A 110,513-nucleotide genomic window follows, 5' to 3' on the forward strand; every position below is an offset into this window, starting at 1 on the left:
ATCGCGGGCCTCTACCGTAACTCAACGGATCGCGGCCCGCAAACCGCCCTCAGCCGACCGCCACCTCCGCGAATTGGCCCGGTCCGACCTCGTCCGACACCTGCGCGACCCGGACCCGCAGGTCATCGCGCGACCCCCAGGTGCCCACGTCCAGTGAAACCTCGCTCCGGCTCACCGACGTCTCGACGACGACGACGTCCTCCGGTGCGACGACCTGCACCAGATATCTTTCCGACGCCTCGCCCAGCGGCACATCGGCGATATCCCAGCCGCCCATGTCCAACCGCGATCTGCGAACCCAGTTCAGCAGCAGCCGCGCGCCCTCCCGCCGGCATCGCAGATGCACCGGGGCATAGGGCCGCAACCCCTCCCCCATGGCGACCTGCGTCGCGGGGCTGAACGCCTCGTTGTCGATCGGCAGGTTCGCGGGTCCGCAGAGATAGTGGATATCCAGCCCCACTCTCTCGCGCGGCAGGTCGATCTGGGTCAGCGTCTCGTCAAGAAACACCACGCGGCTTCCCACGGGATGGGCCTTTCGCATCGCATGTTCCGTCCCCCGCTGCCCGCGCAGCCGGTTGGACAGGGCCCAGACACCCGGCGCCACCAGCCGGGCGTCCCGGAACTGAAGAACCTCCCACCCCCGGATCGACCCGTCACCGATGGCCACCGCGTTCGCGCCGGCCAGCAACGCCGTCTCGCTCACCGAAGACAGCGCGCCCATGTCCAACTGCACCAACAACTCATCGCCGCGGTCCCATATCCCCGGCCGCGCCGGCTCCAGCACCGTTCGCGTAGCACCGACCAGCGATGGCGCCTCGATCAATCTGTTGAAGCGGTAGCCGCTTCCGTCGATGGACGCATGCAAGGCCACCGCCCCCGGCCAGGGCCGCGCCGCCACCGCGACCCAGGGCGCGTGCGCCACCTCCTGCCCCGTCAGAAGCGGCAGCTCCAGGTAGGTCGCATCCACCGGCAGCGGGGCCAGCGGCCGTGTCCGCCCCGATCCGTCCTCGACCTCGTCGCTCGGCTCGAAGATCGCCCGCTCGGTCCGCACCGCCTTGATCCGCCGGGCGCCGGCATCGTCCAGCCGGTCCACGCGCCACAGGTCGGCGGTGTCGTCGATCCGAAGCAGGTCTCCGACCCCGACGCTCCGGTTCGACGGCGCGATGTCCAGGTCCACGACATCCCTCACGATCCCCGCCTCCGACAGGAACCGCTCGGCCAGGCCATGCGCCTCCCCCTTGGTCAGGGACAGCGGAAGCTCCGTCTCCGACACCGGCAGGCTGCCCGTCCCCGGCTTCATCGCATCCGCGATCCTGACCTCGAAGTCTCCCGCCGCATCTACGTGATGCACAATGACGCGCCGCGCGATCTCGGCCTCCGGCGCGCGGTGCCGCGCGATGATCGGACCGTCGCGGCGCACCAGGCTCTCGTCCGACACGGCCCGCTCGACAGCGTCCGCCCGCATCGAGAACACGAGCACCCCGTTCCGCTCCCGCGCCTCGATGCCATGTGCGATCATCAGCGGCTGAAGGTCGGCCCGCGCATTCTGCACGTTGGTCATGACATAGCCGCGCACCACCCCGTGAACGCCGGATACGTCAAAGGCCTCCAGTCCGCTCGCCCGACAGATTTCCGCGATGACCGTCGCCAGCGGCTGGTTGCCCGTCCGCCCGGAAATCCAGTGCCCGCGCGCATAGTTGACCCCATCGGACCAGAGATCTGTCAGCTCGGGGAAATACGGCCACGGCCGCGTGTCCCAGGCCCAGGCAAAACTGTGCGCCAGATCGACCATCGGCTCCGCATCGTTCCGCCTGCGCCAATGGTCGATGAATGCCCGCAGGTACTGCACCTGCATCGCATCGTCGCGCCGCCCGTTGGAGTAGAACGGCAGGCCCGACTCCGACGACTTCTCGTCAAAGAACCGGTTGGGCTGGTTGGCGCCCTTGTCGATGGCCGCGCAGCCGAACTCGGTGAACCGCACGGGCTTCGAGCCGGGCAGCCACGCGGTCGGCAGATCGCTCCGCACCCCGTCGATCCGGTCGTGATGCAGATTGCCCCACCAGCCCGCGATATCCTTGTATCGCCAGACCCAGGGCTCCTTATGCTCGCCGTCGGTGATCGGCACGCGCCGCTGGGCATCCCGGGCTTCGGGCGTGGGGTAAGACCAGTCGAACCCTTCGCCCCCTTCGACGTTCTGTCGCAGGTAGTCGATGTTCCCCACCGATCCGGCACCGGCATCCAGATGATCGCGCCCCGCGCGCCAGTCGGCCATAGGCATGTAGTTGTCGATGCCGACGAAGTCGACGTTCCCGTCCGCCCACAGCGGGTCGAGGTGGAAATGCACGTTCCCCGTATCCTGCGGGTGATAGCCGAAATATTCCGACCAATCCGCGGCATAGCCGATCTTCGCATCCGGCAGGATCTTCCGCACTTCCGCCGCCAGGCTCCGCATCGCGGCCACCGCCGGAAAGCTGTCGCCCGCGCCCCGGATCTGCGTCAGCGCGCGCATCTCCGACCCGATGCAAAAGGCTTCGACACCGCCCGCTTCGGCACAGAGCGTCGCATAGTGCAGGATGAACCGCCGATAGGACCAGTCGTCCTCCGGCCCCGCGACGACGGTGCGGCTCGGCCCCAGGATCGGATCGATGACCCGCACCGCGAAATCACCGGCCCGCGCCCGACCGAAGAAGCGGTCCACCTCCGCCTCCGCCGCCGCGCTGCGGTCGGTGCTGCCGTCCATCCCCGCGGCCCGCGTCGTGGTGATCCGTCCGCGCCAGGGCAGCGCCGCCTGCTCCTCCCCGCCCCAGGGGTCGGGCAGGCCGTTCCCGGCCATCTGCTCCATCAGGATGAAGGGATAGAACGTGACGTCCAGCCCCTCCTTGTTCAGATGGCGGATCGCCTCGATCACCGACGCGTCGCTCGGCGTCCCGCCATAGACCGGCCGCCCGTCCAGCGCCGGCACCCTTCCGGCCCGCGACCGGCGCACGCCCGACACGTTCCAGGGCTGTGGCGTCCCGTCCACCTCGGTCTGCTCGACCTTGGGCCGGATCGCGCAATCCCCGCACCGCAGGTCGTCCCCGAACCACGACACCACCAGCGATACCGACTTCAGGTTCGGCATTTCCTCCGTCAGGTCGCGCATGGCGACGCGGAAATCGGACGACGTCTGCGCGGTGTTGATGTTGGCCGACTCCTTCGCGCCGCCCCCGTGGTCGTAATGCACGGCGGTCGTGGCCAGCGCATATTCCCCCGTCCCCGGCACGAGCGCGACGCCTTCGATCAGCTCGGCCGGCGAGGCGACCTGCCCCTCGGCCCGCGCATGGCGCAGCACCTCGAAAGTCAGATGCGGAACCCGGTTCCCGAAAGGCGTCAGGTCCAGGTCCTCGATCACCACATAGGCCGTGCCGCGGAACGCGGGCGCGTTGCCCCTTCCGTCCACCGCCTCGATCAGCGCATCGGGCAACTGGTCCTCGGTCCCACGATAGACCCGCATCTGGATCGACCGTCGCGCGATCTCGCTGCCGTCCGCCCAGATTCGGCCCACCCGCGCGATCTCCCCCTCGCACAGCGCCATGGCGAGCGAGATCGAATAGCTGTAGGTCGTCTGCTTCGGCGGCTTCGGTCCGCCCTTGCCACTGCCGCCGGTGCTTTCACGGTGCTCCTTGAACCGGGTGGCCCAGATCACCTGCCCGCCGACGCGCACGCGCCCGACGACACGGGGGATCGCGCTGCCTTCGGACGCTCCGGTCAGGCGCAGCCGGTCCATGCGGCCATGCTCCACCGCCTCCGATCCGCTGCCCATGATCGACTGGTCGATGACCCGCCCCACCGTCGCACCCACGGCCCGCCCGATGACGGCCCCGCTGACGCCCAGGATCGAGCCGCCAAGGCTCCCGCCGACGGCGGCGCCCACGGCCCCCAGTACAAGTGTCGCCATCAGTCAGTCCTCCTCGGCCGCAACGGCCGGAAATTCGAAACGCGCCGCGATGCGCCGGGCCCAGGGTGGCGAAAGGCTGCTTTCGACGACGCCATGACCCGAATACGCGTGGATGAAGCTGGGCATCGCGCCGACCTCCGCCGCGATGCCCAGATGCTTGGCGATCGACCCGTCCCGCATCCGAAAGAGCAGCAAGTCGCCCGCCCGGACGGCTCCGCCCGAGACCGGCCGCAGATGCCGCAGCGCCGCACCCTGCAGCACCTCGATCCCCTGCGGCTCCGCCCAGTCCTGGGAATAGCTCGGAACCGCCTCGGGCTCCCGGCCGTACAACTCGCGCCAGACGCCGCGAACCAGGCCCAGGCAGTCCGTCCCCGCCCCTTTCACCGACGCCTGATGCACATAGGGCGTGCCCAGCCAGCCGCGCGCGATCCCGACGACGCGGCTCATCCCCGGCCTCCGTCGTTCCTGCCTGCCCGCGTGGGATAGCTCATCAGCCAATCCTCCCCCGGAATGTCGGGAAAGCCGCGAAAGTTCAGCAAGTTGTCGAACTTCAGACGGCAGGTCTCCTTGCGCTTGTCGCATCCCGCCTCGATGCGGATGCGGTCGCCCGCCGCCAGCCTCGACCGCAGCGATTGCCAAAGCTCGATCCGCCGCCGGTCGCCCTCTATCCGGTCGATCTTGATCCGCTCGGACGCGCCTTCGGCCGCACCCGACAGCACATGGATGCGCCCCCGGTCGAACCAGCGCGGCGCATACTCCGTCAGCGACGGCAGCGCGATGACCTGGTTGTCCTCGACCGCCAGCACCTCCACCTCGGCCATGAACAGCGGTCCCAGCACCTTGCCGCAGCGGCCGTCTCCGAGCACGGCGTCGCACCTGCTCTGATAGACACGCCCCCGCGTCCGGTTCAGCGCCTCCGACAGTCCGCGCAACTCGGCCGAGAACGCACCCCCGCCCCAGGAAATCTCGCCCAGCGTGCCCCGGAACAGGATCTCGAACTCCGCCGGGTTCGACCAGTTCACCAGATACGCCGTCACCTCCGCCGCGTCCCAGCGCCCCGCCCGGATATCTTCCTCGCAGATCGCATCGTGGCTCAGCGCGCCGTGGGCCTCCCCGTTGTCCACCGCCAGCCCCGTCACCGTCTCCAGCGCCCCGGCGGTCATGCCCGACGATGCCTTGCACGCCACGCCGTCCACCGTCAGCGCCATGTCGTGATCCGTGAACCCCAGGACGACGCCGTCGCCCCGCCGCACGATCCAGGCGCGGCAGACCGTCGCCGCGCCTGTGGCCATATGGCTCGCCAGCGCGCTCATGTCCGTACCTCCACGATGGGCACATCCGGCACTTCGCCGGCGTTGAACGTGGCCACCGACGTCATGATGGAATCGGTGTCGAACCGCACAGGCACGTCGAACTCGAACCCCGCGGTCACGTCCACGCCAACGTCCGGCGCCCTCCCGAAGGTCACGAGGCCGCGCGTCGGATCGACGGTATAATGCACCGTCTCCCGCAACTCGTCGTCCTGGATGCCGACCCTGACGCTTCCCGCAACGGGCTTGCCGATGGGCCGCGTATAGGTCTGCTCCCCCGACCGATAGGTCTTCGACAGCTGGAACACCGTGGTCACGCCGTCGCCCGTTCCGATCTTCTGGTCGCGGAACGATACCTGCGACGACGACCGGCAGGTCTTGAAATCCGCCCAGTCCTTCCAGCGGAACCCGAACAGCTTGCCGCGCCGCGCCTCGAAGAAGGCGATCAGGTCGCCCACATCGTCCAGCGACCGCATCCCCACGCCCGCGTCATACCGGCGGCGCGAATGGGCCCAGGGCGTGTTGCGCTCCTCGTGGCCGTTGGCCAGCGTCACCACCTCGGTCAGACGCTCCGGCCCGCCGATCGACCCCTTGGACAGGCGCGGCGGGAAACGGATCTCGTGAAAGGACATTGCGACCTCCTCAGCGGTTGCGGCTTCCGCGCGACAGGGCGCGGGACATTTCGGCGGCGATCTGGCTACGCGACCGGCGGAACCCTTCGGCGTCGGGGCTCGTGATGTTCATGGTGACCGACACGTTGCCGCCGCCCCCGTGGGTCTGCACGCCCAGCCGCCCATCGGCCCCGCGCGTCAGCGGCATGATGGCCTCCGGCCCCGCCTCGCCCATCAACCCGGTCGCCCCGCGCATCGGGAACGTCGTCGGCGCGCTCACCACGCCGCCCTTGGCGAAGGCCGTCACCCGCCCCTGTGCGAAGCTGGCGCCGTCGGCAAAGGGCAGCACCGTATTCAGCCCGTTGGCCAATGCCCCGCCCAACGCCTGGCTCACCGGGCGCATCGCGGAATTATACGTCGCGTTCACCATCGACCGCGCCAGCCCCGTCAGCGCATCCGACAGCTTGGCGCCGTCGAACACCACCCCGTCGAAGGCCCGCTTCAGCGATCCGCCGAACGACCGCGACAGCCCGTCCACCTCTCGCTGGGTGTGCAGCATCTGTCCCTCCAGCGTGCCCAGTTCGGCCGTGAACCGCGCGACCACCGCCTCCGACCCGCCCAGACGCAACTCCAGCGCGTCCAGTTCGTCGTCGAGGCCCCCGGCCCCATCCGCATCAACCATCGTCCGTCTCCGATTTGTCCGGGAACCGGGCGGCAAGGGCGTCCAGCCCCGCCCGGTCCATTGGCAGCCGCCCGTCCCCCTGGCCCAGCAGGAACGCCAGTTCCGCCGGCGTCAGCGACCAGAACTCCGCGGGCCGCAGACCCAGGTGCCGCATCCCCGCGGCCATAAGGCCGGGCCAGTCCAGCCGCTCCGTCATGCCTGCGGCAGGGCGAACGCCCGCCCCAGCAGCGACGCGGCCACCCGCGTCGCCTCCACCGGCCCGCCCTCTATGTCGGCCTCCAGCAGGCGGGCCGCATCGCCGCGCCACCCGCCGCCCCGCAGCCCCGCCAGCAACAGGCGGACCACGTCGCGCGCCGAAAAGGCGCCCGTCTCGAACCGGGCGACCATGGCGACGATGCTGTCCGCCTCCATCGCCATCTCCAGCTCCGCCAGCGCCCCCAGCGTCAGCTTCAGAAGATGCCGCTCCCCGTCCAGCACCAGCACCGCCTCGCCGGCGAAGGGGTTGCCCCCCATCAGAGCGCCGTGAAGTTCAGCGCACCCGCCGAGGCCAGCGCGATCTCATAGGTCGCCTCGCCGTCGTGCGTGCCGCCGTATTCCAGCGAGGTGATCTGGAACGCCCCCTCGACCACGCCGAAGTCCGGAATGATGACCTGAAACCGCGGCACCTCCCCGTCGAAGAACAACTGCCGCGCCCGCGCATCCGTGTCCGCGTCGCGAAAGATGCCCGACCCGGACACCTGCGCCGATTTCACGCCGCCGCCGCCCAGCAACTCGCGCCAGCCTCCCGCGCTCTCCGAGGAGGTCACGTCGATGGATCCCGCATTGAACGTCAGCCGCGTGGCCCGCAGCCCCGCCATGGTGACGAAGACGCCCGTTCCGTCCTGATCGACCTTCAGCAAAAGGTCCTTGCCCGATTGAACACTCATGTCATCTCTCCTGAATTGATGTCATCGCTGCCGTCGTCGTCCAGCCTCGCGCGGAACCACAGGTCGATGCGCCGCGCGCCTGCGCCCTTGTCGCGCCGGGCTTCCGCCCGGACGAATCGCATCGACACCAGCCGCCCGCGCGTCAGGGTCAGATCAGCGCCGTCCAGCGCGTCCGACACCCGCGCGGCCAGCGCCTTAGCATCCATGAACCCCTCGCGGCGCGTCACCACGCTGATCCGGAACTGGTGGATCGCGCCCCGTCCGGTCACGTCCGACCGACCCGTCGTCCGCTCCGGCCCCAACGCGACGAACAGGTCCGGCGCCGCCATCGGCGCGGCGTCGAAGACCGCGCCCCGCGCCAGCTCCCCGATGCCCGCGTCGTTCGCCATCCGCTCGAACACCGCCGCCTGCAGGCTCTCGCCCATCGCATAGGTCATCGCGCGCCCTCCCCGTCCGGCACTTCGCTCGCCAGGATCACCAGATGCCGCCGCTCGCCGTCATGCACGGCCTCCACCTCGAACAGCCGCGCGCCGTCCTGCAAGCGGTCGCCCGGCGCGGGCCGCATCGGATGCCCGACCGGCAGCCCATGCGTCGTGATCCGCAGCCGCAGCCGGGGCGCACGTCCGAACTCGTCATGGGCCAGGCCGCCGGACCGCATCCGTACCTCGGCCCAGAGACCGCCGCGCGCGTCCCAGCCGCGCCGGAACCCCCCGCCGCCATCCGCCGTGCGCCCCGCGGCCAGCAGGATCAGCCGCCGCCCGAACACCTTGGCCATCACCGCCGCCCCCCGATACGAACGTCGCGGAACGGCGCGATCAGCGCATCCACCGCCGCGCCCACCGGCTCGCCCGTGTCCAGCGCCTCGGCCAGCATCAGGACGGCCTGCCGCAACTCCCCCGGCACCATCTCCCAGTCGCCGTATCCGGCCCGGACCACGATCCGCAGCGGCACGCCCTGCCGCACCCCCTCCGACAGGACGATGCCGCCCTGCGCGTCCAGCGCGCCGCCGACCGTGACCGGGCCGCCCTCGCCCGCCATCTCGATCACGCGGAGCATCTGCACCGGCGCCACCGGCAGCACGATCCGCCGCCCCTCGCCGCGCTCGCCCGCGACGGTCACGTCCCGCGCGATGGTGACGCGGCCCGACCGCCGCTCGACCGTGGCAATCGCCGCGGCCAGCAACAGCCGCAGCCTGTCGCCCTCGCCGGGGATCGCCTCGTATCCATCGGCCAGCCGCATCCGCGCGGCCAGTTGCGCCACCGGAAGCGCCTCGTTCGGGATCCGGTCGGACCCCTGCACCGTCATTGCCATCGGAACCTCCGCCTGCGCTTTTTGAAATGTCGAAATGGACGGGGCCGTCACGCCCATCGTGCGGACCAGGCCGGAAGGCCCGCCGGCCCCGTCCCCCCGGCGTCACGCGACGCCGGGGTGCGCGACCCGCTCCTGTCGAACGGGTCGCCTTTCAGACCCCGTCAGGGGCCGCTTGGGATTTACGCCACCGTGAACTTCAACAGCTTGATGGCCGCGAAATCCGTCACGTCGCCGCCGACGCGCTTGGTGGCATAGAACAGGACATGCGGCTTGGCGCTGAACGGGTCGCGCAGCACGCGCAGGTCGGGCCGCTCCGCCACGGTATATCCCGCGCGGAAGTCGCCGAACGCCACGGCCGTGGCGCCTGCGCCGATGTCGGGCATGTCCTCGGCGATCAGCACCGGATATCCCATCAGCTGCGCGGGCTGACCCGCCGCCAGGCTGTCGGTCCACAGGAACCGGCCGTCCGCATCCTTCATCTTCCGCACCGCGCCCGCGGTCTTGGAGTTCATCACGAAGGTCGCGTTGGCCCGGTACTTCGCGCCCAGCGCATAGACCAGGTCGACAATGCAGTCCGACGCCTTGTCCTCGTCGAAATCGGTCGCGGCACCCGTGGCGACATATCCCAGCTTGCCCCAGGTCCAGTTGGCCTCCGCCACATGGCCATAGGTCAGGAAGCCCGTGGGCTTGTCGACGCCGTCGCCCTCGATGAAGGCCGCCGCCTCCGAGGTGGCGAACTTGTCCGCGATCCGCGTGGCCAGCCACCCCTCGATGTCGAAGGCCGCGTCGTCGAGCAGGCGCTGCGAGGCCTTCGGCATGGCCGACAGCTCGTGCAGCGGGATCGAGATGCGGTCGAACATCGGCGAGGCCGTCTCGGCGATGGTGCCGTTCTCGGTGGCCCAGCCCGCACCCATCTCGGTGTGGTCGACCAGCACGTCATAGGACGTGGCCTCGACGTTGACGACATTGGCCACCGACCGGATCGACGCCGACGACTTCAGGACCGACTTCACCGTGTCGGCGGTCTGCGGGTCGACCAGGTATCCGCCCTCGGCGCTGACGGCCGTGTTCATCGACTTGCCGTCCAGCGCCAGCGCGCGCAGCCCGTCGTCGTCGCCCGACCGCAGATAGGCGTCCATGGCCTTCTGGTGGGGCACGCCGGGCATGTCGGCGGTGGCAAGCTGGGGGCGGTGGCTCTTGTAGGTCATGTTGAAACGCTCATCCTGTTGCTGCATCTTCTGGGTGATCTGTTGACGGAAGCCCTTGAAATCGCTGACCAGACCGGCCAGCGCCTCGGTGACTTCCCCGACGCCGTCGTGGCTCATCGGATTCTCCTTCGATGGGGTTTCGGCCGCGTCAGTCGCGCGCCAGTTCAAGACGCGCGGCCGTGATCGCCCGCGCCATGTCGCGCATGGGGTCCGCCTTGGCCCCCACCCGCGCACTGGGCAGCATCGGGAACGTCACCAGCGACACTTCCCAAAGCTCCAGTTCCTTCAGAAGCCTGCGCCCCTGCCCGTCCTTGCCGGCCCGCCGGACCGTGTAGCCGATGGACAGGCCGTCCAGCGCGCCCGCCCCGATCAGCTCCGCCGCTTCGCGCGCCTTCTCGACGCCCGGCAGCAGACGGCCCTTCACGAACAGGCCGCGCGCGTCCTCGCGGACCTCGTCCCAAACGCCGATCACCTGCGCCGGGTCGTGCTGCCACAGCATCCGCACCCGCCGCCCCTCGACCGCCATTCGCGCCAGGCTGTCGTGATAGGCGCCCGGCTCGACCACGTCGCGGCCGGTGTCCTCGACCCCGAACCACGAGGCATAGCCCGCGATCCGCGCACCCTCCTCCAGCGTCACGCAGGTCTCGCCCTGCGCGAACTTCCGTTCCAGCTTCATTCAGATACTCCTTCCGCGATGCCCGCGCCGCCCGGCGGGATCGCCTCTGCTCGATGTCACAGCCCGATCGGGCCGCCCTTCAGAAGGATCGACATGAATCCTCCGACGATCGCCGCGACGATCAGCCAGACCAGGCGCGAGATCAGCGCGTCGATCCGGTCCAGCCGCCCATCGATCTGGTTGAACCGCGTCTCCAGCCGCTTCTGCTTTTCCGCCTCGACCGCGCGGTCCGTCTCCAGCCGGGCGATCACCATCTCGATCCGTGCCAGCCGCTCGTCGGTCAGGCGGAACGCGGCTTCCGTGTCGCGGAACGGGGCATAGAGGAACCGCGATCCCCCCTGTCGCTCCGCCGCCGTCATTCGCCACCGGGCGGCAGACCCAGCATCCGCCGCTTCTCCTCGGCCGTCAGGAAATCGGCACCCGCGATCCGCGCCCACTCCGCGTCGCGCTCCGCCTGAAGCGCGGGCACCCGGTCCCGGTCGGGCGTCAGGCTCACCGCCTCGCCGCCGTGCCGGCCCAGCCAATGCGCCAGCGCGTCCCCGACCTTCGCCACCAGCGGCAGCACCGTCAGCCGATAGAACGCGCGGTTCGCCTCCACGTAATTGGCATAGGTCGCGTCCCCCGGGATCCCCAGCATCATCGGCGGCACGCCGAAGGCCGTGGCGATCTCGCGCGCGGCGGCCTCCTTGGTCTTCTGGAACTCCATGTCCGACGGGCTGAACCCCATCGGCTTCCAGTCCAGCCCTCCATCCAGCAGCATCGGCCGACCCGCGTTCCGCGCCCCCTGGTGATAGCTCTCCATTTCCAGCGACAGCCGGTCGAACTGCTCCGTCGTCAGCCCCTCGCCGGTGTTGACGATGGCCCCGGAAGGCCGCGCGGCGTTGTCCAGCAAGCCCTTCGACCAGCGCGAGGCCGCGTTGTGCACGTCCACCGCGCTCGCCGCCGCCTGCATGGGCGACAGGCCGTAATGGTCGTCCTGCGGATGGAACGCGCGGATGTGGCAGATGGGGCTGACCTCGCCCACCATGAACCGGTGCGTCCGCCCGCCCACGGTGTAATCGTATCCCGCGGGCCACCCGTCCGGCCCCGGCACCACCGCCATCCGGTCGGACCGCAGCACGTGCAACTCCGCCGGCAGGCCCCCGCCGCCGACCGCCTCGACATAGGCGTTCCCCGACAGAAGGAACTGACCGTACAGCGCCTCCAGGAACTCGCCCCGCCCCTGCGCGTCGTTGGGCCGCGCCAGAACCGACAGGACCGGATGCGCCTCCAGCCGCCCCTCCGCGTCGCAACAGGTCAGCGGCACCGCCGCCGCCGCCTCCGCGATCAGCTTGACCGCCCGGAACCCGACCGGGTTGCCGCTGAACCCCACGCGGGTCAGCGTGACCGTGTCGCGCGGCGACCAGACCGGCCGCCCCGCCAGGCCCATCGTCGCCACCCGGCCCGCGGCCGAGGCCTTGGCCTCCGGCGCGCCGGCCTGTCTGCGTCCAAATCCGAACATGCCCCGTCCTTCCGTCTCTTCCAAAAAGAAAGGGGCCCGAAAGGCCCCCGATCCCGCTCTACAACTGTCTCATTCGCGGCCCCGACCGCGTGCGGTCCGGGTCCAGAAGCGCGGCCCACAGCGCCCAGACCAGCGCGTCCACCCGGTCGGGCGACCCCGTGCCGCGATAGCCGCCCACCGTCATGCGGCACATCTGGTCCTCCAGCGTGCCGAGCCCCCGCCGGTGCCGGATGCGCCCCTGTTCGTAAAGCGCCGCCACCGGCTCGGCCCGCGCCGCCTTGCCGCGCCGCGCCGTCACCTTGCGATAGCTGACGTCGGGCGCCACCTGCCGCAGCACCGCCTCGATCATGTCGCCGCCCTGGTTGCCTTCGGCCACCACGCGGTCCGCGTCCCACCGGGCATAGGCCGACGCCACCGCCTGCGCCCATTCCGACGGCGACGCCGCCGATACCGACGCATCCTCCAGAACCCAGGCGCGCCAGTCGCGCGGCGCCCCCCGCGTCACGGCGCCCACGACGACGATTCCCGTCTCGTCGGCCGCACCTCCCGAACTCACCGCCGGGTCCACCCCGATCACGATCCGGTCGAACTCCGGCAGGACATCGACCCGCAGCGCGTCCAGAACCGGCGTCGTCCAGAACGCCCCGTCGATATCCTCCAGCAGCAGCCCCTCCAGCTCCTGCCGCCCCATCCGCGTGCCGCCGTAACGTGCCATCACCTCGGTCAGGAACCCGCGCGCCAGATTGGCACGGTTCGCCTCGGTCGCCGCATGGGTCGTGACCGTGCTGGCCCGCCCCAGGACGTCCTTCAGCACGGGGATGTTCTTCGGCGTCGTCGTCACCACCGCCTGCGGCAACTCCCCCAGCCGCAGACAGAACTGCAGCATGTCCCATGCCTCCTCCGCGTTGCGCCACTTGGCCAGTTCGTCCAGCCAGGCCGCGTCGAACTGCGGCCCCCGCATCGCCTCGAAGTCATGCGCCGAAAAGGCCTGCGCCTCCGCGCCGTTGGGCCAGATCAGCTTGCGCTGCGTGGCCTTCCAGACCGGCCGGCGGTCGGGGGGCGAACACCGCAGGATGCCGCTCTCGCCTTCGATCATCACGTCGCGGACCTGGTCGTAGGTCTCGCCGACCAGTGCCACCCGCCGCGCGCTCCCGGCCTGCAACGGCCGGGAACCCTCCACCTTGTCGCGGATCCACTCGGCTCCGGCGCGGGTCTTCCCCGCGCCGCGCCCCCCCAGGATCACCCAGGTCCGCCAGTCGCCCTCCGGCGGCAACTGGTGGTCCAGCGCCCAGAAATCGAACAGGTACGGCAGTGCCGCCAGTTCATTCTCCGTCAGGGCCGCAAGAAACGCCTCCCTCTCCGAGGTGCTCGCGGATGCTATCGAGACGGCGCCGGATCGAAGCGCGTGCCGCGTCGAAGTCGATCCCGTCGCCGCCCCGTTCGATGCGTAGGGCATCAGCCACCTTTCCTTCCTCCGCGACCGCCTGAAGGACGGCGCGGGCCAGGTCGCGCTGCAAGGCCGCCAGGTCCGCGGCCTTCGGCCCGTCCCCCTGCGCCGCCGTCAGCTCGGCCAGCTTCGTTTCCATGGCGCTCCGCATCGCCTCCATGACGCGAAGCGAGGCGTCCGCACGCCCCATAAACCCGTCCGCGTCTTTCGCGCGGATCGAGCCGAACATCTGATCTTCCATTCACTAAGCTCCGTGCAGGTTGGTCATTTTGGTCCGCACGTCGTAGAAACGAAAAAGGCGCCGCCGGGGTGTTCCCCCGTGACGCCTCGCCCATTTCTTCCAGCTTGCCCTAAAGATGTTTTTGAGCGTTCGCCGGGTCAACAGGGTTTTTCGCCCGTCGAGCATTTTTCTGGCAAATATCTGCCGAAAAACGCTTTTTCGCCGCGCGCTCTCACCCCAACGTGACTTCCGCCCGGGAACATCCGCAGTCATCGGCCGTTGTCTGTCCGTCGCACATGGCGACCGCGCCCCGCAGCGACGGGTCGCGCCTGCAAGCAACGAAAAGGCAATTCCATGACATTCCGTATCCTGACCGCGGCAAGCGCCCTCGCGCTCGCCGCCGCTCCCGCTCTTGCGGCCAGTCCCGCCGTCACCACCTCCGACCTCAACCTCCGCGTCGGTCCCGGCACGGCCTACGACGTCGCCGGCGTGATGCCCGCACGGTCCAGCATCGACCTCGCCGGCTGCATCGCCGACAGCTCCTGGTGCGAAGTGACCTACGATGGCGTCACCGGCTACGCCTGGGCGCCCCATATCGCCATGACCGTGGCGGGGGCCGAGGTTCCCCTGACCGAAGTCAAGGACTACGACATCGTCACCTTCCAGTCGACGGGTGACGTCAACGCCTACATCGGCGACGTCGAACCCACGGCGGTCGGTCCCGCGCTCTCGGTCATTCCCCTCGACGGCGCCCTGACCGCGCCCGACGGCGAGACCATCGCCTACATCGGCGAATACCCGGTCGAGCCGATCTTCGTCGACGGCGAAGTCACCGTGGGCTCCGTCCTGCCCGACGATGCCCCCCTGCGCAAAGTCCCCGGCGGCACGTTCCTCTATACCAACGTGAACGGCCAGCCCGTCCTGGTGAATCCGGCGAACCGCCAGATCGTCCACATCGCCCGCTGACGCGGCCCGGCACGGGGGCGGCCAGTCCGCCGCTCCCGGGCCACCTCACCCCTCAATTCCCCTCCGTCGCCCCCCGCGCCGCTTCGATGGCGCGCCATTCGGCGACGTTCGCGTTGTGCTCGGCCAGCGTCTCGGCGAAGGCATGGCCGCCCGTGCCATCGGCCACGAAGAACAGGTAATCGGTCTCCTCGGGGTTTAGCGCCGCGCGGATCGCCTCGGCGCCGGGGTTGGCGATGGGCGTCGGCGGCAGCCCGTCCACGACATAGGTGTTGTAAGGCGTCTGCCCCCGCAGGTCGCGCACCGTGATCGCGCGGCCCAGCGGCCCCTCGCCCCGCGTGATGCCATAGATCACCGTCGGGTCGGTCTGCAGCCGCATTCCCGTATCCAGCCGGTTTGCGAAGACCGCCGCGACCCGCCGACGCTCGTCCGGCACCGCGGTCTCCTTCTCGACGATCGACGCGAGGATCAGCGCCTCCTCCGGCGTCTCGATCGGGATGCCGGGCGCGCGGTTGGCCCAGGCGTCCGCCAGGATGCGCTCCTGCGCTTCCCGCATCCGGCCGACCAGATCCCCCACCTCGGACCCGCGCGCCACCTCATAGGTGTCGGGCGCCAGCGTCCCCTCCGGCGGCACGGGAACCTCGTCGCCCCCGAGGATGTCCACCGATTTCAGCCCCTCGATCACCTCCCAGGAAGTCAGGCCCGGTGCCACCGACACGCGCCAGGTGATAGGCACCCCCCGTTCCAGCAGCGCCTCGAACTCCTCCGGCCGCTCCTCGCCCGCGTCATAGGTGGCGATCTCGATGACCTCCGGCTGCCCCGGCACACGCTCGCGCACGCGGACCTCCGGGCCCTGCTGCCGGATGACGTAGGTCACGCTGTAGGGGAACACCGATTGCCCGCCCGCCGTCACGATCTCCAGAACCTCGGGCATGCTCGCCCCCGCCGGTATCTCGTAGGTGCCGAACTTCAGCCCGTCGCCCCGCTCGGCGTAATTCGTTCCGATGCGGAAGATGCTGCCCGACGACACGATGCCCTCGGCCTCCAGCCGCTCCGAGACCTGCCGCATCGTCGCGCCCCGCGGCACCTCGAAGAACGTCGCCTCCGCCAGCGGTCCGGGCGACGCCCAGCGGGTTTTCCCGATCTGGACGATCCCGGCGATGCAGGCGATCACGACGACGCCAAGGGTCAGCGCGTTGGCGGCAATATGTTTCCACATCAGACGGTTATGTCCCGAAGTTAAACCTTGCCCAAGACAAGCGAGGCGTTTGTGCCACCGAACCCGAAGGAGTTCGACAGCGCCACGTCGATCTTGCGCTTCTCGGCCACTTTCGGCGCAAGCGACAGGCGCGGCTCGACCGCCGGGGTGTCGAGGTTCAGCGTCGGCGGCGCGATCTGATCGCGCATCGCCAGGATGCAGAAGATCGCCTCCACCGCGCCCGCGGCCCCCAGAAGGTGCCCGATGGCCGACTTGGTCGACGACATCGTGGCGCTGGCCGCCGCGTCCCCCAGCATCCGCTCCACCGCGCCCAGCTCGATGGTGTCGGCCATGGTGCTGGTGCCGTGGGCGTTGATGTAATCCACGTCGCGCGGCGCGAGCCCCGCCCACTTCAGCGCGGCGCGCATCGACCGCTCGGCCCCGTCGCCGTCCTCGCTCGGCGCGGTGATGTGATAGGCGTCGCCCGACATGCCGTAGCCCAGCACCTCCGCATAGATCTTCGCACCCCGCGCCTTGGCGTGCTCGTATTCCTCCAGCACGACGACGCCCGCGCCCTCGCCCATGACGAAGCCGTCGCGATCCTCCGAATAGGGGCGGCTGGCCTTGGTCGGCTCATCGCCCCACTTCGTTGACAAAGCCTTGCAAGCGTTGAAACCGGCTATACCGATCTCGCAGATCGGGCTTTCCGCCCCGCCCGCGACCATGACGTCCGCATCGCCCAGCGCGATCAGGCGCGATGCGTCGCCGATGGCATGGGCGCCGGTGGAACAGGCGGTGACGACGGAATGGTTAGGACCTTTGAAACCATATCGAATGCTTACCTGTCCGCTCACAAGGTTGATAAGGGCTGAAGGAATGAAGAAGGGCGACACCCGCCGCGGTCCCCGCTCCTTGAGCAGGACGGCCGTATCCGCGATGGTCTCCAGCCCGCCGATGCCCGATCCGATCATCACCCCGGTCCGCAGCTTGCCCTCCTCGCCCGGGGTCCAGCCGGAATCCTCCACCGCCTGCTGCGCGGCGGCCATGCCGTAAAGGATGAAATCGTCGACCTTGCGCTGCTCCTTCGGCTCCATCCAGTCGTCGGGGTTGAAGGTGCCATCGCTGCCATCGCCGCGCGGAATCTCGCAGGCATAGGTAGTGGCCAGGTGGCTCGCGTCGAAGCGGGTGATCGTGCCCGCGCCCGATTGCCCGTCGATCAGGCGGCGCCACGTCTCCTCCACGCCGCAGGCCAGCGGCGTCACCATTCCCAAACCCGTCACGACGACACGGCGCAATTCCATAAACCCGACCTCCAAGCCTTTGGCGCCTGATACACGCGCCTCGCCCGCCCCTCAAGGCAGACCCCCGTTCAGCGGCCCCGGAAGTCCGCGGGCCGCTTCTCCAGAAAGGCCATGACCCCCTCCTTGAAGTCGCGCGAATGCCCCGCCTCGCCCTGCAGCTTCGCCTCCAGCGTCAGTTGCTCGGCCAGACCGTTCTGGTAACTCTGCCGGATCGCCTTCTTCACATGGCCATAGGCCAGCGACGGCCCCCGCGCCAGATGCCGCGCCCGGCCGCGCCAATGGTCGGCGAAGTCCTCGTCGGGCACCGCTTCCCAGATCATGCCCCAGTCGGCGGCCTGCCGCGCGCTTACCGGCTCGGCGAACAGCGCGGCCCCCATCGCGCGCGCCATCCCCACCTGACGCGGCAGCCAATAGGTGCCGCCCGCGTCGGGGATCAGCCCGATCCGCGTGAAGGCCTGAAGGAACACGGCCGACTCGGTCGCGATCACCACGTCGCAGGCCAGTGCCAGGTTCGCCCCCGCACCCGCCGCGGCGCCGTTGACGGCGGCGACGGTGGGGATGGTGCAGTCGAAGATGGACATCAGCATCGGCTCGTATTCGTCGCGCAGCACCCGCTCCAGGTCCATCGAATCGAGGTTCGCGCCGTCCCCCAGATCCTGCCCCGAACAGAACGCCCGCCCCGCCCCGGTCAGCACCAGCGCGCGGGCCGACCCTTCGGCGGCGCGCACCGCATGCAGGATCTCGGCGCGCATCTGCGTCGACAGCGCGTTCATCACGTCGGGCCGTGACAGGGTCAGGACGGCGGTGCCGTCCTCCTCCTCCAGGGTGATCGTCTGGTAGTTCATGTGGTCCTCCGCATCGGTCGGGCGGACCCTAGCACGGGGCGACGCGCGCGAAAGGCGGACATCGCGGCACGCACGCCGTCAATCGTCGAGCAGTTCCCGCAGCCGCGCTTCCTCCGCCGGGTCGAGCGCCGCCTCGGGCGGCCTGCGCTGGCGCGTGACCGCCGCGGCGGCGACCCCCCCGCCGATCAGGATCAGCAGAATCGGCGCCCCCCAAAGGATCAGGTTCGACCCGTCCGCGCGCGGCGTCAGCAGGACGTATTCCCCATAGCGCGACACCAGATAGTCGATGATCTGCGCGTCGCTGTCGCCCGCGACCAGCCGTTCGCGCACCACGATCCGCAACTCCCGCGCCAGGTCGGCATTGCTCTCGTCGATGGATTCGTTCCGGCAGACCAGACAGCGCAGCCCCTTCGACAGGTCGCGCGCCCGCGCTTCCAGCGCCGGATCGGCCAGCACCTCGTCGGGCTGCACGGCCAGCGCGGGGCTCCCCATGGCCAGCACGGCCGCCAAGGCCAGCAGGGCACGCCGGAGCGCGGTCACTCCGCCGGCACCTTGCGCGCGCCCGCCGCGACGCGGTAGCGGCGGTCGCCCAGCGACAGAAGGCCGCCCAGCGCCATGATGATCGCCCCGCCCCAGATCCAGTTGGCGAAAGGCTTGATATAGAGCCGCACCGCCCAGCCCCCGCCGGCCTGCGGGTCGCCGATGACGACATAGATGTCGCGGGTGAACCCGCTGTCGATCCCGGCTTCGGTCGTGGGCATCCGCGCGACGGGATAGACGCGCTTTTCGGGGTGCAGCGTCCCAAGCTCCCGCCCGTCGTCGAAGATGGCGAAGTCGCCCCGCGTGGCGACGTAGTTCGGGCCCTGAACGCGGTTCACCCCCGTCAGCACCACCTCATAGCGGCCTTCGGACAGGCGGTCGCCGACTTGCAGGACCTCGATCGCCTCGCGCTGCCAGGCGGTCAGCGCGGCGACGCCGAAGATGGTGATGCCCAAGCCCCCATGCGCCAGCGCCTTGCCCCAGTCGGCCCCCGGCAGGCGCGTCACGCGGCCCAGCCGGTCCGACCAGCGGCCCCGCCCCGTGCGCGTCATCAGGTCGACCGCCGCGCCCGCGACCAGCCAGACGCCCAGCGCGGCCCCAAGCGGCCCACCCAGCGACTGGCCGGTGTCCATCGCCCAGACCAGCCCCGCGACGGCCAGCGCCAGCACCGCGACCGGCAGCATGGGCCGCAGCGCCTTTGCCCGCCCCCGCTTCCACGGCAGGATCGACCCCAGCGGCAGGATAATGCCCAGCGCGATGACGAAGGGCGTGAAGGCCGCGTTGAAGAACGGCGGCCCGACCGACAGGGTGCGCCCGAAGGCCATCTCGGCCACCAGCGGCCAGATCGTGCCCACGAAGACGACGAAGGCCGAGACCGCCAGCAGCAGGTTGTTCACCACCAGCGCCGATTCGCGACTGACCACGCCGAAGACGCCCCGCGCCTGCAACACCGGCGCCCGCAGCGCATAGAGCACCAGCGCGCCGCCGGTGAAGATGCCGAGGATCAGCAGGATGAAGACCCCCCGCTCCGGATCGTTGGCGAAGGCGTGGACCGAGGTGAGCACCCCCGAGCGCACGATGAACGTCCCGATGAGGGAAAATCCGAAGGCGAGGATGGCCAGCAGGATGGTCCAGGCCTTCAACGCCTCGCGCTTCTCGACCACGATGGCGGAATGGAGGAGCGCCGTGGCGATCAGCCAGGGCATGAAGCTCGCGTTCTCGACCGGGTCCCAGAACCAGAACCCGCCCCAGCCGAGTTCGTAATAGGCCCACCAGGAGCCCAACGCGATGCCGATGGTCAGGAACAGCCAGGCGGCCAGCGTCCAGGGCCGGACCCAGCGGCCCCAGGCGGCATCCACACGCCCCTCGATCAGGGCGGCGACGGCGAAGCTGAACGCCATGCTGAGACCGACATAGCCGAGGTAGAGGAACGGCGGGTGGAACGCCAATCCGGGATCCTGCAACAGGGGGTTCAGATCCTCGCCGTTGAAGGGCGGAAGGGCCATCCGCTCGAACGGGTTGGAGGTGAACAGGATGAAGGCGTAAAATGCCACGCCGACGCTTGCCTGTACGGCGAGGACGCGCGCCTTGAGGCTGGGACGAAGCTGCCCCCCGAACCAGGCCGCCGCCGCGCCGAACAGCGCGAGGATCAGCACCCAGAGCAGGAGCGAGCCCTCGTGGTTCCCCCAGACGCCCGCGATCTTGTAGAGCATCGGCTTGTCGGTATGCGAATTGGCCACCACCAACCGCACCGAGAAGTCAGAGGTGACGAAGGCAACCGTCAGCGCGGCGAAGCTGAACGCCACCAGAAGGGCCTGAAGCGTGGCGGCGGGAGCGGCGACGGCGGTCCAGCCGGACCATCCCTTCCACGCCCCGATCATCGGCACGATCATCTGGACGATTGCGACCGCGAAGGCGGTGATGAGGGTGAAGTGGCCAAGCTCTGCGATCATGGCCCCTGTCTATGCGTTCCGCGCGCCGCCGCCAATGGGGGGCGACGCGCGGTCGCGGGTGCGTGAACGCCGCTCAGCCCTGCGCGCCCTTCCAGTCGCGCAGCGCGGGGTTGTCGAGGTCGGCACCGCCGTCGGCGGGCGCAATCCAGGCGGAATGGACGGGGGCGGGCCGCGCGATCACCTTGGGCGGACGGCGGACGTAGTGCAGCTCCCGCGCGCCGAAATAGAACCCCACGATGGCGCCCAGCAGCCACCAGAGGGGGTCGGGGACATAGCCCAGCCCCTCCATCCGCGCCGCGAACCCCACAGGCTCCGCCATGGCATAGACGAACAGGCCCATGGTCCCCAGCGCCAGCATCGGACGCGGCAGGCGGTTGAGCCCGTCGACGCAACGGTCGAACAGGCCCCGCCGGTCCAGCGCGAACTCGTCGCCCAGCTGCTCCAGCGCGGCCTGCCGCCCCTCATGGTCCAGCCGCTGCCCCTCCGTCGCGTCGGGGCGCAGCGCCTGCGTCAGCCCCAGCGCGGCGCGGCCCAGCGTCTCGACCGCGCCCGATCCGGCGACCAGCCCCCCGATCATGCCCATGATGCGACCCTTTCGCGGTGCTGCGCGTCGGTCAGGCGATAGCGGGTCGAGACGAACTCCTCCGCCCGCAGGATCCAGCCGCCCTTGCCCCCGTCGCGCCGCCGCACGTATTTGCGCGACGACGGCCGCCGGTCGGCCAGCGCATAGTACCAGTTGCGCCGCGCGATGCCGTAGGCGTCGGCCAGATGGTTGGGCGCCGCCGCATGGGCCGCGCGGGCGGCTGCGATGGTCTGCGACCCGATCCGCCCGTCCACGGCCACCACCTGCCCCATCTGCCCCAGCAGGCGTTGCAGGATGCGGATGGCGTTGGCCCCCGCGTTGACCTGCATGTCGAAGACCTGCGGCTGCAGGGCCTCCGGCAGGGCGCCGATCTTCGGCCGGTCGAAGTAGTGCTCGACGAAGATGTCCACGGCCTTGGCGCGGGGCAGCGCCCGCACGTCGGCCGCATCGACGTCGCCGTCGCGGTCCAGGTCCAGACCCAGGGCGCGCATCGTGTGCACGGTGACCCCATGGTTCGTGGCCCCGCCCGGATCGTCCGGGTCGTTCACGTAACCGCCCTCGCGGGCGACGATTTCTTCTGCGATGGCGCGAACCGACAGCATGGCCCGACCCTCCCATGCTCAAGTTTCCCGAAGCACGGAACCTCAGGTCGAGCGGTTAACGATCCGTTACCGCATCGCTCCGAACGGCGGTCAGCGCGACGTCGACGGTGACGCCGAAGCCCACGCTCGATTCGTCGGGATAGGTCTCGCCCATGCCGAAGTCGCGCCGGTCGAGCATCACCTGGCCCGCCATCACTGCCCGGTCCCCCTCCAGGTCGAGCGTGAAGGGCATCACCAGCGGGATCGTCACCCCCCGCAGGTCGAGCGTGCCGTCCGCGACATAGCCCTCCCCCTCCGCCCGGATCGCCGCGTCGAAGGTGGCGGTCGGAAAGGCCTCCGACGACAGGAAATCGGCCGAGGTGGCTTGCGTCGATACCGACCCGAGCGTCAGCGACCCCGTGGCCACCGACACCTCCACGGTGCCGTTGGTGCCGTCGGTCAGCGGCGTCTCATCGAAGTCGATGGCCGCCTGCCAGTCGGCGAAGGAGCCCGTCACCGCGCTGCCCATCTGCGTGACCGAGATGGACAGGGTGCCCTCCTCCACCGTCCAGTTCGACGCGCCCCCGACCGCCGTCGATCCGGCCGGCGCCGCGGTGCCCTCGGGTGGCGTCAGCGCCAGCCCGACGCCCAGCGCGATGGCCCAGACCGTGCCCGCCACCGCCACGGGCAGGACGTGCGGCCGCGCGGCGGACAGGGTCTCGGGTTCCGCCCCGCTCCACATCCGGGCGAAGGTCTTGTCGCGGTCGATGACGATGTGCTTCAGCGTTCCCGCGATGTGCAAGAGCAGCGACACGACCAGCACGCGCACGAAGATGACGTGCAGGATGCCCAGCCGTTCCGACAGCACGGGGTCCTTCGGCAGGTCCGGCAGCACGCCGTACGGCCACCAGATAGGCGCGAACCCCTGCGACGTCGCGTGATGCGCCCAGCCCAGCAGCGGCACCAGCACCAGCGAGCCATAGAGCAGCCAGTGCACCGCCGCCGCCGCGAACCCCTCGATCCCGCCGTGCAGAGGCTTCGGCCGGGGTTGCGACACGGCCCAGACGATCCGCGCCAGCGCGACGAGGAAGATCGTGACGCCCACCGTCTTGTGGAAGCTGAACAGGAATGCCTTGCGCGACAGCTCCGCGTCGCTGGCATAGGGCGCGTCGCTGGCCAGCTTGCCCAGCACCAGCGCCGTCAGGATCAGCACCGCGATGGACCAGTGGAACGCGCGCTCCACCCAGCCATAGGTCGCTTCGGTGTTGGTGGCTTCGGTGCGGCGGATCATCGGGGCCTCCGGTCGGCAGGGTGTTCGCGCGCCACCCTACACCCCGTCGCGCCCTGCCGGAAACCTTCGGCTTCGCACAGCATCCGTGCGCCATTCGCAGCCCCCGCCCTTGAGCGGCCCCCTCCGGCCAGCTAGACCCCTTGGGACGCAATCGGGAGAGCACCATGACGCGAGCCTTCGTCTTTCCGGGCCAGGGTGCCCAGACCATCGGCATGGGACGCGACCTCGCCCAGGCCTATCCCGCCGCGCAGGCCGTCTTCGACGAGGTCGATGCGGCCCTGGGCGAGAAGCTGTCGACGCTGATCTGGGAGGGCGACATCGACACGCTGACCTTGACGGCGAACGCGCAGCCCGCGCTGATGGCCACCTCCGTCGCCGCGCTGCGCGCGCTGGGGGCGGAGGGAATCACCGTGGCGGACCATGCCGCCTATGTCGCGGGTCATTCGCTCGGCGAATACAGCGCACTCGTGGCCGCAGGATCGCTGGCGCTGGCCGATGCGGCGCGGCTTTTGCGGATCAGGGGGCAGGCGATGCAATACGCCGTGCCGACCGGCGTGGGCGCAATGGCGGCGCTGCTGGGTCTCGACCTCGACGCCGCGCGCAAGGTCGCGCGGGAGGCCGCGCAGGGCCAGGTCTGCGAGGCGGCCAACGACAACGACCCCGCGCAGGTCGTCGTCTCGGGCCACCGGGAGGCGGTGGAACGCGCCATCGAGATCGCGAAGGACCACGGCGCCAAGCGCGCCATCCTGCTGCCGGTCTCGGCACCCTTCCACTGCAAGCTGATGGCCCCCGCCGCGCGCGTCATGGCCCAGGCGCTCGACGACGTGGACATCGCGGCGCCCGTCGTCCCGCTGATCGCGAACGTCACCGCAAGCGCGACGAGCGACCCGACCTACATCCGCTCGCTCCTGGTCGAGCAGGTCACCCGATCCGTCCGCTGGCGCGAGAGCGTGGCGCGCATGGCGGCGCTGGGCGTGACCGAAGTCTGGGAGATCGGGGCCGGCAAGGCGCTGTCTGGCATGGTCAGACGCATCGACAAGGATCTGGCGACGCTCCAGATCGGTACTTCCCAGGATGTTTCGCATGCGAAACATTCAATTGAATCCACTTGAAGAAAGGCCCGTAGATGTTTGATCTGACAGGAAAAGCCGCGCTCGTTACCGGGGCATCGGGTGGCATCGGCGCCCATATCGCCCGCGCGCTCCACGCGCAGGGGGCGACCGTCGGCCTGTCAGGCACGCGCCGTGACCCGCTCGACGCGCTGGCGGCCGAGCTGGGCGAGCGGGCGCATGTCCTGCCCTGCGACCTGTCGGACGCGGAGGCCGTGGCCGCGCTGCCGGACCAAGCGGTCGAGGCGATGGGGTCGGTCGACATCCTCGTCAACAACGCCGGCATCAACCGGGACGGCCTGTTCATGCGGATGTCCGACGAGGACTGGGCCGAGGTGATCAACGTCAACCTGACCAGCACCTTCCGCCTGACGCGCGGCGTGCTGCGCGGCATGATCAAGGCCCGCTGGGGCCGCATCATCAACGTGGGTTCCGTCGTGGGGACGAAGGGCAACCCCGGTCAGGCGAATTACGCCGCGACCAAGGCGGGGGTCGTGGGCATGGGCAAGTCGCTTGCCTATGAGGTCGCGACGCGCAACATCACGGTCAACGCGGTGGCTCCGGGCTTCATCGTCACGCCGATGACGGACCGGATGACCGACGATCAGAAGGACCGCATCAACGCGCTGATTCCCGCCGGTCGCATGGGCGCACCCGACGAAGTCGCGGCGGCCGTCGTCTTTCTTGCCTCGCCCGAAGCGGCCTATTGCACCGGTGCGACGATCCATGTGAACGGCGGGATGGTGATGTCCTGAAGGGCCGCCACAAACGATTTGCCATCGCGTCCCCCCATGATAAAGGGAGCGCACAATTTCCGGGGGCGATCCCCGGGCCCGATATTGACGGGCGGCCCGGCATGGGGTCAAGGTCATGCTGACAAGCCCGGAACCGGGCATCGAGATGAGGTAGAACCATGAGCGACATCGAGGACCGTGTCCGCAAGAAAGTCGTCGAACACCTGGGCGTCGAGGAAGAAAAAGTGACCGAGAACGCGTCGTTCATCGACGATCTCGGCGCCGACTCGCTCGATACGGTCGAGCTGGTCATGGCCTTCGAGGAGGAGTTCGGGATCGAGATCCCCGACGACGCGGCCGAGTCGATCCAGACCTTCGGCGATGCGGTGACGTTCATCAAAGCCAACTCCTGATCCCCTCCGGATCGCGGGAACGGGCGCCCCGAGGGGCGCCCTTTTTCGTGCCTGCATATCTGCGAAGGCGCGTGGGCAGCGGCGGCGTCTGGCCTTTGCCAGCGAACGGGTCTAGTCAGACGCCGCGCCTTCGCGCGCGCAGCACGGGACGGGCCGTATTCATGAGCGTCGGTATCTTCGACTCCGGGTTGGGCGGCCTGACCGTCTGGGACGCGGTGACGCGCCGGATGCCGGACCTCGCCGTCACCTACTACGGCGACAACGCCCATGCGCCCTACGGCGTCCGCACCCCTGACGACATCCACGACCTGACGCGCGCGGCTGTCCATGCCATGTGGGACGGCGGCTGCGACCTCGTCGTGCTGGCCTGCAACACGGCCTCCGCCGCGGCCCTCCGCCGGATGCAGGAGGCTGGAGTGCCCCGCGGCAAGCGCGTGCTGGGCGTCTTCGTTCCCCTGATCGAGGCGCTGACCGAACGCGACTGGGGCGACAATTCACCGCCCCGCCAGGTCGCCGTGAGCCAGGTCGCCCTGTTCGCCACCCCCGCCACCGTCGCCAGCCGCGCCTTCCAGCGGGAACTGGCGTTCCGCGCCATCGGCGTCGACGTCGAAGCGCAGGCCTGCGGCGGCGTGGTGGACGCGATCGAGGATGGCGACATGATCCTTGCCGAGGCGCTGGTGCAGAGCCACGTCGATGCCCTGCACCGCAAGATGCCCGACCCGCAGGCGGCGATCCTGGGCTGCACGCATTATCCGCTGGTGCAGGATGCGTTCCAACGGGCGCTCGGCCCCGGTGTGACCGTGCTGAGCCAGGCTGATATTGTCGCCGACAGCCTCGCCGACTATCTGTCCCGCAGGCCCGAGATGGCCGATGGCGGGACGTCGCGGATGCTCACGACCGGCGACCCCGACCGCGTGTCGTCCCGCGCGACGCAGTTCCTGCGCCGGCCCTTGACGTTCACCGCTGCCTGAGAGGGGGCCGCACCATGAGATCGCTGAAAAAGACCCGCCGCATCCAGATCATCGCCATCGCCGCGGTGGCGTTGGCCGGATCGACCGCGCTTGTGGTCTATGGCTTCCAGGACGGCATCAACTTCTTCCGTTCGCCCAGCCAGGTGGCCGAGGCGCCCCCGCCCCCGAACGAGGTGTTCCGCATCGGCGGCCTGGTCGAGGAGGGCACCCTGATCCGCGGCGACGGCACCACGATCACCTTCCGCGTGACCGACGGCGGGGCCTCCGTTCCCGTGTCCTACACCGGCGTCCTGCCCGACCTGTTCGGCGAGGGCGAGGGGATGGTGGGCACCGGAAGTTACGTGAACGACACCTTCCAGGCCACTGAAATCCTTGCCCGTCACGACGAAACCTACATGCCGAAGGAAGTCATCGACGCGCTGAAGGATCAGGGCGTCTATCAGGCGCCGGAAAGCTGACCTCCGCGTCCATCCCCCGGGCGGAGCCGCAGACGCTCAGGGCAGTCGCCTGGATGCTGGGCAGCATCCTGGCCTTCGTGTCCATGGCCGTCGCCGGGCGCGAGGTGAGCCATTCCCTCGATACCTTCGAGATCATGCTCTACCGCTCCTGCACCGGGCTTCTGGTGGTGCTGGCGATCGGCCGTGCGACCGGCCGCCTGCGGGAGGTGAAGACGAAGAACCTGCGGCTGCATGTCGTCCGCAACGTCGCGCATTTCACCGGGCAGAACCTCTGGTTCCTCGCCATCTCGCTCGCCCCGCTGGCGCAGGTCTTCGCGGTGGAGTTCACGGCCCCGCTCTGGGTCCTGCTGCTGGCGCCGCTGATCCTGGGGGAATCGGTGCGTCGGGTGCAGCTCGCCGTCGCGGCGGTGGGCTTCGCGGGCGTTCTCATCATCGCGCAGCCGTTCTCGGCCGCCCCCTCGCCCGGCCTGATCTGGGTCGCCATGGCGGCGGTGGCCTTCGCGCTGACGAACCTGCTGACGCGCAAGCTAACGGGGGACGAGACGGTGATGGGCATCCTGTTCTGGCTGACGGGCCTGCAACTGATGTTCGGCCTGATCTGCGCCGGCATCGACGGCGACATCGCCCTGCCGGATGCGGTGACGCTGCCCTGGGTGGTGCTGATCGGGGTGGCGGGGCTCGCCGCGCACTGGTGCCTGACCAATGCGCTGCGGCTGGCACCGGCCTCGACCGTCATGCCCATCGACTTCGGGCGGCTGCCGCTGGCCGCCGCGGTGGGCGCGCTGTTCTATGCGGAGCCGTTGGACCCCCTCGTCCTGATCGGCGGCATCGTCACCTTCGGCGCGGCCTGGGCGAACATCCGGCTGGCCCGTTGATCCGGCGCGGTTTTGTTGCCGAAGCGCCATAGTAAGGCGCAAAGAACGCCGCGTTCGATTCGTGACGTTGGGTCCGGTTTGACCTGTAGTATCCTCGAAGCATCGGATTGGCACGACGCCGCGACCACGGGGAGGAAACCACCGGGCGCGGCGCTCAGGGTCCGGCCGACCGGACCCCAACAGGGATGAGGATCACATGAACCGCTATACACTCGCCGTGCTGGCCACCTTCGCCGGAACCGCCACCGCTGTCGCCGGGGGGCTCGACCGGTCGGGCCAGGACATCGACATCCTGTTCGAGGAGGGCAACTACGTCGAACTCAGCTTCGGGCGCGTCTCGCCCAAGGTCGACGGCGAGGATGACGCAGCCTTCGGGGGCAGCGAGACCGGCAACGTGGCCAAAAGCTATATCCAGGGGTCGTTCGGCTACAAGCAGCAGATCAACGACCGCGTCTCCATGGCGATCATCTTGGACCAGCCCTATGGCGCCGACACCCTCTATCCCACGGGCCGCAGCGTCGCTTTCGGCGAAACCACCGCGACGCTCAATTCGACGTCGCTGACCGGGCTCCTGCGCTATGACTTCGGCAACCGCTTCAGCGTCCACGGCGGCATCCGCGCGCAGACGATCGACGCGAGCGTCGATCTGCGGGGCTTCGGATATGGCCCGCTGGACGGCTATTCCGCCGATTTCGACGGCGACACCGCCTGGGGTTATCAGGTGGGCGGCGCCTATGAGATCCCCGAGATCGCGCTGCGGCTGGCGGCGACCTATTTCTCCGAGATCGACCATGATCTTGAGACCACCGAAAACATAGGGCCCGGCGCACCCGATACGCCGCTCACCACGCCCAAGGCGGTCAACATCTCGTTCCAGACGGGCATCGCCAAGGATACGCTGGTCTTCGCCGACTTTCGCTATTCCGACTACAAGGTGGCCACGGTGCGGCCGCGGGGGTTGGGCGGCAACAGCCTGACCGACATCGACACCGGGCGCGACTTCAGCATCGGCATCGGCCGCCGCTTCACGCCCGAGTTCGCCGCCTCCATCGCGTTCAACTATTCCGACGGCGGCCCCGACGACCTGGTCTCGCCGCTGGCCCCGGCCGACGGACGCAAGGGCATCACGCTTGCCGCGACCTATCAGGCGACCGACGCGGTGCGCTTCTCGGGGGGCGTCAGCTATTCCCGCGTGGGCGACGCCCGGCCCGCCACGGCCGGCGAACCCCGCGCGACCTTCGAGGACAACTCGGCCGTCGGGGTCGGGTTCAAGGTCGGCTATTCCTTCTGATCCACCCCCCGCACCGCACGACACCGAAACGCCCCGCGCCCGACCGGCACGGGGCGTTTCGCCTTTGGCGCAGGTTCCGGGTGGCGCGGGCCCGCGCGCGGCGCTAGCCACCTGACATGAGCACCCGCGACATGCCCCCCCGCGCCTGGGCCGAACTGGGCCTTCTGTCCCTGATCTGGGGGGCGAGCTTCCTGTCCGTGCGGATCGCGCTGGACGAGGTTCCCGTGCTCACCTCGGTCGCCTGGCGCGTGGGCGTGGCGGCCGTGGTCCTGTGGCTCGCCGTCCTGATCCGCGGATTGCCCGTACCGCGCGATCCGCGCGTCTGGGGGGCGATGCTCGTGATGGGGTTCCTCAACAACGTGATCCCCTTCTCGCTGATGGCCTGGGGGCAGTTGCACATCTCCTCCGGGCTCACGTCGATCCTGAACTCGGGCACGGCGGTCTTCGGCGTTCTGGTGGCGGCGCTGATGCTGTCGGACGAACGGCTGACGGCGCGGCGGGCGGCGGGAGTGTCCATCGGGTTCCTCGGGGTCGCGACGGCCATCGGCCTCGACAACCTGACGAGCTTCGACCTGCGGTCCGCCGCGCAACTGGCCGTGGTGGGTGGCACGATCAGCTATGCCTTCGCGGGCGTCTGGGCGCGCACCCGCCTGCCGGGCCTCACGCCGCAGATGTCGGCGGCGGGCATGCTGACCGGGTCGGCGCTTGTTATGATCCCCGCCGCGCTCCTCATCGACGGGCCGGTGGTGCCGCATCAGGCGGACACGATCCTGGCCATCGGATATTACGCGGTGATCGCCACGGCCTTCGCCTATCTGCTCTATTTCCGCGTCCTCGCCATGGCGGGCAGCGGGAACACCATGCTGGTCACGCTGCTGGTGGCGCCCACCGCGATCCTGCTGGGCGCCTGGGCACGGGACGAGGTTCTGTCGCACAACGTCTATGCCGGTTTCGGCCTGCTGGCGCTCGGCCTGATCGTGCTGGACGGTCGCCTGTTGCGCCGACTGCGCGGGGTCGCTACGCCACGGACATGATCTACGAGACGCCGCAGGACTGGACCGATGCCCCCGCCAAGCGGGTGACGTTCTTCGGCATGTCGGGGCTGGGCAAGACGCGGCTGGCGCAGATGCTGCGCGATGCGGGCGGATGGTTCCACTACTCCGTCGACTACCGCATCGGCACGGCCTACATGGGCGAACACATCGCCGACAACCTCAAGAAGCAGGCGATGCAGGTGCCGTTCCTGGCCGATCTGCTGCGGACGGATTCGATCTACATCGGGTCGAACATCACCTTCGACAATCTGGCGCCGCTTTCCACGTTCCTGGGCAAACCGGGCGATCCGGCGCGCGGCGGGCTGCCCTTTGCCGAATACGCGCGCCGGCAGGCGCTGCACCGCCGGGCCGAGGTGAACGCCCTGCTCGACACGCCCGCCTTCATCGACCGCGCGCGCGACATATACGGCTATGCCAACTTCGCCTGCGATACCGGCGGCTCCATCTGCGAGGTGGTGGACCCGAACGACCCGGGGGACGAGGTGCTGACCACGCTGTCGCGCTGCACCCTGCCCGTCTGGATCGAGGGCGATGAGAACCATACCGAGACGATCAAGGCGCGCTTCGCCAAGGCGCCGAAGCCCATGTACTACCGCCCCGAGTTCCTCGCCACGCTCTGGCGGGACTACGCGGGCGACGAGCCGGAGGAGACGGTGGACCCCGACGCCTTCGCGCGCCACAGCTATGCCGCCGTGATCGACGCGCGCCAGCCGCGCTATGCCGCCATGGCCGCGAACTGGGGCGTCAACCTGCGCGCGGAGGATGCCGCCACCGCCCGCGATGCCAGCGATGTGACCGCCATGGTGGCCGAGGCCATTGGCAAGCTCCGGCGGCGCACCTAACTCTGGCCCCTTCACAGACCCCGGAAGACTGCCATGCCCATCACGCTGCCCCGCGACCTGCCGGCCTTCGACGTGCTCGACCGCGAGGGCGTGATGGTCATGTCCGACGACGCCGCCACGCGTCAGGACATCCGCCCCCTTCGCATCGGCCTGCTGAACCTGATGCCCATGAAGATCACGACCGAGACGCAGTTCGCCCGGCTGATCGGCGCGACGCCCCTGCAGATCGACCTGACGCTGGTGCGGATGACGGAACACCAGTCGAGCCACACCGCGCCCGAGCACATGGAGACGTTCTATCACGCCTTCCAGGATGTGAAGGACCGCAGGTTCGACGGCTTCCTCATCACCGGTTCGCCCATCGAGCATCTGGCGTTCGAGGACGTGACCTATTGGGACGAGCTGCGCGAGGTCATGGACTGGACGCAGACCAACGTCCATTCGACCTTCGGCGTCTGCTGGGGCGGCATGGCGATGGCCTGGCATTTCCACGGGGTCCGCAAGCATGTGCTGGACCGCAAGGCCTTCGGCTGTTTCCGGGTGACGAACGAGGATCCGTCCTCGCCCTATCTGCGCGGGTTCTCGGACGATTGCGTCATCCCCGTCAGCCGCTGGACTGAACTGCGCCGCGACGAGGTGGAGGCGGCGGGCATGAAGGTCCTGCTGGGCAGCGAGGAGACCGGCCCATGCCTGATCGAGGATGCGGCCCACCGCGCGATCCACATCTTCAACCATTTCGAGTACGACAGCGATACGTTGCAGAAGGAATACGAGCGCGACATCGAGAACGGCACGCCGATCAACGTGCCCGGCAACTACTATCCCGGCGACGATCCGACGCGGAAGCCGCTCAATCGCTGGCGCAGCCATGCGCATCTTCTCTATGGCAACTGGATCAACCAGATCTATCAGACCACGCCCTATGATCTCGCGCAGATCGGCCGCTAGGCTTTTCGCGGCGGTCGCGGCCGGCGCCTTCGTGACGGAGGCCCGCGCCCGCGCGCGTGAACAGGCGGCGGAGGCGGCCTTCCCGCCCGAGGGTTGCATCCTCGACGTGCCGTTCCGGGGCCGCCCCGTGCCCGTCCATGCGGTCGTGCGCGGGCGGGGGCCGGACCTCGTGCTGATCCACGGCGCCTCGGGCAATTTGCGCGACTTCACCTTCGACCTGATCGACCGCCTGTCGGATCGCTATCGCTGCATCGCCTTCGACCGGCCGGGGCTGGGATATACCGGCAACACCGATCCGGCCTATGCCCGTGCCTTCACCTCCCGCGCCGAGTCCCCGGCCGAACAGGCCGCATTGCTCGCGGCAGCCTACGCAGAATTGAGCGACGGGCCGCCGCTGGTGCTGGGACACAGCTTCGGGGGCACCGTCGCGCTGGCCTGGGGGCTTGGCCATCCGGCGCGGGCGCTGGTCCTGCTGGCACCCGTGGCGCTGGAGTGGCAGGGCGGGCTGGGCGCCATTCCCACGCTGACCGGATCGGCGGCGGGCGGCGGACTTGCCGTGCCGCTGTTGACGGCTGCCGTGCCTGACGGATTGCTGCGCCGGATCACCCAAGGCATCTTCGTCCCCGACCCGATGCCCGCCGGATACTTCGCCCACATCGGCGCGCAGTTGACCCTGCGCCGCGACAGCCTGCGAAGCAACGGGCGGCAGGTGAACGGGCTGAAACCCCATGTCACCGCGATGCAGGCCCGCTATCGCGAATTGGCCCTGCCCATCGAATGGGTCCACGGCACCGCCGACACCATCGTTCCGCATCATGTCCACGCCCTGCCTTTCAAGGTGCGGCATCCGGCGACGAACCTGACGCTGCTCGACGGCGTGGGCCACATGCCGCACCACGCCGACCCGGCTGCGGCCGTCGCCGCCATCGACCGCGCGAACGCGGCGGCCTGACCGCGTTCTTGCTTTCCAGATACCCATGGAAGCGCGGGGGGCTGGCCCCTTGCCCGCCCGCCATCCTATATCCCATGGGGCCAGAGGAGTCCGACCATGCCCAAGCCCTTCGACGCCGCCATCACGAGGTTTTTCGAGCATGAGGCCCCGAAGGACATCCGCCGCGCCATCGAGGAGGGAGGCAAGAAGGACATCCTGACCGACGCCTATCCCTACGATGCGCTGATGCCGAAGGGCGATTACGAGGAGGCGATGCAGGCCCTCCAGATCGAGCTGGCCAAGTGCCAGGCCTGGGTGCAGGCCTCCGGCGCCCGCGTCTGCGCGGTGTTCGAGGGGCGGGACGCCGCCGGCAAGGGCGGCACGATCAAGCGGCTGCGCGAGAACCTGAACCCCCGCGTGGCGCGGACCGTGGCGCTGGGCAAGCCGACCGAGACCGAGGCCGGGCAGTGGTACTTCCAGCGCTACGTCGAACACCTGCCCACGCGCGGCGAAATGGTGATCTTCGACCGGTCCTGGTACAACCGCGCGGTGGTGGAGCATGTCTTCGGCTTCTGCACCCCGGAGCAGCGCGAACGCTTCTTCGCGCAACTGCCGGAGTTCGAGAGGATGCTGGTCGACGACGGCATCGTCCTCGTCAAGCTCTGGCTCAACGTCGGGCGGGCGGAGCAGCTGCGCCGCTTCCTCAAGCGCGAGGACGACCCCCTGAAGCAATGGAAGCTGAGCCGGATCGACGTCCAGGGGCTTGCCAGGTGGGACGACTACACCGCAGCCATCGCCGAGACCTTCGCGCGCAGCCACACCGACGCGGCGCCCTGGACGGTGGTGCGGTCCGACGACAAGCGGCGCGCGCGGCTGGCCGCGATCCGCGCCGTGCTGCGGCAGGTGCCTTACGCCGGGCGGGACATGAACGCGCTCGACATTGACGCAGCCATCGCCGGCGGCCCCGAGATCTGGCTGCCCGGTGTCTAAGCGCGGATACCACCACGGCAACCTGCGGCAGGCACTGGTCGATGCGGCGCTCGCGCTCATCACCGAGAAGGGGCCCGTCGGATTCACCCTGTCGGAGGCGGCAAAGCAGGCGGGCGTCACCCCCGCCGCCGTCTATCGGCACTTCGAGGGGCGCGAGGACCTGATCGTGGAATGTGCCCTGCAGGGCCATGCGATCTTCGGCGACCTGATGGAATACGCCTACGAGACCGGCCAGCCCTCCGCCCTTGCCGCGTTCGAGGCGACGGGACGGGCCTATCTGGCCTTCGCGCGCAAGTATCCCGGTCACTACATGGCGATGTTCGAGTCCGGCCTGTCGCGCCATGCCACGCCCGACCTGTCGCGCGCCGTGGCCCGATCCCGCGGCATCCTGGAGCGCGCGGCGGAGGAGTTGTCGCAGCACATCCCCGCCGACCGCCGCCCGCCCGCTACGATGTTCTCCGCCCACATCTGGGCCATGTCGCATGGGGTGGTCGAGTTGTTCGCGCGCGGCAACCCGGGCGGCAACGTGCCCTTCCCGCCCGAGGATCTGCTGGAGGCCGGCATCGGGATCTACCTGCGCGGTCTCGGGCTGGTCGCGCCGGACGGCTGAAGGCCGGGCGACCGCGAACAGCTACTGTGCGTCAGAGAACCTATATCTTCCCATTTGCACGTATCCGTGCGTTGAAGTGAGAGACGTCCGGGTCCAGATCGTTGGCACAGGCGAAGACGGAGCGCAGGCAACCCACGCTCCGCCGGCTCGCCCCGAACACGATGAAGGAACATCCCATGAAGACCACCATTTCCGCAGCCCTGATCGCCCTTCTTGCCGCCCCCGCCGTCGCAGCCGGCGTCCCGGCCGGACCCGCCGGCGCCATCGCGCATTTCAATCAGGACGTCAGCAACCCGAACCATCAGGTCTCCCTCGCGGCGGCCGACCTCAGCCGCACCGTCGTCTCGACCCGTCGTGCGGGCACGCAGGAAGAGGCCTACGCCCACTTCAACAGCGACGCGCAGACGCTGAACGACCTGCGCGGCCTTCAAGGTGCCACCGCCTACGGCTATGCCCCCTCGGTCGGCGCGGATACCTTCGCGGTCATCCGGGCCGAGTGACCCGTGACCTCCCCTGCCTCCGGCCCCGGCCTCGTGCCCGGGCCGGGGGCTATTCCTCCACCCGCCCGATCAGTTCCGCGACGCGCGGCCCCAGCGTCTCGACGATCAGGGCCACGCCCTCCCGGTTCGGGTGGATGCCGTCGTCCTGAAGATACCGCGCCCGCGCCGTCGCCAGGTCGGACCCGGCGACCAGCGGGCCCATGAAGTTCGACATGAGCAGGGTGTCGTAGTCCTGCGAAAGCTCCGCATACATGGCGTCGAAGTCGGCCTTGTAGGCGGGACCGTAGTTCGACGGCGCGTCCAGCCCGATCAGCAGGACCGGCAGGCCCCGCTCCCCCGCCACCCGCGACAGGATCGCGTCGAGGTTTCCGCGAGAGACTTCGGGCGGCAGACCGCGCAGCAGGTCATTGCCCCCCAGCGTCACGATCATCGCATCCGTGTCCTCCGTCAGCGCCCAGTCCAGCCGCGCCAGTCCGCCCGCCGTCGTGTCGCCTGACACCCCCGCGTTCACGATCTCGGCATCGACGCCGTTGGCGTCCAGCCAGCCCTGCAACCGCGGCACCAGCCCTTCGCCCTCCGGCAGGCCGTAGCCCGCCGTCAGGCTGTCGCCCAGGGCAACCACCTGCACCGTGTCGGCCGATGCCGCACCCGCGAAGACGATCAGGGCCGTCGCCTTGCCCGCCCCCCGCATGACCCCATATGCAAGGGCACCCAACCGCCGGAGGTACACCATGGTCCTGTCGCTGCGCGATGTTTCGCTTTCGCTGGAAGGCAATGCGGGTACCGTCGACATCCTGCACGACATCACGCTGGACGTTGCGCGGGGCGATACGCTGGGGCTGGTGGGTCCGTCGGGCAGTGGCAAATCGTCTCTCCTCATGCTCATGGGCGGTCTTGAACGCGCCACCTCCGGCAGGGTCGAGGCATTGGGCCACGATCTGACCGCGATGGACGAGGACGCGCTGGCCCGCTTCCGCCGCTCTCATATGGGGGTGGTCTTCCAGTCCTTCCACCTGATCCCGACGATGACCGCGCTGGAGAACGTGGCGACGCCGCTGGAGCTGGCCGGCGCGCGCGATGCCTTCGACCGCGCGGAGGCCGAACTCGACGCCGTGGGGCTGGGCCATCGCACCGGCCACTATCCGTCGCAGATGTCCGGCGGTGAACAGCAGCGCGTGGCTTTGGCCCGTGCCGCAGCGCCGCGCCCCGACATCCTCCTGGCCGATGAGCCGACGGGGAACCTGGATCAGGCGACGGGCGAGGCGATCATGGACCTGCTGTTCGGACTGCGCGACCGGCACGGCGCCACGCTGGTGCTCGTGACCCATGCGACGGAGCTTGCGGCGCGCTGCGACCGGACGGTGCGGCTCGTCGACGGGCGGCTGGAGAGCGAGAGCCGCCGGGCCGCGGCGAGCGCGGCGGAATGATCTGGCTGCGGCAGGCCGCCACCATCGCACGGCGGGAATTGCGCGGCGGGCTGTCGGGGTTCCGCATCTTCCTCGCCTGTCTGGCATTGGGCGTCGCGGCCATCGCCGCCGTGGGGTCCGTCCGCGTGTCGATAACCGACGGCCTCGCGCGCGAGGGGCGGACGATCCTGGGCGGCGACGTCGAGGTGGAGTTCAGCTATCGCCGCGCGACCGATGCGGAGCGGGACTGGCTGGACGACCTCGGCACCGTCTCCGAAGCGGTCGATTTCCGCTCCATGGCCGCGACCGGCCAGGGGCGGGACGCCGATCGCGCGCTGACGCAGATCAAGGCGGTGGACGACCTCTATCCGCTGGTGGGCGAGGTGGAACTGGACCCCGCAATCCCGCTGGACCGGGCGTTGGCGGACGGTGGCGCGGTCGTGCATCCGGTGCTGGCCGACCGGCTGGGCCTTGCGGTGGGCGATGCGCTCTGGATGGGGACCAAACGCTTCACCCTGCGCGCGCTCCTGCTGCGGGAGCCTGACGCGGGCAGCGCGGGCTTCGGCCTCGGCCCCCGCACCATCGTGTCGCTCGACGCGCTGGAAGGATCCGGCCTGATCGCGGAGGGGAGCCTGTTCGACGGCGACTACCGCATCCTGCTGCCCGAGACGCCCGACGACGCGCTCGATACCCTGCGCGCACGGGCCGAGGAGCGGTTCGCCGACGACGGGATGCGTTGGCGCGACCGGCGCAATGCCTCGCCCAACATCGCGCGTTTCGTCGACCGGATCGGCAGCTTCCTCGTGCTCGTCGGGCTCGCCGGGCTGGCGGTGGGCGGGGTCGGCGTGTCGGCGGCGGTGCGCGCCTATCTCGACCGCAAGACGCCGGTGATCGCGGTCCTCAAGACGCTGGGGGCCGAAGGGCGGGTGATCTTCGCCGCCTACATGATGCAGGTCGCCGCCATCGCCGCCGTGGGCATCGCCATCGGCCTGGTGATCGGCACGATCATTCCCATCGCCATCGGCCCGCTGATCGAGGCGCGCCTGCCGGTTCCCGTGGCCCTTGGCGTGCATCCCGGTCCCCTGGCCGAAGCGGCGCTCTATGGCGCGCTGACGGCCCTCATCTTCACGCTCTGGCCGCTGGCGCGGACGGAGCAGGTGCGCGCCGCCGCGCTGTTCCGCGATGCGGCGGGCCCGTCCCGCGTCTGGCCGCGCCGGCGCCACATCGTCACGCTGGCGCTGGCGGTCGTGGTGCTGGTCGGCGCGTCGGCCTGGCTGTCGGGCATTCCGACGCTGGCGCTCTGGTCGGCCGGGGGCATCGTCGTGGCGCTGGCCGCGCTGGTGGTGGCGGCCTGGGGCGTGCGGCGGCTGGCCCGCTGGGGCGCGCGGCACGTCCGGGGGCGTCCCGCTTTGCGGCTGGCCTTGGGCGCGGTGGGCGGACCGGGGGGCGAGGCGACGGCCGTGGTCCTGTCGCTGGGGCTGGGGCTGACGGTGCTGGCCGCCGTGGGGCAGATCGATGCCAACATGCGCGCCGCCATCGACCGCGACCTGCCGGCCGTCGCGCCCAGCTATTTCTTCATCGACATCCAGCCCGACCAGTTGCCCGCGTTCCTCGACCGGGTGGAGACCGACCCGGCCGTCAGCCGCGTGGACACGGCGCCGATGCTGGGCGGGGTCATCAAGTCCATCGGCGGGCGTCCGGCCTCCGAGATCGACCATTGGGTCACGCGCGGCGACAGGCGCATCAGCTTCGCCGGCGCCCTGCCGCAGGGCACGCGCATCACGGCGGGCGAATGGTGGCCCGAGGGCTACGACGGGCCGCCGCAGATCAGCTTCGCGCAGGAGGAGGCGGAGGAGATCGGCATCGACCTGGGCGACGAGGTGGTCGTCAACGTCCTGGGCCGCGACATCGCCGCGACGGTCACGTCCTTCCGCGAGGTCGATTTCTCCTCGGGCGGCATCGGCTTCGTGATGGTCTACGACGCCGCCGCCCTGTCGGGGGCGCCGCATACCTGGCTCTCGACCGTCTATGCCGAGGAGGAGGCCGAGGCCGCGATCCTGCGCGACGTGGCGGGGGATGCGCCCAACATCACCGCCATCCGCGTCCGCGACGCCATCGCGCTGGTGACCGAGGCGCTGTCGGCGCTGGCCGCCGCGACCTCCTGGGGCGCGGGAGCGACGCTTCTGACCGGGTTCGTGGTGCTGATCGGCGCGGCCGCGGCGGGCGAGCGCAGCCGCGTGTTCGAGGCGGCGGTGCTCAAGACCCTCGGCGCCACGCGGCGCACGGTGCTGACCAGCTTCGCCATCCGCTCGGCCCTGCTCGGGGCGGCGGCGGGCGTGGTCGCCATCGCAGGCGGCGCGCTGGCGGGCTGGGGCATCATGCGGTTCGTGATGGAAGCGCCCTATGCCTTCGAATGGGTCTCGGCCACGGCCATCGTGCTGGGCGGCGCGGTGGCCACCCTGCTGGCCGGGCTGGCCTTCGCCTGGCGTCCGCTCGCCGTTCGGCCAGCGCGGGTCCTGCGCGCGCAGGACTGATCCGGCCTTTCCAGCGCCGGCCCCTTTGGCTAGCGTCGCGCCCGATGACACGCGCGATCCTGAAACGCCTGATTTCCATGCTGCTGTCGCTTCTGGCAGCGAGCCTTGCGATATTCGTGATGCTCCAGGCGGTGCCGGGGCATCCGGCGGACTTCATGCTGGGTCTGAACGCCCAGCCCGACACCATCGCCGCCCTCAACGCCGAACTCGGGTTGGAGGGCACCCTGCGGGAGCGGTATCTCGACTGGGTCGGCGGAATGCTGCGCGGGGATTTCGGAACCTCCTACACCTACCGGGTGCCGGTGGCCGGGCTGATCGCCGACCGCATCTGGGTCTCGGCGCCGCTGGCGGTCTATGCACTGGTGCTGACGCTGCTGGTGGCGATTCCGGCGGGCCTGCTTGCGGCATCGCGCCGGGGACGGGCCAGCGACTGGGGCGTGATGGGGGTGACGCAACTGGGCATCGCCGTGCCGAACTTCTGGTTCGCGATGCTTCTGGTGCTCCTGTTCGCGGTCAAGCTGCGGTGGGTGTCGGCGGGCGGCTTTCCGGGCTGGTCCGATCCCGCGCAGGCCATCAAGGCACTGACCCTGCCCGCCATCGCGCTGGCGCTGCCGCAGGCGTCGATCCTGGCGCGGGTGCTGCGCGGGGCGCTGATCGACACGCTGGAGCAGGACTACATGCGCACCGCCCGCGCCAAGGGCCTGAGCCGCCGCGCCACGGTCGTGCGCCACGGGCTGCGGAACGCGGCGATCCCGATGCTGACGATCCTCGGGCTGCAATTCAGCTTCCTTCTGGCGGGGGCCATCATCATCGAGAAGGTCTTCTTCCTGCCGGGCCTCGGGCAGCTCATCTTTCAGGGGATCACGCAGCGCGACCTGATCGTGGTGCAATCGGTGACGATGCTTCTGGTCTTCGCCGTCATCGCCGTCACCTTCGCGGTGGAGCTTGCCTATACGCTGGCCGACCCCCGGCTGCGCCGCGCATGAGCGTCGGGATGCGCCTCGGTGCCGTGCTGACCGCGGTCTTCGCGCTGGCCGCGCTGATCAGCGTCGTCTGGGTCCCGCACGATACCGCCGTCCTGACCATTGCCGACCGCACGCTGGGACCGTCCGTCGCGCACCCTTTCGGAACCGACCACTTCGGGCGCGACATGCTGTCGATGCTGATGGCGGGGGCGCGCACCTCCATCGCCGTCGCGCTGCTGGCCGTGGGCATCGGCATCGTGCTGGGCGTGCCGCTGGGTCTTGCTGCGGCGGCCAACCGGGGCGGCTGGCTTGACGAGGTCATCATGCGCGGCAACGACCTGATCTTCGCCTTCCCGTCGCTGGTCATCGCCATCCTGATCACCGCCGTCTTCGGCCCCTCGGCGGTCAACGCGATCCTCGCCATCGGCATCTTCAACATCCCCGTCTTCGCCCGCGTGGCGCGGGGAGGTGCGCTGCCGCTCTGGACGCTGGATTACATCATGGCGGCGCGGGTGGCGGGCAAGGGGCCGGCCCGCATCAGTGCCGAGCACATCCTGCCCAACATCGCCAACCTGCTCATCGTGCAGGCCACGATCCAGTTCAGCCTCGGCATCCTGGCCGAGGCGGCGCTGTCCTACGTGGGTCTCGGCGCGCAGCCGCCGACGCCGAGCTGGGGGCGGATGCTGGCGGATGCGCAGACGATGATCCACGTGGCGCCGCAACTGGCGATCCTGCCGGGGGTGGCCATCGTGCTGACGGTGCTGGGGCTGAACCTGCTGGGCGACGGGCTGCGCGATGCGCTCGACCCCCGGCTGCGGCGGGTGCGCGGATGATCGCGGTGCGGGACCTCTCGCTGTCGATCCACGGGCAGCCCCTCCTGCGCGACGTGTCCTTCGACCTCGCGCCCGGGCGGATCACGGGGCTGGTGGGCGAAAGCGGGTCAGGCAAGTCGATGACGGCCCTCGCCATGATCGGCCTGCTCCCCGTGCCCCTGCGGGCCGAAGGCAGCATCCGCCTCGACGACCGCGACCTGCTGGCGATGACCGAGCGGGAGTGGCTGGGTGTGCGCGGCCGCGACATCGCGATGATCTTCCAGGAGCCGATGACCGCCCTCAACCCCGTCCAGACCATCGGTGCGCAGGTGTCCGAGACGCTGCGCCTGAACGGCACGCCGCGGACGGAGGCATTGCGGATCGCGCGGGGCGGGCTGGACCGCGTGGGGCTGGAGCATATCGCGCTCGACCGCTATCCGCACCAGCTCAGCGGCGGGCAGCGGCAGCGGGTGTGCATCGCGCTCGCCATCGCCCGCCGCCCCCGCCTGTTGATCGCGGACGAGCCGACGACCGCGCTCGACGTCACCACACAGGCGCAGATCCTCGACCTGCTGCGCGACCTCGTGCGCGAGGACGGGATGTCGCTCCTCCTCATCACGCACGACCTGGGCGTGGTCGCGGGCATGGCCGATGACGTCGCCGTGATGCGGCAGGGCCGGATCGTGGAGCAAGGCGCGACCGAGCCGCTGTTTCGCGCCCGAGCCCACCCCTACACCCGCGACCTGCTGTCCGCGTCGCAACCCCCGCCCCGCGTGCCCCGTGCGGTGGCCGACGATCTCGTGCTGACCGCCCGAGACGTCACCCGCCGCTATGGCGCGCTGACGGCGGTGGACGGCGTGTCGCTGACGCTGAACCGGGGCGAGAGCTTGGGGCTGGTGGGCGAATCCGGTTGCGGCAAGTCCACCCTGACGCGCGCGCTGCTGGGGCTGGAGCCTGTGCAGGGCGGCACCATCGATCTGCTGGGCCGGCCCGGCGGCCTCGCCATGACCCGCGACGATCGCGCCCGCATCAGCGTCGTGTTCCAGGACCCCTACGGCAGCTTCGACCCCCGCTGGACCGTCGCCCGCCTCGTGCAGGAGCCGTTCCACCTGACCGGGCGGCCGCCCGACGCCCGCGACCGCGCCGTGCGCGCGCTGGAACAGGTGGGGCTCTCGGCGGACGACCTGTCGAAATACCCGCATGAGTTCTCGGGCGGGCAGCGGCAGCGCATCGCCATCGCCCGCGCCCTCATCACCGAGCCGGACGTGCTGGTGCTGGACGAGGCTGTCAGCGCGCTCGACGTGCGCGTGCGGGCGCAGGTGCTGGATCTGCTGGACGATCTTCAGGCGAGGCTGGGGCTGAGCTACCTGTTCATCAGCCACGACCTGACGGTGGTGCGTGCCATCTGCGACAACGTGCTGGTGATGCAGGCCGGGCGCATCGTGGAACGGGGGCCGGCCGCGCGCGTCTTCGACGCGCCGGAGCACGACTATACCCGCGTCCTGATCGACGCGGCCCCCGCGATCCCGCCCCGCTGGCTGGAGGCGGGATGACCCTGCTGCACCTCTCCCTCGCCGCCCGCTCGCCCGAGGCGATGGCCCGTTCGCTCGCGCGGCTGATGGGCGGCCGCGCCCTGCCCTTCCCGCCTTGCCCAAACGCCTGGATCGCCTTCGCCGCTGCGGACGACGGCACGGCGGTGGAAGTCTATCCGGCCGGTACGCGCGTCTTGCGCGGCGCCGAGACCGTGGCCTTCGCCGCCGGACCGCCCCGGCGCGATACCAGCGCCACCCACCTCGCCATCGCCTCGCCGCTCAGCGTCGAGCAGATCGAAGCGCTGGCCCGCGATTGCGGCTGGACCGCCCGCATTTGCGACCGGGGGCCGTTTTCCTGCGTCGAGGTGTGGACCGGCGAGGACCTGCTGATCGAGGTTCTGGACGCCGGGATGCTGCGCGACTACCGCCGCGAAATGACGGCCGGAAACTGGCGCGCGATGTTCGGATTGGAGGACGGAAGATGACGATTTGGTTCGACCCCTCGGAAATGCTGATCGGCGGGCGATGGCTGCGCGCCGCCGACAGCATGCCCGTCGAAAACCCCTCGACCGGAGAGACCTTCGCGCAGATCCCGCGCGGACAATCCCGCGACATCGACGCCGCCGTGGCGGCGGCCCATCAGGCGCTGGCGGGCGACTGGGGTCGGATGCCGGCGGTGGAGCGGGGGCGGCTGCTGTCGCGGATGGGGCGGCTCGTGCTGGAGCGGGTGGACGACCTGGCCCGGCTGGAGGCCGCGGACGTGGGCAAGCCCCTGAAGCAGGCGCGCGCCGATGCCGTGGCGCTGGCGCGGTATCTGGAGTTCTACGGCGGCGCGGCCGACAAGGTGCATGGGACGACCATCCCCTATCTCGACGGCTACACCGTCTATACCCTGCGCCAGCCGCATGGCGTGACCGGCCATATCGTGCCCTGGAACTATCCCATGCAGATCATCGGCCGGTCGGTGGGCGCGGCGCTCGCCATGGGCAACGCCTGCGTCCTGAAACCGGCGGAGGAGGCCTGCCTGACCGCGCTGGCCTTCGCCCGGCTGGCGGTCGAGGCCGGGCTGCCCGACGGCGCGCTGAACGTGGTGCCGGGTCTGGGGGCCGAGGCGGGGGCCGCGCTGACGGCGCATCCCGGCATCCACCACATCAGCTTCACCGGGTCGGTCGCCACCGGCGCGCTGGTCCAGCAGGCGGCGGCGGCGAACGTGGTGCCGGTGACGCTGGAGCTTGGGGGCAAGTCGCCGCAGATCGTCTTCGACGACGCCGACCTCGACGCTGCATTGCCGTTCCTCGTCAGCGCGGGGATCCAGAACGCGGGGCAGACCTGCTCGGCCGCCTCGCGCATCCTGGTCCACCGGTCGGTGCACGATGAGGTCGTCGCCCGCATGGCGGACCGTTACGGCGCGCTGCGGGTCGGGCCGGCGATGGACGATCTGGACGTGGGGCCGGTCATCTCCGGCCGGCAGAAGGCGATCATCGACGGCTTCCTGGACCGCGGGTCCGATCTGGACATGGCCGCGCAGGGCAATGTGATCGACGGCGCGCCGGGTGGCGGATACTATGTCCGCCCCACCCTCCTGACCGGGGCCACAGGCGATCACCCGCTGGCGCAGGCCGAGATCTTCGGCCCGGTGCAGGTCGTCATCCCCTTCGCGTCGGAGGAGGAGGCGCTGGCCATCGCCAACGGCACCGACTACGGCCTCGTCGCCGGAGTCTGGACGCGCGACGGCGCACGCCAGATGCGGATGGCGCGGAATTTGCGGGCGGGTCAGGTGTTCCTGAACAACTACGGCGCGGGCGGCGGAGTCGAACTGCCCTTCGGCGGCGTGGGCAAATCGGGCCACGGCCGCGAAAAGGGGTTCGAGGCGCTCTACGGGTTCAGCCAGCTCAAGACCGTCGCGGCGCACCACGGCTAGGGTCGGGCCTTCGGCCTCACGACGCTCCGCGTGCCGTGCCGCCGCGATCCTCGGGGTGCTGCACGATCGGGTCAGCTTCGCCGTTTGGCCCGACTACTCCTTCGCGCTGAAATTTCCGCAGCCCGTCATCCCGCCCGACTGGCCGCCCCGGCTGGGCGCGGCATGGGTCGGCGTGTTGGCAAGCTGGCGGATGGGGCTGGTGACCGGGGTTCCGGCACTGGGTCTCGGGGCGGTGCCGATCCGGGACGGGGCGGCATACCCGCGCGCGGAGGCCATGCACGACGCCGCCCATCTGGGCGGCATGCTGGGGATGGTTCCGGCTTTCATGCCGTTCCTCAGGGAATGGCATCGGTCGCGGGGTCAGGCGGTGGGATAGAAGAACTCCTCCCGCGCGATCCGGCCGTCCCGCACGTGATAGACGCCGATATCGCGCATGTCCTCGATCTCGCCGGTCTCGCGCTTCTTCATCTTCATGTCGAAGATCACCGCGAAGCGGTCGTCCCCGTGCGGCATCGGGTCGGACACCTCCGCCGAGACGGTCTCGTAAAGACTGTCGAACCAGTCGTGCTTGCCGTGGATGGCCTCGCGGCCCGTCACTTCCCGGCCCTGCCCCATGTCGGCGGCTTCGACGCTGACGGCATCCTCGGCATAGAGCCTGTCGATATTCGCCTTCTCGCGGCCTTCGCGGCATCCGGCGACCAGTTCGCGGGCGATTTCGTCGCGTGTCATGGCAATGTCCTCCGGGGTTGTGAGGCCGAAAGCATACCACGGAAATGCCGTCCGCCGCCCCGCAATTGCAAGGTGCCGCGCGGTCGGGCATCAAGGGCGCGAACAGGGGGACGAGCGCATGAGACTGGACGGAAAGACGGCCATCGTCACGGGGGGCGCCAGCGGTTTCGGCCGGGGCATCGCCGAGAAATTCACCGCCGAGGGCGCGCGCGTCCTGATCGCCGACCGCAACGGCGACGCGGCCGAGGAAGTGTCGCGCGCCATCCTGGGCCTGTTCGAACAGGCCGACGTGGCGAAGGACGGCGACTGGGCGCGACTGACCGCGCGGGCCATGGACGAATGGGGCCGCATCGACATCCTGGTCAACAACGCGGGCATCACCCACCTGCCGCAACCCATGGAGGATGTGACCGAGGAGGAGTTCGACCGCATCCTGGCCGTCAACGCCAAGTCCGTGTTCCTGTCCGCGCGCCACGTCGTGCCCGCGATGAAGGCCGCCGGATCGGGCGCGATCCTGAACGTGGCCTCCACCGCGGGCGTCAGCCCCCGCCCCCGGCTGAGCTGGTACAACGCCAGCAAGGGCTGGATGATAACCGCGACCAAGGCGATGGCGGTGGAGCTTGCGCCCGCCGGCGTGCGCGTCAACTGCCTGAACCCGGTCGCGGGCGACACGCCCCTGCTGGCGAGCTTCCTGGGCGAGGACACGCCCGAGATGCGTGCGAAGTTCCTGTCCACCATTCCCATCGGCCGCTTCTCGACCCCGGCGGACATGGGGAACGCGGCCTGTTTTTTGTGTTCGGACGAGGCGTCGATGATAACGGGCGTCGGGTTGGAGGTGGACGGTGGCCGCTGTATCTGAGGCCGTGCAGCGGCCATGAGGTTCCGCGTCGCCATCGGCGTGCTGGCGGGCGACTTCGGGTCGCAGCAACTGGCCTTCGCGCATCTGGTGGACGCGGCACCCGAGGCCGATCTGGATCAGGTGGAGGTCCTGACGCGGCCCTTTGCACGCCGTCTGGGGCATTTCCTCGACAGGGCCGACGACCTGCCCGACATGGCGGAGGATACGCTGATCCTACTGTTGCCTGGCTCCGGCGTGCCGCTGGCGGCGACCGACCGGCTGCGCGTGGTGGGGCGGTTCCCGGGCCGCGTCACCCGCGCCCTGATCCCGGAGGAGTGACATGCGGCCGGGCGCCCTGAACCTCATCACCGACATCGCGGGCCTGCGGGTTGGGAATGCCGATGATGCGAAGGTCCGGTCGGGCGCGACCGTCCTGCTGGGCGACGCGCCTTTCGTCGCGGGCGTGCATGTCATGGGCGGCGCGCCCGGCACGCGCGAGACCGACCTGCTGGCCCCCGACAAGACGGTGCAGGAGGTGGACGCGCTGGTCCTGTCGGGCGGGTCGGCCTTCGGGCTCGACGCCGCGTCGGGCGTGGCGGACGGGCTGCGCGCGATGGGGCGGGGGTTCGCCGTGGGCGACCAGCGGGTGCCGATCGTGCCGGGGGCCATCCTGTTCGACCTGCTCAACGGCGGCGACAAGGGATGGGACCGCAACCCCTACGGTGCCCTGGGCCGCGCGGCGCTGGACGATGCGGGGCGGCAGTTCCCGCTTGGCAGCGTGGGCGCGGGCTTCGGGGCCACGACGATGGATCTGGCGGGGGGGCTGGGGTCGGCGTCCGTGGTGCTCGACTGCGGCATCACGGTAGGCGCGCTGGTGGCGGTCAACGCGCTCGGCTGCGTCTGCGACGACGGGGGGCGATTCCACTCCGCGCCCTATGAGATGGACGCGGAGTTCGGGGGCCGCGGCCCGGCCCGCCTCGACCCCGCATGGGAGCCTTACGGCGACCGGCGGCAGGGGCAATCCACCACCATCGCCATCGTCGCCACCGACGCCGTTCTGACGCAGGCGCAGGCAACGCGGCTTGCGGTGGCAGCGCACGACGGCATGGCCCGTGCCATCGTGCCGAGCCACACGCCCATGGACGGCGATCTGGTCTTTGCAGCCGCGACCGGGACGCGCGCCCTGCCGGACCCCGTGTGGGACGCCCTGCGCCTGGGTCACGCGGCATCCGCCTGCCTGAGCCGGGCCATCGCGCGCGGGGTCTACGCCGCGGACGGCGGCATTCTGCCGGCCTGGCGGGACCGCCATGGATGACGGACCCGGACGGAGCACCGCGCGTTGACCATGCGTCAACCATAAGGAGACCCCGATGACATACCCCCTCCGCCTGATCGCGGCCCTGTCGCTGACGCTGGGCGCGACCGCCTGCATGGACACCGCCGGCACCTCGCCCGGCACGCTGGCGCCGATCGAACGCGCGGCCCCCGGAACCACCGCCCCCGTCGGACCGGACTCGGGGCCGTGCCGTCAGGGTCTGGACGCGACGGGAACCGGAACCTGCGTGGTGGACGAGTCCGAAGACTGAGTTCGGCCCAGGGCGGTCCCGGCCATCACGGGCGGGGCCGGTCGTTCGCATCGCACTAAAATGCGAGGTATTTTCCGCCTGCGCGGCATCATTCTGTCAACCTATTGCGGGATACATCGGTCACGGGTCGCACGGCCGGCGACGGTCCGCTCCACGCAACATGGGATACCCGACATGAATCTGACGCGTCTTGTCTACTACAGCCAGCACAACCCGTCGATGAGCCTCGGCGTCCCCGATCTGATCGCGACGTGCCATCGCAACAATGCCGCCCTGGACGTGACGGGCTTCCTGCAGTTCAACGGCCACTCCTTCCTTCAGGTCCTGGAAGGTGGGCGGGCCGAGGTGAGCAGTCTCTACAACCGGATCGTCACCGACCCGCGCCACCTCAACGTTATCCTGATCCAGTGCTGCGACGTGCGCGAACGAATGTTCCCGGGCTGGTCCATGGGCCTGCACGAAGGAATGGACGAGCAGACGAAGAAGGTCTTCCTGCGCTATTTCTCGGGCAACACCGTCAACCCGGAGACGATCGGCGCGGACAGCCTCCTTGCCGCGCTGCGCGACCTGTCGCGGGAGATGGCCTGACCCGGACCCGTCGCCCGGCGGAAGGCACATGGCCTGACCGAAGACGTCACGAGCGGCAACCGTGACCGGCGATGTATTCTCGTTCCGAGGTCAGACGATGAACAGGCGGATGACCCATGCGACCGTCCCGAGGACCAGGACGGACATGACCCAGATCGCGACGAACCACCCCAGCCGCCGGACCAGCGGCGGACGCGGCGCATCGGGATCACGGGGCGCGGGCGCCATCAGTGATACCCCGTGTCGGCATCCACCTTGCCGCGGAACACCCAGTAGGCATAGGCGGTGTAGGCCAGGATGATCGGCAACAGGACGGCGGCGCCCACCAGCATGAAGATCTGGCTGGCACGCGGGGCCGCGGCCTCCCAGATCGTGACTTCGGTGGGCACGATGTAAGGAAACATCGACATGCCGAGACCGCCGAAGCACAGCACGAACAGCGCGAGCGCCAGGACGAAGGGGCGGTATTCGTGGCGGTGCACAGTCAGCGACCGGAACATGGCCGCCGCAATGCCCAGAACCGCCAGTGCGACCAGGGCCGCCAGCACGATCCGCCAGTCACTGAACCAGCGGTTGTAGTAGCCTTCCTGAAGGAAGGGCGTCCAGAGGCTGACCACCCCGATGAAGCCGATGGTTGCCACGCCCAGCGGCCAGGCACGCGCGCGCATCCGTTCCTGCAGGGGCCCCGACGTCTTCATCACCAGCCAGGTCGCGCCCAGCAGCATGTAACCCACGACGACCGCGACCCCGACCGTGACCGAGAAGGGCGTCAGCCAGTCCCACCAGCCGCCGGAATAGATGCGGGCCGCCTTGTCGATCTCGATCCCCTGCAACAGGCCACCCAAGGCGACCCCCTGCGAGAATGCCGCCACCAGCGATCCGCCGATGAAGGCGATGTCCCAGACCCACCGCCAGCGATCGGTGCGCCAGCGGAACTCGAAGGCGACGCCCCGGAAGATCAGGGCGAGCAGCATGGCGATGATCGGCGCATAGAGCGCCGGCAGGATCAGCGAGTAGGCCAGCGGGAAGGCCGCGAACAGGCCACCGCCGCCCAGCACCAGCCAGGTCTCGTTCCCGTCCCAGACGGGCGCCACGCTGTTCATCATCACGTCGCGGTCCCCCCGGTGCCGTTCGGCCGCGAACAGGATGCCGAGCCCCAGGTCGAACCCGTCGAGCACGACGTAGATCAGCACCGCGAGCGCGATCAGGAACGCCCAGATCACCGTGAGGTCGAAGGAAAAGCCGTCGACGAGGGGCATGGTTCACTCTCCCGGTTTCATGGCGGCGGGATGGCGGCGGGCCTCCTGCGGGGCGGGGGTGATGCCCGCCGTGCGGATCGGTCCCTTGGCACTGTCGCCCAGGCGGGGTTCGTCGAAGACCGGCGGCCGCGACATCAGCCGCAGGATGTAGAAGGTGCCTGCGCCGAAGACCGCGAAATAGATCACGATGAAGGCCACCAGCGACGCCCCCACCGCAGGCGCGGCCAGGGGCGCCACGCTGTCGACCGTCCGCAGCATGTTGTAGACGGTGAAGGGCTGGCGGCCCACCTCGGTCGTGATCCAGCCCGCGATCACGGCGATCAGGCCCGACGGCGCCATGACGAGCGCCGCGCGGTGCAGCCACGGCGTGTCGTACAGCCGTCCGCGCCACCGTGCCCAGAGCGACCAGAGCCCGATGCCCAGCATCGCGAAGCCGAGGGCCACCATGATGCGGAACGACCAGAACACGATGGCGACGGGGGGCTGATCCTCGTCGGGGATCGTGTCGAGGCCGGCGAGCGGCGCGTTCAGGTCGTGCTTGAGGATCAGCGACGACAGCTTGGGGATGCCGAATGCGTAGTCCAGCGTCTGCGTCTCGTCATTCGGGATGCCGAACAGGTAGAGCGGCGCGCCGCCTTCATGGCTTTCGTAATGCCCCTCCATCGCCATGACTTTCTGCGGCTGGTATTCCAGCGTGTTCAGGCCGTGCGCGTCGCCGAGCCCGATCTGGACCGGCGCGAAGATCGCGGCCATCCACATCGCCATCGAGAACATGGTGCGGGTGGCGGGGCTCGTCTCCTCGCCCCGGCGGCGGCGGCGGAGCAGGTGGAAGGCGGCGACGCCGCCGACGATGAAGGCCGTCGTCAGATAGGCCGCCGTGACGGTATGCGCCAGACGATAGGGGAAGGACGGGTTGAAGATGACCTGCCAGAAATCGGTGGGCAGGAACTGACCCGTGGCGGCGTCGATCTCGAACCCCGCGGGGGTATGCATCCAGCTGTTGACCGAAATGATCCAGAACGCCGAGAAGAACGTGCCGAGCGCCACGGCCGCGCAGGCCGCCATGTGCAGCGCGTCGCCGACCTTCTCGCGCCCGAACAGCATGATGCCGAGGAACCCGGCCTCGAGGAAGAAGGCCGAAAGCACCTCATAGGCCATCGGCGCGCCGATGACCGGACCCGCCTTGTCGGAAAAGACCGACCAGTTGGTGCCGAACTGATACGACATGACGATGCCCGACACGACGCCCATGGCGAAGGCCAGCGCGAAGATCTTCACCCAGTAGCGGAACAGGTCGAGATACTTGTGGTCCCGCGTCTTGAGCCACAGCGCGTTCAGCACCGCCAGATAGCTGGCCAACCCGATGGTGAAGGCGGGAAACAGGAAGTGGAACGAGACCGTGAAGGCGAACTGGATGCGCGCCAGAAGGACCGCGTCGAATGAGCCGAGCATGCCATACCTCGATGTGCTGTCGCATCCCCGATCTAGGCCCCATGACGAGCCCGAACAACGAATTGTGGCGCCGTGTCGCAGGTGCGGCATCACCGCCGCGCGGCGAAGAACCCGGCCAGCAGGGCCGCGCAGGCAGGGGCGTCGATGCCGTCGTGAACCTCGGGCCGGTGGTGGGTCTGGGGGTGGGCGAAGACGCGCGCGCCCTGCAGCACACCGCCCGATTTCGGATCGGCCGCGCCGAAATACAGCCGGTCGAGCCGGGCGTGCGCGATCGCCTGCGCGCACATGGCGCAAGGCTCCAGCGTCACCCAGAGGTCGCAACCGCTCAGCCGTTCCTGCCCGAGCACGTCGCAGGCGGCGCGGATGGCCAGCATCTCGGCATGTGCGGTCGGGTCGCGCAATTCGCGCGTGCGGTTGCCGGCCTGCGCCACGATGCGCCCGGCCCGCGTGACCACGGCGCCCACCGGAACCTCGCCGCGTGCGGCGGCGGCGCGGGCCTGCGTCAGGGCATCGGGCATGAACGACCGGAACATGCCCCCTTTGGCCCGTTCGCCCGCGCCTTGGCAAGCCGCTTCCCCCCGCGACGCATTGGCGCTAAGCGAACCCCATGTCCGATGAAACCAGCAGAGACGGCGACCGCATCGCCAAGGTGATTGCCCGCGCGGGCGTGGCATCGCGCCGGGATGCCGAAGTCCTGGTGCAGGAGTTGCGCGTGACGGTGAACGGCCGGACCGTATCGAACGTGGCGACGAACGTCCTGCCCGGCGACCGCGTGACCGTGGATGGCAAGCCCCTGCCCCGCCCCGATGGCGCGCGCCTCTGGCTCTATCACAAGCCCGCGGGGCTGGTGACGACGGCGCGCGACGAAAAGGGGCGCGAGACGGTGTTCGACGCCCTGCCCGCCGACCTGGGGCGGGTGCTGTCGGTGGGGCGGCTCGACCTCAACTCCGAGGGGCTGCTGCTCCTGACCAACGACGGCGAGTTGAAGCGCCAGCTTGAGCTGCCGACGACCGGCTGGCTGCGGCGGTATCGTGCGCGGGTGAACGGCACGCCCGACGAGGCGGCGCTGGACCGGCTGCGCGCGGGGATCACGGTCGAGGGCGACGACGGGCCGGAGACCTTCGCGCCGATGCAGGTGACGCTCGACCGGCAGCAGGGTGCGAACGCCTGGCTGACGCTGGGCCTGCGCGAGGGGCGGAACCGCGAGATCCGCCGGGCGTTCGCGGCGGTGGACATGTATGTGAACCGGCTGATCCGGGTAAGCTATGGCCCGTTCCAGTTGGGCACGCTTGCGGCCGGAGAGGTCGAGGAGGTGAAACCCCGCATCCTGCGCGATCAGCTGGGCGACACATTCGACGGAGAACTGGCCGAGAGCCGGAAAGGTGGGCCGATGGCCGACGAGGACGACAGGAAGCCGAAGGCCCCGGGCAAGGGCGTCAAGCCCCGCGCGCCGCGCAGCGAGGGCGACCGGCTGGTGGACAAGGGGCGCGGCAAGCCTGCCTGGGACAAAAAGGGCGGCCGCCCGCGCGGCCCGGCCCGCGCGCGCACCGAGGATGCGGCGGAGGCCCGGTCCGACCGCGCCGCCCGACCCGACCGCCCGCGGACGACAAAGCCGCCCGTGACGCGCAACGACGGCGACGGATCGCGGCCCGCCCGCGGTGCCCGGCCCGCGAAGGACGGCGAAGGCAGACCCCGGCGCGAGGGCGACAAGCCAAGGCCCGATGGCGGCAAACCTCGCCGCGACGGAGAGAAGCCGCGCTTCGGTGACGGCAAGCCCCGGCGCGACGGCGACAAGCCGAAGTTCGAGAGCGGCAAGCCCCGACGCGACGGAGAGAAGCCGCGCGGCCCCGGCGACAAGGCCCGCAGCGATGCCCCCCGCGGCGCCAAGCCTGCCGAGCGCCCCAAGGAGACGAAGGGCGAGCGGACCGCCCGCCTGCGCGCCGACACATCGGTCAGCCTGCGAAAGGGCGGGCAGCGCGGGCGCGGGGTCGTCAAGCCGAAGAAGGCACCCTCGACCAAGCGGATGAAGAAGCCCGAGGAGGGCGGCAAGGATTAATCCTCGCCCTCCGGCGCGGTGGCGTGAGTCTTCATCAGCCCCGCCTGCGCGATGAAGAAGGCGAACATCGCGATGGGCAGGCCGAAGGTCTTGAAGTTGACCCAGGCGTCGGTCGACATGGTGCGCCAGATGACCTCGTTCGCCACGGCCAGCCCGACAAAGAACCAGGCCATGCGCTTCGTCAGCAGCAGCCATCCGGCATGGGTCAGCGGCATCGCCTCCGAAAGCACCAGCTGAAGGTAGCTGCGCCCCCGCCACAGGCCGAAGAAGAACACCGCCGCGAACAGCAGGTAGATCAGCGTGGGCTTCATCTTGAAGAACCGCTCGTCGTTCAGCCAGACCGACAGGCCGCCGAAGACGGTGACCAGCACCGCCGTCACGATCTGCATCTGGCTGAGCTTGCCCGTCAGCCACCAGAGCGCGGCGGTTGATGCCAGGATCAGCGGGATGAACAGGGCGGTGACGACGATGAAGCCGTCGTATTCGCGCCCGCCGATCAGGAAGGTATCGTCCCGCAGCCAGAGGTATCCGGCGAAGAACAGGGCGACCGGCCCAAGCTCCAGCGCGGGTTTCAGCCATCCGGGGGTGGGGCGTGCGGTCATCGGGCATCTCCTTTCGGCCGACATAGGCGCTTCAGCCGCCGAACTCCACCACCACCGCGCCCAGTGCGATGAGCGACATCAGGATCAGGCGGCGGGGGCCGACCGGCTCCTTCAGGACGACCCAGCCGATAAGCGCGGCGAAGACGGTGGAGGTTTCGCGCAGGATCGCCGCCTCGCCCACGGAATCGAGCCGCGTGGCCATCATGATCGACCCGAAGGAGCCGAAGGCGACCAGCGCGCCGGCGACGGCCAGCCGCACCATCGCGGGGTCCGGCCGGCGCCACTTGCCGCGCAGCGCGGCGATCAGCGGAAAGTCCCATGACGTCAGCATGAAGAACCAGGCGAGAAAGGTGAACGGATCGGGCACCGAGCGGATGCCGAAAGCGTTCCATGTCGTGTAGACCGCGACCATCATGCCCGTCGCCACCGCCAGCGCCAGTGCCGGCCCCAGGCTGTCGCGGCCGACGCGGACGCGGGCCATGTTGTAGGCCGAGAGACCGAACAACCCGGCCAGCAGGATGCCGACGCCCAGCCATTGCACCGGGCCGAAATGCTCGCCGAAGATGACGCCCGCGCCCAGCACGGTGAACAGCGGCCCCGTGCCGCGCACCACCGGATAGACGACCGTATAGGCGCCCCTTTGGTAGGTCGCGCCTTGCAAGGCCTTGTAGGTGAACTGGATCGCGGCGGCGCCGGCCAGCACCCACCACAGGTCGGCCGGCGGCCAGGGCACCACGAACAGCGCGACCGGCGTGGCGATGCAGAAGATGGCCACGTCCATGATCGTGCGCGAGGTCCAGGGGTCGAAGCGCGCGCCCTTCTGCAACGCGCCGAAGAGCGCGTGCAGGAACGCGGCCAGCAGCGCCAGCCAGAGCGCGAGGGTGTGGCCCCGCGCCGTCCCCTCGACCGCGGCGATCCAGTCGATCATACGGCGGTGCGGCGCACGGCCCTCCGGTCAGGGGGCATCGGGCGTCCAGCTCAGGTGCAGGTCCGCCGACCGCGCCAGCCGCGCGACGAAATCGGCGGATGCGAGGCCGGAGGCGAGGCTGCCCACCTGCACCGCCGAGATGCCGTTGCCCCCCACGCGGAGGTTCAGCACCCCGCGCGGGCGCGGCAGGGTGGCGGTGAAGGCCCGCGCGGCGGCAAGGTTCTGCGCCTGATCGCCGCTCTCCTGCTCCGCCAGCCAGCGGGTCGCCTCCGTCCGCAGGCGCGTGAGCCGGTCGCCGACGGTCTGCGGCCCGCCCCAAAGAAGCATCCGCCCGAAATCCTCATGCGTGCCGTCCATGTCGACCGTCGCGTCGAGCCGGTCGAGCCGCAGCCCCATCGCCGCCGCGGGCACGAAGGGCAGCGTCTGGGGCACGCCGGTCAGGCGCGCGCTGAACTGCAACTGCGCCGCATCGCCCGCGCGCAGGCTGAGCGAGTTGATACGCACGCTGCCGTTGTCGGCCTGAAGGTCGAAGGCCACCGCAAGCCCCGGCCTGTCAGGTGCCCGGCGAATGAGACGGGGGCGGGCGACGCCCTCGGGTGCGGGGGCCAGGCTCTCCGCTCCGCCGGTCAGGCGGTCGGGCAGCGCGTCGGGCAGGGCCGAGATGTCACCCGAGAGCGTGACCGTCCGCGCCGTCCAGCGGTCGGCGCCCAGCCCCAGCGTCACGTTGCGGAACCGGCAGGCCCCGGCGACCGACGACACCTGCCCGGCGGTGGCGTCCTCCATCCGCTCCAGCAGGGCGCGGCAGTCGGCGCGCGTCGCGGCCCCGGCCGGCAGCGCGGTCAGCACCGCGACGAGGGCCAGCCACCTCATGCGTCGAGCCCGACCAGCGCCGCTGCGAATTCCTCCGGATCGAAGGCATCGAGGTCGTCGATCTGCTCGCCCACGCCGATGGCATGAATGGGCAGGCCGAAGCGGTCGGCCAGCGCCACCAGAACGCCCCCCTTGGCCGTCCCGTCAAGCTTGGTCATCACGAGGCCCGAGACGTCCGACAGCTTCTGGAACACCTCCACCTGCGTCAGCGCGTTCTGGCCGGTGGTCGCGTCCAGCACGAGCAGGGTGTTGTGCGGCGCGGTCGGGTCCTTCTTGCGGATGACGCGGACGATCTTCGCCAATTCCTCCATCAAGTCGGCGCGGTTCGAAAGGCGCCCGGCGGTATCGATCAGCAGAAGATCCGCGCCCTCGGCCTCGGCCCGCGTGATCGCGTCGAAGGCGAGCGAGGCCGGGTCCGATCCCTGCGGCGCGACCATGACGGGCACGCCCGCGCGGTCGCCCCAGACCTGCAACTGCTCGACCGCGGCGGCACGGAAGGTGTCGCCCGCGGCGATCACGACCGATTTGCCAGCGGCGCGGAACTGGCTGGCCAGCTTGCCGATGGTGGTGGTCTTGCCCGATCCGTTGACGCCCACGACCAGCACGACCTGCGGCCGCTGCGGCGTCAGCGGCATGGGGCGGGCGACCGGTTCCATGATGCGGGCGATCTCGGTGGCCATGATGCGCTTGATCTCGGGGGTGGACAGGCGGCGGCCCATGCGTCCTTCGGCCATGTTGGCGGCGACGCGCTGCGCGGTGTCGACGCCCATGTCGGAGGCGATGAGCAACTCCTCCAGCTGCTCCAGCATCTCGTCGTCGAGCACGCGGCGCGGGGCGGTGTCGGGGGCGGGGCGGCCCATGATGCGGTCGAGCAGGCCGGCGCGGGGCGCGGGTGCAGGCTCGGGCTCAGGCGTCGGTTCGGGCCGTGGCGCCGGGGGCGCCTGCGGCTCAGGCTCAGGCGCGGGCGGTTCGGGCGCGGGCGGGATCTCCGGCTCGGCGGGCGCATCCTCGACCCCCTCCTCGACGATGGCGTCCAGCCCCTGCTCCAGCTTGGACGACGACCGCGTCAGGCGATCCTTGAGCTTGCTGAAAAACGACATGGCGTCACCCCCTTCGGCCCCCACCTAATATGGTGGGGGCACGGGGGAAAGTCCGGTTGACAGCCCGGCGTCATGGCCCGACCGTCCGGCGGATGCTGCGCCTCGTCCTCCTGATGCTCCTTCTGGCCGCGCCGCTGCGCGCCGACCCGCCGCCGCCCATCGCCTGTTCGGAGGGCGCGGACGGCCCGCGCCACTGCATCCGCGCGGCGCGTTTCGTGACCGATGTCTGCGCGCAGATCGAGGCGGAGGCCCTTCGCCACGACCTGCCCCCCGCCTTCTTCGCCCGGCTTCTATGGCAGGAAAGCCGGTTCGACCCCAACGCGGTCAGCCCCATGCGCGCCCGCGGCATCGCGCAGTTCATCGACGGCACCGCCCGCCTGCGCGGCCTGCGCAACCCGTTCAACCCGGCGGAGGCGATCGAAAAGTCCGCCGCCTACCTGGCCGAACTGACCGCGCGATACGGGAACGTCGGGCTGGCCGCCGTGGGCTACAACGGCGGCGAGAGGCGCGCCGAGGGATTCATCGCCAGGACCGGCGGCCTGGCGCGCGAGACGGTGGACTACGTCCGCATCATCACCGGGCGGAGCGCGGAGACCTGGCGCGACGACCCGCCCGAAAGCCACGACTTCGCGCTGGACGGCGACACCCCCTTCCGCCCCGCCTGCGAGGCGATGGCGCGGGACCGGCGCTTCTCGCCCATGGTGGACCCCGCGCCACCCCTGTCGCCCTGGGGGGTGCAGGTGGGCTTCGGCCGCGACCTTGACGGCGCCCGCGCGGCGCACGGCCGCCTGTCCGACGCCTGCCGCGCGGCAGCGCCCGTCGCGCGGCTCGAACTGGTGCCGCTGAGCCGGCGGGGGCCGGGCCGCCCGCCGATCATCGCCGCGCGCATCGGCGCCCAGTCGCGGGACGAGGCCGTGCAGCTCTGCCGCGCCATATCGGACGCCGGCTGCGTCTGCCGGGCCTATCGCAACTGATCGCCCGACACCTCCTCCGGGAAATGCTTGATGACCGCGCGGATCGGGTTCGGCGCCGCCTGCCCCAGACCGCAGATCGACGCGTCGACCATGGCCCTCCCCAGCTCCTCCAGCAGCGGCGCATCCCAGGCGTCGGCCTGCATCAGCTTGACCGCCTTCTCGCAACCGACGCGGCAGGGGGTGCATTGACCGCAGCTCTCGCTCTCGAAGAAACGCAGCATGTTGAGCGCCGCATCCCGCGCGCTGTCGGCCTCCGACAGGACGACGACGGCGGCCGAGCCGATGAAGGAGCCGTGGGGTTGCAGCGTGTCGAAGTCGAGCGGCACGTCCGACATCGACGCGGGCAGAAGGCCCGACGACGGGCCGCCGGGCTGATAGGCCTTGAAGACGTGGCCCGGCGCCATGCCGCCCGCCGCCTCGATGATGTCGGCGATGGTCGATCCGGCGGGCAGCAGATGCACCCCCGGCCGCGCCACCCGCCCCGAGACAGAATAGGATCGCAGCCCCCGGCGCCCGTTGCGTTCGACCGCCGACAGGATTTCCGGCCCCTCGCGCAGGACGCGGGCGACCCAGTGGCAGGTCTCGATGTTGTGGACGAGCGTCGGGCGCCCGAACAGGCCGACCTGTGCCACATAGGGCGGGCGGTGACGCGGCAGGCCGCGCTTGCCCTCGATCGACTCGATCATCGCGGATTCCTCGCCACAGATGTAGGCGCCGGCCCCCCGCCGCAGGATGACGTCGCCCGGCCGGATCAGCTCCGCCGCCTCCAGCGCCGCGATCTCCCGCCGCAGGATTTCCAGCACCGCGGGATATTCGTCGCGCATGTAGATGTAGATGCGCTCCGCCGCGACCGCCCAGGCGGAAATCAGCATGCCCTCGAGGAACAGATGCGGCTGGCGTTCCAGGTGGAAGCGGTCCTTGAAGGTACCTGGCTCGCCCTCGTCGCCGTTGACGGCCATCAGGCGCGGGCCGGGATAGCCCCGCACGAAGCCCCATTTCTTTCCGGCCGGGAACCCCGCGCCGCCAAGGCCGCGCAGACCGCTGTCGGACACGACCTGCTGCACCTCCTCCCAGTCGCCGCCTGCGCGCAGCCGGGTCAGCACGTCGTATCCGCCGCCTGCACGGCAGGCCGCCAGGTCTTCGTAGTCGGGGATCACGGGGTGGAAGTCGCCCGCGTCGATGGTCGCCTGCACGGCTTCCGGCGTGGCGTGGTCGACGTGCCGGTGCCCGATCTCGACGACCGGCGCGGTGTCGCAGCGGCCCATGCAGGGGGCGCGCAGAACACGGACCCGCGCCGGGTCGTGCCCGGCCTGCAAGGCGGCGAGCAGCGCCTCCGACCCCGCCAGTTCGCAAGACAGCGAGTCGCAGACGCGGATCGTCAGGTCGGGCGGCACCGGGTCGTCTTCGCGCAGGGGGTCGAAGTGGGCATAGAAGGTCGCCACCTCCCAGACCTCGGCCATCGACAGGCGCATTTCATGCGCCAGGGCCCGCAGGTGCGCGGCGGACTGGTGGCCGTGGGCGTCCTGGATCAGGTGCAGGAACTCGATCAGCATGTCGCGGTCGCGCGGCAGGTCGCCCAGCAGCGCGCGGACGTCCGCCAGCGCGTCGTCGTCGTATTGCCGGCCCTTCGGCGTCCCGCGGCCCTTGCCCCGGCCCGATTTCCAGACACCCGCCTTCTTTCCGTCGTCCAGCATCCGAGACCCCCTTGGACATGCCCCGCACCCTAGGCCGGGCAGCCCCCGGCCGATGGCGCGATTGCGACCCCGCGCGGGGAGTTTGCGATGTGTGCCACCCCGCGGCAACCCCCGGACCCTGCGCGGGCCGCTGTCCGTCACGGGGGCACCTGTGCGTTCCGGTCACGAACCTGCGCGCCGCCGCGTCGGGGATGGACACGGCGGGCGCCGGACGCGACTGTGCGCCGAAAGATCCCGGAGACCCATGATGCGCCCCATCCTCGCCCTCGTCCTGTCGCTCGCCGCGACGCCTGCCCTCGCCGAACGCATCGTCACCCCCGACGAGTTCGACGCGATGGTGACCGGCCGGACCCTGCATTTCGACCGCCACGGCGAAGCCTATGGCGCGGAGCAGTATTTCGAAGACAAGCGCGTCATCTGGTCCTTCGAGGACGGCGAATGCCAGCGCGGCATCTGGTTCGCGAACACGCGGGGCCAGATCTGCTTCGTCTACGACAGCGACCCCACGCCGCAGTGTTGGGATTTCCTCGAAGCCGACGACGGCGCCTTCCGTGCCCGGCTCGACGGCGACGAGGCGGCCGACGACCTGGTCACGCGCAACGTGGGCAACGACGCCCTCGACTGTCCGCTGCCCGATCTGGGGGTCTGACGGGCGCGGGTCAGGACGGTGCCCGCCGACCCAGGGGCAGGAACGCATGGTCCAGCACCCGCCGACGTCCTGCCCGCGCCGCCGTGCGCGCCGAGGCGACGTTCAGCCGGTGGATCGTTCCGACCAGCAGGCGGTCGGGGTCGATGTCCCGCCACGCGGCCCAAGCGCGTTGGGCCGAGGCCCCGAACCCTTGGCCGGGCGGCAGATACGTTCCGCGCAAGCGCCGGGTCCGTTTCGGCGAGATCCGCAAATCGTGCCGCCACCATCTCGACCGCCGTCCCGGCATCGTCCAGCGGCGCGAGCGACACGCGACCGTCCGGCGGGGCCATGTCGCGGTAGCGGGCGAGGTGGATGCTCATGTCCACGAAGGCCGTGGCTGGAAGCGTTGCATCGGGCGCGACCAGGCTCCGCAGGTGAAGCGGGGCGAAGGCGGCCCATTCGGACGCGACGCAATCCCCTAGCGCCCGCCAATCCGTGAAATCGTGGGCGATCACCTCGACGAAGGGGCGCGCGACGTCTTGGCCATAGAAGCGTATGCCGCCGATCATCCGCCCGCTGGCGGAGGCCACGAGACGGTGGTCGTAGTCTCCGGGCGCGATCCCCGGCAGGTCGATGTGGTCGGAGAACAGGCGCGCGAAACCGGGGTCCGCGATGCGCGCGACCTGACGGTCGAACCAGTCGGTCAGAAGCCCGGACCCCTGCCGCCCGAACAGCCGCCGGGCCAGATCGGCCTGCGGAGCGAGGGACGGCCAGTCCGCCGCGGCCGTCAGAACAGGCTGCCCTGATCGGGTGCGGGCGGCTTCGGCTTGCCGCGAGGCGGGGTCTGCCCTGCGGCGGCGTCGACGGTGTCGCCCCCCGCGAACTGGATCGTGACGATGCGCGCGGCGCGGACGGCCGCGCTGTCGGTCAGGACGCGGTCGCCGTCGCGGATGACGGCGAACCCCCGGTCGAGCGTGCGCTCATACCCCAGCGATAGCCGCAGCCGGTCAAGCGCGGCCAGCCGGTCGCGAGCCCGGTCGTGCCGCCCTCGCGCGCCGGTGACGAGGCGGTCGGCCAAGCCCGCCAGCCGCTCCCCGTCCTGCCGCATCAGCCGCATGAGCGGCGCGGGACGCAGGTGCACGAGATCCAGCCGCGCGCGCTTCTGCCGCGTGGCGCGGGGCAGCGCGGTGTCGAGACGTGTGCCGAGCTCCGCGAGGCGCCGCCGCCGGTCCGCCAGCCGCGCGGTCAGGGCCGCGGGAACGATCCGCCCCTCCAGCCGCGACAGGATCACCCGCGCCCGCGCCGTCCGCGCGCGCAGCGTCGCGGGCAGGCGGTCGGACGCGAGGTCCAGCCGTTGCCGCGCCCCGGCCAGCAGCGCATCGGCGCGCGGCAGGCCCCGCGACAGGTCGGTCAACCGCTGGCCCCGTGCGGCCACGATGCCGCGCGCAGCCCGCGCCTGCCGCGCGCCCAGCCCGTCGACATGCGCCAGCAGGTCCAGCCGCACCGGCACCGCCATTTCCGCCGCCGCCGTGGGCGTGGGCGCGCGCCGGTCGGAGGCGTGGTCGATCAGCGTGGTGTCCGTCTCGTGCCCCACCGCGGAAATCAGCGGGATCGCGCTTTCGGCGGCGGCGCGGACGACGATTTCCTCGTTGAAGCCCCAGAGGTCCTCGATCGACCCCCCGCCCCGCGCCACGATCAGAAGGTCGGGCCGCGGGATGGCCCCGCCCGGCGGCAGGGCATTGAAGCCACGGATCGCGTTCGCCACCTCGGGCGCGCTGGCGCGGCCCTGCACGGCGACGGGCCAAATCAGGACGTGGCGGGGAAAGCGGTCACGCAAGCGGTGCAGGATGTCGCGGATCACCGCCCCCTGGGGCGAGGTGACGACGCCGATCACCTCGGGCAGGAACGGCAGCGGCCGCTTGCGCGACGGGTCGAACACCCCCTCGGCGGCAAGGGCCACGCGGCGCTTTTCCAGCATCGCCATCAGCGCGCCCGCGCCCGCCACCTCCATCGCCTCGACGTTGAGGTTGTACTTGGACTGCGCGCCGAAGGCCGACAGCTTGCCGGTGACGACGACCTCCATCCCCTCCTCCGGCGCGACGGAAAGCTGGGAGACCTGGCCTTTCCACGTCGTGCAGGCCAGCACGTTCCGGTCGTCCTTGATATCGTAGTAGAGGTGCCCCGACCGCGCGCGGAAGATGCGCCCGATCTCGCCCTTCACGCGGATGCGGCCGAAGGCATCCTCCAGCGTGCGCTTCACCGCGCCCGAGATTTCCGAGACGGTGTATTCGCCTTCGTTGCGCCCGCGCGCCGGGCCGCTGTCGTCGATCAGATCGTCCATGGTTCCTCCTCTAGCAGCCCCCGCCCCGCGACCGCCAGTGCGGCTTGTGCCCCGCCCGCAGCCCCCCTAGACCGCGCCCGAGGCAAGGGAGGGCGCGATGAACATTCTGATCCTGGGGTCCGGCGGCCGCGAACATGCGATGGCCTGGGCCGTCCTTCAGAACCCTAAGTGCGACCGCCTGATCGTGGCACCCGGCAACGCGGGCATCGCGGATATCGCGGAATGTGCGGCGCTCGACATTCTGGACGGGGCCGCCGTCGCGGCCTTCGCCGACGAGGAGAGCATCGACTTCGTCATCGTCGGGCCGGAGGCGCCGCTGGCCGCGGGCGTCACCGACGCCCTGATCGCCGCCGGGGTCGCGGTCTTCGGCCCCTCCGCCGCCGCCGCGCGGCTGGAGGCCTCCAAGGCCTTCACCAAGGAGATCTGCGACGCCGTGGGTGCGCCCACCGCCGCCTGGGGCCGGTTCGACGACGCAGGCGCGGCGCGCCGCTGGATGGCAGACCGTCCCCTGCCCATCGTGGTCAAGGCCGACGGTCTGGCCGCGGGCAAGGGCGTCACCGTCGCCGCCACCCTGGCCGAGGCGGAGGCGGCGCTGGACGATATCTTCGGCGGGATGCACGGCCGCGCCGAAGTGGTGATCGAGGAGTTCCTGCACGGCGAGGAGGCATCGTTCTTCTGCCTCGTGGACGGCGACACGATCCTGCCCATCGGCACCGCGCAGGATCACAAGCGCCTGGGCGAAGGCGACACCGGCCCCAACACCGGAGGCATGGGCGCCTATTCCCCCGCCCCCGTCATGACGCCGCAGGTCGAGCGGCGCGCGCTGGAGGAGATCGTCCGCCCGACCATGGCCGAGATGGTCCGGCGCGGCACGCCCTTTCGCGGCGTCCTGTTCGTGGGGCTGATGATCGAGGGGGGCGTGCCGTCGCTGGTGGAATACAACGTTCGCTTCGGCGACCCGGAGTGCCAGTGCCTGATGATGCGGCTGGGGGGGCAGGCGCTCGACCTGATGCTGGCCTGCGCCGAAGGACGGCTGGCGGAGGCGCGGGTGAACTGGGCCGACGACCATGCGATCTGCGTCGTGCTGGCGGCCGAAGGCTATCCCGGCGCCGCCCGGCGGGGGACGGCGATCCGGGGGCTCGAATCCCTTCCGCGCGACAGCGGGCATATGGTGTTCCACGCAGGGACGGCGCGGACGGACGGCGTGGTGGTGGCCGACGGCGGGCGGGTGCTGGGTGTCGCCGCGCGGGCCGATACGCTCGCCGCCGCACGCGACGGGGCCTATGCGATGGTGGACGGCATCGACTGGCCCGGGGGGTTCTGCCGCCGCGACATCGGGTGGCGCGCGCTCTGACCGCCACGCGCGGGATCGTGTCGGCCCGGCGGCCAGCGATCATGCTTCCGTGACGGCTCGATGATGGCGGCGTGAGGGCGGTGCACCACGACGCGAACGCTGTGCGTGGGCGCACCATGATCCGCCATTTCTCACATGAACGTTCTTTGCAGGTGAGCGGTCCGGGGGCGCATCGTCATGACATCGCCGCAGGTCCCTCGGGTCGGTGCGGCGTCTCCGACACCCCCGGGGCCATTCCGGCCCCTGCACACGAAGGATCACCCCATGAAGACGTTTCTCGCCGCTGCCCTTCTCGCCCTCGGCACCCTGCCCGCCACCGCCGGGATCGCCACCGGACCCGCCGCCGCCATCGCGCATTTCAACATGGATGCCGACAGCCAGGGAGACCGGATCACCCCCGTCGCGGTGGACGCCTCCGCCGCCATGGCCTCGACCCGTGCCGCACGGACGCTGGCCGTGCAGGACCATTTCAACCGCGACGCGGATACGGCGAACGGCCATCGCGGGCTGAACGGCACAACCTCGGTCGCGGGTGCGCCTGCCCACGGCGCCGACATCTTCGCCCGCATCCGTGCGGCGCAGGCCGAAGACGAGTGACCCACCGGGGCCGGCGCCTTCGGGCGCCGGTCCGCCACGCTCAGGCCAGCGCGCCCAGGATGCGGGCCCAGCTTCGGATGCCCTTGCGGAAGCTCTCGACGTCGTATTTCTCGTTGGGCGAATGGATCTGGTCGTCGTCGCGGGCGAAGCCGGTGAGCACCGATTCCATCCCGAGTTCCTGCTGGAAATATCCCGCGATCGGGATGGACCCGGCGCCGCCGACGAAAGCCGCCTCCCTCCCCCATTCCTCGCTCAACGCCCGGCGCACCAGGGAGAAGACCGGATCGCCCGTGGACATGGCCGAGGCCGCAGCGCCGCCATGGCCGTCGAAGGTGACGTGGCAGTCGGGCGGCATCTGCGCGATCACCCAGTCGCGGAAGGCGGCGCGCAGGCGGTCCGGGTCCTGCCCGCCGACGAGACGGAAGCTGACCTTGGCCCGCGCGGTCGACGGCAGCACGGTCTTGAACCCGCGGCCGGTGTATCCCGAGGTCAGCCCGTTGATCTCGGCCGTGGGGCGCGACCAGAGCATCTCCAGCCCCGACCGCCCCCGCTCGCCTGCCGCATGGCTCAGGCCCACTTCACCTAGGAACGCCTCGGTCGAGAAACCGAGCGCCGTCCACCCCTCGGCCACCTCCGCCGGCGGCTCGCCCACGCCGTCGTAGAAACCGGGCACCTGAACCCGGCCCGCGTCGTCGTGCAGGCCGCCCAGGATGCGCGTCAGGACGCGGGCGGGGTTCATCGCGGGGCCGCCGTACATGCCGGAGTGAAGGTCGCGGTCGGGGCCGGTGATCGTGACCTCCTCCGCCAGCAGGCCGCGCAGGCTGGTGACGATGGCGGGCACCTTGTCGTCGTAGAGGCCCGTGTCGCAGATCAGCGCGATCTCGGCGGACAGTTCCTCGCGGTTGGCGCACAGGAAGGGCACGAGGGAGGGCGAGCCCGATTCCTCCTCGCCCTCGAACAGGACAGTGATCCGCAGCGGCAGCTTGCCGGTCTCGGCCTTCCAGGCGCGGCAGGCCTCCAGGAAGGTCATCAACTGGCCCTTGTCGTCCGACGCGCCCCGCGCCCGGATCACCTTGCCCCGTTGCGTCGATTCGATGGCCGGATCGAAGGGTTTGCGGTTCCATTCGGACAGGGGGTCCACCGGCTGCACGTCGTAGTGGCCGTAGAACAGGACGTGCCGGTCGCCCTCGCCGCCGTGCGCCACCACCATGGGATGACCCGGCGTGTCGCGCTTGGTCGCGCGGAACCCCAGATGCGTCAGTTCCGCCACCAGCCAGTCGGCGGCTGTATCGCAATCGTCGGCATGGTCCGGGTCGGTCGAGATGGAGGGAATGCGGAGCAGCTCCATCAGCCGGTCCAGCGCGCGGGGCTGGTCATCGTCGATGCGGTCGAGGATCGCGGGGATGGGGTCGGACATCGGGGCCTCCGGCAGACGGGAACGGTCCGGCCATTGGTGCGCCGCCCGGCGGGGGGTGTCCAGTCCGCGCCGACCGCGCTAGGAAGTGGGCGATCCGCATGACACGAGGCCCCGATGATCCGCGCGACCCTCCTTTCCCTGACGCTCGCCCTGACCGCACCGCTCCCCGCCGCAGCCCAGGGCGTGCCCGACCAGGCCAGTGCCAAGCGGATGCTGTTTGCGACCCGCAACGCGCAACTTCTGATCGTGCGCCAGCCGTTCCTGTCGGAGGCCGACCTCGCCACGCTGCGCGAGATGCCGAAGGTCGCGCAGCTGAAGTATTACGGCGCCATGGCCGCGAACCCGGCCGAAGGGCTGCAATCGGAATCGACACGCGGCGCCTTCAACTTCCACTCCGTCGAGGAAGCCCGCGCCGCCGCCCTGCGCGCCTGCGGGCAAGGCTGCGTCGTGGTGGCCGAGGTCCGGCCGCGGGGATACCAGGACGGCCGCCCCCTGACGCTGAGCCAGGACGCGTCGCGCACGGTGGCGGGGCGCGATTTCGGACGCGCCGGCACGAACGCGGCGCTGGCCATCAGCCCCTCCACCGGGGCCTGGGCCCTGGGCGACGGGGCGCAGGCCGCTGTCGCAGCCTGCGCGGCGAAGGGGGCCGGCGATTGCAAAACGGCGGTCGGACGATAGGATTGCGCGACAATCTGTGATCTGGATCAAAGTCGCATGGGTGGTTAGGTGCGATGAACATTGCGAACGAAAGATCCGCGACGACATAGGCGGCGAACGAAAGAGACGACATGACGGATTACGCGGCAGGCTTGGATTCGGCGCTCAAGGCGCTTCACGACGAAGGCCGGTATCGGACCTTCATCGACATCGAACGCCGCCGCGGCCACTTCCCCCATGCCGTCTGGACCCGCCCCGACGGGACCGAGAGCGAGATCACGGTCTGGTGCGGCAACGACTATCTGGGGATGGGGCAGCACCCCGACGTGATCGCCGCGATGCACGACGCGCTCGACGCAACGGGCGCGGGGTCGGGCGGCACGCGCAACATCAGCGGCACCACGGTCTATCACAAGGCGCTTGAGGCGGAGCTGTCCGACCTTCACGGCAAGGAGGCGGCGCTGGTCTTCACCTCCGCCTACATCGCGAACGACGCCACGCTGTCGACCCTGCCCCGGCTGTTTCCGGGCCTCATCATCTATTCCGACGCGCTCAACCACGCCTCGATCATCGAGGGGGTGCGTCGAAACGGGGGCGAAAAGCGCATCTTCCGCCACAACGACGTGGACCACCTGCGCGAACTGCTGGCCGCCGACGACCCCTCGGCGCCCAAGGTGATCGTCTTCGAATCGGTCTATTCCATGGACGGCGACTTCGGCCGCATCGGCGAGATCTGTGACCTGGCCGACGAATTTGGCGCGCTGACCTATATCGACGAGGTGCACGCCGTGGGCATGTACGGCCCCCGCGGCGCGGGCGTGGCGGAACGCGACCGGCTGATGCACCGCATCGACATCATCAACGGCACGCTGGCCAAGGCCTACGGCGTGATGGGCGGCTACATCGCCGCCTCGGCCAGAATGTGCGACGCGGTGCGGTCCTATGCGCCGGGTTTCATCTTCACCACCTCGCTCACGCCTTCGGTCGCGGCGGGGGCGGCGGCCTCGGTGGCGCACCTGAAGCGCGACCAGGCGCTGCGCGACCTGCATCAGGAACGCGCGGCGGTGCTGAAACTGCGGCTGCGCGGGCTGGGCCTTCCGATCATCGACCACGGCAGCCACATCGTGCCCGTCCACGTGGGCGATCCGGTCAAGTGCAAGATGATCTCGGACCGGCTGCTGACCGACCACGGCGTCTACGTCCAGCCGATCAATTTTCCCACTGTCCCGCGGGGGACGGAGCGTCTGCGGTTCACCCCCTCGCCCGTCCACACGCCGCGCATGATCGACGGGCTGATCCGCGCGATGGACGACCTGTGGTCGCATTGTGCGCTGAATCGCGCGCAGGCGGTTGGCTGAGCATTCTCGTGCATTGTGCAGCATATGCTGCTAAGTTAGGGCCAGCAGCAGGCTGTCGGAGCGGAGTCGACGCCTTCATCACAAGCGGAAACGCGCACGAAAACGAGGCGCGTCCACAATTTACGGGGCAGGCCCATCATGTTTGGCCGGAAGAGCAAGTTTCTCTCCACCGTCGATAATCCGTCGCGCGGATACGACAGTTTCGAAATGCGCCTCGGCGACGAGATGCGGGGCGAACGCGCCACGCTCGGCAAGTCTCTGCTCGACGTCCAGCGAGAGCTTCGCATCAAGGCCAGCTACATCGCCGCGATCGAGAACGCCGACCTCTCCGCGTTCGATTCGCTCTCCTTCGTGGCCGGCTACGTCCGCAGCTATGCCCGCTATCTCGACCTCGACCCTGAAACCACCTTCGCCCGCTTCTGCGAGGAGACGGGCTTCGGCGGCTTTTCCGCCCTGAAGCCCATGGAGTCGGAGGCGTCGCGGCGTGCCGCCGTCTTCGCCCTGAAGCCTTCGATCGCCACCAAGGCCCCGGCTCGCAAGATCAAGCCGAGCCCGACCGATCCGCTGATGGGGGCAGGCAACCCCTTCGCCAACAAGTCCCGCCCCGTCTTCGCCGGGTTCGAGCCGGGGGCCCTCGGCTCCCTCGCCGTCCTGATGGTGCTGATCGGCGGCCTGGGGTATGGCGGCTGGACCGTGGTCAAGGAAATCCAGCGGGTGCAGGTGGCACCGGTGGAGCAGGCGCCCGACCTGATCGCGGAACTCGACCCGCTGGCGCCCGCGGACGCGGAGCGCGCGGCACCGGACGAGACGGGCGTTGACGCCCCGGCGCGGGATGCGCTGGCGCGGCTTTACCGTCCGCAGGCGCTCGACGCGCCGATCCTGACCGCGCGCGACGCGCCCATCGCCACGATCCTGCCGGGCACCGTGGGAGCGTTCGCTTCCGCCGAACCCGCAACGCCCTCGCCGGTCGCAACAGACACCAGCGTCATCAACGCCTCGGTCAACGCCGCCTTGGCGGAGGCCATGGGCATGGATCCCGAAGAAGCCGAAACCCCCGCCACGCCCCGCGTGCTGGCGCAGGCGCCGGATGCCGTCGTCCTCGTGGCCGTCCGCGCGGCTTGGGTCCGCGTACGCTCCGCCGAGGGCGCGACGCTGTTCGAGAAGATCCTGGAGCCGGGCGAAACCTATGAGGTGCCTCTCGCCGAAGCCCCCGCCACCCTGCGCGCGGGCAACTCCGGCGCGGTCTACATGTCCGTCGCGGGCGAGACCTACGGCCCGCTGGCACCCGGTGCGCAGGTCGTGTCCAACGTGGCCCTGACGGCGGAGGCCGTGCGCGAGAACTATGCCCTCGCCGACCTGGAGGACGACAGCGACCTCGCCCGCGTGGTGGCCGAACTGACCGCGTCGGAACCCGCGCCCGAGACCGCGGCCGAGACCCCGCCCGCCGAATAAGCGGCCTGGGCGGTTGCGCCCCTGCCCCGCCGGGACTACCTCTGCCGCAATCGCCGTGCCGGAGGTTTCCATGTCCCAGTCGCTTCATTCCATCCGCCCCTGGCGGCAGATCGACCGGCGCAAGTCGCGGCAGATCATGGTCGGCAACGTCCCCGTGGGGGGCGACGCGCCGATCACGGTGCAGACGATGACCAACACGCTGACGACCGACGTGGCGGGGACCATCGCGCAGGTTCAGGCCGCTGCCGATGCGGGCGCGGACATCGTGCGCATCTCGGTCCCCGACGAGGCGTCGTCGCGCGCGCTGCGCGAGATCGTGGCCGAGTCGCCGGTGCCCATCGTGGCCGACATCCATTTCCACTATCGCCGCGGGATCGAGGCGGCCGAGGCGGGCGCCGCCTGCCTGCGGATCAACCCGGGCAACATCGGATCGGCCGACCGCGTGCGCGAGGTGATTGCCGCCGCACGCGACTACGGCTGCTCCATCCGCATCGGGGTGAACGCCGGATCGCTGGAGCGGCATCTCTTGGAGAAATACGGCGAGCCCTGCCCCGACGCGATGATCGAAAGCGGCCTCGACCATATTCGCATCCTGCAGGACAACGACTTCCACGAGTTCAAGATCAGCTGCAAGGCCAGCGATGTCTTCATGGCCGCCGCCGCCTATCAGGGCCTGGCCGAAGCGACGGATGCGCCGATCCACCTGGGGATCACCGAAGCGGGCGGGCTGGTCAGCGGCACGATCAAGTCGGCCATCGGGCTGGGCAACCTGCTTTGGTCGGGCATCGGCGACACGATCCGCGTCAGTCTTTCGGCCGACCCGGTCGAGGAGGTGAAGGTCGGCTACGAGATTCTCAAGTCGCTCGGCCTGCGCCACCGGGGCGTGAACATCATCAGCTGCCCCTCCTGCGCGCGGCAGGGGTTCGACGTCATCAAGACGGTGGAGAAGCTGGAAAAGCGCCTCGAACACATCAAGACGCCCATGAGCCTGTCGATCATCGGCTGCGTGGTGAACGGCCCGGGCGAGGCGCTGATGACCGACGTGGGCTTCACCGGCGGCGGCAGCGGGTCGGGCATGGTCTATCTGGCGGGCAAGCAGTCGCACAAGCTGTCGAACGACCAGATGGTCGACCACATCGTCGAACAGGTCGAGAAGCGCGCCGCCGCCATCGAGGCCGAGACCGTTCAGGCGGCGGAATAGCCCCTATTTCTCGGGCAGCAGGCCGCGCGGCGAGAATCGCAGCACCAGAAGCAGCACCAGCCCCATCGTCAAAAGCCGCATGTGCGCCGCCGCGTCCTGCAGATGGGCCTTGAGCCAGCTTCCGTCCGCCATGCCCGCCGTGATCCCCTGCATCAGGAGCGCGCCCAAAGGCTCCACCTGCACCCAGAGCCACCAGACGAGGAAGCCGCCCAGAACGGCGCCCCAGTTGTTGCCCGACCCGCCCACGATGACCATGACCCAGATCAGGAAGGTATAACGCAGCGGCTGATAGGTGCCCGGCGTCAGCTGCCCGTCGAGCGTCGTCATCATCGCGCCCGCCATGCCGACGACCGCGCTGCCCAGGATGAAGATCTGCAAGTGCCGCCGCGTGACGTCCTTGCCCATCGCCTCCGCCGCGACCTCGTTGTCGCGGATGGCGCGCATCATCCGTCCCCAGGGCGAGGCCAGCGCCGCCTGGGTCAGCCAGATCAGGACGAGCAGGACCACGCCGAACAGCCCCGCATAGGCCAGCTTCACCGCGATTGTGGAGCCCGTCACCGGGTCCATCCCGAACTCCGTCACGACCTCGCGGAACGCGGGGGAGGCCTGCAGGTCCACCTCGTAGGGCACGGGGCGCGGCAGGCCGATCACGTTCTTGACGCCGCGCGCCATCCAGTCCTCGTTCTTGAGGACGGCAATGATGATCTCCGCGATGCCGAGCGTGGCGATGGCCAGGTAGTCCGATCGCAGCCCGAGGGCCGTCTTGCCGATGATCCAGGCCGCTCCCGCCGCGAGCAACCCGCCCACGGGCCAGGCCAGCAGCACGGGCAGGCCCAGCCCGCCGATGTTGCCGGCGCGCGCGGGGTTCACCGCCTCGACCGCCGCGACGCCGGGGTCGAGGACCGCGCGGAACAGGAAGAACCCCGCGAACAGGATCGCCGCGACCACCCAGCCGCGATAGCGCCGCAGCCGAGTCCAGGCGAGGATGGCGGCCAGAATGGTGGCCCCGCCCAAGGCCAGCGCGGCCGCGATGCGCAGCCCTCCGGCCGAAAGCGCCTCGGTGTTTGGCACGGAGGCAACCAGAACCGTCGCCAGCCCGCCCAGGGCCACGAACCCCATGACGCCCACGTTGAACAGGCCGGCATAGCCCCACTGCATGTTCACGCCCAAGGCCATGATCGCGCTGATCAGGCCCATGTTGAAGATGGTCAGCGCCACGTTCCACGACTGGACGAAGCCCGTGCCGATGAACAGAAGCGCCACGAAGGCAAACAGCAGGATCGCACGCATGTTCATACCGATTTCCCCGCGAACAGGCCCGTGGGCCGGAACAGAAGCACGATGATCAGGATGACGAAGCTGACCGCGAACTTGTAGTCGGTGGACAGAAGCTGGACGAGACCGTCAGGCTCCAGCGCCTCCGGCATGAGGTATCCGAGCACCTTCTTGAGCGGATAGGTGATCGTCACCTCGGCAAAGGCGATGACGAAGCCGCCCGCGATGGCGCCCAGCGGACTGCCCAGCCCGCCGACGATGGCCGCGGCGAAAATGGGCAGCAGAAGCTGGAAATAGGTGAAGGGCTTGAACGATTTGTCGAGGCCGTAGAGCGTGCCCGCGATGGTCGCCAGCGCCGCCACGATCAGCCAAGTATAGACGACGACCCGTTCGGGGTTGATCCCCGACAGAAGGGCCAGATCCTCGTTGTCGGAATAGGCACGCATCGACTTGCCCGTCCGCGTCCTGTTCAGGAACCAGAACAGGACGACGACGACGATGACGGCGACCACGACGGTGATGCCCTGCGTCGTCTTGATCGCCAGCCCCTCCTCCAGCCCCGTCATCTCCTTGAAGTCACGGGCCGAAATCAGGAACCGTTCGCCGTCTGCGAACGACTGGTCGTCCACCCCGATGATGAACCGCACCAGCCCGTTGTAGACGAACATCACGCCCAGCGACGCGATGACGAAGATCACCGGCGCGGCCTTCTTGGCGCGGTAGAACCGATAGACCGCCCGGTCCGTCAACAGGACCAGCACGGCGCAGGCCGCGATCCCGACCGGCAACGCCAGCAGCGCCGTGGGCAAGGGGCCGAAGCCGATGCCCGCCGACTGGAGCCCCCAGGTCGTCAGGATCACCGCCATGGTCCCGAAGGCCATCGTGTCGCCATGGGCGAAGTTGGAGAACCGCAGGATCCCGTAGATCAGCGTCACCCCGAGCGCGCCGAGCGCAAGCTGCGCGCCATAAGCCGCGCCGGGCACCAGGACGAAATTGGCGAAGGCGACGAGGGCGTCGAGGGGTTCCATCAGGCAGCCCTCCGGCCCGCGCCGCGGTCGAATGCGGGCGCCGCCGGGATAGCAATCGTCACTTCAGACATCCTCATCCCCCCAGGAACGACCGCCGGACCTCGTCGTCCGCCAGCAGTTCCTTTCCCGTGCCGGTATGGGCGTTCGCCCCCTGCACCAGCACATATCCCCGATCCGCGATCTCCAGCGCCTGACGGGCGTTCTGTTCCACCATCAAGATGGGGATGCCCGTCCGCGACACCTCGATGATGCGGTCGAACAGCTCGTCCATGACGATGGGCGACACACCCGCCGTCGGCTCGTCCAGCATCAGCACCTTGGGTTTCGTCATCAACGCGCGCCCCACGGCGACCTGCTGGCGCTGGCCGCCGGACAATTCGCCCGCCGGCTGCCGGCGCTTGTCCTTCAGGATGGGGAACAGGTCGTAGATCTGCGCCATCGTATCGCGGAAGTCGTCGCGCCGGATGAAGGCGCCCATCTCAAGGTTCTCCTCGACCGTGAGCGAGGTGAAGATGTTGGACGTCTGCGGCACGAAGCCCATGCCGCGCACCACGCGATCCTGTGGCGACAGGGCGGTGATGTCCTCGCCGTCGAGCCGCACGCTGCCGCGTTTCAGGTTCAGCATGCCGAAGATGGCCTTCATGGCGGTGGACTTGCCCGCGCCGTTCGGGCCCACGATCACCGCGATCTCACCCGGATCGACGGCGATGGTGCAGTCGTGCAGGATGTCCGGCCCGCTGCCGTAGCCGCCGGTCATGCTGTCCCCGATCAGGAAGGCATTGGCGGTCGTCACGCGGTCCGCCGGCGCCTTGCCCCGGACCATGGTGCCGCCGCCGGCGCGGGTGATCGACCGGTCCTTGTTGCCGCGGTCGTCCTGATAGGCGTTCCCGCCGCTCATGCCCCGGCCTCCGCAAGCTGGTCCCGGTTCTTGAGACCGGTGCCCAGATAGGCCTCGATCACATGCTCGTTCGCCTTGATCTCGGCCAGAGAGCCTTCGGCCAGCACCTTGCCCTCGGCCATGCAGATGACATGGTCGCTGATCCGGCCGATGAAATCCATGTCGTGCTCGATCACGACGAAGGTATAGTCGCGCTCCCTGTTCAGACGGACGATGGCGTCACCGATGGTGTTGAGCAGGGTGCGGTTCACGCCCGCGCCCACCTCGTCCAGGAACACGATGCGCGCGTCCACCATCATGGTGCGCCCCAGCTCCAGCAGCTTCTTCTGGCCGCCCGATACCTGCCCGGCCTTCTGGTCCGCCAGATGCGTGATGGTCAGGAACTCCAGCACCTCGTCCGCCTTGGCGCGCAGGGCACGCTCCTCCTCCGCGATGCGGCGGCGGCCGAACCAGGTGTTCCAGAGCCGCTCGCCCGACTGGTCGCCCGGCACCATCATCAGGTTCTCGCGGCATGTCATGGAACTGAACTCATGCGCGATCTGGAACGTCCGCAGCACGCCCTTGTGGAACAGCTCATGCGGCGGCAGGCCCGTGATGTCCTCGACCCGGTCGCCATCCATCCGCATGGTGACGCGCCCCGAGGTCGGTGGAAGAACGCCCGCGATCACGTTGAAAAGTGTGGTCTTTCCCGCGCCATTGGGCCCGATCAGCCCGGTGATCGACCCCGGTTCGATCCGCAGGCTGGCGCCATCCACGGCGTGGAACCCGCCGAAATGGCGATGCAGGTCATGGACCTCGATCATCTGTCTTCCCCAGTCTCGGACCCGGTTTTCCGGTGCCCGTCATTGGAACGGCCCCGGTCTGTCCGGGGCCGTCCGTCATTCCCTGGCGATCAGCGGTAGCCTTCGACCACCATCTCGCCGTTCTCGAAGCCCACGACGCGGTAGTTGCCCGCCGACTCGCCCGGCTCGATCAGTTCGACCGCCGAGGCGCCGACATAGTCGACGTCGCCGCCCTCCTGCAGGATCTGCAGCGCCTTCTCCAACTCGCCCGGCAGGATCTGCTCGCCCGGCGCATTGGCCACATCCATAACCGATTCCTTCCAGGCCGCCGGATCGGTCGAACCCGCCGCCTGCATCGCCAGCATCATCAGCGCCGCCGCGTCATAGGATTCCGCCGAGAAAGCCGAGGTGCCGTCATAGCCTTCCTCGGTCGCCATGTCCTGATAGAGCTTCGCACCCTCGCTGTCGGTGCCCGGGTTGTCGCCGGAGGATCCGTCGATCTCGGACCCGAAGTTGTCGACCAGCGCCTGCGCAATCATGCCGTCGGGAAAGTGGAACGTGTCGAATGCGCCGGAGTCGAGCGCCGCGCGCACGATGCCCGACCCGCCCTGATCGACGTAGCCCGCGACGACCAGACGGTCGCCCCCGGCAGCGGCGAGCGCCCCCACTTCGGCGGAGTAGTCGGCCTTGCCGTCCTCATGCGCGGCGGAAATCGTGACCGTGCCGCCCGCTTCCTCGTAGGCCGACTGGAACGCGTCGGCCAGACCCTTGCCGTAGTCGTTGTTGGTATAGGTCACGGCAACCGTCTCGATGCCCTTCTCCATCAGGATGTCGCTGATGATCTGGCCCTGCCGCGCGTCCGACGGGGCTGTGCGGAAGAACAGACCGTTGTCCTCGGCCGCCGTCAGGCCCGGGCTGGTGGCCGAGGGCGAGATCACGACGACGCCGTTGGGCACGGCCACGTTCGACAGGATCGCGCCGGTCACGCCGGAACAGTCCGCCCCCATGATGCCCACTACGCCGTCGCCCGTCACCAGACGCTCCGCCGCGGCGGTTGCGGCGGCCGCGTCCACACAGGTCGAGTCGCCCGTCACCGCCTCGACCGTGGTGCCGCCCAACAGCGCGCCGGATTCGTTGACTTCGGCGATGGCGAGTTTCGCGCCCGACTCCATGCCGGGGGCCAGCGACTCCAGCGGCCCCGTGTATCCGAGGATAATGCCGAGCTTGACGGTGTCGTCCTGGGCGAACGCACTCGTGGCGACGAGCGTCGCCGCCGACGCCAGCACAAACTTCTTCATGGTTTTCTCCCTGTTGCCGGGCCCTTCGCGGACCCTTGCCGACGAAACCCTAGGATGGGATTCTGCGGTTGAAAAGGGCCGATCCGGTCCCGCAGGGGAATCTAGGCGACGGTCACGCCACGTCGGCCCGCCAGATCGACGAAGAACTGCCACGCCACCCGCCCCGACCGCGAGCCGCGCGTTGCCTGCCACTCGATCGCCTCGGCGCGCAGGGTGGCATCGTCGATGTCGATGCCCCAGGCGTCGCAATATCCACGGATCATCGCCAGATAGGCGTCCTGATCGCAGGCATGGAACCCCAGCCACAGACCGAAACGGTCGGACAGGGACACCTTCTCCTCGACCGCCTCGGCCGGGTTGATGGCGCTGCCGCGCTCGTTCTCGATCATGTCCCGGGGCATCAGATGGCGGCGGTTGGATGTGGCGTAGAAGACCACGTTGTCCGGCCGCCCCTCGATCCCTCCGTCAAGCACCGCCTTCAGCGATTTGTAGGCCGCGTCGTCGTGGCTGAAGCTCAGGTCGTCGCAATGCATGACGAAACGGTGCGGCGCGTCCCGCAGCACCGACAGAAGCGTGCCGACGGTATGGATATCCTCGCGCTGAAGCTCCACCAGCTTGAGGCCGGTCGCTTGAAGTTCGCCGTGGATTGCCTTGACAAGGCTGGATTTTCCCATTCCCCGCGCGCCCCAGAGCAAGGCGTTGTTCGCCGGCAGGCCATGCGCGAAGCGGCGGGTGTTTTCCAGGAGCGTATCCCGCGCCCGGTCGATGCCGAGAAGCAATTCCAGCGGGATGCGGTTCACCCGCTCCACCGGGATCAGGCGGTCGGGCGCGGTGTCCCAGACATAGGCCGACACCTGCCAGTCGGGCGCGGCCGCAGGCGCGGGGGCCAGGCGTTCCAGCGCGGCGGCGATGCGCTCCAGCGGGTCGGTCAAAGCTCCTCGTCCTCGTCGAGCAGCCCCTCCTCGCGCATCCGCTTCGTGCGCTTGCGCTCCACCCCGCGAACCAGCCAGATCGAAACCTCGTAAAGGCCGAAGACCACCACGAACAGGATCACCTGCGTCACCACATCCGGTGGCGTGACGATGGCGGCCAGCACAAGGATGCCGACGACGGCGTACTTCCGCATTCCGGCCAGGCCCTCGGCGCTGACCAGCCCCGCCTTGCCCATCAGCGTCAGCAGCACCGGCAACTGGAAGCAGAGCCCGAACGCCACGATCATCTTGAGCGAGATATCGAGCGACTCGTTCACCTTGCCCTGGAACACGACGTCGATGCCGGTGTCGCGAAGATCGCTCACGCCGTCGACAACCATCGCCGCGAGGAGCGACGCCGCGTCCGAGAAACCCAGGAAGAACTGCATGGCCAGGGGCACGACCACGAAATGCGCGAAGGCCGCCCCCAGCAGGAACAGGACCGGCGACGCGATCAGGAACGGCAGGAAGGCGTTGCGCTCCTGCCGGTAGAGGCCCGGCGCCACGAAGCGCCACAACTGATGCGCGATGACCGGGAACGCCACGATCAGCGCGCCCACCACCGACACCCGGATCAGGGTGAAGAAATACTCCTGCGGGGCGGTGTAGATCATCGTGGGGTTGGGGTTGCCCAGGCTCCGCATCGTGTTCTCGATGGGCAGCAGGAGGAACTTCAGGATCGGCTCGGCCACGACGAAGCACAGGATCATGCCCACGAGAAAGGCCGCGACCGACACGATCAGCCGGGTCCGCAACTCCGCCAGATGCTCGATCAGCGGGGCGGAGCTGTCGTCGATGTCGTCGCTCATGCGTCGGTTCCGGTCTTGGGCTTGCCCGGCGCCGGTGCAGGCTCGGCCGGCGGTTCGGCGGCCGGGTCCGGCAGCAGTTCCGGCTCGTCCTCCATCTCGGCGGCATCGGCGGCGTCGGCATCGGCGCGGGCCTTGCGCGCGGCGGTGTTCTCCGCGATCCGCTCCTTCGCCGCGGCGCGCTGTTCGGCCACGCTGGCGCGCGGCTTGCCGTCCGGCTCGTCCGGGGACCAGGCGCTCAGCTCTCCGGTCGCGTCCTTGAGGGCGTCGATGCCGTATTTCTTGGGGTTCGCCATCTTGCGGAGGTCCGAGGTGATGTCGCTCACGCCGCTTTCGTCCGCCGCGTCGTTCATCGCGTTCTGGAACTCACGCGCCATCCGGCGGGCCTTGCCCGTCACCTCGCCCAGCGTACGGAACAGCCTGGGCAGATCCTTCGGACCCACCACGATCAGCGCCACGACGCCGATGACCAGAAGCTCGCTCCAGCCGATGTCGAACATGGGTCAGACCCTCCGGTCGATCAGACCTTGTCCTTCTCCGACGCTTCCGGCGTCACGTCGCGCGCGGCCGTGGTGTCGGCGATGGCGCGGTCGGCGGTGTCGTCGTCCTTGGACCCGTCCGTCACGCCCTTCTTGAAGGCGGTGATGCCCTTGCCGACCTCGCCCATCAGGCTGCTGATCTTGCCGCGCCCGAACAGCACGAGCACGACCACCGCGATGAGAAGAAGGCCGGGAAGGCCGATGTTGTTGAGCATTGCATCTCTCCCAAGTGGGGCCGCGCGCGGCGACCCTCGATCCCGTTCCGGTTGCTACTTACGCATTGCGCGGGGCACATGAAAGCGCCCCCGCGCAAAATTGAAGCACCTCAGCGAAGCAGGGGCGCAGGGTCAACCGCGTCGAAACCGCGCCGCACCTCGAAGTGCAGAAACGACGGGTCGCCGCCGCCCACGCTGGCCACGCGCTGCCCCGCCGTGATCGAATCGCCCTTCTTGACGGCGATGTCCTTGATGTTGGCATAGACCGTCAGCAATCCGTCGGCGTGGCGCAGAACCAGGATCGGCACCTGATCGGTGTCGCGGGTGATCGCGGCCACGGTGCCCGCCGCCGCCGCCTGCACCGCCGTGCCTTCGGCTGCACGGAAGTCGATGCCCTCGTTCCGCGCCGAGAAGGGGCGCAGCACCTCGCCCGAAACGGGGCGGGCCAGCGCGCCGCCGGATGACGCGGCGGCCGGTGCGGGTCGCACGGGCTGCGCCACGGGCGCGGGTGTGTCGCTGCGGTACTGGTCCAGGTTCGGACTGGGCGGCAGCGGCTGCGCCTCGACGTTCTGCGGCAGGGCGGAACTCGCCGATGGCGGCACGGGTGTTCCGGCTTCGGCCGCCACGGGCGTCGCCACCTGTTGGGCGCCGTCGGTGCCGATGACCAGCGGGATCAGGAGGTACTGCCCCTCGCGCACCGCAAGGTCGGTGCCCAGGCCGTTCCATTCGGCCAGCGCGGCGGGGCTGACGCCATAGAGCCGCGCGATCGAGAACGCCGTCTCGCCCCGCGCGACGCGGTGGCGGACCGGTTCCTGCCCGCCTTGCACGGCGACGGGCGCGCCGCGCCCCGTCCCCGACGCGCGGTCGATGGCCTGCCCCGCGATGGAGGAGATGTCGGGCCGCCCGCCAGCCGTCCCGCCGGGCGTCACCCGGCTGGGCAGCGCCAGCACCGCGTCGGCGTTGAGCGCGTCGCCCGGACGCAGCCCGTTGAACCGCGCCAGCTCATCGGCGGAAAACCCGATCCGCTGGGCCACGCTCGTCACAGTGTCGCCGCGCCGCGCCACCACCACCTGATAGTTGGGATAGGTGATAAGGCCGTTAGCATCCGGACGGGGCCGGTCGGCGGGTGATTGCGTCACGCCTGCGGTGGTGTTCAGGTTGCCCGGCCCGTTGCGCAGGTCGTAGTCCAGGTTGCCGGATTCGAACTCCGAACATCCCGCCAGAACGGCCAGTCCCGTAACCAGACCCGTCCAGCGGGTCCGCCTGCCTGCATTGGACATTCCTGCCCCCCTATCATCTGCCCCAAGTTCGGATGCCACGCGCTTCAGTCGTGTTCCACCCCCTCGACCAGCGGCACGAAACGCACCGGGCCGAGTTCGTCGTATTCATATCCGCCGTCCGTCCGCGTCACCTTGATCAGCGTCTGCACATGATCCGACACGCCCACCGGCAGGACCATGCTACCCCCGATCCGCAGTTGTGCCAACAGGGGGCCGGGCGTGTCCTCGGCGGCGGCGGTCACCAGAATGCGGTCGAAAGGCGCCTGTTCGGGCAGGCCGAAGCTGCCGTCGCCGGTGATCTGCGTGATGTTGGACAGCCCGAGCGCCTGATGGTTGGCCTGCGCGATGCGGGTCAGGGCGCGATGACGCTCGACCGTATAGACCCGGCGGGCCAGGTGCGACAGGATCGCGGCCTGGTATCCGGTGCCCGTCCCCACCTCCAGCACCTTGTCGCGGGGCTGGATGTCCAGCGCCTGCGTCATCAGGCCGACGACGCTGGGTTGACTGATGGTCTGGCCGCCCGGAATGGGCAGCGGCACGTCGTCGAAGGCGCGCGGCGCGAAGGTGCCGGTGACGAAGCGCGACCGGTCGACCCGCTCCATCGCGGTCAGGACGCGGGCGTCCGTCACCCCGCGCGACCGCAGGGCCAGTTGCAGGCGCATCGTGTCCTCGGGCGTCATGCGTCAGCCATCGTAGTCGTCCAGCACCGCGCGCAGGTCCGTCAGCGCCGCCCGGTCGGTCAGGTCGCAGCGCATGGGCGTCACCGACACCCAGCCCTCGACGTTGGCGCGCACGTCGGTGCCCGGCCCGGTCGGGTCGCCCTGCGCGCTGCCGCGGATCCACAGGTATCGCCGCCCCGAGGGTGCGGTCTGCGGATGCACCCCCATCCGCGCGTCGCCGCGATACCCCTGCGCCACGGCGGCGATGCCCTTCACACCGGTGGCGGGCACAGGCGGAAAATTGACGTTGTAGAACAGCTTGTAATCGTCCCCCCCCCAGGGCGCATCCGACACCAGCCGGCGCACGCAATCGACGCCGTGTCCGGCCGCGGCCTCGAACGGATTGTCCAGCTCGACGTTGCCGGGGCCATAGAACTGCGACAGGGCGATGCCCCGCGCGCCCTGCAACGCGGCCTCCATCGCGCCGCCGATGGTGCCGGAATAGACGGTGTTCTCGGCGGCATTGTTGCCGCGGTTCACGCCCGACAGCACCAGGTCCACCGGGCCGTCGATCAGGTGGTTCAGGCCCGCCAGGACACAGTCCGCTGGGCTCCCCTCCAGCGCGAAGCGTCGCTCCTCGAGCTGCGTCACCATGGACGGCTTGACGTAGTTGATGCAGTGCCCGACGCCCGACTGCTCGAACGCCGGGGCGACGGTCCAGACCTCGCCCGCGGGGCCCGCGACCTGCACGGCGATGTCGTGCAGGATGGCCAGGCCCGGCGCGCCGATCCCGTCGTCGTTGGTGATGAGAATCCGCATCCGCTCCCCTTTTCGCCCCTCCCTATTGGGCGGGGGCTACTGCGTCCAGCCGGGCGCGCGCTTTTCGAGGAACGTCTGTATCCCCTCTGCCGTATCCGCCTCCGACAGGTTGGCCACCATCGCGTCCCGCGCCAGCGCATAGGCTTCGGCTACCGGCAGATCGGCCTGCGCGTGGAACGCACCCTTGCCGATGCGGACGGCCCGCGACAGCTTGGACGCCACCGTGGCCGCCAGAGCGTGCGTCTCCTCCTCCAGCGCGCCATCGGGCACCGCGCGGTTCACCAGCCCCAGCCCGGCCGCGCGGGCGGCGTCGATGAAGGTGCCCGTCGTCAGCATCTCCATCGCGTGCTTGCGCGGGATGTTGCGCGTCAGCGCCACCATGGGCGTCGAGCAGAACAGGCCGATGTTGACGCCGTTCACGCCGAACCGCGCGCTTTCGGCCGCGACCGCCATGTCGCAGGTGGCGACAAGCTGGCATCCCGCGGCGGTGGCCAGCGCGTGTACCTGCGCGATGACCGGCTGCGGCAGTTGCGTGATCTGCGCCATCACTGCGGCGCAGCGGTCGAACAGGTCGGCGAACCGCGCCGCGCCCCCGTCCTCGGCCTGCCGCATCGCCTGCATCTCGCGCAGGTTGTGGCCGGCGCAGAACGCCTTGCCCTCCGCCCGCAGGATCACTACCCGCGCATCGCTTTCCGCGATGTCGGCCAGCGCCCGCGACAGCGCCGCCAACATCGCGTCCGACAGCGAATTGAGCGTGTCCGGATCGTTCAGCGTCAGCGTCGCGATCCCGTCCGTGTCGCTGCGTAACACCATGTCCGACATTTGCGATCTCCCTTAAGCCCGCTAGTCAGGGTGCGAGGCACAGGGGGGGATTGCAATGCTCAAGATGGACGCTCCGGCGCTCACGGCCTTTCTCGCGCGGGAGTTTCCGCAGGTTTGCGACGATTTCCGTGTGGACCGGGTGGACATGCAGGGCGTGTCGGTCACGCTGCGGGTGGCCGACCGGCACCTGCGCCCCGGCGGCACGGTCTCGGGGCCGTCGATGTTCGCGTTGGCCGATGTGGCGGTCTATCTGGCGATCCTGTCGCGGGTCGGGCCGGTCGCGCTGGCCGTGACGACGAACTGCTCCATCGACTTTATGCGGAAACCCGCCGCCGGTGCCGATCTTCGCTGCGACGTGCGGCTGCTTAAACTCGGGCGGATGCTGGCGGTGGGCGACGGGCTTCTGTGGTCGGAAGGCGTGGATCAGCCGGTCGCCCGCGCGTCGCTGACCTATTCGATTCCGCCCGTCTGACATCCGGGCAAAAAAAGGACCGGGCGCCGATGGCGGCCCGGTCCAGGCGGGGAAGAGGACGGTGAAAGCGGGGTCAGGCCCGCCAGAAGGGTTTGGCCACCTCGATCAGAACCTCGGCCGTGGTCAGGCCGATGTCGGGGTAGAGACTCGGGCACATCTCCTTGAGGGCGCGGCGCGTGCGGCTGCGCGTCTCCCACGTGGCCAGGGTCGCGCCGGCCGCCATCAGCGACGCGGCGAGCGGCGAGGCCGACCGGGCGGCATGGCTGTTCAGCGCGGGATGGTCGAAGGCGGGGGCGGCCATGGGATGTTCCTTTCGGGACGATGGGGGGCTCTTGTGTTGATACAATTCCTAAGCTATGGTCACGATCAGGGATACAATTACCTGCACATCTTTACCAGCGGTAGATTGTCATGGGTACAATAACGGACCGGAATGTCATCGAGGTCGACTTCGGCAGCGACCCGCGCCCCAAGTATCTGGTGCTCGAATCCGCCGTCCGCACCGCGGTCACGCGCGGCGACCTTCCGCCGGGCACCCGCCTGCCCCCGGTCCGGGACCTGGCGTGGAAGGTGGGCGTGACGCCGGGCACCGTCGCCCGCGTCTACCGCGCGCTGACCGACGCCGGCCTGCTCGAGGCCACCGTGGGCCGCGGCACCTTCGTCGCCAACGGCCGCAAGCCCGTGGGCGGCCTGGCCGAGGTCGAGGTGCAGGGCACCGTCAACATGCGCGTGAGCCAGGTGATGGACGTGGGCCAGGCCGACCGCATCGCCGACGCGATGGCCGCCATGGGGCCGAGCCCCGACGGCTATGGCAGCTATCCCGTGCGCGACAGCGACCTGGACCTGCGCCGCGCGCTGTCGGGCTGGCTTACCGAGACCGACTGCCAGCCGATCGCGGCCGACGACATGGTGCTGACGCTGGGCGCGCAGCACGCCACGGTGGTGCTGTTCCACGCGCTGCTGCACGGCCCCCGCCCCGTCGTCCTGACCGAAGACCTCTGCTACCCCGGCTTCCGCCATGCCGCGGCGCTGGTGCGGGCCGACCTGCGCGGCGTGCCCTTCGACGAGGAGGGCCTTCTGCCGGACGCATTGGAACGGATCGCGGCGCAGACCGGCGCGCAGATCCTCGCCACATCGGCCGAGGCGCACAATCCGACCACCAACCGCACCTCTCCAGCCCGCCGTGCCGAGATTGTGTCGATCTGCGAAAGGTACAATCTGGAGATCATCGACGATGACTGCTTCGCCTGCGTGCCCACCGCGCCGACCTACCGTGACCTTGCCCCCAACCGGACCTGGGTCACGACCTCGCTCAGCAAGACCATCAGCCCCGCCCTGCGGATGGGCATGATCGGCCCGGCACGGGGCCGCGCAGACCTTGCCGTCACCGCGATGCAGCAGCAGGTCTACGGCCTGCCGCGGCCGCAGATCGACCTGGTCCGCACCCTGATCGAGACGGGGGTGGCCGCGTCGATCCGCGAGGACGTCATGCGGCTTCAGGCGGCCCGCGTGATCGCGGCGCGGCGGGCGCTGGCCGGCTATGACCTCATTGCGCGCGAGGATGTGCCCTTCGCCTGGCTGCGCCTGCCGCGCGGCTGGCGCGCGTCGTCGTTCCTGCGCGCGGCCGAGGCGGAGGGCGTGATGCTCAAGGCCGCCGATGAATTCGCGCTCGTGGACGGACAGGCGCCCAACGCGGTGCGGCTCGCCCTCAACGGCACGCTGTCGGACGACCGATTCGAAGGCGCGCTGGCAACCCTGACGCGACTCCTGGCCTCGCCGCCGCAGGAAATCGACACGTGACTGTGGGGTAAAATATAACCCCATCCCTAACACGTTGATAACGTCATATTTTCCCAGCTTCCGCCCCGTTGACACCGCCGGGCCGGCGTCTATAAGCCGTCCGATCCGGGGCCCCTGCCCCACCGTCATCCACATCAGACAAAGGGCAAGGCCATGAAGACCTTCACCATGACCCCCGACCTGATCGACAAGAAGTGGATCCTGATCGATGCCGAAGGCATCGTTCTGGGTCGCCTCGCCTCGGTCATCGCCATGCGCCTTCGCGGCAAGCACAAGGCCACCTTCACGCCGTCCATGGACATGGGCGACAATGTCATCGTGATCAACGCCGACAAAGTGCAGATTACCGGCAACAAGCGCGAGAAGCCCCATTACTGGCACACCGGCCACCCTGGCGGCATCAAGTCGCGCACGACGCAGGAAATCCTCGACGGCAAGTTCCCCGAGCGGGTGCTGACGCAGGCCGTCAAGCGGATGCTGCCTGGCAACAAGCTTTCGCGCGAGCTGATGACCAACCTTCGCGTCTATGCCGGGGCCGAGCACCCGCATGAGGCGCAGTCGCCCGAAGTCCTCGACGTCAAGTCGATGAACCCCAAGAACACGCGGAGCGCTTGATCATGGCTGAGCAACTGAACTCCCTCGAAGATCTCAAGGGCGCCGTCTCCGGCACCGCCGCCGACGGCGACGGCCAGGTCCTGCTGGACACCTCCGAACCGCGCGACCCGGTCCGCGACGAACTCGGCCGCAGCTATGCCACCGGCAAGCGCAAGGACGCCGTCGCCCGCGTCTGGATCAAGCCCGGCTCGGGCAAGGTCACGGTCAACGGCAAGGACATCAACACCTACTTCGCACGCCCCGTGCTCCAGATGATCCTCAAGCAGCCGTTCGAGATCACCGACCGCGAAGGCCAGTTCGACGTCATGGCCACCGTCAAGGGCGGCGGCCTGTCGGGTCAGGCCGGTGCGGTCAAGCACGGCGTGTCCAAGGCATTGCAACTCTATGAGCCCGGCTTGCGCTCGGCGCTCAAGGCCGCGGGCTTCCTGACCCGCGACAGCCGCGTGGTGGAACGCAAGAAGTACGGCAAGGCCAAGGCCCGCAAGAGCTTCCAGTTCTCCAAGCGCTGATCCGCCTGTCACGATCGGAAATCGGGCCTGCCCTTGCCGGGGCGGGCCCTTTTCCTGTCTGCCGTTGACATGCGCAGCACCCTGTTCACGCGCCTCGTCCTGTTCCTCGTCGCGATCTGCGGCTGGGCCGTCATCTTCTTCGGCGGCTGGATCGCCTGGCGGGGCCTCTTCCTCTATGCCCGCGACCCGGTGCTGATGGGCACGGGCGGGGGGCTCGCCATCGGCGGGCTGCTGGTCGTGGCCCTGACGCTGGCCGCGCGGATGCAGGTGACGACGGCCGAGAACACCACCGCCATCCTCGAACGCCTCGACCGGCTGGCCGCCGCGCCCCCGCGCGGCAGGGCGTCCGCCGCCGCGCCCAGACCCACGCTGCCCGGCGCCCGGCGCGACCCCTGACGCGCCCGCAGACCGCTTGCACCGGGCGGGCCTTTCGGGTTTTCTGTGCGCCTGCAACCGGGGGTGTCGTTGGATCAGGAAACCAAACGCGGGCTGACGCTGATCGCGCCCCCGCTGCTCTATGCGCTGGCGCTTCTGGCCGGGCCGCTTCTGGCGATCTTCCTGTTCAGCTTCTGGACGCAGGATTACCTGACCATCGACCGAACGCCTACGCTCGCCAACTATGCCGAGGCGCTGACCGACCCGATCTATCGCACCATCATGCTGCGCAGCCTGTGGATCAGCGGAGCGGTCACGATCGCCACCGTGGTGCTGGCCTTCCCCGTCGCCTATTACGTCAGCTTCCGCGTCGCCCCGTCGCGCAAGTCGCTGTGGCTGTTCCTCATCACCATTCCGTTCTGGACGAGCTATCTGCTGCGGATCTTCCTGTGGAAGGTGATCCTGGGCTACAACGGCGTCATCAACTCGCTGCTGGAACCCATCAACCCCTGGATCGTGGCCCTGGGCCAGCGGCTGGGTCTGGAATGGGACGGTCTTGCTGCCCCCCTTTACAGCCCCGAGGCCGTAATCATCACCCTGTCGCACGCCTTCGCGCCCTTCGCGATCCTGCCGATCTTCGTCGCACTGGAAAAGATCGACCGAAACCTGCTGGAGGCCGCCCGCGACCTGGGCGAGAACGCCGTCACCACCTTCTTTCGCGTGACCCTGCCGCTCGCCATGCCGGGGGTGGTCGCGGCCCTGCTGATCGTGTTCATCCCCACGGTGGGGGACTACGTCACGCCTGCGCTGGTGGGGGGGCCGAACGGGCTGATGATCGCCAACATGATCCAGACGCAGTTCCTTGGCCTCAACAACGCGCCCATGGGGGCCACGTTGGCGGTGGTCGCCATGGTGCTGGTCACGATCATCGCGCTCGCCACCGTCGCGTTGGCGCGGCGGCTGTCTGGGGGTCGCTGAGATGCTGCGCGTCTATGTCATCGCCTTCCTTGCGTTCCTCTATGCGCCCATCGTCCTGCTGCCGCTGTTTGCCTTCAACGACAGCACGGTCATCGCCTTCCCGCTGAGCGGGGTCACGACCAAATGGTTCGCCGAACTCTGGACCAACAAGGAACTGCACAAGGCGCTGGGCAACTCGCTGTTCGTGGCGGGTATCTCCTCGGTGCTGGCGGTGGTCCTGGGGCTGGCGGCGGCGCGGGCCAACGTTCGTTACCGCTTTCCCGGCAAGGCGGCGGCGCTCGGTCTCATCATGCTGCCCCTCGTCCTGCCCGAGATCATCGTCGCCACCTCGCTTCTGGTCGTGGCGGTGCGCTTCTTCGGCTGGAACCTGTCGCTCTGGACGGTGATCGCAGCGCATGTGCTGATCTGCACGCCCTTCGCCATCGCTATCCTGAACGCCAGCTTCCAGTCCCTCGACCCGTCGATGGAGGAGGCGTCCATCGACTTGGGCGAGACCCGCCTGTCGACCTTCCGCCTCGTGACGCTGCCGCTCGTGATGCCCGGCATCGTCGCCGCGCTGTTGATTTCCTTCACGATCTCGCTCGACGAATTCATCATCGCCTTCTTCCTGACCGGCAGCGACCCGACCCTGCCGGTCTACATCTGGTCGCTCCTGCGCTTTCCCCGGCTCATTCCGGTGGTGATGGCGCTGGGGACGATCCTCGTCATCATCTCGATCCTGATGCTGACCTTCGCCGAATGGAACCGTCGCCGGGGCCTCGCCCGCGCGGGCGTCAAAGATACCGGAGGATTCCTGTGACGGAACCGCTCATCCGCCTTCAGGGCATCCAGAAGTACTACGGCGACTATCACGCACTGCGCGGCGTCGACCTCGACATCCGCGCGGGGGAGTTCTTCTCGCTGCTCGGCCCGTCGGGCTGCGGCAAGACCACGCTCCTGCGCGTGATCGCGGGGTTCGAGGGGGTGACCGAAGGCACCGTGATGATCGGCGGCACCGACATGACCCGCCTCTCCCCCAACCGGCGGCCCACCAACATGGTGTTCCAGTCCTACGCCATCTTCCCGCATCTCACCGTCGCGCAGAACGTGGGCTTCGGCCTGCGCAAACGCTCCGACCTGAACCGTCAGGCCAAGGACACGCTGGTCGATGACGCGCTCGACATGGTCGGGCTCGACGGCTACGGCAAACGCGCCGCGCACGCGCTGTCCGGCGGGCAGCGGCAGCGTGTGGCGCTGGCTCGCGCGCTCGTTTTGCGGCCCAAGGTGCTGCTGCTGGACGAGCCCCTCTCCGCGCTCGATCGCAAGATGCGCGAACAGATGCAGGTCGAGCTGATCCGCCTGCAACGGCAGGTCGGCATCACCTTCATCCTCGTCACCCACGACCAGGAGGAGGCGCTGGTCATGTCCGACCGCATCGCCGTCATGTTCGAGGGCGAGATCGCGCAACTGGCCGAGGCCGAGGCGCTCTATCGCCGCCCCGTGTCCCGCCGGGTGGCCGAGTTCATCGGCGTGATGAACTTCCTGCCCGCGACCGTCGACGGCGACGTGGTCGATGCCGCGGGGCTGGGCAAGATGGTCGTGCAGGACCTGCAATCGACGGCCACCACCGCGGGCGACCCGATGGTGGGCTTCCGCCCGGAAACCGCGACGCTTCTGTTCCCCGGCCAGCAGACCGAGGGCCGCGTTGCCGAAGGCCGCGTGGTCGAGGTCGTCTATTATGGCGACATGACCTATTACGACGTGACGCTGGACGGCGCGGAAAAGCCCGTCCGCATCTCCATGCGGAACGTCTTTGGCCGCCCCGTTCTCGACATCGGCACCCAGGCGCGGCTGGCCTGGTCGCCGGGCGCGATCACCCTGTTCCGGTGACGCTCGGCGTCTTCCTTGCCGTCCTCGGTGCCGCAGCGCTCCATGCGACTTGGAACGCCATGGTCAAGCACGACGGCGACAAGCTCATGGCCATGTCGGGCGTCATGCTGGGCCACATCCCCGTCGCCCTGCTCTGCCTGCCCTTCGTGCCCATTCCCGCCGCCGAATCGTTGCCCTGGATGGTTGCCGGAATGGCGCTGCACTTCGGCTATCAGATGTTCCTCGTGAACTCCTATCGCATCGGCGATCTCACGCAGGTCTATCCCATCGCCCGCGGCTCTGCCCCGCTGATCGTCGCGGCCATCTCCATCGTCTTCCTAGGCGTCGATCTTGCGCCCGTCGAACTCCTTGCGGTCCTCGTGATCGGCGCGGGCATCCTGAGCCTGGGCCTCACCCGCCGCGCCGACGGTTTGCGAAACGGCCGCGCCGCCGTCCTCGCTCTCGTCACCGGCACGTTCATCGCGGGCTATTCGCTGGTGGACGGCACCGGCGCCCGCGCGGCGGGAACGGCGGTCGGCTATTACGCCTGGCTGGCGCTGGGCAACGCCGCGATGCTGTCCATCTACCTTGCCCTCCGTTCGCCGGGCACGTTCCGCGACCTCGCAACCCATGGCCGCCGCGTCTTCTGGATCGGCGGCACCGCGTCGTTCGTGGCTTATGCCATCGTCACCTGGGCCTTCACGCAGGCGCCCATCGCCCTCGTGACCGCGCTGCGCGAAACCTCCATCGTCTTCGCCCTCGTCATCGGCATCACCGTCCTGCGCGAGCCGCTGAACCTCGCCAAGGTCGCCTCGACCATGACGACGCTTCTGGGCGTCGCGCTGTTGCGCTGGGTCCGCAGCTGACGCAAGGATCGCTCCGGCGACGCTTGAACCCGGCGATCCCCCGCGCCACCATGACCCGATCCCCGCCGCCGGAGCCCGCCATGCGCCTTGCCCCCCTTCTCCTCGTGCTGCTGCTGTCGCCCGTGGGCGCGCTGGCGCAGACCCTCTATGTAAAGCAGACCGAGGAGGGGTATCTGAACCTCCGCTCCGGCCCTGGCACGGTTCACGACGTGCTGCTGCGCCTGTCGCCGGGCGACCGCGTCGACATAGAGGAGACGCTGGGCATCTGGGCCCACGTCCGCCTGCCTTCGGGTCAGCGTGGGTGGGTGTCGTCCAGCTATCTCGAACGCGGCGCGGCCGAGGTACCGGCGATCCGCTTCGTCGCCCCCACGACCGTGGGCTACCTGAACCTGCGCGCGGGTCCCGGCACCGGCCATGCGGTGCTGCGGCGAATGTATCCGGGCGACCGCCTCGCCCCGTTGGAGCGTCGCGGCGACTGGCTCCGCGTCCGCCACGTCTCGGGCGCGGTGGGATGGGCGCATGGCGACTACATCACCGGCTGACCTGTCATCCCTTCCTTGACCGCTCCGACCCAGAACATCCCGGCGCGCGCACGGCAGGGCCACCAAGGCCCCGCGACCCCGGAAAGACGGATCGGACGGCCCCCCGGGGGTCGCCCCGTTCGCCCGCCGGCACATCCACGGGTCATCCTCAGTGGCCAGAACGACCGGGCCTCGGCCCGGCAGCGGGGTCGGTCCGTCAAACCACCGACGCGGCGCCGCGACCGGGCTTTTCAACAGGCGATGCGAGGCACCGCTGCGAGAGGGTTTTCCGTTGGCGGGGGGAGGCTTGGGGATGGCCGCAATGTTGGCTGTAGGTTGGCAAGGCTTTCGTGCGATCAGCGGAGCGGGCTGTTGGAGCGCGACAAATTGGGCGCTCAAGTCACTCGTACATCGGTCCGGTGACGGCCCTTAGCTGCCGTTTGCGCCAAGCGCGGCGCAGGATCAGTGTCAGTTTAGGCTCTAGACCCATTGATTCACTTGCCGACCCTTCAACTCATTGTTTCACTGGCGGCATCGAGGGGGTGCTGCCAAGACTGAGATGTTTTTGCTATCCAACACCCAGATGGCACGGATTTCGCAATTCTTTCCGCTCGCGCACGGGTTGGTGCGCGCCGATGATCGTCGGGTGATCAGCGGCATCATCTTCGTGATCCGCAATGGTCCGAAGCGGCGCGACGTTCCCATGAGCTACGGGCCTCACAAGGCGATCCAGAACCGCTTCATCCGCTGGAGCGAGATGGGTGTGTTCGGACGCATCTTCGTCGAGCTTGCCAAGGGTGGCGGTGGGACTGAGGAAACCATGATCGACGCGACGCACCTCAAGGCGCACCGGACGGCGGCCAGTCTGCTCAAAAAGGGGCTCTTCCCAAGCATATCGGACGCACGAAAGGCGGCTTGAACTCAAAGCTGCATACTGTCTGCGACAGCGAGGGGCGGCCGCGCACTCTGCTTCTGACCGCAGTCCAGGTCAGTGATTACACCGGCGCTGCGGCCCTGCTGTCGTCGCTGCCACCGGCCAAAGCGCTCTTGGCGGACAAGGGCCATGACGCCGACCGGTTCCGCGACGCCCTTGCCGAGCGCAAAGTGGTTGCCTGCATCCCATCGAAATTACAACGAAAAATCCATATACCTAATGACAAGGCACTTTACCGCAACCGCCGCAAGCTCGAAAACATGTTCGGCAAGCTGAAGGATTGGCGACGTATCCACACCCGTTACGACCGCTGCGCCCACACCTTCATGTCCGCTATCGCCATCGTGGCCATCGTCATCTTCTGGATACGATCAACGAGTCCTGAGCCTAGCACGCAGGCTCAAAACCCTCGGCGGGCTCACGCTCTGTAAGCGACGGCTGAACCCCACATGGCTTGGCTTGCGCGGTGCTGCGAGATCTTTTTCATCGGCTGATGAGGAGTGCGTTTCGCAATGTGAGCCGAGAATTCGTTTCTCACTTTTCCGGGCGTCGAGATCTATGCGTCCGGCCGTCGCCGGTGGCCGGATGAGGTGAAGGCGCTGGTGGTCGCCGATACGCTCGAGCCGTGTGCCACGGTGAATGCTGTGGCGGATCGTTATGGTGTGCAGCCGAACCAGCTGTCGGCGTGGCGGCAGCTGGCATGGCGGGGCATGCGGATCATGGTTGCAACCCACGCCGGTGGACTTCAGGAAGGGGCACGATGGATTGGCGGCGCTTGCGCAGTCGATGCTGGCGGAGGATCCGTTCACCGGCACGATATTCGTGTTCCGCGCCAAACGCGCCGGCCGGCTGAAGACCCTGTTCTGGGACGGCAGCGGCCTGGTGATGGCTTACAAGCGCCTCGAGGCCGACAGCTTCGCCTGGCCGGCGGTTCGGGATGGCGCCATGACCTTGGGTCGAACGCAGTTCGAGGCGCTTTTTGCCGGCCTTGACTGGCGTCGGGTTCGGCCTCTGGAGGCCCCGGAGCCAGCCGTGGCAGAGTGACCCGAATGGACGACAAAACGTTCGAATGCAGACGCATCAGGCTATATTGACGACATGCCCGTCGCCCCGCTTATCGATCTTTCTGCCATCCCCGAAAGCCAGCGTGCAGCTGTGCCGGCGGTGCTGCACGAACGGGAGGCGCTGCGGGAGATCAATCGCCGGCTGGAGCATCTCATCGCCGAGCTGAACCAGGCCGTGCATGGCAAGCGCTCCGAGAAGCTGCGCGACGACGAACACCAGCTGGCCTTCGAGGATCTCGAAGCGGCCATAGCCGAGGCGAAGGCCCGACGGGATGCGCAGGCTGCGCCCCGCACGCCTTCACGCAAGGTTGCTCGCCACAATCGCGGGCATCTTCCGGAAAGCCTGCCGCGGTTCGAGCAGGTGATCGAGCCGGACAGCCTGCTCTGTCCCTGCGGTTGCGGCGAGATGCACCGCATCGGCGAAGACCGGACCGAGCGGCTGGATATCGTGCCCGCGCAGCTGCGGATAATCGTGACCATTCGGCCGAAGTCTGCCTGTCGCCGGTGTGCGGAGGGTACAACGCAGGCCCCGGCATCCGCACACTTGACAGAGGGCGGTCTGCCCACCGAGGGCGCCCTCGCGCATGTGCTGGTCAGCGAGTATGCCGACCACCTTCCGTTATACCGCCAGAGCCAGAGCCAGATCCCGGCCCGGGCGGGGATCGAGCTTCACCGCAGCACGCTGGCCGACTGGATCGGCACGGCCGCCTTCCCCCCGGCCCCGGGGTCGATCGGCTGGCCGAACACCTGAAGACGTCGACCAAGCTGTTCATGGACGAAACCACTGCCCCCATGCTCGATCCTGGCAGGGACGGACGAAGACGGGCTATCTCTGGGCCTTGGCGCGCGATGACCGGTCATGGGGCGGGGCAGACCCACCTGGTGTGGTGCTTACCTACGCGGCCCGACCGTGCGGGCGAGAACGCAAAGCGCATCCTGCAGGGCTTCGACGGCATCCTTCAGTTGGATGGCTACACCCGGCTACAACCGACTGACGCGCCCGTCCCCAACAGGCGGCGGTGCACCGCTGGTCGCGGCCTTCGGCGAATGGCTGCAGGCGCAATGCCGCCGCGTATCGATGAAGTCGCGCCTTGGTCAAAAGCTGGCCTTTATCCACCACCACTGGGACGGGCTGCAGACCTTCCTGCACGATGGCCGGGTCGCAATCGACTTCAACAGCGTCGAGAACCTGATCCGGCCGACCGCCCTGACCCGCAAGAACGCACTCTTCGCTGGCCACGACGAGGGCAATCGATCCTGGGCGCGCATTGCGTCCCCGATCGCCACCGCAAAGATCAACGACGTCGAACCATTCGCCTACCTCAAGGGAACACTGCAGGCCGTTGCCGCCGCCCATCCGCAGGCAAAGATCGACGATCTGCTGCCATGGACCCCCATGCCGTCAAGCTGAAAACACGCGCGGCGCAGACGCCGCTTACCGCGCTTCTGGAGTACATCTGCAAAATCTGGCCGTCAGAGCCGGAAAGATCCATCCCCGACCCGATCCACCAAATGCCGGGGCTGAACAGCCAGGCCGCAAGAACGAGGCCTGACCCTAGGTTAGAAGGGGACCATGGCGCCGACGATCTGCGGGGCGATCTCGGCAACGACGTCACGCACGGCTGGGACGCGGCTGCGAACGTCCTGTTCGGTAGCTCGGGGAGCGACATGATCGACGGCGGCGCCTGAGATCATCAGATCGACGGGGAGGACGGAAACAAGCTGATCTTCCAAGACACCACGTGTTGCCCGACCGTCGCAAAGGTGGCGCTCGTTTCAGGCCGCTCTTTCAGGAAGTATCAATATGGCGCCCGCATCCCTGTCCCATTTTCTCGTTACATCAATGTGTTAACCTGTTTTAAACGAAATGCTCGTCACCCGTCGGATGCCCCGGCGTCGCCAGCCGCTGAGATGGTTCGACACCGAGCACCGGTAAAAGTGTATTCGAGCCGGCATTCGATGGATGAACGAAAGCGATCGAGCCGAGGATGTCGGTCACGAACCAATAGAGGCCATTCATTATGATAATCTTGCATACAAGGTTGGGTGTCAGGTCTGGGAAATGCTCCGCCGGTTAACAGATCCGTAAATCCCCACCGATCAGAAAGCCTCCGGCGAACGCCGCTCCGAACCGGGCGGTCGGTGCACCGAAGCTCCGACCGCAAAAGAAGATTCATCCGGAAATACCCATCGTGACCCGTGTCATTTTGCGCAGGCATCCCGTACGGCCACCGTCGCGATCAGGATCCAGACCATGAGGCGCAAGGTCATGGCGCCAACGGTTCGCATTTCGAACGCATTGCCCTGAGCCACATGAAGGCCGAGCAGTGCGAAAACGATGGCGATACCTGCAACCAGTGCCAACGCCAAATGAGCCCCCCACCGTTTTTCCATTGCGATGCCAATGCCGGTGAGGACATAGCCGAAGCCCGAGAGGAAGTTGAACCAGAGCACGAACGGCACGGCGTCCCCCGCCGCTTCCTGCGCGGCGGTGCCACCGAACAGGACCCGGCCACCCGAAAGGACCGTCACCGCGCCGAACGCCACCGCGACGCCCGCCGCAATCCGAACCGGCCATTTTCTCGATGAACGTGCCGTCATGGTTCTTCACCTTCCTCGGACTCCAGCACCCCGTCTCGCAGGTGGAACAACCGGTCGAACCGGTCGTAGATTTTTTCGTCGTGGGTGACGGCGACAATGCAGGCACCTTGTTCGGCGGCCAGCTTGCGCAGCAGGTCCATGACGATTCCCGCGCGCTTGCTGTCGAGCGCGGCGGTGGGTTCGTCTGCCAATATGATGCGCGGGCTGTTGGCCAGAGCGCGCGCGATGGCGACGCGCTGCGCTTCTCCTCCTGACAGAAGCGCGGGCATGGCTCCGGCGCGATGGCCGACTTCCAGGTAGTCGAGCAGTTCCGCGGCGCGTGCCTGTGCTTCGACCTTTGATTTTCCGGCGAGCGTCAGGACCAGTGCTACGTTGTCGCGAGCGCTGAGGAACGGCAGCAAGTTGTGGAACTGGAAGATGAAACCGATCTTGTCGAGCCGCAGCCGCCGCAAGTCGCCGCGCAGCCACCGGCCGTCGAACACGAGCTCGCCGTCCAGCGTCACGCGTCCCTGCGTGGGGTCGATGATGCATCCCAAGACATTGAGCAGCGTCGTCTTGCCTGATCCGGACGGGCCGAGCAGCGCGACCACCTCACCCTGGCGCACGGTCAGGTCGATGTCCCGCAAGGCATCGACGCGTGTATCGCCTTCACCGAAATGTTTGGAGACGCCGGAAATCTCGATCAGGGGCATGCGATCGCCGTGCATGGCTCACCCCCCGATCGCCGTCGCCGGATCGACCTTCAACGCCGCCCGGACGCCCAGCCCGCTGGCCGCGACGCAGACCACGACGATAATGCCGGCCAACACCGCCGCATTCACGGGCTCCAGGACCACGCGCCGCGGGAAAAAGTCCTTGAACAGCAGGATGAGGATCAGACCGAAGCTCCAACCGACCATACCGAGCGCGAGCGACTGCTGCACGATCAGCCCTATGATGGTGCGGTCCGGTGCCCCGATGAGCTTGAGCGTGGCGATCTGCTTCAACTTCTCCATCGTCATCGTATAGATTATGAGCGCGATCACCACGGCGGACACCGTCAACAGGATCCCCAGGAACAGGCCGATCTGTCGCTTGGCGCGATCCACGACCGAACCGATCAGGATTCCCTCCTGCTCATCCTGGGTCAGCGCGCCGAGGTGTTTCCACTGCCGCACGGTCTGCGCCACATCGCGCGGGTCCGCCGCCGGTTCGAGCCGCGCGATCACGGCCGCGACAGTGTCGGCGCTTTCCAGAAGTCCCGCGCCGCGGGCGGTCTGCACGCGCTGCGCCGGAGGGGCCAGTTGCGATTGCAGGGTCTGAGCGTCGGCCAGAGTGACGAAAGCGGCGGGGTCGCCGCCCGAGTTCATCGTGTTCTCGACGAGGCCAACGACGGCGAAGCTGTCGCGTCCGAGGCGGATGCGATCGCCGAGAGCGAGGCCGGTCTTGCGATCGGCGACCAGTTCGAAGTGCGTCTGTGTGATGCCGCGCCCCTCGGCGATCGTCTGGGGTCCGCCGAGGTGGCCAGGCTGGTAGCCGATGACGTAGAGGCGCAGGGTGTCGCCGGCGTGGCTCGCCTCGACAGTCTGATAGGTGATCCCGCCCGCATCGGCCACGCCATGCAAGCGGGCCACCGCATCGCGGGTGCTGCCGGGGATCTTCGACGCTTCGGCGAAGGGGCCCTGCGTACCGGCTTCGACGACCCACAGGTCGGCCTGTGGCGCCTTCACGATGTTGAGCGCATCGGCGACCAGGCCGTTGTAGATGCCGATCATCGCCAGAACGACCGCCATCAGCAGGCTGAGGCCGAGGCATGTCAGCACGAAGCGGAAGAGGTTGTGGCGCACGTCCCGGTAGGCGAGGTTCATTGCCCGTCCCCCGCAATGCGGGCCATCCGTCCCTCGGACAGACTGCCGGAGGGCGCTGCGACGACCTTCGCCCCCTCCGGCACGCCGGAGACGATTTCCACCCTCGCATCCTCGGTGCGGTGGCCGAAGATGACCTCGGTGTCGACCAGCCGCCCATCTTCGACGGTCCAGACGCGGCCCTGGTGTCCGTCGAACCCGCGGACCGCGACTTCCTGCACCAGCAATGCCTCTGGCAGGGTGGCCACGGTTATCCTCACTTCGGCCTGCTCGCCCAGGTACACCTCGGCCGGGCAGCGATCGCAGGCGATCCAGACGCGCCGTTCCTCGTTCACCCGGTCGCTCTCGATGCCGATCAGGTCGACCGTGCCGCCGAACACCTCGTGCGGCAACGAGCGCAACCGCACCTCGGCCGCCTGGCCCACCGCGATCGATCCGGCGCGCGCTTCGTCGATGTACGCCTGCGTCCAGACCGTGCCCGGGTCCATCAGCGTGAAGATCGGATCGCCCGCGCGCACCACCGTGCCCGCCTCGGCGTGCCGGGCGACGACGACGGCATCGAAGGGTGCGCGCAGGACGTGATGGTCGAGAAGCGTCGTTTCGTAGAGAAGCGCCGCTTCGGCATCGGCACGCTGGGCCTCCGCGACCTTAATCTCGCTTTCGGCCACGGCGAGGTCGGCCACGGCCACGTCGACGTCCCGCTGTGCCTCCTCCGCGGTCTGCGCCGAAATCGTGCTGCGCTCGGCCAGCGCCTGCTGTCGGACATTGGCGGACCGGCGCTGCGCCAGCACGGCGCGCGCCCGCATCACGTTCGCCGCGGCCTTGACTTCATTGGCACCGGCCGCTTCGACCGCGGCCTCTGCACGCACCACACGGGCTTCCTGCTCGGCGGTATGCAGCCGCGCCAGAATCCGCCCTTTCGTGACCCTGTCGCCGATGTCGACCTCGAGGTCGGCCAAGGCCGCATCAGCCTCGAAGCCGATCCGCGAAACGATGCGCGCCTCCACCGTGCCAAGCCCATAAATACGGACGGGCACGTCCTTCTGAACCGCTGCCACCGGGACCGTGATCGGACGTTCGGCGAAGAACAGATACACCAGGACTCCAATCGCAACGGCACCCGCCAAGACGAGGAACCAGAACTTCCGACCGTTCTTCATGATCCGGCCTCCCGTGTCGCTGGGGCGCGGAACAATGCCAGTTGAGCGCCGAGGAGGCGCGTTCCCTCCGGCCCGAGCGCGAAGGATCGGTTGCCGAGAGCCCAGCGGATCGCCAATCCCTGCACCAGCGAGATGAGCAGAACCGCAGCGTCGTCCGGATCCAGGTCGGAGCGGATCAGGCCCGCGTCGCGTGCGGCCATCAGTTCCGCCCGCAGCAAGCCTTGAAAGCGCATCATCAGCGCACGGAAGCGCTGCCGCAGGTCGGCGTTCTCGGTCTGAAGCTCCCGCGAATGCAGGATGGCGGGGATGGCAGGGTTCCCTTCGATTTGACGTAACTGCGTCTCAATCAGCAACGCAAGCCGCTCGAGCGGCGCGCGGCCCTCGGCAAGGGTCATTTCCCAAGCCTCGGTCATCGTCTCGTCAATCGTTTCGGCGACAGCCTGCCAGAGGGCCTGTTTGGTTGGAAAATGCCGGAAGATCGCCGGTTGCGTCAGTCCGACCGCATTGGCGACGGCCTGTATGGTCAATCGGTCGGGCCCCAGTTCATCGGCCAGCCGCATCGTCGTGACGACGATCTCGGCCTTGCGGGTTGTGGAAGTCTTGCGAGCCATAACCGATATTCCCGGTGAGTTATCGGTTACTAACTATTCTTGCCTGCGCGGAAGGTCAAGATGCATAGGGCTATGTTTGATCCGCGATGTCCTTAAGGTTCGTTCTGCGCTTGAGTCGCCGAAAGAGGCTGATCCCCGCCGTCCGGCCAGGATCACGACTTGCATCCCCAAAAGTGTGCGGGAGTGGCAGAGCCGCAGCGACGGGCATCAAACCCTTTTTTTCGTGTACTATTTAACCTGTTGCATCAGCGGCCTGATCCCATCTGTCGGCATCGCAATGTAGGAGCAACCTGGAAATGTGCGTCGGACCCCGCCCTTTGTGATCTACCCCGCGCGAAGCCGGGGAATCCGACCTTCCGTGCCGCGGCCTCGAACTCCACCAGATCGTGATTCACCACGGCGATGTCGAAGGCGGCGCCGTCGAAGTGCTTGGAGCGGGTCGCGTCGCCTACGGCGCGGTCGTGCTCGGGGCTGCGATAGGCGGGGCTGACGATCAGAGGCCTGCCTATGCGGTCGCGCAGCGCCAGCAGCTCATCGAAGGCAGGTTCATTGACGAGCAGCTTGCCGGTGCCCCGGCAGGCAATCTCTGCCAGGTCAGAATTCGGCCAGCGCCAAGTGCGCTCGGACGCCCTGTTGCAGCGCTCGTAGACCGTTGTGGACATGGAGGCTTCCAGAAACGAAAAACCCGCCTCAAGGGCGGATCATTGCGAGCTGATGAGTAGGGGATTGGGCTTGGCTACGGGCTGCTGCCGAGGTTCTTCAGCTTGATGACGATGCTCGCCGGCAGCGCCAGCATGATGCCGGTTGTGATCATGTGGACGGCGATCTGCACCGCGGTGCAGCGTACCGGCCGGATGCAGTCCACCAAGGAGCGCAGGTCGCGGATGTCGGGCGTGGCCTCGTCGCCGGCGAGGCCCACATCGGCCAGCGCACGCTACGCGCCTTCCTCGGCCGCCCGGATCAGGATAACCGACCATTCCACGGCCGTCTCGCCTGCAAAGAATGCCGAAGTCCTGCGCCTGCTGAAAGCTGAGAAGGCCACCCGGAACACTCAAACTGTAAACGAGGAGTGATCGACAACGATGCGGATCACGTAAGCCACTGAAAGTTATTGGAGGCGAGTACCGGAATCGAACCGGTGTGCACGGATTTGCAATCCGCTGCGTAACCACTCCGCCAACTCGCCGGAAAGTTCTGTTGGGTTAGGCGCGGACGAAGGAAGGGTCAAGGGGTTCAAAGTATCGTATCCCGCTGACCGGTGTATCTGGCCTTGAGGATCGCCATGACGTCCGGCGCGGGTGTGCCTGATCGGCGTGCTGCGACGGGCAGGCTGACGATGGCATCTTCGCTCGAAGGGTCCATGGGTTCCAGTGTCACGTACCGCCCCCTGCTGGACCGCCCATTCATCGTCCTGTTCGAGGAGCGGCGGGCCGACGAGGCGGAGGATGGCATCGTCATCAGGAAGACGCCGACGCCTCTGGTGCGCCGCCCGGATCTCGCCGTTCGGACGCTCGATCGGAGTCGCGGAGCGCGGCCCGGCACGATGCTCCCTCGGAAAGGTCATGCAGGTCGGGACGTCGTGCCCGGCGTCATCCATGACGTCCGCCAGCTTCGGCACCTCGGGACGAAGCCGATCGGCGACGGCACGCCAACGGGTGCTCGCGGCTTTGGCGGTGTCCTGAGCGAAGGCGGTGGCGATGAAGGCCGGGCAACCCGCCTGCCGCTCTTGCCCGCGTGGGCCGGAACGTTTCGCTGGAAACGGACCCGGCAGCGCTGCCATGTGGCGCACAGCATCTTTGTCGCGGCTGCCTCGATGCCTTTATGGGGTGGAGGAGGGTCAGCCAGACAGCCCGGGGGACTGTTTGCCCGACGGACGAGATCACGAGCTTCACTCCCCGCAAACCGCGCCGCGTCAGCCTGCGCAGAAACTCGGTCCGGACCGGTTCTGCCTCGGATGTCCCTGTTTCCATGCCCAGGACCTCGCGGCGCCCGTTCGTGTCGACGCCTGCGGCGATGATGACGGCGACCCACGCGATCCGTCCGCCGCGGCGAACCTCGCGGCAGGTGGCGCCGATCCAGGGGCAAGGCCGATCACCTTCGACCGGGCGGTCGAGAGACGCCTTCGCCTTGCCATCGATCTCGCCGCAGGGCCGTGACGCCTGGCTCTTCGGGGTGCCGCTCATGCCCCCTTTCGGCAGCATGCCGCACACGCGCCTGCCGGGCAGGGCATGGCCTTCGCGAGGTCGTCGACGAAGCGCGTGGGGATGCCCTGATACAGGCTTCCCGGATCACGGCAGTCCGCGCCTTCTCGGCCATCCGGCGCGGCTCGAGACGGCCGGGAAAGGTGCCGCGGGCACGCCCTTCCAAAGCTTCGGAACGCACAGTCCGACCGTTCCGGACCGAGCCTCCCGGTCCCGGTCCCGGTCGCGATAGCCGTTGCGCCGCGCCTGTCGGGCCGGGTCCTTCCGGTCATAAGCCCCGCCAGTGGCGGCACCGACCTTTCTTTCCATCAGGCGCCCGGCTGCACAGCCGGCCATCTCGCGCAAAAGGTCAGCATCCGGGGCCTTCTCGACAAGGTCGCGCAAGTCCATCGCGTCAACGGCCGTCGGTGGTCTCTCCGGTCCAGGCCGGCGCCAACAACCAGACCCTGCCGGAACATCGCCGGTGACCACCTCAACCAGAACCCACACGACGCGGCGGGACAGGATCCGACACGGCCGATCGCCCGAAGTCGGAAAACCGCGCAAATGCCGATTGCAAAGGGGGACAGCTTGATGCCGCAGAACTTTCATGGAGGCTATAGCTCCCACGATGCCGCGCCCTACGTCCCCTGTATGAAGATCGGCTCCGGCGAAATTTCCCGGTGAGCGGCGAGTGACGCGCGAAGCCATCGTTCGGGCAGCCGAAGACCGTTGGGCCAACGGCGGCAACCTCCGTTTGCCAACCAGGAGACCAGCGACATGCGAAAGGACATCCACAGTTCCGCGATCCCGGTCATCTGCAGGGAATGCGAAGCGCGGCATGGCGGGATATGCAGCGTTCTCGAACCCGATGAGCTTCTGCGGTTGGGACGACAGGCGAGGCGCCGCGAGGTGCCGGCAGGAACGGAACTCATATCGGCCGGCGTTCCGGTAGATACATTCGCAAACATCCTGAGCGGTGTGGTCAAGCTGACGAAGCTTCTGCCGGACGGCCGGCAGCAGATCGTCGGGCTCAAGTTCGCCCCCGACTTCCTGGGTCGCCCTTTCGCGGAAGCCAGCAATGTGAGTGCCGTCGCGGCCAGCACGGTCCGTCTTTGCGTCTTCCCCCGCAGCGACCTGGAGGACATGGCACAGCGGTCCCATGCGTTCGAGCATCGCCTACATACACAATCCTTGCGGGAACTGGACGATGCGCGGGAATGGCTGATGATCCTGGGACAGAAATCGGCGTCGCAGAAGCTGGCGTCCTTTCTGCTGCTGCTGGGAACGCATATCGATCCGAGGGTCGCAGGCTTTTCCAACGTCATCGACCTGCCATGGACCCGATCCGACATCGCGGAATTTCTCGGGCTGACGATGGAGACCGTGAGCCGGCAACTTGCCCACTTGCGGAACGCGGAGGTCATTTCGATCGAGAAGAACCGACATGTCACCGTGCTCGACCAAGCAGCACTAAGGGCCGAGGCGGGCCTCTGAATCCGTCAGCGTTCACACGCCCTGAGGTAGAGCGGCAGGATATAGTCGCGGTCGAAAGCCAGGTGTCGCCGGAGCGAGGTGAACAGGCACCGCAACATGTATCCCTCTTCGTTGGCATGGAGGCGAACGGGGTTCCGGGCGAATGCCGTCACGGAATCGCAGACGTCGCGCGCATGGTGAATGTCCTCGACATGCTCATGCCTGAGCCGCTCCACGATCAGCTCGACCTGCGGTTTCGATCGCGTGACGACCGGAAAGACGACGGTTTCCTCGAACTGCTGACAGTACGACAACGTCGGGTGCAGTTGCTCGACCAGCTGGGTCGCGGCGAGCGTGTCGACGTTCGATGGCAGGGAATCGGCCAGAGCCTCGAGCGCGGCACACAAGGCGAATTGACGGGTCAGGCAATCGTCGAAGCTGGCCGGCGCTGCCCGTCCCCCGCCTGCCAAATATCGCGGCGTTTCCATCTCCGATGCTCCGGCCCAACGCAAAAGCGGCATCCGTCGTCGATGGAGCGTATCCCGGACGCAATTTTGGAAACATTGATATATGTCAAATCGCACTGTTGCGCCCGCGTCATACGATGAGACCTGCAGTGTGATAATTATAGTCGAAGGTCACGCGAGGGGCGCGTCATGCAGGATGTCGGAGCTGGAACGGGCGAACAAACACGGGCTCTGACGCTCAGCACCGTCGCTTTCACGGCCTGTTTCGCTGTCTGGACGATCTTCTCGATCATCGGTGTCGCGATAAAAGAGGAGCTCGGACTGTCCGAGTTCCAGTTCGGCCTTCTGGTCGCAACCCCAATTCTGACCGGCTCGGTCACGCGGCTGTTCCTTGGCGTCTGGACCGAGAAGTACGGCGGCCGGATCATGTTCCCGGTCCAGATGTTGCTGACGGCGGCGGCGACCTGGGCCCTCACCTTTGCGGACAGCTATCTGGTCTATCTGATCGCGGCGCTTGGCATCGGCCTTGCCGGCGGGTCGTTCATCATCGGCGTGGCCTATGTGTCGCGCTGGTACGACGCCGGCCACCAGGGCACGGCGCTCGGCATCTTCGGCGCGGGCAACGTCGGCGCCGCCGTGACCAAGTTCGTCGCTCCCTTCATCATGGTCGCCTATGGCTGGGAGGGGGTCGCGCACGTCTGGGCCGTTGCGCTCGCGCTGATGGCCGTGGCGTTCTTCGTCTTCGCCAAGGACGACCCGCAGCTGGTCGCCCGGCGAAAGTCCGGAGACAGTGGCCCGACATTCGCCAGCCAGTTCGCGCCGCTGAGAAACCTGCAGGTCTGGCGCTTCTCACTCTACTATTTCTTCGTCTTCGGCGCGTTCGTGGCGCTGGCTCTCTGGCTTCCGCACTATCTCATCGACGTCTACGGGACGGATGTGCGGACCGCCGGCATGGCCGCCGCCAGCTTCTCGCTCTCGGCTTCGCTGTTCCGTGCCTACGGCGGGCATCTTTCCGACCGGTTCGGCGCGCGGGCGGTCATGTACTGGACCTTCGGCTTTTCGCTGGTTTTCTTGTTCATGCTGTCCTATCCGCCGACGGATTACGTGATCCAGGGCAAGGATGGCCCGATCACCTTCTCGACGGAAATGGGCTTCTGGCCCTTCGTCGCCACGATCTTCGGGCTCGGGTTCTTCATGAGCCTCGGCAAGGCTGCCGTCTTCAAGCATATCCCCGTCTACTATCCGAACCATGTCGGTTCGGTCGGCGGGCTGGTCGGCATGATCGGCGGTCTCGGCGGCTTTGTCCTGCCCATCGCCTTCGGCGCGCTTCTCGATCTGACCGGCATCTATACGAGCTGCTTCCTGCTTCTGTTCTTCCTCGTCTGCATCGCGTTCGTCTGGATGCACGTCTCGATCCGGGTGATGGAGCGCGAAGCGCAGGGCACCGCCCTGTCGGACCTGCCGGAACTGCCCGAGATGCAGGCGATCCACCGTCCCGGCCAGGACGCGCGTCCGCGGGGCATCGAGGACTGGCGCCCCGACGATCCTGTCTTCTGGCGCGAGAAGGGTCGCCGCATCGCACAGCGCAACCTGTGGATCTCGATCCCTGCCCTCCTGCTGGCATTTGCGGTATGGATGGTGTGGTCGGTGGTCGTCGCGCGTCTTCCGGCGATCGGCTTCGACTTCACGCCCTCGCAGCTGTTCTGGCTCGCGGCGCTGCCGGGCCTGTCGGGCGCCACCTTGCGGATCTTCTACAGCTTCATGGTCCCCATCTTCGGCGGACGGCTCTGGACGACCCTTTCCACGGGCTCGCTGCTCCTACCCGCCCTGGGGATTGGCTATGCCGTTCAGAATCCCGAGACGCCGTACCTCATCTTCCTCGTGCTGGCGCTGCTCTGTGGGCTTGGCGGCGGCAATTTCGCATCCTCGATGGCGAACATAGCGTTCTTCTTTCCCAAGTCGGAAAAGGGCAATGCGCTGGCGCTGAATGCCGGGCTTGGCAATCTCGGCGTGTCGGTCATGCAGTTCCTGGTGCCGATCGTGATCACGGCCGGGGTCTTCGGGGCATTGAGTGGCCAGCCGCAGGAAATGAGCGACGGCGGGCAGCTCTGGATGCAGAACGCGGGCTTTGTCTGGGTGCCGTTCATCGTGGTCGCGACCATAGCCGCTTGGGTCGGCATGCACGACATCGCGGATGCCCGGGCAAGTTTCCGCGAACAGGCCGTGATCTTCACGCGCAAGCACAACTGGCTGATGTGCATCCTCTATACCGGGACTTTCGGCAGCTTCATCGGTTATTCGGCGGGCTTCCCGCTTCTGACACGGATCATGTTCCCCGAGGTGAACGCGCTGCAGTTCGTCTTCCTCGGCCCGCTCGTCGGCGCGCTCAGCCGCGCGGGAACGGGATGGGTCAGCGACCGTTTCGGCGGCGGACGGGTCACCTTCTGGACCTTCATCGGCATGATCGTCGCCGTCTTCGGGGTCATCACCTTTCTGCCCGGTGACGGCACGGATGGAAGCTTCCTGGGCTTCTTCGCGTGCTTCATGGCCCTGTTCTTCCTGACCGGCGTCGGCAACGCCTCGACCTTCCAGATGATCCCCATCATCATGGGCCGCGAGGTGCCGCGCCTGATGCCGGAGCTGGCCGCCGAGGAACGTCGCCGCCAGGCCGACCGGGAGAGCGCCGCCATCGTCGCCTTCACGAGCGCCATCGCCGCCTATGGCGCGTTCTTCATCCCCAAGGCCTACGGAACATCGCTCAACATGACTGGAAGTCCGGTCGCCGCGCTGTGGGCCTTCCTGATCTTCTACGTAATCTGTCTCGGCATCACCTGGGCCTACTACACCCGCCGGGGCGGCCTTCTGCACGACATCGAACGCGGTTCTGGCCGCAACACGGCAAGCGGCCAGCCCGCATGAAGATCGACCGCCCGGACCGATGCAGATCGCGATGGGCGCCAAAGTCACAACGTTGCAGAGGACGCCGCAGAATGCTGGCCAATCCCACCACACGGAATGCCGAAAGATCGGCGCGCATGACCCGGCACCGGCCCGGCGGTTTCGGCCGGCCCCTCTTGTGCGGGATGCCCGGGGACTGTCCGGCGAACTGCGCGGACAATCGGGTGCCGCTCATAGTCAGGCCTCGCAGGGCGGCTTCGGCGCCGACCGGAACTTCGGACCGATCCGCGGAAACGCGGCATAGAACCAGGAGAACAATATGAGCCACTTTGTTGATCGGCTGACGTTTTTCCGCGCCAAGCGCGAGAAGTACTCCGAGGGGCACGGCATCACGACGAACGAAAGCCGCGCTTGGGAGGACGCCTATCGGAAGCGTTGGGCCGCCGACAAGATCGTGCGATCCACGCACGGCGTGAACTGCACGGGCTCCTGTTCCTGGAAGATCTACGTCAAGGGCGGGATCGTGACCTGGGAAACTCAGCAGACGGATTATCCGCGGACGCGCCCGGACCTGCCCAATCACGAACCGCGCGGCTGCCCCAGGGGCGCCAGCTACTCTTGGTACCTCTATTCCGGCACGCGGGTGAAATACCCCCTCGTCCGCGCCCGCATGATCCGCCACTGGCGCGAGGCGCGCGCCTCCATGAGCCCGGTCGCGGCATGGCGCGCGATTGCCGAGGATCCGCAGAAGCGCCACGACTGGGTGTCGAGGCGCGGCCGCGGCGGGTTCGTGCGCGTCAGCTGGGACGAGATCAACGAACTGATCGCGGCGGCCAACGCCTACACCATCCGCGAATACGGACCGGACCGGGTCGTCGGTTTCTCACCCATCCCGGCGATGTCGATGATCTCATACGCCGCCGGCAGCCGCTATCTGTCGCTGCTGGGGTCCGTCTGTCTTTCGTTCTATGACTGGTACTGCGACTTGCCGCCGGCGTCGCCGCAGACCTGGGGCGAACAGACGGACGTCCCCGAAAGCGCCGACTGGTACAATGCCGGCTTTCTTCTGGTCTGGGGCTCGAACGTTCCGATGACGCGGGCACCCGACGCGCATTTCTATGCAGAGGTGCGCTATCGCGGCGCGAAGTCGGCCGTGATCGCCCCGGACTACAACGAGGCGGCCAAGTTCTCCGATATCTGGCTGCATCCGAAGCAGGGCACCGACGCCGCCCTGGCCCTGGCCTTCGGCCATGTGGCCTTGCGGGAGTTCTATCTTGACCGGCAGTCGGAGTATTTCACCGACTACGCGCGCAAATATTCCGATTTTCCCCTGCTCGTCACGCTGACCGATCGGGAGGGACAGCTCGTTCCCGACCGGATGCTGCGCGCTGCCGATCTGCCCGGCAATCTGGGTGAGGAGAACAACCCCGACTGGAAGGCCATCGGCTTCGACGAGACGACGGGGGATCTGGTCGCTCCGCTCGGGTCGTCCGGGCATCGGTGGGGCGATGCCGGCAAGTGGAACCTTGAGCAAAAGGACGGCAAGGGCCGCGATATCCGTCTTCGCATGACGCTGGCCGATCATCACGACGCCATCGCGCCGGTCGCCTTTCCGTATTTCGGCGGTTCAGCGGCCCACGACTGGACGGCCACCGATCACGAACGCATCCTGATGCGGAACATCCCCGTCCGTGAAATCGCCACCGCCGACGGCGGGACGATCAAGGTGGCCACGGTCTTCGACCTCTACTGCGCCAACTACGGGCTCGACCGGGGATTCGGTGGCGCGAACGTTGCGACCGACTACGACGATGACGTGCCTTTCACCCCGGCCTGGGCCGAGAAGGTCACGGGAGTGAAGCGCGAGGCGATCATCCAGATCGCCCGCGAATTCGCGCAGAACGCCGAGACGACGAAAGGGCGGTCGATGGTGATCCTCGGCGCGGGGCTCAACCACTGGTATCACATGGACATGAGCTATCGTGGCATTATCCAGCTTCTGGTGATGTGCGGCTGCATCGGCAAGTCGGGCGGTGGCTGGGCGCATTACGTAGGCCAAGAGAAGCTGCGCCCGCAGACCGGCTGGCTGCCGCTGGCCTTCGCGCTCGACTGGACGCGGCCGCCGCGTCAGATGAACGGGACGAGCTTTTTCTACGCCCACACCGACCAATGGCGTTACGAGTCGATGCAGGTCTCGGAACTGCTGTCGCCCACGGCCCCCGAGGGCGACTGGTCGGGCGCGATGATCGACTACAACGTGCGGGCCGAAAGGATGGGCTGGCTGCCCTCCGCGCCCCAGCTTCTGCAGAACCCGCTGGACGTCGGCGCGGCACTGGCCGAAAGCGGCGGCAACCCGGGCGAGGCCGTCGCGTCGAAGCTGAAATCCGGCGAACTGACCTTCGCCAACGCCGATCCGGACGATCCGCGCAACTGGCCGCGCAACATGTTCTTCTGGCGCTCGAATGTGCTGGGCGCCAGCGGTAAGGGGCACGAATACTTCCTCAAGCACTTCGTCGGTTCGCTTCACGGTGTCATCGGCACCGACGATGCAGAGGGCCTCGTGCGGCCGCAGGAAGTCGCCTGGCACGACGAAGCGCCGGTGGGCAAGCTGGACCTGATGGTGAACATCGACTTCCGCATGTCGACGACCAGTCTCTATTCCGACATCGTGCTGCCCACGGCGACCTGGTACGAAAAGCACGACCTGAACACCACGGACATGCACCCGTTCATCCATCCGCTGACGGCTGCCGTGGACCCGTCGTGGGAGGCGCGCAGCGACTGGAACATCTTCCGGGGGATCGCCAAGGCATTCTCCGAAGTCGCCCCCGAGGTGCTCGGAATCGAGCAGGACGTGGTGCTGACCCCGATCCAGCACGACAGTCCGGGCGAGATCGCCCAGCCCTATGCCCCGCAGGACTGGGGCCGCGGCGAATGCGATCCGATACCGGGCAAGACGATGCCCTCGGTCGCGCTGGTGGAACGCAACTACCCGGAGGTCTTCGCGCGCTTCACCTCGCTCGGCCCCGCGCTCGAAAAGCTGGGCAACGGGTCCAAGGGATTGAACTGGGACACCGCGCATGAGGTCGAACTTCTGGGCAAGCTGAACGGCACCGTCCTCGACGGGACGACAAAGGGGCGCCCGAAGATCGATGCCGACATAGATGCCTGCGAAACGATCCTGATGCTGGCACCCGAAACCAACGGCGAGGTCGCCGTCAAGGCATGGCAGGCGCTGTCCAAGTCCACGGGCCGCGAGCATGCCCATCTGGCCGAGGGAAAGGAGGAGGAGAAGATCCGCTTCCGCGACGTGGTCAGTCAGCCCCGGAAGATTATTTCCAGCCCGACCTGGTCGGGCATCGAGAGCGAGAGCGTCTGCTATAACGCCGGCTGGACCAACGTGCACGAGCTGATCCCCTGGCGCACGCTGACGGGTCGTCAGCAGCTCTACCAGGATCACCACTGGATGCGCGCCTTCGGCGAGGCCTTCGTGACATGGAAGCCGCCGATCGACACCCGCAGCATCGCCGCGGCGCTGGGCAAGCTTCCCAACGGCAACAAGGAAATCCAGCTTAACTTCCTGACGCCCCACCAGAAATGGGGGATCCACTCGACCTATACCGAGAACCTCATCATGCTCAGCCTGAACCGCGGCGGCCCCGCCGTCTGGATCAGCGAGGATGACGCAAGGGAGGCCGGGATCGTGGACAACGACTGGATCGAGGCGTTCAACGTCAACGGTGCGCTGACCGCACGGGCCATCGTCAGCCAACGGATCATGCCGGGATCCTGCATCATGTATCACGCGCAGGAAAAGCTGGTGAACACCGTCGGGTCCGAGATGACCGGCCAACGCGGCGGCATCCACAACTCGGTCACGCGGATCAACATGAAGCCCACCCACATGATCGGCGGCTACGTCCAGCTGGCTTATGGCTTCAACTACTACGGAACGGTCGGGGCCAACCGGGACGAGATCGTGATCCTGCGCAAGATGAGCAAGGTGAACTGGTTCGACAAAGCGGCCGACGAAACCGGGACATCGGATGCGTCCATAGGCACCACCCGCAGGGAGGCGGCAGAATAATGAGGATACGCGCGCAAATCTCGATGGTGCTGAATCTCGACAAGTGCATCGGCTGCCACACCTGTTCGATCACCTGCAAGAACGTCTGGACGAACCGCGAGGGCGTTGAATACGTCTGGTTCAACAACGTCGAGACCAAGCCCGGTATCGGCTATCCCAAGGATTGGGAGAACCAGGACCGCTGGCAGGGTGGTTGGACGCGAAAGGCCAATGGCCGGATCATTCCCCGGCAAGGCTCCAAATGGCGGATCCTGGCCAAGATCTTCGCCAACCCGCACCTGCCCGAGATCGACGATTTCTATGAGCCCTATACGTTCGAGTACGAGTGGCTGCAGAAGGCGCCAGAGTTGCAGGCCCAGCCGTCCGCAAAGCCGCGTTCGCTGCTGACGGGCGAGGTCATCAACAAGATCGAATGGTCCGGCAACTGGGAGGACATGCTAGGCGGCGAGTTCTCCAGCCGTGGGCGCGACTACAACTTCGAAGGGGTCGAGAAGGAAATCTACGGCCAGTTCGAAGAGACCTTCATGATGTATCTGCCGCGCCTCTGCGAGCATTGCCTCAACCCGTCGTGCCTTGCCTCCTGCCCCTCGGGCGCGATCTACAAGCGCGAGGAGGACGGGATCGTCCTCATCGACCAGGAAAAGTGCCGCGGCTGGCGGATGTGTGTGTCGGGGTGCCCCTACAAGAAGATCTACTACAACTGGTCGACCGGCAAATCCGAGAAGTGCATCTTCTGCTATCCGCGGATCGAGACGGGTCAGCCCACGGTCTGCTCGGAAACCTGCGTCGGCCGTATCCGCTATCTCGGCGTCGTGCTCTATGACGCCGACAAGATCGAGGCGGCCGCGTCGGTCGAGGATCCCAAGGACCTCTATCCCGCACAGCTCGGCGTCTTTCTCAACCCCCACGACCCGGAGATCCAGGCCGAGGCCCGCGCGCAGGGCATCCCCGACCAGTGGATCGAGGCAGCGGTCCGCTCGCCCATCTGGAAGATGGCGATGGACTGGAAGATCGCTTTCCCGCTGCACCCCGAATACCGCACCCTGCCGATGGTGTGGTACGTCCCGCCATTGTCGCCCATCCAGTCCGCGCACGAGGCGGGCAAGATCAGCGCCAAGGACGGGATGCCCGACGTGCGGTCCCTGCGGATCCCGATGCGGTATCTTGCCAACCTGCTCACCGCGGGCGACGAGGCGCCGGTGGCGTCGGCGCTGGAACGGATGCTGGCGATGCGGTCCTACATGCGCGCCAAGACGGTCGAGGGGCGGATCGATCCGTCGATCGCCGAGCGTGTGGGCCTGACCCAGCCGATGATCGAGGACATGTACAAGACGATGGCGCTGGCGGCCTATGAAGACCGCTACGTCATCCCGACCACCCACCGCGAGATCGAGGAGGACGCCTACGAGATGCGTGGCTCGGCCGGGTTCGCCTTTCGCGAAGGCTCGGGTGGGGACAGCAAGACCAACCTCTTCGGCGGCACCAAGCGGACGCCCAAGAAACCCTACATGGATGTGCCGACATGAAGCTGATGTTGCGTACTCTCGCGGCCATGATGGGCTACCCTTCCGGGGAATTGCGGGCGCATGTCGCCGAGTTGCGTGCAGTGGTGGAGGACGAGAAGGCACTCGGGCCCCACGTCCGCCGGCGGCTCGGCGTCCTTCTCGACCGGCTGGAACGCGAGGAGACGATCGACGCGCAGGCCACCTACACGGACCTGTTCGATCGCTCCCGCGCGTTGTCGCTGCATCTGTTCGAGCATGTTCACGGCGACAACCGGGAACGGGGGCAGGCCATGCTGGACCTGGCGGAGCAGTACATGCAGGCGGGCCTTCTGCTCGAGTCGCAGGAGCTTCCGGACTACATCCCGGTCTTCCTCGAATACGCCTCCTGCCTGCCCCCGGCCGAGGCTCGGGAGACATTGGCCCAGCCCGCCCACGTCTTCGCGGCGCTGGAGCAGCGTCTGCGCGAACGCGACTCCGACTACGCAGCCGTGTTCGCGGCCATCCTGACACTTTCCGGGGCGCGGCCGGACCACGACGCAATCGACCAGCTTCAGAAGAACGCCCCCTCGGACGACCCGGCGCGGATCGACGAGGAATGGGAGGAAAAGGAAGTAACCTTCACCGGAGCCCATGAGATGGGCGGGCCGAC

The 110,513-nt window shown here is 68.6% G+C and carries 118 protein-coding genes, 1 tRNA gene and 4 pseudogenes (1 of these 123 only partly in view); 60 read left to right on the top strand and 63 right to left on the bottom strand.

The features are described from left to right. Positions 1-49: 49 nt before the first annotated feature. From JAN5088_RS14875 to JAN5088_RS19325, 17 genes are all read right to left on the bottom strand, one after another. Positions 50-3,937, bottom strand: coding sequence for a baseplate multidomain protein megatron (locus JAN5088_RS14875; protein WP_055683606.1), 3,888 nt, complete (start codon positions 3,935-3,937; stop codon positions 50-52). 3 nt (positions 3,938-3,940) lie between these two features. Then, complete coding sequence (locus JAN5088_RS14880) at positions 3,941-4,384, bottom strand: NlpC/P60 family protein (RefSeq protein ID WP_055683607.1); 444 nt, start codon at positions 4,382-4,384, stop codon at positions 3,941-3,943. Continuing rightward, complete coding sequence (locus JAN5088_RS14885) at positions 4,381-5,250, bottom strand: phage/gene transfer agent baseplate hub protein (RefSeq protein WP_055683608.1); 870 nt, start codon at positions 5,248-5,250, stop codon at positions 4,381-4,383. Before JAN5088_RS14885 ends, JAN5088_RS14880 begins: the two co-directional genes overlap by 4 nt. Further along, a complete protein-coding gene (locus JAN5088_RS14890) occupies positions 5,247-5,879 on the bottom strand; it encodes a DUF2460 domain-containing protein (protein ID WP_055683609.1) in 633 nt (210 codons plus the stop codon). The genes JAN5088_RS14885 and JAN5088_RS14890 overlap by 4 nt, the downstream gene beginning before the upstream one ends. 10 nt (positions 5,880-5,889) lie before the next feature. Further along, positions 5,890-6,540 (bottom strand): RcGTA-type gene transfer agent tail tape measure protein, encoded by a 651-nt coding sequence (locus tag JAN5088_RS14895; RefSeq protein ID WP_055683610.1) that lies wholly within the window; start codon positions 6,538-6,540, stop codon positions 5,890-5,892. After that, positions 6,533-6,736, bottom strand: a complete 204-nt coding sequence (locus JAN5088_RS14900; protein WP_055683611.1) for a rcc01693 family protein — start codon at positions 6,734-6,736, stop codon at positions 6,533-6,535. Before JAN5088_RS14900 ends, JAN5088_RS14895 begins: the two co-directional genes overlap by 8 nt. Next, entirely contained in the window at positions 6,733-7,053 is a 321-nt protein-coding gene (locus JAN5088_RS14905; protein WP_055683612.1) for a gene transfer agent family protein, read from the bottom strand. The genes JAN5088_RS14900 and JAN5088_RS14905 overlap by 4 nt, the downstream gene beginning before the upstream one ends. Next, a complete protein-coding gene (locus JAN5088_RS14910; protein ID WP_055683613.1) occupies positions 7,053-7,466 on the bottom strand; it encodes a phage major tail protein, TP901-1 family in 414 nt (137 codons plus the stop codon). The genes JAN5088_RS14905 and JAN5088_RS14910 overlap by 1 nt, the downstream gene beginning before the upstream one ends. Further along, positions 7,463-7,903 carry a DUF3168 domain-containing protein gene (locus JAN5088_RS14915; RefSeq protein ID WP_055683614.1) on the bottom strand — a complete coding sequence of 147 codons (441 nt, stop codon included), beginning with the start codon at positions 7,901-7,903 and terminating at the stop codon, positions 7,463-7,465. Before JAN5088_RS14915 ends, JAN5088_RS14910 begins: the two co-directional genes overlap by 4 nt. Continuing rightward, a complete protein-coding gene (locus JAN5088_RS14920) occupies positions 7,900-8,241 on the bottom strand; it encodes a head-tail adaptor protein (RefSeq protein WP_055683615.1) in 342 nt (113 codons plus the stop codon). Before JAN5088_RS14920 ends, JAN5088_RS14915 begins: the two co-directional genes overlap by 4 nt. Then, on the bottom strand, positions 8,241-8,777 hold the full coding sequence (locus tag JAN5088_RS14925) for a head-tail connector protein (protein WP_055683616.1): 537 nt from the start codon (positions 8,775-8,777) through the stop codon (positions 8,241-8,243). The genes JAN5088_RS14920 and JAN5088_RS14925 overlap by 1 nt, the downstream gene beginning before the upstream one ends. A gap of 179 nt (positions 8,778-8,956) precedes the next feature. After that, entirely contained in the window at positions 8,957-10,102 is a 1,146-nt protein-coding gene (locus tag JAN5088_RS14930) for a phage major capsid protein (RefSeq protein WP_055683617.1), read from the bottom strand. Positions 10,103-10,133: 31 nt separating this feature from the next. Then, the gene (locus tag JAN5088_RS14935; protein ID WP_055683618.1) at positions 10,134-10,661 is read right to left on the bottom strand and encodes an HK97 family phage prohead protease; all 528 of its coding nucleotides are present in this window, start codon (positions 10,659-10,661) and stop codon (positions 10,134-10,136) included. Between the two features lie 56 nt (positions 10,662-10,717). Beyond that, positions 10,718-11,020 carry a hypothetical protein gene (locus JAN5088_RS14940; protein WP_055683619.1) on the bottom strand — a complete coding sequence of 101 codons (303 nt, stop codon included), beginning with the start codon at positions 11,018-11,020 and terminating at the stop codon, positions 10,718-10,720. Further along, positions 11,017-12,162: a phage portal protein gene (locus tag JAN5088_RS14945; RefSeq protein WP_055683620.1), complete on the bottom strand. Its 1,146-nt coding sequence runs from the start codon at positions 12,160-12,162 to the stop codon at positions 11,017-11,019. Before JAN5088_RS14945 ends, JAN5088_RS14940 begins: the two co-directional genes overlap by 4 nt. 58 nt (positions 12,163-12,220) lie before the next feature. Beyond that, positions 12,221-13,543 (bottom strand): DNA-packaging protein, encoded by a 1,323-nt coding sequence (locus JAN5088_RS14950; protein WP_074962556.1) that lies wholly within the window; start codon positions 13,541-13,543, stop codon positions 12,221-12,223. Next, entirely contained in the window at positions 13,485-13,850 is a 366-nt protein-coding gene (locus JAN5088_RS19325; protein WP_233489806.1) for a hypothetical protein, read from the bottom strand. Before JAN5088_RS19325 ends, JAN5088_RS14950 begins: the two co-directional genes overlap by 59 nt. 333 nt (positions 13,851-14,183) lie before the next feature. Here JAN5088_RS19325 and JAN5088_RS14955 point away from each other — a divergent pair, with 333 nt between their 5' ends. After that, complete coding sequence (locus JAN5088_RS14955; protein ID WP_055683621.1) at positions 14,184-14,795, top strand: DUF1236 domain-containing protein; 612 nt, start codon at positions 14,184-14,186, stop codon at positions 14,793-14,795. Between the two features lie 52 nt (positions 14,796-14,847). Here the strand turns inward: JAN5088_RS14955 and mltG are convergent, their stop codons facing one another. The 8 genes from mltG to JAN5088_RS14995 all read right to left on the bottom strand — a co-directional run bounded on the left by mltG (position 14,848) and on the right by JAN5088_RS14995 (position 23,083). After that, entirely contained in the window at positions 14,848-16,011 is a 1,164-nt protein-coding gene (gene mltG / locus JAN5088_RS14960; protein ID WP_055683622.1) for an endolytic transglycosylase MltG, read from the bottom strand. 20 nt (positions 16,012-16,031) lie between these two features. Further along, a complete protein-coding gene (fabF, locus tag JAN5088_RS14965) occupies positions 16,032-17,285 on the bottom strand; it encodes a beta-ketoacyl-ACP synthase II (RefSeq protein ID WP_055683807.1) in 1,254 nt (417 codons plus the stop codon). A 74-nt stretch (positions 17,286-17,359) separates the two neighbouring features. Next, positions 17,360-18,136, bottom strand: coding sequence for an enoyl-CoA hydratase-related protein (locus JAN5088_RS14970; protein WP_055683623.1), 777 nt, complete (start codon positions 18,134-18,136; stop codon positions 17,360-17,362). Positions 18,137-18,214: 78 nt separating this feature from the next. Then, entirely contained in the window at positions 18,215-18,676 is a 462-nt protein-coding gene (locus JAN5088_RS14975; protein WP_267885388.1) for a cytochrome c-type biogenesis protein, read from the bottom strand. After that, positions 18,673-20,628 carry a heme lyase CcmF/NrfE family subunit gene (locus JAN5088_RS14980; RefSeq protein ID WP_055683624.1) on the bottom strand — a complete coding sequence of 652 codons (1,956 nt, stop codon included), beginning with the start codon at positions 20,626-20,628 and terminating at the stop codon, positions 18,673-18,675. Before JAN5088_RS14980 ends, JAN5088_RS14975 begins: the two co-directional genes overlap by 4 nt. Positions 20,629-20,701: 73 nt before the next feature. Further along, the gene (locus JAN5088_RS14985; RefSeq protein ID WP_055683625.1) at positions 20,702-21,211 is read right to left on the bottom strand and encodes a holin family protein; all 510 of its coding nucleotides are present in this window, start codon (positions 21,209-21,211) and stop codon (positions 20,702-20,704) included. After that, the gene (locus JAN5088_RS14990; RefSeq protein WP_055683626.1) at positions 21,202-21,813 is read right to left on the bottom strand and encodes a holin-associated N-acetylmuramidase; all 612 of its coding nucleotides are present in this window, start codon (positions 21,811-21,813) and stop codon (positions 21,202-21,204) included. The genes JAN5088_RS14985 and JAN5088_RS14990 overlap by 10 nt, the downstream gene beginning before the upstream one ends. Before the next feature lie 55 nt (positions 21,814-21,868). Next, positions 21,869-23,083: a cytochrome b/b6 domain-containing protein gene (locus JAN5088_RS14995; RefSeq protein WP_055683627.1), complete on the bottom strand. Its 1,215-nt coding sequence runs from the start codon at positions 23,081-23,083 to the stop codon at positions 21,869-21,871. Positions 23,084-23,247: 164 nt separating this feature from the next. On the opposite strand from JAN5088_RS14995, the gene fabD reads away from it, so the two are divergent. The 14 genes from fabD to JAN5088_RS15065 all read left to right on the top strand — a co-directional run bounded on the left by fabD (position 23,248) and on the right by JAN5088_RS15065 (position 34,810). Next, positions 23,248-24,195, top strand: coding sequence for an ACP S-malonyltransferase (gene fabD, locus JAN5088_RS15000; RefSeq protein WP_055683628.1), 948 nt, complete (start codon positions 23,248-23,250; stop codon positions 24,193-24,195). Between the two features lie 14 nt (positions 24,196-24,209). Beyond that, on the top strand, positions 24,210-24,947 hold the full coding sequence (gene fabG, locus JAN5088_RS15005) for a 3-oxoacyl-[acyl-carrier-protein] reductase (RefSeq protein ID WP_055683629.1): 738 nt from the start codon (positions 24,210-24,212) through the stop codon (positions 24,945-24,947). Between the two features lie 158 nt (positions 24,948-25,105). Beyond that, positions 25,106-25,339 carry an acyl carrier protein gene (locus tag JAN5088_RS15010; RefSeq protein ID WP_055683630.1) on the top strand — a complete coding sequence of 78 codons (234 nt, stop codon included), beginning with the start codon at positions 25,106-25,108 and terminating at the stop codon, positions 25,337-25,339. Between the two features lie 161 nt (positions 25,340-25,500). Then, a complete protein-coding gene (locus JAN5088_RS15015; RefSeq protein WP_055683631.1) occupies positions 25,501-26,310 on the top strand; it encodes a glutamate racemase in 810 nt (269 codons plus the stop codon). Positions 26,311-26,324: 14 nt separating this feature from the next. Continuing rightward, entirely contained in the window at positions 26,325-26,768 is a 444-nt protein-coding gene (ccmE, locus tag JAN5088_RS15020; RefSeq protein WP_055683632.1) for a cytochrome c maturation protein CcmE, read from the top strand. Positions 26,769-26,779: 11 nt separating this feature from the next. Beyond that, complete coding sequence (locus tag JAN5088_RS15025) at positions 26,780-27,643, top strand: DMT family transporter (protein ID WP_267885390.1); 864 nt, start codon at positions 26,780-26,782, stop codon at positions 27,641-27,643. Between the two features lie 196 nt (positions 27,644-27,839). Next, positions 27,840-28,934 carry an OmpP1/FadL family transporter gene (locus JAN5088_RS15030; protein ID WP_055683634.1) on the top strand — a complete coding sequence of 365 codons (1,095 nt, stop codon included), beginning with the start codon at positions 27,840-27,842 and terminating at the stop codon, positions 28,932-28,934. A 116-nt stretch (positions 28,935-29,050) separates the two neighbouring features. Then, entirely contained in the window at positions 29,051-29,968 is a 918-nt protein-coding gene (locus JAN5088_RS15035) for a DMT family transporter (protein ID WP_055683635.1), read from the top strand. Next, positions 29,965-30,831, top strand: a complete 867-nt coding sequence (locus JAN5088_RS15040; protein ID WP_055683636.1) for a hypothetical protein — start codon at positions 29,965-29,967, stop codon at positions 30,829-30,831. The genes JAN5088_RS15035 and JAN5088_RS15040 overlap by 4 nt, the downstream gene beginning before the upstream one ends. A 33-nt stretch (positions 30,832-30,864) precedes the next feature. Continuing rightward, positions 30,865-31,779, top strand: a complete 915-nt coding sequence (locus JAN5088_RS15045) for a homoserine O-succinyltransferase (RefSeq protein ID WP_055683637.1) — start codon at positions 30,865-30,867, stop codon at positions 31,777-31,779. Beyond that, positions 31,754-32,731, top strand: a complete 978-nt coding sequence (locus JAN5088_RS15050) for an alpha/beta fold hydrolase (RefSeq protein WP_055683638.1) — start codon at positions 31,754-31,756, stop codon at positions 32,729-32,731. The genes JAN5088_RS15045 and JAN5088_RS15050 overlap by 26 nt, the downstream gene beginning before the upstream one ends. A gap of 96 nt (positions 32,732-32,827) precedes the next feature. Then, positions 32,828-33,700, top strand: a complete 873-nt coding sequence (gene ppk2, locus JAN5088_RS15055) for a polyphosphate kinase 2 (protein ID WP_055683639.1) — start codon at positions 32,828-32,830, stop codon at positions 33,698-33,700. Further along, positions 33,693-34,310 (top strand): TetR/AcrR family transcriptional regulator, encoded by a 618-nt coding sequence (locus JAN5088_RS15060; RefSeq protein WP_055683640.1) that lies wholly within the window; start codon positions 33,693-33,695, stop codon positions 34,308-34,310. Before ppk2 ends, JAN5088_RS15060 begins: the two co-directional genes overlap by 8 nt. Before the next feature lie 176 nt (positions 34,311-34,486). Further along, positions 34,487-34,810, top strand: coding sequence for a hypothetical protein (locus JAN5088_RS15065; RefSeq protein ID WP_055683641.1), 324 nt, complete (start codon positions 34,487-34,489; stop codon positions 34,808-34,810). Between the two features lie 49 nt (positions 34,811-34,859). Here the strand turns inward: JAN5088_RS15065 and JAN5088_RS15070 are convergent, their stop codons facing one another. After that, positions 34,860-35,543, bottom strand: a complete 684-nt coding sequence (locus JAN5088_RS15070; protein WP_055683642.1) for an arylesterase — start codon at positions 35,541-35,543, stop codon at positions 34,860-34,862. Between JAN5088_RS15070 and JAN5088_RS15075 the strand changes: the two genes are divergently transcribed. Genes JAN5088_RS15075 through JAN5088_RS15110 form a run of 8 tightly spaced genes read left to right on the top strand, consistent with a single transcriptional unit; the run spans position 35,542 to position 44,356 of the window. Further along, positions 35,542-36,237, top strand: coding sequence for an ABC transporter ATP-binding protein (locus JAN5088_RS15075; RefSeq protein WP_055683643.1), 696 nt, complete (start codon positions 35,542-35,544; stop codon positions 36,235-36,237). The two genes, JAN5088_RS15070 and JAN5088_RS15075, sit on opposite strands and share 2 nt — an antisense overlap. Then, positions 36,237-38,750, top strand: a complete 2,514-nt coding sequence (locus JAN5088_RS15080; RefSeq protein WP_055683809.1) for an ABC transporter permease — start codon at positions 36,237-36,239, stop codon at positions 38,748-38,750. Before JAN5088_RS15075 ends, JAN5088_RS15080 begins: the two co-directional genes overlap by 1 nt. Positions 38,751-38,794: 44 nt before the next feature. Continuing rightward, complete coding sequence (locus tag JAN5088_RS15085; RefSeq protein WP_055683644.1) at positions 38,795-39,736, top strand: ABC transporter permease; 942 nt, start codon at positions 38,795-38,797, stop codon at positions 39,734-39,736. Between the two features lie 8 nt (positions 39,737-39,744). Further along, the gene (locus JAN5088_RS15090; RefSeq protein ID WP_370736417.1) at positions 39,745-40,548 is read left to right on the top strand and encodes an ABC transporter permease; all 804 of its coding nucleotides are present in this window, start codon (positions 39,745-39,747) and stop codon (positions 40,546-40,548) included. Then, complete coding sequence (locus JAN5088_RS15095; RefSeq protein WP_055683646.1) at positions 40,545-42,080, top strand: ABC transporter ATP-binding protein; 1,536 nt, start codon at positions 40,545-40,547, stop codon at positions 42,078-42,080. The genes JAN5088_RS15090 and JAN5088_RS15095 overlap by 4 nt, the downstream gene beginning before the upstream one ends. Continuing rightward, positions 42,077-42,544 carry a hypothetical protein gene (locus JAN5088_RS15100; RefSeq protein WP_055683647.1) on the top strand — a complete coding sequence of 156 codons (468 nt, stop codon included), beginning with the start codon at positions 42,077-42,079 and terminating at the stop codon, positions 42,542-42,544. The genes JAN5088_RS15095 and JAN5088_RS15100 overlap by 4 nt, the downstream gene beginning before the upstream one ends. Continuing rightward, positions 42,541-43,980 (top strand): aldehyde dehydrogenase family protein, encoded by a 1,440-nt coding sequence (locus JAN5088_RS15105; RefSeq protein WP_055683648.1) that lies wholly within the window; start codon positions 42,541-42,543, stop codon positions 43,978-43,980. Before JAN5088_RS15100 ends, JAN5088_RS15105 begins: the two co-directional genes overlap by 4 nt. Before the next feature lie 55 nt (positions 43,981-44,035). After that, on the top strand, positions 44,036-44,356 hold the full coding sequence (locus tag JAN5088_RS15110) for a hypothetical protein (RefSeq protein WP_055683649.1): 321 nt from the start codon (positions 44,036-44,038) through the stop codon (positions 44,354-44,356). Here the strand turns inward: JAN5088_RS15110 and JAN5088_RS15115 are convergent. After that, complete coding sequence (locus JAN5088_RS15115) at positions 44,341-44,709, bottom strand: nuclear transport factor 2 family protein (protein ID WP_055683650.1); 369 nt, start codon at positions 44,707-44,709, stop codon at positions 44,341-44,343. The genes JAN5088_RS15110 and JAN5088_RS15115 overlap by 16 nt on opposite strands. Before the next feature lie 118 nt (positions 44,710-44,827). Between JAN5088_RS15115 and JAN5088_RS15120 the strand changes: the two genes are divergently transcribed. From JAN5088_RS15120 to JAN5088_RS15140, 5 genes are all read left to right on the top strand, one after another. Continuing rightward, entirely contained in the window at positions 44,828-45,568 is a 741-nt protein-coding gene (locus tag JAN5088_RS15120) for an SDR family oxidoreductase (RefSeq protein WP_055683651.1), read from the top strand. A gap of 15 nt (positions 45,569-45,583) precedes the next feature. Then, complete coding sequence (locus tag JAN5088_RS15125) at positions 45,584-45,886, top strand: hypothetical protein (protein WP_055683652.1); 303 nt, start codon at positions 45,584-45,586, stop codon at positions 45,884-45,886. A 1-nt stretch (position 45,887) separates the two neighbouring features. After that, entirely contained in the window at positions 45,888-46,862 is a 975-nt protein-coding gene (locus JAN5088_RS15130; RefSeq protein WP_055683653.1) for a P1 family peptidase, read from the top strand. A 55-nt stretch (positions 46,863-46,917) separates the two neighbouring features. Next, a complete protein-coding gene (locus tag JAN5088_RS15135; RefSeq protein WP_055683654.1) occupies positions 46,918-47,133 on the top strand; it encodes a hypothetical protein in 216 nt (71 codons plus the stop codon). 174 nt (positions 47,134-47,307) lie between these two features. After that, a complete protein-coding gene (locus JAN5088_RS15140) occupies positions 47,308-47,721 on the top strand; it encodes a BLUF domain-containing protein (protein ID WP_055683655.1) in 414 nt (137 codons plus the stop codon). A gap of 90 nt (positions 47,722-47,811) precedes the next feature. Here JAN5088_RS15140 and JAN5088_RS18370 read toward each other — a convergent pair whose 3' ends face one another. The 4 genes from JAN5088_RS18370 to JAN5088_RS15155 all read right to left on the bottom strand — a co-directional run bounded on the left by JAN5088_RS18370 (position 47,812) and on the right by JAN5088_RS15155 (position 50,965). Beyond that, the gene (locus JAN5088_RS18370) at positions 47,812-47,949 is read right to left on the bottom strand and encodes a DUF2474 family protein (RefSeq protein ID WP_082430034.1); all 138 of its coding nucleotides are present in this window, start codon (positions 47,947-47,949) and stop codon (positions 47,812-47,814) included. Next, a complete protein-coding gene (cydB, locus tag JAN5088_RS15145; protein ID WP_055683656.1) occupies positions 47,949-48,980 on the bottom strand; it encodes a cytochrome d ubiquinol oxidase subunit II in 1,032 nt (343 codons plus the stop codon). Before cydB ends, JAN5088_RS18370 begins: the two co-directional genes overlap by 1 nt. A 3-nt stretch (positions 48,981-48,983) precedes the next feature. Then, positions 48,984-50,432 (bottom strand): cytochrome ubiquinol oxidase subunit I, encoded by a 1,449-nt coding sequence (locus tag JAN5088_RS15150; protein ID WP_055683657.1) that lies wholly within the window; start codon positions 50,430-50,432, stop codon positions 48,984-48,986. 89 nt (positions 50,433-50,521) lie between these two features. Continuing rightward, on the bottom strand, positions 50,522-50,965 hold the full coding sequence (locus tag JAN5088_RS15155; RefSeq protein ID WP_055683658.1) for a nucleoside deaminase: 444 nt from the start codon (positions 50,963-50,965) through the stop codon (positions 50,522-50,524). A gap of 74 nt (positions 50,966-51,039) precedes the next feature. Here JAN5088_RS15155 and JAN5088_RS15160 point away from each other — a divergent pair, with 74 nt between their 5' ends. Further along, positions 51,040-52,488: a pseudouridine synthase gene (locus JAN5088_RS15160; protein ID WP_143114687.1), complete on the top strand. Its 1,449-nt coding sequence runs from the start codon at positions 51,040-51,042 to the stop codon at positions 52,486-52,488. Here the strand turns inward: JAN5088_RS15160 and JAN5088_RS15165 are convergent. From JAN5088_RS15165 to ftsY, 4 genes are read right to left on the bottom strand one after another with little or no spacing between them, the layout of a single operon-like run. Next, positions 52,485-53,090, bottom strand: a complete 606-nt coding sequence (locus JAN5088_RS15165; protein WP_055683659.1) for an inner membrane-spanning protein YciB — start codon at positions 53,088-53,090, stop codon at positions 52,485-52,487. The two genes, JAN5088_RS15160 and JAN5088_RS15165, sit on opposite strands and share 4 nt — an antisense overlap. Positions 53,091-53,121: 31 nt before the next feature. Continuing rightward, positions 53,122-54,018, bottom strand: a complete 897-nt coding sequence (locus JAN5088_RS15170) for an EamA family transporter (RefSeq protein ID WP_055683660.1) — start codon at positions 54,016-54,018, stop codon at positions 53,122-53,124. A 27-nt stretch (positions 54,019-54,045) separates the two neighbouring features. Beyond that, positions 54,046-54,888 (bottom strand): hypothetical protein, encoded by an 843-nt coding sequence (locus tag JAN5088_RS15175; protein ID WP_055683661.1) that lies wholly within the window; start codon positions 54,886-54,888, stop codon positions 54,046-54,048. Continuing rightward, positions 54,885-55,988 (bottom strand): signal recognition particle-docking protein FtsY, encoded by a 1,104-nt coding sequence (ftsY, locus tag JAN5088_RS15180; protein WP_055683662.1) that lies wholly within the window; start codon positions 55,986-55,988, stop codon positions 54,885-54,887. Before ftsY ends, JAN5088_RS15175 begins: the two co-directional genes overlap by 4 nt. A 56-nt stretch (positions 55,989-56,044) precedes the next feature. On the opposite strand from ftsY, the gene JAN5088_RS15185 reads away from it, so the two are divergent. Beyond that, complete coding sequence (locus tag JAN5088_RS15185) at positions 56,045-56,962, top strand: lytic transglycosylase domain-containing protein (protein WP_233489808.1); 918 nt, start codon at positions 56,045-56,047, stop codon at positions 56,960-56,962. On the opposite strand, the gene JAN5088_RS15190 is transcribed toward JAN5088_RS15185, so the two are convergent. Beyond that, the gene (locus JAN5088_RS15190; RefSeq protein WP_055683664.1) at positions 56,950-58,656 is read right to left on the bottom strand and encodes an NAD(P)H-dependent oxidoreductase subunit E; all 1,707 of its coding nucleotides are present in this window, start codon (positions 58,654-58,656) and stop codon (positions 56,950-56,952) included. The genes JAN5088_RS15185 and JAN5088_RS15190 overlap by 13 nt on opposite strands. Positions 58,657-58,900: 244 nt before the next feature. Here JAN5088_RS15190 and JAN5088_RS15195 point away from each other — a divergent pair, with 244 nt between their 5' ends. Further along, a complete protein-coding gene (locus tag JAN5088_RS15195) occupies positions 58,901-59,305 on the top strand; it encodes a hypothetical protein (RefSeq protein ID WP_055683665.1) in 405 nt (134 codons plus the stop codon). Between the two features lie 10 nt (positions 59,306-59,315). On the opposite strand, the gene JAN5088_RS18720 is transcribed toward JAN5088_RS15195, so the two are convergent. Continuing rightward, a complete protein-coding gene (locus JAN5088_RS18720; protein ID WP_055683666.1) occupies positions 59,316-59,525 on the bottom strand; it encodes a hypothetical protein in 210 nt (69 codons plus the stop codon). A gap of 262 nt (positions 59,526-59,787) precedes the next feature. Between JAN5088_RS18720 and JAN5088_RS15205 the strand changes: the two genes are divergently transcribed. Next, positions 59,788-60,090 (top strand): hypothetical protein, encoded by a 303-nt coding sequence (locus JAN5088_RS15205; protein WP_055683667.1) that lies wholly within the window; start codon positions 59,788-59,790, stop codon positions 60,088-60,090. Here JAN5088_RS15205 and xseA read toward each other — a convergent pair. After that, positions 60,072-61,625 carry an exodeoxyribonuclease VII large subunit gene (xseA, locus tag JAN5088_RS15210; RefSeq protein ID WP_055683668.1) on the bottom strand — a complete coding sequence of 518 codons (1,554 nt, stop codon included), beginning with the start codon at positions 61,623-61,625 and terminating at the stop codon, positions 60,072-60,074. The two genes, JAN5088_RS15205 and xseA, sit on opposite strands and share 19 nt — an antisense overlap. 97 nt (positions 61,626-61,722) lie before the next feature. Here xseA and purD point away from each other — a divergent pair, with 97 nt between their 5' ends. Then, positions 61,723-62,979, top strand: a complete 1,257-nt coding sequence (gene purD, locus JAN5088_RS15215) for a phosphoribosylamine--glycine ligase (protein WP_055683669.1) — start codon at positions 61,723-61,725, stop codon at positions 62,977-62,979. A 264-nt stretch (positions 62,980-63,243) separates the two neighbouring features. Continuing rightward, on the top strand, positions 63,244-63,576 hold the full coding sequence (locus tag JAN5088_RS15220; protein ID WP_055683670.1) for a hypothetical protein: 333 nt from the start codon (positions 63,244-63,246) through the stop codon (positions 63,574-63,576). A gap of 40 nt (positions 63,577-63,616) precedes the next feature. Here JAN5088_RS15220 and JAN5088_RS15225 read toward each other — a convergent pair whose 3' ends face one another. Beyond that, entirely contained in the window at positions 63,617-64,993 is a 1,377-nt protein-coding gene (locus JAN5088_RS15225) for a M20/M25/M40 family metallo-hydrolase (RefSeq protein ID WP_055683671.1), read from the bottom strand. A 114-nt stretch (positions 64,994-65,107) separates the two neighbouring features. Here JAN5088_RS15225 and JAN5088_RS15230 point away from each other — a divergent pair, with 114 nt between their 5' ends. The 4 genes from JAN5088_RS15230 to ispG all read left to right on the top strand — a co-directional run bounded on the left by JAN5088_RS15230 (position 65,108) and on the right by ispG (position 69,661). Then, positions 65,108-65,671, top strand: coding sequence for a hypothetical protein (locus JAN5088_RS15230; protein ID WP_055683672.1), 564 nt, complete (start codon positions 65,108-65,110; stop codon positions 65,669-65,671). 110 nt (positions 65,672-65,781) lie between these two features. Further along, positions 65,782-67,008, top strand: coding sequence for a 5-aminolevulinate synthase (gene hemA / locus JAN5088_RS15235; RefSeq protein ID WP_055683673.1), 1,227 nt, complete (start codon positions 65,782-65,784; stop codon positions 67,006-67,008). 138 nt (positions 67,009-67,146) lie between these two features. Continuing rightward, positions 67,147-68,460: a helix-turn-helix domain-containing protein gene (locus JAN5088_RS15240; RefSeq protein ID WP_055683674.1), complete on the top strand. Its 1,314-nt coding sequence runs from the start codon at positions 67,147-67,149 to the stop codon at positions 68,458-68,460. 70 nt (positions 68,461-68,530) lie between these two features. Further along, positions 68,531-69,661, top strand: coding sequence for a flavodoxin-dependent (E)-4-hydroxy-3-methylbut-2-enyl-diphosphate synthase (gene ispG, locus JAN5088_RS15245; RefSeq protein ID WP_055683675.1), 1,131 nt, complete (start codon positions 68,531-68,533; stop codon positions 69,659-69,661). Between the two features lie 3 nt (positions 69,662-69,664). On the opposite strand, the gene JAN5088_RS15250 is transcribed toward ispG, so the two are convergent. The 13 genes from JAN5088_RS15250 to JAN5088_RS15310 form a co-directional block, all read right to left on the bottom strand. Beyond that, complete coding sequence (locus JAN5088_RS15250; protein ID WP_082430057.1) at positions 69,665-70,951, bottom strand: branched-chain amino acid ABC transporter permease; 1,287 nt, start codon at positions 70,949-70,951, stop codon at positions 69,665-69,667. A 2-nt stretch (positions 70,952-70,953) separates the two neighbouring features. Further along, on the bottom strand, positions 70,954-71,964 hold the full coding sequence (locus JAN5088_RS15255; protein ID WP_055683677.1) for a branched-chain amino acid ABC transporter permease: 1,011 nt from the start codon (positions 71,962-71,964) through the stop codon (positions 70,954-70,956). A gap of 73 nt (positions 71,965-72,037) precedes the next feature. Then, the gene (locus tag JAN5088_RS15260; protein ID WP_074962528.1) at positions 72,038-72,862 is read right to left on the bottom strand and encodes an ABC transporter ATP-binding protein; all 825 of its coding nucleotides are present in this window, start codon (positions 72,860-72,862) and stop codon (positions 72,038-72,040) included. Further along, the gene (locus JAN5088_RS15265) at positions 72,859-73,665 is read right to left on the bottom strand and encodes an ABC transporter ATP-binding protein (protein ID WP_055683678.1); all 807 of its coding nucleotides are present in this window, start codon (positions 73,663-73,665) and stop codon (positions 72,859-72,861) included. The genes JAN5088_RS15260 and JAN5088_RS15265 overlap by 4 nt, the downstream gene beginning before the upstream one ends. An 89-nt stretch (positions 73,666-73,754) precedes the next feature. Continuing rightward, on the bottom strand, positions 73,755-74,942 hold the full coding sequence (locus tag JAN5088_RS15270) for an ABC transporter substrate-binding protein (protein ID WP_055683679.1): 1,188 nt from the start codon (positions 74,940-74,942) through the stop codon (positions 73,755-73,757). A 101-nt stretch (positions 74,943-75,043) separates the two neighbouring features. Beyond that, positions 75,044-75,874: an ATP-binding protein gene (locus JAN5088_RS15275; RefSeq protein WP_055683680.1), complete on the bottom strand. Its 831-nt coding sequence runs from the start codon at positions 75,872-75,874 to the stop codon at positions 75,044-75,046. Then, on the bottom strand, positions 75,871-76,722 hold the full coding sequence (tatC, locus tag JAN5088_RS15280; RefSeq protein WP_055683681.1) for a twin-arginine translocase subunit TatC: 852 nt from the start codon (positions 76,720-76,722) through the stop codon (positions 75,871-75,873). The genes JAN5088_RS15275 and tatC overlap by 4 nt, the downstream gene beginning before the upstream one ends. Continuing rightward, a complete protein-coding gene (tatB, locus tag JAN5088_RS15285) occupies positions 76,719-77,219 on the bottom strand; it encodes a Sec-independent protein translocase protein TatB (protein WP_055683682.1) in 501 nt (166 codons plus the stop codon). The genes tatC and tatB overlap by 4 nt, the downstream gene beginning before the upstream one ends. Positions 77,220-77,239: 20 nt before the next feature. After that, positions 77,240-77,473 (bottom strand): twin-arginine translocase TatA/TatE family subunit, encoded by a 234-nt coding sequence (locus tag JAN5088_RS15290; protein WP_055683683.1) that lies wholly within the window; start codon positions 77,471-77,473, stop codon positions 77,240-77,242. A gap of 110 nt (positions 77,474-77,583) precedes the next feature. Beyond that, positions 77,584-78,753 (bottom strand): M23 family metallopeptidase, encoded by a 1,170-nt coding sequence (locus JAN5088_RS15295; protein WP_055683684.1) that lies wholly within the window; start codon positions 78,751-78,753, stop codon positions 77,584-77,586. Positions 78,754-78,797: 44 nt separating this feature from the next. After that, positions 78,798-79,433, bottom strand: a complete 636-nt coding sequence (locus tag JAN5088_RS15300) for a protein-L-isoaspartate(D-aspartate) O-methyltransferase (protein ID WP_055683685.1) — start codon at positions 79,431-79,433, stop codon at positions 78,798-78,800. 3 nt (positions 79,434-79,436) lie between these two features. Further along, entirely contained in the window at positions 79,437-80,231 is a 795-nt protein-coding gene (gene surE, locus JAN5088_RS15305) for a 5'/3'-nucleotidase SurE (RefSeq protein WP_055683686.1), read from the bottom strand. Positions 80,232-80,267: 36 nt separating this feature from the next. Beyond that, positions 80,268-81,053, bottom strand: coding sequence for an enoyl-CoA hydratase (locus tag JAN5088_RS15310; protein WP_055683687.1), 786 nt, complete (start codon positions 81,051-81,053; stop codon positions 80,268-80,270). Between the two features lie 55 nt (positions 81,054-81,108). On the opposite strand from JAN5088_RS15310, the gene JAN5088_RS15315 reads away from it, so the two are divergent. Then, entirely contained in the window at positions 81,109-81,525 is a 417-nt protein-coding gene (locus JAN5088_RS15315; RefSeq protein ID WP_055683688.1) for a PaaI family thioesterase, read from the top strand. Positions 81,526-81,598: 73 nt separating this feature from the next. Here JAN5088_RS15315 and JAN5088_RS15320 read toward each other — a convergent pair whose 3' ends face one another. Continuing rightward, positions 81,599-81,826, bottom strand: a complete 228-nt coding sequence (locus JAN5088_RS15320; RefSeq protein WP_055683689.1) for a DUF1127 domain-containing protein — start codon at positions 81,824-81,826, stop codon at positions 81,599-81,601. A gap of 110 nt (positions 81,827-81,936) precedes the next feature. Between JAN5088_RS15320 and JAN5088_RS15325 the strand changes: the two genes are divergently transcribed. The 16 genes and pseudogenes from JAN5088_RS15325 to JAN5088_RS19700 all read left to right on the top strand — a co-directional run. After that, the gene (locus JAN5088_RS15325) at positions 81,937-83,325 is read left to right on the top strand and encodes an aminotransferase-like domain-containing protein (protein WP_055683690.1); all 1,389 of its coding nucleotides are present in this window, start codon (positions 81,937-81,939) and stop codon (positions 83,323-83,325) included. A 153-nt stretch (positions 83,326-83,478) separates the two neighbouring features. After that, the gene (gene rplM / locus JAN5088_RS15330; protein WP_055683691.1) at positions 83,479-83,940 is read left to right on the top strand and encodes a 50S ribosomal protein L13; all 462 of its coding nucleotides are present in this window, start codon (positions 83,479-83,481) and stop codon (positions 83,938-83,940) included. Between the two features lie 2 nt (positions 83,941-83,942). After that, positions 83,943-84,449 carry a 30S ribosomal protein S9 gene (gene rpsI, locus JAN5088_RS15335; protein WP_055683692.1) on the top strand — a complete coding sequence of 169 codons (507 nt, stop codon included), beginning with the start codon at positions 83,943-83,945 and terminating at the stop codon, positions 84,447-84,449. Between the two features lie 69 nt (positions 84,450-84,518). After that, positions 84,519-84,845, top strand: a complete 327-nt coding sequence (locus JAN5088_RS15340; protein WP_055683693.1) for a hypothetical protein — start codon at positions 84,519-84,521, stop codon at positions 84,843-84,845. A gap of 69 nt (positions 84,846-84,914) precedes the next feature. Next, positions 84,915-85,802 carry an ABC transporter permease gene (locus JAN5088_RS15345; RefSeq protein ID WP_233489809.1) on the top strand — a complete coding sequence of 296 codons (888 nt, stop codon included), beginning with the start codon at positions 84,915-84,917 and terminating at the stop codon, positions 85,800-85,802. Between the two features lies 1 nt (position 85,803). Beyond that, positions 85,804-86,601, top strand: coding sequence for an ABC transporter permease (locus JAN5088_RS15350; protein ID WP_055683694.1), 798 nt, complete (start codon positions 85,804-85,806; stop codon positions 86,599-86,601). Continuing rightward, complete coding sequence (locus JAN5088_RS15355; protein ID WP_055683695.1) at positions 86,598-87,671, top strand: ABC transporter ATP-binding protein; 1,074 nt, start codon at positions 86,598-86,600, stop codon at positions 87,669-87,671. The genes JAN5088_RS15350 and JAN5088_RS15355 overlap by 4 nt, the downstream gene beginning before the upstream one ends. Then, positions 87,668-88,516, top strand: coding sequence for a DMT family transporter (locus JAN5088_RS15360; protein ID WP_055683696.1), 849 nt, complete (start codon positions 87,668-87,670; stop codon positions 88,514-88,516). Before JAN5088_RS15355 ends, JAN5088_RS15360 begins: the two co-directional genes overlap by 4 nt. A gap of 80 nt (positions 88,517-88,596) precedes the next feature. Next, complete coding sequence (locus tag JAN5088_RS15365) at positions 88,597-89,058, top strand: SH3 domain-containing protein (RefSeq protein ID WP_055683697.1); 462 nt, start codon at positions 88,597-88,599, stop codon at positions 89,056-89,058. Between the two features lie 538 nt (positions 89,059-89,596). Next, positions 89,597-90,402 (top strand): IS5 family transposase gene (locus tag JAN5088_RS18385; protein ID WP_233489810.1). Its coding sequence is split into 2 segments (ribosomal slippage): positions 89,597-89,921 and positions 89,921-90,402, totalling 807 coding nucleotides; the frame shifts between segments, so codons are not numbered across the junction. 123 nt (positions 90,403-90,525) lie between these two features. After that, positions 90,526-90,672: pseudogene (locus JAN5088_RS19470) on the top strand (transposase); the annotation flags it as partial. Then, a complete protein-coding gene (tnpB, locus tag JAN5088_RS18725) occupies positions 90,629-91,015 on the top strand; it encodes an IS66 family insertion sequence element accessory protein TnpB (RefSeq protein ID WP_267885391.1) in 387 nt (128 codons plus the stop codon). The pseudogene JAN5088_RS19470 and the gene tnpB, both read left to right, overlap by 44 nt. A gap of 54 nt (positions 91,016-91,069) precedes the next feature. After that, positions 91,070-91,786 carry an IS66 family transposase zinc-finger binding domain-containing protein gene (locus tag JAN5088_RS19685; RefSeq protein ID WP_370736418.1) on the top strand — a complete coding sequence of 239 codons (717 nt, stop codon included), beginning with the start codon at positions 91,070-91,072 and terminating at the stop codon, positions 91,784-91,786. Between the two features lie 20 nt (positions 91,787-91,806). Further along, positions 91,807-91,956, top strand: a pseudogene (locus tag JAN5088_RS19690) (hypothetical protein); the annotation flags it as partial. A 46-nt stretch (positions 91,957-92,002) separates the two neighbouring features. Then, positions 92,003-92,446 carry an IS66 family transposase gene (locus JAN5088_RS19695; RefSeq protein ID WP_370736419.1) on the top strand — a complete coding sequence of 148 codons (444 nt, stop codon included), beginning with the start codon at positions 92,003-92,005 and terminating at the stop codon, positions 92,444-92,446. After that, positions 92,440-92,565: pseudogene (locus tag JAN5088_RS19700) on the top strand (IS481 family transposase); the annotation flags it as partial. The gene JAN5088_RS19695 and the pseudogene JAN5088_RS19700, both read left to right, overlap by 7 nt. A gap of 672 nt (positions 92,566-93,237) precedes the next feature. On the opposite strand, the gene JAN5088_RS15395 reads toward JAN5088_RS19700, so the two are convergent. The 9 genes and pseudogenes from JAN5088_RS15395 to JAN5088_RS15435 form a co-directional block, all read right to left on the bottom strand. Then, positions 93,238-93,636: a hypothetical protein gene (locus tag JAN5088_RS15395; protein WP_055683701.1), complete on the bottom strand. Its 399-nt coding sequence runs from the start codon at positions 93,634-93,636 to the stop codon at positions 93,238-93,240. Continuing rightward, complete coding sequence (locus JAN5088_RS15400) at positions 93,633-94,328, bottom strand: ABC transporter ATP-binding protein (RefSeq protein WP_233489812.1); 696 nt, start codon at positions 94,326-94,328, stop codon at positions 93,633-93,635. The genes JAN5088_RS15395 and JAN5088_RS15400 overlap by 4 nt, the downstream gene beginning before the upstream one ends. An 18-nt stretch (positions 94,329-94,346) precedes the next feature. Continuing rightward, on the bottom strand, positions 94,347-95,483 hold the full coding sequence (locus JAN5088_RS15405) for an ABC transporter permease (protein WP_055683703.1): 1,137 nt from the start codon (positions 95,481-95,483) through the stop codon (positions 94,347-94,349). Then, positions 95,480-96,640, bottom strand: a complete 1,161-nt coding sequence (locus JAN5088_RS15410) for an efflux RND transporter periplasmic adaptor subunit (protein ID WP_055683704.1) — start codon at positions 96,638-96,640, stop codon at positions 95,480-95,482. Before JAN5088_RS15410 ends, JAN5088_RS15405 begins: the two co-directional genes overlap by 4 nt. Further along, the gene (locus JAN5088_RS15415; protein ID WP_055683705.1) at positions 96,637-97,251 is read right to left on the bottom strand and encodes a TetR/AcrR family transcriptional regulator; all 615 of its coding nucleotides are present in this window, start codon (positions 97,249-97,251) and stop codon (positions 96,637-96,639) included. The genes JAN5088_RS15410 and JAN5088_RS15415 overlap by 4 nt, the downstream gene beginning before the upstream one ends. A 245-nt stretch (positions 97,252-97,496) precedes the next feature. After that, entirely contained in the window at positions 97,497-97,913 is a 417-nt protein-coding gene (locus JAN5088_RS15420) for a D-Ala-D-Ala carboxypeptidase family metallohydrolase (RefSeq protein ID WP_055683706.1), read from the bottom strand. A 74-nt stretch (positions 97,914-97,987) separates the two neighbouring features. Beyond that, complete coding sequence (locus JAN5088_RS15425) at positions 97,988-98,179, bottom strand: DUF6127 family protein (protein ID WP_370736421.1); 192 nt, start codon at positions 98,177-98,179, stop codon at positions 97,988-97,990. Positions 98,180-98,363: 184 nt separating this feature from the next. Further along, positions 98,364-98,437: transfer RNA gene (locus JAN5088_RS15430), tRNA-Cys, on the bottom strand. A 128-nt stretch (positions 98,438-98,565) separates the two neighbouring features. Further along, positions 98,566-99,842 (bottom strand): annotated as a pseudogene (locus tag JAN5088_RS15435) (transposase); the annotation flags it as partial. 369 nt (positions 99,843-100,211) lie between these two features. Between JAN5088_RS15435 and JAN5088_RS15440 the strand changes: the two are divergent. Beyond that, positions 100,212-100,928, top strand: a complete 717-nt coding sequence (locus JAN5088_RS15440; protein ID WP_055683707.1) for a Crp/Fnr family transcriptional regulator — start codon at positions 100,212-100,214, stop codon at positions 100,926-100,928. 5 nt (positions 100,929-100,933) lie between these two features. On the opposite strand, the gene JAN5088_RS15445 is transcribed toward JAN5088_RS15440, so the two are convergent. Continuing rightward, positions 100,934-101,395 (bottom strand): hemerythrin domain-containing protein, encoded by a 462-nt coding sequence (locus JAN5088_RS15445; RefSeq protein ID WP_055683708.1) that lies wholly within the window; start codon positions 101,393-101,395, stop codon positions 100,934-100,936. A gap of 168 nt (positions 101,396-101,563) precedes the next feature. Here JAN5088_RS15445 and JAN5088_RS15450 point away from each other — a divergent pair, with 168 nt between their 5' ends. From JAN5088_RS15450 to narJ, 4 genes are all read left to right on the top strand, one after another. Next, positions 101,564-104,293: a nitrate/nitrite transporter gene (locus JAN5088_RS15450; protein WP_055683709.1), complete on the top strand. Its 2,730-nt coding sequence runs from the start codon at positions 101,564-101,566 to the stop codon at positions 104,291-104,293. A 298-nt stretch (positions 104,294-104,591) separates the two neighbouring features. Further along, complete coding sequence (locus JAN5088_RS15455; RefSeq protein ID WP_055683710.1) at positions 104,592-108,359, top strand: nitrate reductase subunit alpha; 3,768 nt, start codon at positions 104,592-104,594, stop codon at positions 108,357-108,359. Then, positions 108,359-109,885: a nitrate reductase subunit beta gene (gene narH, locus JAN5088_RS15460; RefSeq protein ID WP_055683711.1), complete on the top strand. Its 1,527-nt coding sequence runs from the start codon at positions 108,359-108,361 to the stop codon at positions 109,883-109,885. The genes JAN5088_RS15455 and narH overlap by 1 nt, the downstream gene beginning before the upstream one ends. Next, positions 109,882-110,513, top strand: the 5' portion of a protein-coding gene (gene narJ / locus JAN5088_RS15465; protein WP_055683712.1) for a nitrate reductase molybdenum cofactor assembly chaperone. 67 nt of this gene lie beyond the right edge of the window; 632 of the gene's 699 nt are visible here — the first part of the coding sequence; its start codon is at positions 109,882-109,884; its stop codon lies beyond the right edge, outside the window. The genes narH and narJ overlap by 4 nt, the downstream gene beginning before the upstream one ends.

The organism is Jannaschia rubra (genome assembly GCF_001403735.1).
Taxonomy (GTDB): domain Bacteria; phylum Pseudomonadota; class Alphaproteobacteria; order Rhodobacterales; family Rhodobacteraceae; genus Jannaschia; species Jannaschia rubra.

Coding starts and splice junctions, on each gene's coding strand:
- JAN5088_RS14875 (WP_055683606.1), bottom strand. CDS start 3,937: ATGGCGACACTTGTACTGGGGGCCGTGGGCGCCGCCGTCGGCGGGAGC.
- JAN5088_RS14880 (WP_055683607.1), bottom strand. CDS start 4,384: ATGAGCCGCGTCGTCGGGATCGCGCGCGGCTGGCTGGGCACGCCCTAT.
- JAN5088_RS14885 (WP_055683608.1), bottom strand. CDS start 5,250: ATGAGCGCGCTGGCGAGCCATATGGCCACAGGCGCGGCGACGGTCTGC.
- JAN5088_RS14890 (WP_055683609.1), bottom strand. CDS start 5,879: ATGTCCTTTCACGAGATCCGTTTCCCGCCGCGCCTGTCCAAGGGGTCG.
- JAN5088_RS14895 (WP_055683610.1), bottom strand. CDS start 6,540: ATGGTTGATGCGGATGGGGCCGGGGGCCTCGACGACGAACTGGACGCG.
- JAN5088_RS14900 (WP_055683611.1), bottom strand. CDS start 6,736: ATGACGGAGCGGCTGGACTGGCCCGGCCTTATGGCCGCGGGGATGCGG.
- JAN5088_RS14905 (WP_055683612.1), bottom strand. CDS start 7,053: ATGGGGGGCAACCCCTTCGCCGGCGAGGCGGTGCTGGTGCTGGACGGG.
- JAN5088_RS14910 (WP_055683613.1), bottom strand. CDS start 7,466: ATGAGTGTTCAATCGGGCAAGGACCTTTTGCTGAAGGTCGATCAGGAC.
- JAN5088_RS14915 (WP_055683614.1), bottom strand. CDS start 7,903: ATGACCTATGCGATGGGCGAGAGCCTGCAGGCGGCGGTGTTCGAGCGG.
- JAN5088_RS14920 (WP_055683615.1), bottom strand. CDS start 8,241: ATGGCCAAGGTGTTCGGGCGGCGGCTGATCCTGCTGGCCGCGGGGCGC.
- JAN5088_RS14925 (WP_055683616.1), bottom strand. CDS start 8,777: ATGGCAATGACGGTGCAGGGGTCCGACCGGATCCCGAACGAGGCGCTT.
- JAN5088_RS14930 (WP_055683617.1), bottom strand. CDS start 10,102: ATGAGCCACGACGGCGTCGGGGAAGTCACCGAGGCGCTGGCCGGTCTG.
- JAN5088_RS14935 (WP_055683618.1), bottom strand. CDS start 10,661: ATGAAGCTGGAACGGAAGTTCGCGCAGGGCGAGACCTGCGTGACGCTG.
- JAN5088_RS14940 (WP_055683619.1), bottom strand. CDS start 11,020: ATGACGGCGGCGGAGCGACAGGGGGGATCGCGGTTCCTCTATGCCCCG.
- JAN5088_RS14945 (WP_055683620.1), bottom strand. CDS start 12,162: ATGTTCGGATTTGGACGCAGACAGGCCGGCGCGCCGGAGGCCAAGGCC.
- JAN5088_RS19325 (WP_233489806.1), bottom strand. CDS start 13,850: ATGGAAGATCAGATGTTCGGCTCGATCCGCGCGAAAGACGCGGACGGG.
- JAN5088_RS14955 (WP_055683621.1), top strand. CDS start 14,184: ATGACATTCCGTATCCTGACCGCGGCAAGCGCCCTCGCGCTCGCCGCC.
- mltG (WP_055683622.1), bottom strand. CDS start 16,011: ATGTGGAAACATATTGCCGCCAACGCGCTGACCCTTGGCGTCGTCGTG.
- JAN5088_RS14970 (WP_055683623.1), bottom strand. CDS start 18,136: ATGAACTACCAGACGATCACCCTGGAGGAGGAGGACGGCACCGCCGTC.
- JAN5088_RS14980 (WP_055683624.1), bottom strand. CDS start 20,628: ATGATCGCAGAGCTTGGCCACTTCACCCTCATCACCGCCTTCGCGGTC.
- JAN5088_RS14985 (WP_055683625.1), bottom strand. CDS start 21,211: ATGGGCATGATCGGGGGGCTGGTCGCCGGATCGGGCGCGGTCGAGACG.
- JAN5088_RS14990 (WP_055683626.1), bottom strand. CDS start 21,813: ATGCTGTCGGTTCGCGCCATCGCAGAAGAAATCGTCGCCCGCGAGGGC.
- JAN5088_RS14995 (WP_055683627.1), bottom strand. CDS start 23,083: ATGATCCGCCGCACCGAAGCCACCAACACCGAAGCGACCTATGGCTGG.
- fabD (WP_055683628.1), top strand. CDS start 23,248: ATGACGCGAGCCTTCGTCTTTCCGGGCCAGGGTGCCCAGACCATCGGC.
- fabG (WP_055683629.1), top strand. CDS start 24,210: ATGTTTGATCTGACAGGAAAAGCCGCGCTCGTTACCGGGGCATCGGGT.
- JAN5088_RS15010 (WP_055683630.1), top strand. CDS start 25,106: ATGAGCGACATCGAGGACCGTGTCCGCAAGAAAGTCGTCGAACACCTG.
- JAN5088_RS15015 (WP_055683631.1), top strand. CDS start 25,501: ATGAGCGTCGGTATCTTCGACTCCGGGTTGGGCGGCCTGACCGTCTGG.
- ccmE (WP_055683632.1), top strand. CDS start 26,325: ATGAGATCGCTGAAAAAGACCCGCCGCATCCAGATCATCGCCATCGCC.
- JAN5088_RS15030 (WP_055683634.1), top strand. CDS start 27,840: ATGAACCGCTATACACTCGCCGTGCTGGCCACCTTCGCCGGAACCGCC.
- JAN5088_RS15035 (WP_055683635.1), top strand. CDS start 29,051: ATGAGCACCCGCGACATGCCCCCCCGCGCCTGGGCCGAACTGGGCCTT.
- JAN5088_RS15040 (WP_055683636.1), top strand. CDS start 29,965: ATGATCTACGAGACGCCGCAGGACTGGACCGATGCCCCCGCCAAGCGG.
- JAN5088_RS15045 (WP_055683637.1), top strand. CDS start 30,865: ATGCCCATCACGCTGCCCCGCGACCTGCCGGCCTTCGACGTGCTCGAC.
- JAN5088_RS15050 (WP_055683638.1), top strand. CDS start 31,754: ATGATCTCGCGCAGATCGGCCGCTAGGCTTTTCGCGGCGGTCGCGGCC.
- ppk2 (WP_055683639.1), top strand. CDS start 32,828: ATGCCCAAGCCCTTCGACGCCGCCATCACGAGGTTTTTCGAGCATGAG.
- JAN5088_RS15065 (WP_055683641.1), top strand. CDS start 34,487: ATGAAGACCACCATTTCCGCAGCCCTGATCGCCCTTCTTGCCGCCCCC.
- JAN5088_RS15075 (WP_055683643.1), top strand. CDS start 35,542: ATGGTCCTGTCGCTGCGCGATGTTTCGCTTTCGCTGGAAGGCAATGCG.
- JAN5088_RS15070 (WP_055683642.1), bottom strand. CDS start 35,543: ATGGTGTACCTCCGGCGGTTGGGTGCCCTTGCATATGGGGTCATGCGG.
- JAN5088_RS15085 (WP_055683644.1), top strand. CDS start 38,795: ATGACACGCGCGATCCTGAAACGCCTGATTTCCATGCTGCTGTCGCTT.
- JAN5088_RS15090 (WP_370736417.1), top strand. CDS start 39,745: ATGCGCCTCGGTGCCGTGCTGACCGCGGTCTTCGCGCTGGCCGCGCTG.
- JAN5088_RS15095 (WP_055683646.1), top strand. CDS start 40,545: ATGATCGCGGTGCGGGACCTCTCGCTGTCGATCCACGGGCAGCCCCTC.
- JAN5088_RS15100 (WP_055683647.1), top strand. CDS start 42,077: ATGACCCTGCTGCACCTCTCCCTCGCCGCCCGCTCGCCCGAGGCGATG.
- JAN5088_RS15105 (WP_055683648.1), top strand. CDS start 42,541: ATGACGATTTGGTTCGACCCCTCGGAAATGCTGATCGGCGGGCGATGG.
- JAN5088_RS15115 (WP_055683650.1), bottom strand. CDS start 44,709: ATGACACGCGACGAAATCGCCCGCGAACTGGTCGCCGGATGCCGCGAA.
- JAN5088_RS15120 (WP_055683651.1), top strand. CDS start 44,828: ATGAGACTGGACGGAAAGACGGCCATCGTCACGGGGGGCGCCAGCGGT.
- JAN5088_RS15125 (WP_055683652.1), top strand. CDS start 45,584: ATGAGGTTCCGCGTCGCCATCGGCGTGCTGGCGGGCGACTTCGGGTCG.
- JAN5088_RS15130 (WP_055683653.1), top strand. CDS start 45,888: ATGCGGCCGGGCGCCCTGAACCTCATCACCGACATCGCGGGCCTGCGG.
- JAN5088_RS15135 (WP_055683654.1), top strand. CDS start 46,918: ATGACATACCCCCTCCGCCTGATCGCGGCCCTGTCGCTGACGCTGGGC.
- JAN5088_RS15140 (WP_055683655.1), top strand. CDS start 47,308: ATGAATCTGACGCGTCTTGTCTACTACAGCCAGCACAACCCGTCGATG.
- JAN5088_RS18370 (WP_082430034.1), bottom strand. CDS start 47,949: ATGGCGCCCGCGCCCCGTGATCCCGATGCGCCGCGTCCGCCGCTGGTC.
- cydB (WP_055683656.1), bottom strand. CDS start 48,980: ATGCCCCTCGTCGACGGCTTTTCCTTCGACCTCACGGTGATCTGGGCG.
- JAN5088_RS15150 (WP_055683657.1), bottom strand. CDS start 50,432: ATGCTCGGCTCATTCGACGCGGTCCTTCTGGCGCGCATCCAGTTCGCC.
- JAN5088_RS15155 (WP_055683658.1), bottom strand. CDS start 50,965: ATGTTCCGGTCGTTCATGCCCGATGCCCTGACGCAGGCCCGCGCCGCC.
- JAN5088_RS15160 (WP_143114687.1), top strand. CDS start 51,040: ATGTCCGATGAAACCAGCAGAGACGGCGACCGCATCGCCAAGGTGATT.
- JAN5088_RS15165 (WP_055683659.1), bottom strand. CDS start 53,090: ATGACCGCACGCCCCACCCCCGGATGGCTGAAACCCGCGCTGGAGCTT.
- JAN5088_RS15170 (WP_055683660.1), bottom strand. CDS start 54,018: ATGATCGACTGGATCGCCGCGGTCGAGGGGACGGCGCGGGGCCACACC.
- JAN5088_RS15175 (WP_055683661.1), bottom strand. CDS start 54,888: ATGAGGTGGCTGGCCCTCGTCGCGGTGCTGACCGCGCTGCCGGCCGGG.
- ftsY (WP_055683662.1), bottom strand. CDS start 55,988: ATGTCGTTTTTCAGCAAGCTCAAGGATCGCCTGACGCGGTCGTCGTCC.
- JAN5088_RS15190 (WP_055683664.1), bottom strand. CDS start 58,656: ATGCTGGACGACGGAAAGAAGGCGGGTGTCTGGAAATCGGGCCGGGGC.
- JAN5088_RS15195 (WP_055683665.1), top strand. CDS start 58,901: ATGATGCGCCCCATCCTCGCCCTCGTCCTGTCGCTCGCCGCGACGCCT.
- xseA (WP_055683668.1), bottom strand. CDS start 61,625: ATGGACGATCTGATCGACGACAGCGGCCCGGCGCGCGGGCGCAACGAA.
- purD (WP_055683669.1), top strand. CDS start 61,723: ATGAACATTCTGATCCTGGGGTCCGGCGGCCGCGAACATGCGATGGCC.
- JAN5088_RS15220 (WP_055683670.1), top strand. CDS start 63,244: ATGAAGACGTTTCTCGCCGCTGCCCTTCTCGCCCTCGGCACCCTGCCC.
- JAN5088_RS15225 (WP_055683671.1), bottom strand. CDS start 64,993: ATGTCCGACCCCATCCCCGCGATCCTCGACCGCATCGACGATGACCAG.
- JAN5088_RS15230 (WP_055683672.1), top strand. CDS start 65,108: ATGATCCGCGCGACCCTCCTTTCCCTGACGCTCGCCCTGACCGCACCG.
- hemA (WP_055683673.1), top strand. CDS start 65,782: ATGACGGATTACGCGGCAGGCTTGGATTCGGCGCTCAAGGCGCTTCAC.
- JAN5088_RS15240 (WP_055683674.1), top strand. CDS start 67,147: ATGTTTGGCCGGAAGAGCAAGTTTCTCTCCACCGTCGATAATCCGTCG.
- ispG (WP_055683675.1), top strand. CDS start 68,531: ATGTCCCAGTCGCTTCATTCCATCCGCCCCTGGCGGCAGATCGACCGG.
- JAN5088_RS15250 (WP_082430057.1), bottom strand. CDS start 70,951: ATGCGTGCGATCCTGCTGTTTGCCTTCGTGGCGCTTCTGTTCATCGGC.
- JAN5088_RS15255 (WP_055683677.1), bottom strand. CDS start 71,964: ATGGAACCCCTCGACGCCCTCGTCGCCTTCGCCAATTTCGTCCTGGTG.
- JAN5088_RS15260 (WP_074962528.1), bottom strand. CDS start 72,862: ATGAGCGGCGGGAACGCCTATCAGGACGACCGCGGCAACAAGGACCGG.
- JAN5088_RS15265 (WP_055683678.1), bottom strand. CDS start 73,665: ATGATCGAGGTCCATGACCTGCATCGCCATTTCGGCGGGTTCCACGCC.
- JAN5088_RS15270 (WP_055683679.1), bottom strand. CDS start 74,942: ATGAAGAAGTTTGTGCTGGCGTCGGCGGCGACGCTCGTCGCCACGAGT.
- tatC (WP_055683681.1), bottom strand. CDS start 76,722: ATGAGCGACGACATCGACGACAGCTCCGCCCCGCTGATCGAGCATCTG.
- tatB (WP_055683682.1), bottom strand. CDS start 77,219: ATGTTCGACATCGGCTGGAGCGAGCTTCTGGTCATCGGCGTCGTGGCG.
- JAN5088_RS15290 (WP_055683683.1), bottom strand. CDS start 77,473: ATGCTCAACAACATCGGCCTTCCCGGCCTTCTTCTCATCGCGGTGGTC.
- JAN5088_RS15295 (WP_055683684.1), bottom strand. CDS start 78,753: ATGTCCAATGCAGGCAGGCGGACCCGCTGGACGGGTCTGGTTACGGGA.
- JAN5088_RS15300 (WP_055683685.1), bottom strand. CDS start 79,433: ATGACGCCCGAGGACACGATGCGCCTGCAACTGGCCCTGCGGTCGCGC.
- surE (WP_055683686.1), bottom strand. CDS start 80,231: ATGCGGATTCTCATCACCAACGACGACGGGATCGGCGCGCCGGGCCTG.
- JAN5088_RS15310 (WP_055683687.1), bottom strand. CDS start 81,053: ATGTCGGACATGGTGTTACGCAGCGACACGGACGGGATCGCGACGCTG.
- JAN5088_RS15315 (WP_055683688.1), top strand. CDS start 81,109: ATGCTCAAGATGGACGCTCCGGCGCTCACGGCCTTTCTCGCGCGGGAG.
- JAN5088_RS15320 (WP_055683689.1), bottom strand. CDS start 81,826: ATGGCCGCCCCCGCCTTCGACCATCCCGCGCTGAACAGCCATGCCGCC.
- JAN5088_RS15325 (WP_055683690.1), top strand. CDS start 81,937: ATGGGTACAATAACGGACCGGAATGTCATCGAGGTCGACTTCGGCAGC.
- rplM (WP_055683691.1), top strand. CDS start 83,479: ATGAAGACCTTCACCATGACCCCCGACCTGATCGACAAGAAGTGGATC.
- rpsI (WP_055683692.1), top strand. CDS start 83,943: ATGGCTGAGCAACTGAACTCCCTCGAAGATCTCAAGGGCGCCGTCTCC.
- JAN5088_RS15340 (WP_055683693.1), top strand. CDS start 84,519: ATGCGCAGCACCCTGTTCACGCGCCTCGTCCTGTTCCTCGTCGCGATC.
- JAN5088_RS15350 (WP_055683694.1), top strand. CDS start 85,804: ATGCTGCGCGTCTATGTCATCGCCTTCCTTGCGTTCCTCTATGCGCCC.
- JAN5088_RS15365 (WP_055683697.1), top strand. CDS start 88,597: ATGCGCCTTGCCCCCCTTCTCCTCGTGCTGCTGCTGTCGCCCGTGGGC.
- tnpB (WP_267885391.1), top strand. CDS start 90,629: ATGGTGTGCAGCCGAACCAGCTGTCGGCGTGGCGGCAGCTGGCATGGC.
- JAN5088_RS19685 (WP_370736418.1), top strand. CDS start 91,070: ATGCCCGTCGCCCCGCTTATCGATCTTTCTGCCATCCCCGAAAGCCAG.
- JAN5088_RS19695 (WP_370736419.1), top strand. CDS start 92,003: ATGGCTACACCCGGCTACAACCGACTGACGCGCCCGTCCCCAACAGGC.
- JAN5088_RS15395 (WP_055683701.1), bottom strand. CDS start 93,636: ATGACGGCACGTTCATCGAGAAAATGGCCGGTTCGGATTGCGGCGGGC.
- JAN5088_RS15400 (WP_233489812.1), bottom strand. CDS start 94,328: ATGCCCCTGATCGAGATTTCCGGCGTCTCCAAACATTTCGGTGAAGGC.
- JAN5088_RS15405 (WP_055683703.1), bottom strand. CDS start 95,483: ATGAACCTCGCCTACCGGGACGTGCGCCACAACCTCTTCCGCTTCGTG.
- JAN5088_RS15410 (WP_055683704.1), bottom strand. CDS start 96,640: ATGAAGAACGGTCGGAAGTTCTGGTTCCTCGTCTTGGCGGGTGCCGTT.
- JAN5088_RS15415 (WP_055683705.1), bottom strand. CDS start 97,251: ATGGCTCGCAAGACTTCCACAACCCGCAAGGCCGAGATCGTCGTCACG.
- JAN5088_RS15420 (WP_055683706.1), bottom strand. CDS start 97,913: ATGTCCACAACGGTCTACGAGCGCTGCAACAGGGCGTCCGAGCGCACT.
- JAN5088_RS15440 (WP_055683707.1), top strand. CDS start 100,212: ATGCGAAAGGACATCCACAGTTCCGCGATCCCGGTCATCTGCAGGGAA.
- JAN5088_RS15445 (WP_055683708.1), bottom strand. CDS start 101,395: ATGGAAACGCCGCGATATTTGGCAGGCGGGGGACGGGCAGCGCCGGCC.
- JAN5088_RS15450 (WP_055683709.1), top strand. CDS start 101,564: ATGCAGGATGTCGGAGCTGGAACGGGCGAACAAACACGGGCTCTGACG.
- JAN5088_RS15455 (WP_055683710.1), top strand. CDS start 104,592: ATGAGCCACTTTGTTGATCGGCTGACGTTTTTCCGCGCCAAGCGCGAG.
- narH (WP_055683711.1), top strand. CDS start 108,359: ATGAGGATACGCGCGCAAATCTCGATGGTGCTGAATCTCGACAAGTGC.